General features: G+C 42.3%; 130 protein-coding genes, 1 pseudogene and 1 riboswitch (2 of these 132 running past the window's edge). Of the genes and pseudogenes, 114 read left to right on the top strand and 17 right to left on the bottom strand.

All coding sequences use genetic code 11. From position 1 onward, the window contains the following. Both ACTWPX_RS05615 and ACTWPX_RS05610 read left to right on the top strand, forming a co-directional pair. A protein-coding gene (locus ACTWPX_RS05615) for an SIS domain-containing protein (RefSeq protein ID WP_443118838.1) crosses the window boundary here: on the top strand, positions 1–147 show its 3' end. 570 nt of this gene lie to the left of the window's left edge; only the last 147 of its 717 coding nucleotides appear in the window; its start codon lies off the left edge, out of view; its stop codon occupies positions 145–147. Positions 148–225: 78 nt separating this feature from the next. Then, on the top strand, positions 226–1,338 hold the full coding sequence (locus tag ACTWPX_RS05610; RefSeq protein WP_443118837.1) for an NAD(P)/FAD-dependent oxidoreductase: 1,113 nt from the start codon (positions 226–228) through the stop codon (positions 1,336–1,338). Positions 1,339–1,400: 62 nt separating this feature from the next. Here the strand turns inward: ACTWPX_RS05610 and ACTWPX_RS05605 are convergent, their stop codons facing one another. Next, positions 1,401–1,529: a hypothetical protein gene (locus ACTWPX_RS05605; protein WP_443118836.1), complete on the bottom strand. Its 129-nt coding sequence runs from the start codon at positions 1,527–1,529 to the stop codon at positions 1,401–1,403. A gap of 235 nt (positions 1,530–1,764) precedes the next feature. Here ACTWPX_RS05605 and ACTWPX_RS05600 point away from each other — a divergent pair. Both ACTWPX_RS05600 and ACTWPX_RS05595 read left to right on the top strand, forming a co-directional pair. Continuing rightward, a pseudogene (locus ACTWPX_RS05600) lies at positions 1,765–2,121 on the top strand (IS1595 family transposase); the annotation flags it as partial. Between the two features lie 98 nt (positions 2,122–2,219). Continuing rightward, positions 2,220–2,771, top strand: coding sequence for a hypothetical protein (locus ACTWPX_RS05595; protein WP_443118835.1), 552 nt, complete (start codon positions 2,220–2,222; stop codon positions 2,769–2,771). Between the two features lie 110 nt (positions 2,772–2,881). Here ACTWPX_RS05595 and ACTWPX_RS05590 read toward each other — a convergent pair whose 3' ends face one another. From ACTWPX_RS05590 to ACTWPX_RS05580, 3 genes are all read right to left on the bottom strand, one after another. Further along, positions 2,882–3,202: a TIGR04104 family putative zinc finger protein gene (locus ACTWPX_RS05590; RefSeq protein ID WP_443118834.1), complete on the bottom strand. Its 321-nt coding sequence runs from the start codon at positions 3,200–3,202 to the stop codon at positions 2,882–2,884. Between the two features lie 90 nt (positions 3,203–3,292). Beyond that, the gene (locus ACTWPX_RS05585; protein ID WP_443118833.1) at positions 3,293–4,729 is read right to left on the bottom strand and encodes a DHA2 family efflux MFS transporter permease subunit; all 1,437 of its coding nucleotides are present in this window, start codon (positions 4,727–4,729) and stop codon (positions 3,293–3,295) included. Between the two features lie 144 nt (positions 4,730–4,873). Next, entirely contained in the window at positions 4,874–6,016 is a 1,143-nt protein-coding gene (locus tag ACTWPX_RS05580; protein WP_443118832.1) for a glycosyltransferase family 4 protein, read from the bottom strand. Positions 6,017–6,592: 576 nt separating this feature from the next. On the opposite strand from ACTWPX_RS05580, the gene ACTWPX_RS05575 reads away from it, so the two are divergent. After that, entirely contained in the window at positions 6,593–7,120 is a 528-nt protein-coding gene (locus ACTWPX_RS05575) for a DinB family protein (protein WP_443118831.1), read from the top strand. Positions 7,121–7,286: 166 nt separating this feature from the next. Here the strand turns inward: ACTWPX_RS05575 and ACTWPX_RS05570 are convergent, their stop codons facing one another. Both ACTWPX_RS05570 and ACTWPX_RS05565 read right to left on the bottom strand, forming a co-directional pair. After that, positions 7,287–7,820, bottom strand: a complete 534-nt coding sequence (locus tag ACTWPX_RS05570) for a M3 family metallopeptidase (protein ID WP_443118830.1) — start codon at positions 7,818–7,820, stop codon at positions 7,287–7,289. A 5-nt stretch (positions 7,821–7,825) separates the two neighbouring features. Beyond that, positions 7,826–8,572: a hypothetical protein gene (locus tag ACTWPX_RS05565; RefSeq protein ID WP_443118829.1), complete on the bottom strand. Its 747-nt coding sequence runs from the start codon at positions 8,570–8,572 to the stop codon at positions 7,826–7,828. Between the two features lie 127 nt (positions 8,573–8,699). Between ACTWPX_RS05565 and ACTWPX_RS05560 the strand changes: the two genes are divergently transcribed. Then, the gene (locus tag ACTWPX_RS05560) at positions 8,700–9,743 is read left to right on the top strand and encodes a dipeptidase (RefSeq protein WP_443118828.1); all 1,044 of its coding nucleotides are present in this window, start codon (positions 8,700–8,702) and stop codon (positions 9,741–9,743) included. 515 nt (positions 9,744–10,258) lie between these two features. Here ACTWPX_RS05560 and ACTWPX_RS05555 read toward each other — a convergent pair. Then, the gene (locus ACTWPX_RS05555) at positions 10,259–11,182 is read right to left on the bottom strand and encodes an aldo/keto reductase (RefSeq protein ID WP_443118827.1); all 924 of its coding nucleotides are present in this window, start codon (positions 11,180–11,182) and stop codon (positions 10,259–10,261) included. A 97-nt stretch (positions 11,183–11,279) separates the two neighbouring features. Between ACTWPX_RS05555 and ACTWPX_RS05550 the strand changes: the two genes are divergently transcribed. The 9 genes from ACTWPX_RS05550 (at position 11,280) to ACTWPX_RS05510 (ending at position 19,223) form a co-directional block, all read left to right on the top strand. Then, on the top strand, positions 11,280–11,825 hold the full coding sequence (locus ACTWPX_RS05550) for an NUDIX hydrolase (RefSeq protein ID WP_443118826.1): 546 nt from the start codon (positions 11,280–11,282) through the stop codon (positions 11,823–11,825). Beyond that, on the top strand, positions 11,822–12,985 hold the full coding sequence (locus ACTWPX_RS05545) for an endonuclease Q family protein (RefSeq protein ID WP_443118825.1): 1,164 nt from the start codon (positions 11,822–11,824) through the stop codon (positions 12,983–12,985). The genes ACTWPX_RS05550 and ACTWPX_RS05545 overlap by 4 nt, the downstream gene beginning before the upstream one ends. A gap of 79 nt (positions 12,986–13,064) precedes the next feature. Then, complete coding sequence (gene spoIIM / locus ACTWPX_RS05540; RefSeq protein WP_443118824.1) at positions 13,065–13,703, top strand: stage II sporulation protein M; 639 nt, start codon at positions 13,065–13,067, stop codon at positions 13,701–13,703. A 109-nt stretch (positions 13,704–13,812) separates the two neighbouring features. Then, positions 13,813–14,289, top strand: coding sequence for a ferric iron uptake transcriptional regulator (gene fur / locus ACTWPX_RS05535; RefSeq protein ID WP_128522473.1), 477 nt, complete (start codon positions 13,813–13,815; stop codon positions 14,287–14,289). Between the two features lie 379 nt (positions 14,290–14,668). Further along, positions 14,669–14,887, top strand: a complete 219-nt coding sequence (locus ACTWPX_RS05530; protein ID WP_128522474.1) for a DUF4227 family protein — start codon at positions 14,669–14,671, stop codon at positions 14,885–14,887. Positions 14,888–14,894: 7 nt separating this feature from the next. Beyond that, positions 14,895–15,782, top strand: coding sequence for a site-specific tyrosine recombinase XerD (gene xerD / locus ACTWPX_RS05525; RefSeq protein ID WP_443118823.1), 888 nt, complete (start codon positions 14,895–14,897; stop codon positions 15,780–15,782). 99 nt (positions 15,783–15,881) lie between these two features. After that, positions 15,882–17,060, top strand: a complete 1,179-nt coding sequence (gene deoB, locus ACTWPX_RS05520) for a phosphopentomutase (protein ID WP_443118822.1) — start codon at positions 15,882–15,884, stop codon at positions 17,058–17,060. A gap of 15 nt (positions 17,061–17,075) precedes the next feature. Then, positions 17,076–17,897: a purine-nucleoside phosphorylase gene (locus ACTWPX_RS05515; RefSeq protein WP_443118821.1), complete on the top strand. Its 822-nt coding sequence runs from the start codon at positions 17,076–17,078 to the stop codon at positions 17,895–17,897. Between the two features lie 24 nt (positions 17,898–17,921). Then, entirely contained in the window at positions 17,922–19,223 is a 1,302-nt protein-coding gene (locus tag ACTWPX_RS05510) for a pyrimidine-nucleoside phosphorylase (protein WP_443118820.1), read from the top strand. A 45-nt stretch (positions 19,224–19,268) separates the two neighbouring features. Here the strand turns inward: ACTWPX_RS05510 and ACTWPX_RS05505 are convergent, their stop codons facing one another. Then, positions 19,269–19,421, bottom strand: a complete 153-nt coding sequence (locus tag ACTWPX_RS05505) for a hypothetical protein (protein ID WP_281975757.1) — start codon at positions 19,419–19,421, stop codon at positions 19,269–19,271. Positions 19,422–20,209: 788 nt separating this feature from the next. On the opposite strand from ACTWPX_RS05505, the gene ACTWPX_RS05500 reads away from it, so the two are divergent. The 16 genes from ACTWPX_RS05500 (at position 20,210) to ACTWPX_RS05425 (ending at position 31,546) form a co-directional block, all read left to right on the top strand. Continuing rightward, positions 20,210–20,443 carry a hypothetical protein gene (locus ACTWPX_RS05500; protein ID WP_443118819.1) on the top strand — a complete coding sequence of 78 codons (234 nt, stop codon included), beginning with the start codon at positions 20,210–20,212 and terminating at the stop codon, positions 20,441–20,443. Positions 20,444–20,459: 16 nt separating this feature from the next. Further along, positions 20,460–20,846 carry an HIT family protein gene (locus tag ACTWPX_RS05495; protein ID WP_443118818.1) on the top strand — a complete coding sequence of 129 codons (387 nt, stop codon included), beginning with the start codon at positions 20,460–20,462 and terminating at the stop codon, positions 20,844–20,846. Between the two features lie 170 nt (positions 20,847–21,016). Continuing rightward, on the top strand, positions 21,017–22,192 hold the full coding sequence (locus tag ACTWPX_RS05490) for a D-alanyl-D-alanine carboxypeptidase family protein (RefSeq protein WP_443118817.1): 1,176 nt from the start codon (positions 21,017–21,019) through the stop codon (positions 22,190–22,192). Between the two features lie 93 nt (positions 22,193–22,285). Next, on the top strand, positions 22,286–22,651 hold the full coding sequence (gene spoIIAA / locus ACTWPX_RS05485; RefSeq protein WP_281976279.1) for an anti-sigma F factor antagonist: 366 nt from the start codon (positions 22,286–22,288) through the stop codon (positions 22,649–22,651). Next, positions 22,636–23,076: an anti-sigma F factor gene (gene spoIIAB / locus ACTWPX_RS05480; RefSeq protein ID WP_128522483.1), complete on the top strand. Its 441-nt coding sequence runs from the start codon at positions 22,636–22,638 to the stop codon at positions 23,074–23,076. The genes spoIIAA and spoIIAB overlap by 16 nt, the downstream gene beginning before the upstream one ends. A 10-nt stretch (positions 23,077–23,086) precedes the next feature. Continuing rightward, complete coding sequence (gene sigF / locus ACTWPX_RS05475) at positions 23,087–23,833, top strand: RNA polymerase sporulation sigma factor SigF (protein WP_128522484.1); 747 nt, start codon at positions 23,087–23,089, stop codon at positions 23,831–23,833. Positions 23,834–24,179: 346 nt separating this feature from the next. Next, the gene (locus tag ACTWPX_RS05470; RefSeq protein ID WP_443118816.1) at positions 24,180–24,797 is read left to right on the top strand and encodes a stage V sporulation protein AA; all 618 of its coding nucleotides are present in this window, start codon (positions 24,180–24,182) and stop codon (positions 24,795–24,797) included. Continuing rightward, on the top strand, positions 24,784–25,194 hold the full coding sequence (locus ACTWPX_RS05465) for a stage V sporulation protein AB (RefSeq protein WP_443118815.1): 411 nt from the start codon (positions 24,784–24,786) through the stop codon (positions 25,192–25,194). Before ACTWPX_RS05470 ends, ACTWPX_RS05465 begins: the two co-directional genes overlap by 14 nt. A 69-nt stretch (positions 25,195–25,263) precedes the next feature. After that, positions 25,264–25,683, top strand: coding sequence for a stage V sporulation protein AC (gene spoVAC / locus ACTWPX_RS05460; RefSeq protein WP_443118999.1), 420 nt, complete (start codon positions 25,264–25,266; stop codon positions 25,681–25,683). Positions 25,684–25,695: 12 nt separating this feature from the next. Further along, a complete protein-coding gene (gene spoVAD / locus ACTWPX_RS05455; protein WP_443118814.1) occupies positions 25,696–26,712 on the top strand; it encodes a stage V sporulation protein AD in 1,017 nt (338 codons plus the stop codon). Beyond that, entirely contained in the window at positions 26,709–27,059 is a 351-nt protein-coding gene (spoVAE, locus tag ACTWPX_RS05450; RefSeq protein WP_128522488.1) for a stage V sporulation protein AE, read from the top strand. The genes spoVAD and spoVAE overlap by 4 nt, the downstream gene beginning before the upstream one ends. A gap of 24 nt (positions 27,060–27,083) precedes the next feature. Continuing rightward, a complete protein-coding gene (locus ACTWPX_RS05445; RefSeq protein ID WP_443118813.1) occupies positions 27,084–28,550 on the top strand; it encodes a spore germination protein in 1,467 nt (488 codons plus the stop codon). A 121-nt stretch (positions 28,551–28,671) separates the two neighbouring features. Then, positions 28,672–29,967 (top strand): diaminopimelate decarboxylase, encoded by a 1,296-nt coding sequence (lysA, locus tag ACTWPX_RS05440; protein WP_443118812.1) that lies wholly within the window; start codon positions 28,672–28,674, stop codon positions 29,965–29,967. Positions 29,968–29,981: 14 nt separating this feature from the next. Then, a complete protein-coding gene (locus ACTWPX_RS05435) occupies positions 29,982–30,416 on the top strand; it encodes a peptidylprolyl isomerase (protein ID WP_128522491.1) in 435 nt (144 codons plus the stop codon). A gap of 22 nt (positions 30,417–30,438) precedes the next feature. Then, positions 30,439–30,900, top strand: a complete 462-nt coding sequence (locus ACTWPX_RS05430; RefSeq protein WP_443118811.1) for a site-2 protease family protein — start codon at positions 30,439–30,441, stop codon at positions 30,898–30,900. Between the two features lie 280 nt (positions 30,901–31,180). Then, on the top strand, positions 31,181–31,546 hold the full coding sequence (locus tag ACTWPX_RS05425; RefSeq protein ID WP_443118810.1) for a GNAT family N-acetyltransferase: 366 nt from the start codon (positions 31,181–31,183) through the stop codon (positions 31,544–31,546). 59 nt (positions 31,547–31,605) lie between these two features. Here ACTWPX_RS05425 and ACTWPX_RS05420 read toward each other — a convergent pair whose 3' ends face one another. Next, positions 31,606–32,076, bottom strand: a complete 471-nt coding sequence (locus ACTWPX_RS05420) for a DUF309 domain-containing protein (RefSeq protein ID WP_443118809.1) — start codon at positions 32,074–32,076, stop codon at positions 31,606–31,608. 139 nt (positions 32,077–32,215) lie between these two features. Between ACTWPX_RS05420 and ACTWPX_RS05415 the strand changes: the two genes are divergently transcribed. The 13 genes from ACTWPX_RS05415 to ACTWPX_RS05355 all read left to right on the top strand — a co-directional run bounded on the left by ACTWPX_RS05415 (position 32,216) and on the right by ACTWPX_RS05355 (position 44,471). Then, positions 32,216–32,971, top strand: coding sequence for a segregation/condensation protein A (locus ACTWPX_RS05415; protein ID WP_128522494.1), 756 nt, complete (start codon positions 32,216–32,218; stop codon positions 32,969–32,971). Beyond that, the gene (gene scpB / locus ACTWPX_RS05410; protein ID WP_128522495.1) at positions 32,962–33,549 is read left to right on the top strand and encodes an SMC-Scp complex subunit ScpB; all 588 of its coding nucleotides are present in this window, start codon (positions 32,962–32,964) and stop codon (positions 33,547–33,549) included. The genes ACTWPX_RS05415 and scpB overlap by 10 nt, the downstream gene beginning before the upstream one ends. Before the next feature lie 453 nt (positions 33,550–34,002). After that, positions 34,003–35,073, top strand: coding sequence for a D-alanyl-D-alanine carboxypeptidase family protein (locus tag ACTWPX_RS05405; protein ID WP_432613169.1), 1,071 nt, complete (start codon positions 34,003–34,005; stop codon positions 35,071–35,073). Continuing rightward, a complete protein-coding gene (locus ACTWPX_RS05400) occupies positions 35,061–35,651 on the top strand; it encodes a nucleoside recognition domain-containing protein (RefSeq protein WP_443118808.1) in 591 nt (196 codons plus the stop codon). The genes ACTWPX_RS05405 and ACTWPX_RS05400 overlap by 13 nt, the downstream gene beginning before the upstream one ends. Continuing rightward, positions 35,648–36,163 (top strand): spore maturation protein, encoded by a 516-nt coding sequence (locus ACTWPX_RS05395; RefSeq protein ID WP_128522497.1) that lies wholly within the window; start codon positions 35,648–35,650, stop codon positions 36,161–36,163. The genes ACTWPX_RS05400 and ACTWPX_RS05395 overlap by 4 nt, the downstream gene beginning before the upstream one ends. 144 nt (positions 36,164–36,307) lie before the next feature. After that, a complete protein-coding gene (locus ACTWPX_RS05390; RefSeq protein ID WP_128526770.1) occupies positions 36,308–37,036 on the top strand; it encodes a pseudouridine synthase in 729 nt (242 codons plus the stop codon). A gap of 53 nt (positions 37,037–37,089) precedes the next feature. Beyond that, positions 37,090–37,641: a thiol-disulfide oxidoreductase ResA gene (resA, locus tag ACTWPX_RS05385; protein ID WP_128522498.1), complete on the top strand. Its 552-nt coding sequence runs from the start codon at positions 37,090–37,092 to the stop codon at positions 37,639–37,641. A gap of 29 nt (positions 37,642–37,670) precedes the next feature. Continuing rightward, on the top strand, positions 37,671–39,305 hold the full coding sequence (resB, locus tag ACTWPX_RS05380) for a cytochrome c biogenesis protein ResB (protein WP_443118807.1): 1,635 nt from the start codon (positions 37,671–37,673) through the stop codon (positions 39,303–39,305). A gap of 17 nt (positions 39,306–39,322) precedes the next feature. Then, positions 39,323–40,510 carry a c-type cytochrome biogenesis protein CcsB gene (ccsB, locus tag ACTWPX_RS05375; RefSeq protein WP_443118806.1) on the top strand — a complete coding sequence of 396 codons (1,188 nt, stop codon included), beginning with the start codon at positions 39,323–39,325 and terminating at the stop codon, positions 40,508–40,510. A 91-nt stretch (positions 40,511–40,601) separates the two neighbouring features. Next, positions 40,602–41,318 carry a response regulator transcription factor gene (locus tag ACTWPX_RS05370; protein WP_281975458.1) on the top strand — a complete coding sequence of 239 codons (717 nt, stop codon included), beginning with the start codon at positions 40,602–40,604 and terminating at the stop codon, positions 41,316–41,318. After that, positions 41,318–43,099, top strand: coding sequence for an ATP-binding protein (locus ACTWPX_RS05365; RefSeq protein WP_443118805.1), 1,782 nt, complete (start codon positions 41,318–41,320; stop codon positions 43,097–43,099). The genes ACTWPX_RS05370 and ACTWPX_RS05365 overlap by 1 nt, the downstream gene beginning before the upstream one ends. Positions 43,100–43,145: 46 nt before the next feature. Further along, positions 43,146–43,325, top strand: a riboswitch (cobalamin riboswitch). Positions 43,326–43,550: 225 nt separating this feature from the next. Then, positions 43,551–43,952 (top strand): DUF4430 domain-containing protein, encoded by a 402-nt coding sequence (locus tag ACTWPX_RS05360; RefSeq protein WP_128522502.1) that lies wholly within the window; start codon positions 43,551–43,553, stop codon positions 43,950–43,952. A gap of 6 nt (positions 43,953–43,958) precedes the next feature. Next, entirely contained in the window at positions 43,959–44,471 is a 513-nt protein-coding gene (locus ACTWPX_RS05355) for an ECF transporter S component (protein WP_443118804.1), read from the top strand. A 141-nt stretch (positions 44,472–44,612) separates the two neighbouring features. Here ACTWPX_RS05355 and ACTWPX_RS05350 read toward each other — a convergent pair whose 3' ends face one another. Continuing rightward, a complete protein-coding gene (locus ACTWPX_RS05350; protein WP_281975757.1) occupies positions 44,613–44,765 on the bottom strand; it encodes a hypothetical protein in 153 nt (50 codons plus the stop codon). A gap of 360 nt (positions 44,766–45,125) precedes the next feature. On the opposite strand from ACTWPX_RS05350, the gene sigX reads away from it, so the two are divergent. From sigX to ACTWPX_RS05335, 3 genes are all read left to right on the top strand, one after another. Then, a complete protein-coding gene (sigX, locus tag ACTWPX_RS05345; RefSeq protein WP_443118803.1) occupies positions 45,126–45,668 on the top strand; it encodes an RNA polymerase sigma factor SigX in 543 nt (180 codons plus the stop codon). Further along, positions 45,655–46,881 (top strand): hypothetical protein, encoded by a 1,227-nt coding sequence (locus ACTWPX_RS05340; RefSeq protein ID WP_443118802.1) that lies wholly within the window; start codon positions 45,655–45,657, stop codon positions 46,879–46,881. Before sigX ends, ACTWPX_RS05340 begins: the two co-directional genes overlap by 14 nt. A 107-nt stretch (positions 46,882–46,988) precedes the next feature. Continuing rightward, positions 46,989–47,447 (top strand): helix-turn-helix transcriptional regulator, encoded by a 459-nt coding sequence (locus ACTWPX_RS05335; protein ID WP_443118801.1) that lies wholly within the window; start codon positions 46,989–46,991, stop codon positions 47,445–47,447. A gap of 94 nt (positions 47,448–47,541) precedes the next feature. Here the strand turns inward: ACTWPX_RS05335 and ACTWPX_RS05330 are convergent, their stop codons facing one another. Next, a complete protein-coding gene (locus ACTWPX_RS05330; protein ID WP_443118800.1) occupies positions 47,542–47,793 on the bottom strand; it encodes a ferredoxin in 252 nt (83 codons plus the stop codon). A 134-nt stretch (positions 47,794–47,927) separates the two neighbouring features. On the opposite strand from ACTWPX_RS05330, the gene ACTWPX_RS05325 reads away from it, so the two are divergent. From ACTWPX_RS05325 to ACTWPX_RS05310, 4 genes are read left to right on the top strand one after another with little or no spacing between them, the layout of a single operon-like run. After that, on the top strand, positions 47,928–48,998 hold the full coding sequence (locus ACTWPX_RS05325) for a helix-turn-helix domain-containing protein (protein WP_443118799.1): 1,071 nt from the start codon (positions 47,928–47,930) through the stop codon (positions 48,996–48,998). After that, the gene (locus ACTWPX_RS05320) at positions 48,985–50,505 is read left to right on the top strand and encodes a RecQ family ATP-dependent DNA helicase (protein WP_443118798.1); all 1,521 of its coding nucleotides are present in this window, start codon (positions 48,985–48,987) and stop codon (positions 50,503–50,505) included. The genes ACTWPX_RS05325 and ACTWPX_RS05320 overlap by 14 nt, the downstream gene beginning before the upstream one ends. Continuing rightward, the gene (locus ACTWPX_RS05315; protein ID WP_443118797.1) at positions 50,495–51,091 is read left to right on the top strand and encodes a lysostaphin resistance A-like protein; all 597 of its coding nucleotides are present in this window, start codon (positions 50,495–50,497) and stop codon (positions 51,089–51,091) included. The genes ACTWPX_RS05320 and ACTWPX_RS05315 overlap by 11 nt, the downstream gene beginning before the upstream one ends. Continuing rightward, the gene (locus tag ACTWPX_RS05310) at positions 51,084–51,404 is read left to right on the top strand and encodes a hypothetical protein (protein WP_443118796.1); all 321 of its coding nucleotides are present in this window, start codon (positions 51,084–51,086) and stop codon (positions 51,402–51,404) included. The genes ACTWPX_RS05315 and ACTWPX_RS05310 overlap by 8 nt, the downstream gene beginning before the upstream one ends. A 34-nt stretch (positions 51,405–51,438) precedes the next feature. Here ACTWPX_RS05310 and ACTWPX_RS05305 read toward each other — a convergent pair whose 3' ends face one another. The 3 genes from ACTWPX_RS05305 to ACTWPX_RS05295 are packed head-to-tail and all read right to left on the bottom strand — an operon-like array spanning position 51,439 to position 52,532. Continuing rightward, complete coding sequence (locus ACTWPX_RS05305) at positions 51,439–52,008, bottom strand: manganese catalase family protein (RefSeq protein ID WP_443118795.1); 570 nt, start codon at positions 52,006–52,008, stop codon at positions 51,439–51,441. Between the two features lie 36 nt (positions 52,009–52,044). Further along, positions 52,045–52,314, bottom strand: a complete 270-nt coding sequence (locus ACTWPX_RS05300) for a spore coat protein CotJB (RefSeq protein WP_128522513.1) — start codon at positions 52,312–52,314, stop codon at positions 52,045–52,047. Next, positions 52,314–52,532: a spore coat associated protein CotJA gene (locus tag ACTWPX_RS05295; protein ID WP_128522514.1), complete on the bottom strand. Its 219-nt coding sequence runs from the start codon at positions 52,530–52,532 to the stop codon at positions 52,314–52,316. Before ACTWPX_RS05295 ends, ACTWPX_RS05300 begins: the two co-directional genes overlap by 1 nt. Before the next feature lie 125 nt (positions 52,533–52,657). On the opposite strand from ACTWPX_RS05295, the gene ACTWPX_RS05290 reads away from it, so the two are divergent. The 7 genes from ACTWPX_RS05290 (at position 52,658) to ACTWPX_RS05260 (ending at position 59,553) form a co-directional block, all read left to right on the top strand. Further along, complete coding sequence (locus ACTWPX_RS05290; protein WP_443118794.1) at positions 52,658–53,296, top strand: CBS domain-containing protein; 639 nt, start codon at positions 52,658–52,660, stop codon at positions 53,294–53,296. A gap of 101 nt (positions 53,297–53,397) precedes the next feature. Next, complete coding sequence (locus ACTWPX_RS05285) at positions 53,398–54,165, top strand: metallophosphoesterase (protein WP_443118793.1); 768 nt, start codon at positions 53,398–53,400, stop codon at positions 54,163–54,165. A 94-nt stretch (positions 54,166–54,259) separates the two neighbouring features. After that, on the top strand, positions 54,260–55,159 hold the full coding sequence (locus ACTWPX_RS05280) for a MerR family transcriptional regulator (protein ID WP_281975465.1): 900 nt from the start codon (positions 54,260–54,262) through the stop codon (positions 55,157–55,159). A 148-nt stretch (positions 55,160–55,307) separates the two neighbouring features. Continuing rightward, a complete protein-coding gene (locus tag ACTWPX_RS05275) occupies positions 55,308–55,889 on the top strand; it encodes a genetic competence negative regulator (RefSeq protein ID WP_443118792.1) in 582 nt (193 codons plus the stop codon). A 126-nt stretch (positions 55,890–56,015) separates the two neighbouring features. Further along, positions 56,016–56,960 carry a D-alanine--D-alanine ligase gene (locus tag ACTWPX_RS05270; RefSeq protein WP_443118791.1) on the top strand — a complete coding sequence of 315 codons (945 nt, stop codon included), beginning with the start codon at positions 56,016–56,018 and terminating at the stop codon, positions 56,958–56,960. A gap of 130 nt (positions 56,961–57,090) precedes the next feature. Then, a complete protein-coding gene (locus ACTWPX_RS05265) occupies positions 57,091–58,371 on the top strand; it encodes a Glu/Leu/Phe/Val family dehydrogenase (protein WP_128522520.1) in 1,281 nt (426 codons plus the stop codon). Positions 58,372–58,539: 168 nt separating this feature from the next. Further along, positions 58,540–59,553 carry a YpdA family putative bacillithiol disulfide reductase gene (locus tag ACTWPX_RS05260; RefSeq protein ID WP_443118790.1) on the top strand — a complete coding sequence of 338 codons (1,014 nt, stop codon included), beginning with the start codon at positions 58,540–58,542 and terminating at the stop codon, positions 59,551–59,553. A gap of 90 nt (positions 59,554–59,643) precedes the next feature. Here ACTWPX_RS05260 and ACTWPX_RS05255 read toward each other — a convergent pair whose 3' ends face one another. Continuing rightward, entirely contained in the window at positions 59,644–60,612 is a 969-nt protein-coding gene (locus ACTWPX_RS05255) for an asparaginase (RefSeq protein ID WP_443118789.1), read from the bottom strand. Between the two features lie 89 nt (positions 60,613–60,701). Here ACTWPX_RS05255 and prsW point away from each other — a divergent pair, with 89 nt between their 5' ends. The 40 genes from prsW to ACTWPX_RS05055 all read left to right on the top strand — a co-directional run bounded on the left by prsW (position 60,702) and on the right by ACTWPX_RS05055 (position 96,442). Next, entirely contained in the window at positions 60,702–61,364 is a 663-nt protein-coding gene (prsW, locus tag ACTWPX_RS05250) for a glutamic-type intramembrane protease PrsW (protein ID WP_443118998.1), read from the top strand. 505 nt (positions 61,365–61,869) lie between these two features. Next, a complete protein-coding gene (gene sleB / locus ACTWPX_RS05245; RefSeq protein ID WP_443118788.1) occupies positions 61,870–62,727 on the top strand; it encodes a spore cortex-lytic enzyme in 858 nt (285 codons plus the stop codon). 11 nt (positions 62,728–62,738) lie between these two features. Continuing rightward, positions 62,739–64,079: a germination protein YpeB gene (ypeB, locus tag ACTWPX_RS05240; RefSeq protein WP_443118787.1), complete on the top strand. Its 1,341-nt coding sequence runs from the start codon at positions 62,739–62,741 to the stop codon at positions 64,077–64,079. Between the two features lie 328 nt (positions 64,080–64,407). Beyond that, complete coding sequence (locus ACTWPX_RS05235; protein WP_443118786.1) at positions 64,408–65,073, top strand: flagellar brake protein; 666 nt, start codon at positions 64,408–64,410, stop codon at positions 65,071–65,073. Positions 65,074–65,216: 143 nt separating this feature from the next. Further along, positions 65,217–65,897: a (d)CMP kinase gene (cmk, locus tag ACTWPX_RS05230; RefSeq protein WP_443118785.1), complete on the top strand. Its 681-nt coding sequence runs from the start codon at positions 65,217–65,219 to the stop codon at positions 65,895–65,897. 3 nt (positions 65,898–65,900) lie between these two features. Beyond that, the gene (locus ACTWPX_RS05225; protein WP_128522527.1) at positions 65,901–66,482 is read left to right on the top strand and encodes a lysophospholipid acyltransferase family protein; all 582 of its coding nucleotides are present in this window, start codon (positions 65,901–65,903) and stop codon (positions 66,480–66,482) included. Positions 66,483–66,584: 102 nt separating this feature from the next. After that, a complete protein-coding gene (gene rpsA, locus ACTWPX_RS05220; protein WP_443118784.1) occupies positions 66,585–67,727 on the top strand; it encodes a 30S ribosomal protein S1 in 1,143 nt (380 codons plus the stop codon). A 16-nt stretch (positions 67,728–67,743) separates the two neighbouring features. Beyond that, on the top strand, positions 67,744–68,778 hold the full coding sequence (fni, locus tag ACTWPX_RS05215) for a type 2 isopentenyl-diphosphate Delta-isomerase (RefSeq protein ID WP_443118783.1): 1,035 nt from the start codon (positions 67,744–67,746) through the stop codon (positions 68,776–68,778). 87 nt (positions 68,779–68,865) lie between these two features. Beyond that, the gene (locus ACTWPX_RS05210; RefSeq protein WP_443118782.1) at positions 68,866–69,462 is read left to right on the top strand and encodes a YphA family membrane protein; all 597 of its coding nucleotides are present in this window, start codon (positions 68,866–68,868) and stop codon (positions 69,460–69,462) included. Continuing rightward, on the top strand, positions 69,459–70,328 hold the full coding sequence (locus ACTWPX_RS05205) for a YIEGIA family protein (protein WP_443118781.1): 870 nt from the start codon (positions 69,459–69,461) through the stop codon (positions 70,326–70,328). The genes ACTWPX_RS05210 and ACTWPX_RS05205 overlap by 4 nt, the downstream gene beginning before the upstream one ends. Positions 70,329–70,340: 12 nt before the next feature. Then, entirely contained in the window at positions 70,341–70,526 is a 186-nt protein-coding gene (locus tag ACTWPX_RS05200; RefSeq protein WP_128522532.1) for a capping complex subunit for YIEGIA, read from the top strand. Positions 70,527–70,711: 185 nt separating this feature from the next. Next, on the top strand, positions 70,712–72,022 hold the full coding sequence (gene der, locus ACTWPX_RS05195) for a ribosome biogenesis GTPase Der (protein WP_443118780.1): 1,311 nt from the start codon (positions 70,712–70,714) through the stop codon (positions 72,020–72,022). Between the two features lie 25 nt (positions 72,023–72,047). Further along, complete coding sequence (locus ACTWPX_RS05190) at positions 72,048–73,088, top strand: NAD(P)H-dependent glycerol-3-phosphate dehydrogenase (protein ID WP_443118779.1); 1,041 nt, start codon at positions 72,048–72,050, stop codon at positions 73,086–73,088. A 61-nt stretch (positions 73,089–73,149) separates the two neighbouring features. Next, positions 73,150–73,407: a stage VI sporulation protein F gene (locus tag ACTWPX_RS05185; protein ID WP_128522535.1), complete on the top strand. Its 258-nt coding sequence runs from the start codon at positions 73,150–73,152 to the stop codon at positions 73,405–73,407. 199 nt (positions 73,408–73,606) lie between these two features. Then, on the top strand, positions 73,607–73,804 hold the full coding sequence (locus tag ACTWPX_RS05180) for a DUF2768 domain-containing protein (RefSeq protein ID WP_443118778.1): 198 nt from the start codon (positions 73,607–73,609) through the stop codon (positions 73,802–73,804). 16 nt (positions 73,805–73,820) lie between these two features. Then, positions 73,821–74,549, top strand: a complete 729-nt coding sequence (locus ACTWPX_RS05175) for a hypothetical protein (RefSeq protein WP_443118777.1) — start codon at positions 73,821–73,823, stop codon at positions 74,547–74,549. A 307-nt stretch (positions 74,550–74,856) separates the two neighbouring features. Further along, positions 74,857–76,335: a stage IV sporulation protein A gene (spoIVA, locus tag ACTWPX_RS05170; protein ID WP_128522538.1), complete on the top strand. Its 1,479-nt coding sequence runs from the start codon at positions 74,857–74,859 to the stop codon at positions 76,333–76,335. Positions 76,336–77,038: 703 nt separating this feature from the next. Next, positions 77,039–77,311 carry an HU family DNA-binding protein gene (locus ACTWPX_RS05165; RefSeq protein WP_008638574.1) on the top strand — a complete coding sequence of 91 codons (273 nt, stop codon included), beginning with the start codon at positions 77,039–77,041 and terminating at the stop codon, positions 77,309–77,311. Positions 77,312–77,505: 194 nt separating this feature from the next. Continuing rightward, positions 77,506–77,730 (top strand): trp RNA-binding attenuation protein MtrB, encoded by a 225-nt coding sequence (gene mtrB, locus ACTWPX_RS05160; RefSeq protein ID WP_128522539.1) that lies wholly within the window; start codon positions 77,506–77,508, stop codon positions 77,728–77,730. Between the two features lie 90 nt (positions 77,731–77,820). Further along, positions 77,821–78,624 (top strand): heptaprenyl diphosphate synthase component 1, encoded by an 804-nt coding sequence (locus tag ACTWPX_RS05155; protein ID WP_443118776.1) that lies wholly within the window; start codon positions 77,821–77,823, stop codon positions 78,622–78,624. Positions 78,625–78,626: 2 nt separating this feature from the next. Then, on the top strand, positions 78,627–79,334 hold the full coding sequence (locus ACTWPX_RS05150; protein ID WP_443118775.1) for a demethylmenaquinone methyltransferase: 708 nt from the start codon (positions 78,627–78,629) through the stop codon (positions 79,332–79,334). 16 nt (positions 79,335–79,350) lie between these two features. Next, positions 79,351–80,322 (top strand): heptaprenyl diphosphate synthase component II, encoded by a 972-nt coding sequence (hepT, locus tag ACTWPX_RS05145; RefSeq protein ID WP_443118774.1) that lies wholly within the window; start codon positions 79,351–79,353, stop codon positions 80,320–80,322. A gap of 91 nt (positions 80,323–80,413) precedes the next feature. Then, a complete protein-coding gene (ndk, locus tag ACTWPX_RS05140) occupies positions 80,414–80,860 on the top strand; it encodes a nucleoside-diphosphate kinase (protein WP_443118773.1) in 447 nt (148 codons plus the stop codon). Between the two features lie 404 nt (positions 80,861–81,264). Then, positions 81,265–82,041 (top strand): CheR family methyltransferase, encoded by a 777-nt coding sequence (locus tag ACTWPX_RS05135; protein ID WP_443118772.1) that lies wholly within the window; start codon positions 81,265–81,267, stop codon positions 82,039–82,041. A 352-nt stretch (positions 82,042–82,393) separates the two neighbouring features. Beyond that, positions 82,394–83,563 carry a chorismate synthase gene (aroC, locus tag ACTWPX_RS05130; protein ID WP_443118771.1) on the top strand — a complete coding sequence of 390 codons (1,170 nt, stop codon included), beginning with the start codon at positions 82,394–82,396 and terminating at the stop codon, positions 83,561–83,563. Further along, a complete protein-coding gene (aroB, locus tag ACTWPX_RS05125) occupies positions 83,563–84,633 on the top strand; it encodes a 3-dehydroquinate synthase (protein WP_443118770.1) in 1,071 nt (356 codons plus the stop codon). The genes aroC and aroB overlap by 1 nt, the downstream gene beginning before the upstream one ends. Before the next feature lie 6 nt (positions 84,634–84,639). Beyond that, positions 84,640–85,002 (top strand): chorismate mutase, encoded by a 363-nt coding sequence (aroH, locus tag ACTWPX_RS05120; RefSeq protein ID WP_128522547.1) that lies wholly within the window; start codon positions 84,640–84,642, stop codon positions 85,000–85,002. Between the two features lie 13 nt (positions 85,003–85,015). Continuing rightward, entirely contained in the window at positions 85,016–86,110 is a 1,095-nt protein-coding gene (hisC, locus tag ACTWPX_RS05115) for a histidinol-phosphate transaminase (protein ID WP_443118769.1), read from the top strand. Continuing rightward, positions 86,110–87,210, top strand: coding sequence for a prephenate dehydrogenase (locus ACTWPX_RS05110; protein ID WP_443118768.1), 1,101 nt, complete (start codon positions 86,110–86,112; stop codon positions 87,208–87,210). Before hisC ends, ACTWPX_RS05110 begins: the two co-directional genes overlap by 1 nt. 12 nt (positions 87,211–87,222) lie before the next feature. After that, positions 87,223–88,512, top strand: coding sequence for a 3-phosphoshikimate 1-carboxyvinyltransferase (gene aroA, locus ACTWPX_RS05105; RefSeq protein WP_443118767.1), 1,290 nt, complete (start codon positions 87,223–87,225; stop codon positions 88,510–88,512). A gap of 66 nt (positions 88,513–88,578) precedes the next feature. Continuing rightward, entirely contained in the window at positions 88,579–89,451 is an 873-nt protein-coding gene (locus ACTWPX_RS05100) for a hypothetical protein (protein WP_443118766.1), read from the top strand. A gap of 18 nt (positions 89,452–89,469) precedes the next feature. Continuing rightward, a complete protein-coding gene (locus ACTWPX_RS05095; protein ID WP_443118765.1) occupies positions 89,470–90,723 on the top strand; it encodes a tetratricopeptide repeat protein in 1,254 nt (417 codons plus the stop codon). A 30-nt stretch (positions 90,724–90,753) separates the two neighbouring features. After that, complete coding sequence (locus ACTWPX_RS05090; RefSeq protein ID WP_128522553.1) at positions 90,754–91,314, top strand: ReoY family proteolytic degradation factor; 561 nt, start codon at positions 90,754–90,756, stop codon at positions 91,312–91,314. 271 nt (positions 91,315–91,585) lie between these two features. Continuing rightward, positions 91,586–92,041, top strand: coding sequence for a DUF2487 family protein (locus tag ACTWPX_RS05085; protein WP_443118764.1), 456 nt, complete (start codon positions 91,586–91,588; stop codon positions 92,039–92,041). A 132-nt stretch (positions 92,042–92,173) separates the two neighbouring features. Beyond that, positions 92,174–92,680: a ubiquinol-cytochrome c reductase iron-sulfur subunit gene (locus tag ACTWPX_RS05080; RefSeq protein WP_443118763.1), complete on the top strand. Its 507-nt coding sequence runs from the start codon at positions 92,174–92,176 to the stop codon at positions 92,678–92,680. A 3-nt stretch (positions 92,681–92,683) separates the two neighbouring features. After that, a complete protein-coding gene (gene qcrB / locus ACTWPX_RS05075) occupies positions 92,684–93,358 on the top strand; it encodes a menaquinol-cytochrome c reductase cytochrome b subunit (protein WP_128522556.1) in 675 nt (224 codons plus the stop codon). 28 nt (positions 93,359–93,386) lie between these two features. After that, complete coding sequence (locus tag ACTWPX_RS05070) at positions 93,387–94,292, top strand: c-type cytochrome (protein ID WP_443118762.1); 906 nt, start codon at positions 93,387–93,389, stop codon at positions 94,290–94,292. A 74-nt stretch (positions 94,293–94,366) separates the two neighbouring features. Then, on the top strand, positions 94,367–94,981 hold the full coding sequence (locus tag ACTWPX_RS05065) for a DUF1405 domain-containing protein (protein ID WP_443118997.1): 615 nt from the start codon (positions 94,367–94,369) through the stop codon (positions 94,979–94,981). A gap of 27 nt (positions 94,982–95,008) precedes the next feature. After that, positions 95,009–95,704, top strand: a complete 696-nt coding sequence (locus ACTWPX_RS05060; protein ID WP_443118761.1) for a hypothetical protein — start codon at positions 95,009–95,011, stop codon at positions 95,702–95,704. Positions 95,705–95,767: 63 nt separating this feature from the next. Then, complete coding sequence (locus tag ACTWPX_RS05055) at positions 95,768–96,442, top strand: zinc metallopeptidase (protein WP_443118760.1); 675 nt, start codon at positions 95,768–95,770, stop codon at positions 96,440–96,442. Between the two features lie 291 nt (positions 96,443–96,733). Here ACTWPX_RS05055 and ACTWPX_RS05050 read toward each other — a convergent pair whose 3' ends face one another. Next, on the bottom strand, positions 96,734–97,606 hold the full coding sequence (locus ACTWPX_RS05050; RefSeq protein WP_443118759.1) for a YitT family protein: 873 nt from the start codon (positions 97,604–97,606) through the stop codon (positions 96,734–96,736). A gap of 162 nt (positions 97,607–97,768) precedes the next feature. Between ACTWPX_RS05050 and ACTWPX_RS05045 the strand changes: the two genes are divergently transcribed. From ACTWPX_RS05045 to nth, 16 genes are all read left to right on the top strand, one after another. Further along, positions 97,769–98,110 carry a nucleotide pyrophosphohydrolase gene (locus ACTWPX_RS05045; RefSeq protein ID WP_443118758.1) on the top strand — a complete coding sequence of 114 codons (342 nt, stop codon included), beginning with the start codon at positions 97,769–97,771 and terminating at the stop codon, positions 98,108–98,110. Then, a complete protein-coding gene (gene dapB, locus ACTWPX_RS05040) occupies positions 98,103–98,903 on the top strand; it encodes a 4-hydroxy-tetrahydrodipicolinate reductase (RefSeq protein WP_443118757.1) in 801 nt (266 codons plus the stop codon). Before ACTWPX_RS05045 ends, dapB begins: the two co-directional genes overlap by 8 nt. Positions 98,904–98,918: 15 nt before the next feature. Further along, complete coding sequence (gene mgsA, locus ACTWPX_RS05035) at positions 98,919–99,332, top strand: methylglyoxal synthase (RefSeq protein WP_128522563.1); 414 nt, start codon at positions 98,919–98,921, stop codon at positions 99,330–99,332. Positions 99,333–99,338: 6 nt separating this feature from the next. Then, the gene (gene bshA / locus ACTWPX_RS05030; protein WP_443118756.1) at positions 99,339–100,469 is read left to right on the top strand and encodes an N-acetyl-alpha-D-glucosaminyl L-malate synthase BshA; all 1,131 of its coding nucleotides are present in this window, start codon (positions 99,339–99,341) and stop codon (positions 100,467–100,469) included. Continuing rightward, the gene (locus ACTWPX_RS05025; RefSeq protein WP_443118755.1) at positions 100,459–101,661 is read left to right on the top strand and encodes a CCA tRNA nucleotidyltransferase; all 1,203 of its coding nucleotides are present in this window, start codon (positions 100,459–100,461) and stop codon (positions 101,659–101,661) included. The genes bshA and ACTWPX_RS05025 overlap by 11 nt, the downstream gene beginning before the upstream one ends. Further along, positions 101,637–102,629 carry a biotin--[acetyl-CoA-carboxylase] ligase gene (locus tag ACTWPX_RS05020; RefSeq protein WP_443118754.1) on the top strand — a complete coding sequence of 331 codons (993 nt, stop codon included), beginning with the start codon at positions 101,637–101,639 and terminating at the stop codon, positions 102,627–102,629. Before ACTWPX_RS05025 ends, ACTWPX_RS05020 begins: the two co-directional genes overlap by 25 nt. Next, positions 102,622–103,443, top strand: a complete 822-nt coding sequence (panB, locus tag ACTWPX_RS05015) for a 3-methyl-2-oxobutanoate hydroxymethyltransferase (protein ID WP_443118753.1) — start codon at positions 102,622–102,624, stop codon at positions 103,441–103,443. Before ACTWPX_RS05020 ends, panB begins: the two co-directional genes overlap by 8 nt. Positions 103,444–103,454: 11 nt before the next feature. Further along, on the top strand, positions 103,455–104,321 hold the full coding sequence (panC, locus tag ACTWPX_RS05010) for a pantoate--beta-alanine ligase (protein WP_443118752.1): 867 nt from the start codon (positions 103,455–103,457) through the stop codon (positions 104,319–104,321). Positions 104,322–104,339: 18 nt separating this feature from the next. Then, the gene (gene panD / locus ACTWPX_RS05005) at positions 104,340–104,729 is read left to right on the top strand and encodes an aspartate 1-decarboxylase (RefSeq protein ID WP_443118751.1); all 390 of its coding nucleotides are present in this window, start codon (positions 104,340–104,342) and stop codon (positions 104,727–104,729) included. A gap of 88 nt (positions 104,730–104,817) precedes the next feature. Continuing rightward, positions 104,818–107,616 carry an ATP-dependent DNA helicase DinG gene (gene dinG / locus ACTWPX_RS05000; RefSeq protein WP_443118750.1) on the top strand — a complete coding sequence of 933 codons (2,799 nt, stop codon included), beginning with the start codon at positions 104,818–104,820 and terminating at the stop codon, positions 107,614–107,616. Positions 107,617–107,712: 96 nt separating this feature from the next. After that, the gene (locus ACTWPX_RS04995) at positions 107,713–107,883 is read left to right on the top strand and encodes a YpmA family protein (RefSeq protein ID WP_128522571.1); all 171 of its coding nucleotides are present in this window, start codon (positions 107,713–107,715) and stop codon (positions 107,881–107,883) included. Continuing rightward, positions 107,846–108,373, top strand: a complete 528-nt coding sequence (locus tag ACTWPX_RS04990; RefSeq protein WP_443118749.1) for a cell wall elongation regulator TseB-like domain-containing protein — start codon at positions 107,846–107,848, stop codon at positions 108,371–108,373. Before ACTWPX_RS04995 ends, ACTWPX_RS04990 begins: the two co-directional genes overlap by 38 nt. Positions 108,374–108,387: 14 nt before the next feature. After that, positions 108,388–109,572, top strand: coding sequence for a pyridoxal phosphate-dependent aminotransferase (locus ACTWPX_RS04985; RefSeq protein ID WP_443118748.1), 1,185 nt, complete (start codon positions 108,388–108,390; stop codon positions 109,570–109,572). 21 nt (positions 109,573–109,593) lie between these two features. Next, a complete protein-coding gene (gene asnS / locus ACTWPX_RS04980) occupies positions 109,594–110,886 on the top strand; it encodes an asparagine--tRNA ligase (RefSeq protein WP_443118747.1) in 1,293 nt (430 codons plus the stop codon). Positions 110,887–110,984: 98 nt separating this feature from the next. Then, positions 110,985–111,677, top strand: coding sequence for a DnaD domain-containing protein (locus ACTWPX_RS04975; protein ID WP_128522574.1), 693 nt, complete (start codon positions 110,985–110,987; stop codon positions 111,675–111,677). 9 nt (positions 111,678–111,686) lie between these two features. Continuing rightward, complete coding sequence (nth, locus tag ACTWPX_RS04970) at positions 111,687–112,343, top strand: endonuclease III (RefSeq protein WP_443118746.1); 657 nt, start codon at positions 111,687–111,689, stop codon at positions 112,341–112,343. A gap of 39 nt (positions 112,344–112,382) precedes the next feature. Here the strand turns inward: nth and ACTWPX_RS04965 are convergent, their stop codons facing one another. Then, positions 112,383–114,161, bottom strand: partial view of a PBP1A family penicillin-binding protein gene (locus ACTWPX_RS04965; protein ID WP_443118745.1) — the 3' portion only. The gene runs 870 nt beyond the window's last position; the window shows 1,779 of its 2,649 coding nt (coding positions 871–2,649); its start codon lies off the right edge, out of view; the stop codon is at positions 112,383–112,385.

Below are 114,161 nucleotides of genomic sequence, written 5' to 3'. Positions count from 1 at the left end.
TTATTGCACGATTTGATGACAAAGGTGATTGAAGCTTTCTGGGAAGACGGGATCGACGCCCCTGTTTTCAAAAGCGGAAATGTTGATGGCGCAGATGAGCATAATAGGCATATGATGAAGCTGTACAAAGACAGAATCGCATTTTGACTCATTGTTGTTTCCATTCTCATTCTCCGATAAAATATCAACAGTCTAAAAGTCAGAAATATAAAGGTGTCGCAAACTATGAAACATATCATTATTGGAGCGGGGATTCTCGGTGCATCGACAGCTTATCACCTAACTAAAGCAGGAGAGCAAGTCGTCCTAATTGACAGACAGGAGCCCGCCCAGGCCACACGTAATGCCGCGGGGATCGTTTGCCCATGGCTGACGAACCGCAGCAATAAAGCATGGTATCAGCTGGTTCTGCGTGGAGCGAAGTATTACCCGCAGCTTATCGAGGAATTAGAGCGAAACGGTGAAAGGGACACCGGCTATGACCAGGTCGGAGCCATCAACATCTTTGATACAGAAGAAAAATTGGACCGGAAAATGGAAGTGGCTTTAAAAAGAAAAGCGGATGCCCCTGAGATGGGTGTAATCAGGAAACTGTCTCCGGAAAAAACCAAGAGTCTTTTTCCGCCTGTCTCTGATCAATATGGAGCTGTACATATCGGAGGTGCAGCCAGAGTGAATGGCGGGGCTGTTGCCCAATCACTATTAAATGTGGCTCAAAAAAACGGAGCAGAGTTGATCGAAGGCAGTGCCCGTTTTTTATATAAGAACGAAGCGGTCCATGGAGTGGTCGTGAATGAAGTTGAATATCACTCAGATCAAGTGATTGTAACGAACGGTGCTTGGACGAATGAGCTATTTGCCCCTCTCGGATTGAATACAAATGTATCCTTTGAGAAAGCACAGATTCTTCATTTACAAATGGATGGCGTAGATACCAGCCAATGGCCTGTCATGCTGCCACCGTTCAACCACTATATGCTTACCTTTGGTAAAGGGAAGATCGTCGTTGGCGCAACAAAAGAAGAAGGAGACCTGTCAGACGACCGGGTCACGATGGGGTCTGTTCACCAATTGATGGATAAAGCGTTGAGAGTCGCCCCGGGGCTTGCGGATGCGAGCTATATCGAAACGAAGGTCGGTTTTCGTCCGTTCACTCCGGGGTCCCTTCCTGTCATCGGAAGGGTAGCGGGGTTGGACAATGTTCTCGTGGCGAATGGACTCGGCGCCTCCGGCCTTACAAGTGGTCCCTATGTAGGGCGAGAAGTAGCTAAGCTTGCAAGAGCACAAAAAACAGAAATCGATCTTGAACTATATAGCACAGAATCTTTATTTTCATAAAAACGCTCTCCTTTCTGGATTCTACTGAAGAACCTTTTTCAATCTAGAGGAGCTGTTAAAGTTTATTGTTGCTTCTCACGAATCGCTTGTCGGTGGGTGCTTGCCGCGGGCACGGCCTCAGCTAACTTGGTCAAGAAGATCACTTGACCAAGTGGATCTTCGGCTCGCGCTGTTCCCGCAGGCGTCACCACCGAACGCTCATCGTGGAATCAACAGTGACCTATCTAAATAGAGTGATTTTCATGTATTGAAAAGAAGCAGAGTTGATCGAAAAATCGTCCAACTCTGCTTCTTTATTTGATGAATAACTCAAAAAGTTGCAGTTCTTCAGTTGCCTCCCTTTATGGGAAGCTTTTTAGTTTGTCTCTGTTTAAGATTAGTGTTGATAAATACCATTATCAAACGCATACGTTTTAAAGGCACGCCAACCTACGATGCACAACACATTCTCGTTTTAAAGCTTATGCACGACTGCTTTATCTAATTGCTTTTTTTAATCGACCCATTTTTAATTTAAGCAAATATGACTGGAAAATCCAAACAAAAGGACTTTATCACATCCAGAACGTCAATAACTACCACCTAAGGCTGAGAAAATGGATATAACGGTTTAACGGCATGGAACTAAGTATTTAAAACAATTATCCGACCTGGTTTCAGGCAATAGAAAGCATTCATCATCAGTTGGATGAAGTCGCAATGAATGATATGAAAGTAAATGGAAATTTAATTCCAAGTGTAGAATCTTATGATACACTTAGGTTATCTAAGTTTAAGGAATAAACATTACTTCTTTTTTAACTAAGGAACAGGTTGTTTGAAGAAGCAAAAAGAAATGAAGTCGTGAGTACTCGCCTTACATATGAAAGGGAGTGTTCTGGTTGAAAAAACATATCATAGCTTTGTCTCTACTTATGACAGTAGGAGCATTGGTCGCATGTACATCTAATCCAAATGATGAGACTTCGAATGAATTGAATGAATCAAAGAAAGAAAATGAAGTACAAGAAAGCTCAAATGATGTTCAAAAGGTAGGGGCTGAAGATAACTGGGAGTTGTCTTCAACTTTTAACCATTCGGTTGAATATGAAAATGGCGAAGAAGGTTCTTATGAGATTGTAGGAAACAAAGACACGGTTGGCTTTACTGGTACGTTTCCAATTAAAGCGAGAGATAGCCAGAAATACTTTTGGTTTTATTTCGGAAAAGAAAGTATCTATGATAAACCAGTAGAAGTAAAAGCCATAAAAAAAGGAACGATGGAACCTGTTGATATAATTTCTGGTCCAAGTAACTTTTATAAGGAGGCGGAGGTAAGCCCTCATAGCGTGAATATGCCATCCAGGTTAAAATTTCCATCTGCAGGGATATGGGCAATCCTCGTGTATATTGACGACGAATTATATGAAAGTATCGTTGTAGAGGTTATATAAAGAAATTTAACTTCCAAATATATGGAAGTTAAATTTCTTTATAAATATCAATAGTAAACTTACAAAGCCTTTTGTTTAAGAAATCAGCGCCTGACCTGGTGCATGAAAGATTACCATAAAGGTTCTTCCTTATTTGATAACCGTAATACAAATGGGGTGATCGAAAAAAACAGCCCCATCAACAGGACATAAATCATTAAGACGAATCCAAACAAGGGTTCAAGTGAAAAAAATAATTGTGCGACCATTGTGATGATTGGTGCAAGGATTATTGGGATCAAAGCAACAAGGGACCCTTTCTTCATCGAATCCTGGCTTTGGTATTGCATCTCCCCGCAATAAGGGCATTTCATTTTTCGGCTGAAGCGGAACAAACTTTTAACGGACTGTTTCCAGGACCATTTATTTCCACAACTTTGACAAATCGGCATGGATTCTCCCTCCTCTACTCTATAAAATACGAACAGAAAATGGAAAAGGTTTCAAAAAAAGCTGCGGTATATTTGCCGCAGCTATTAGTTTTATTCAGCTTTTTGTACTTCTTCTTCGCTCTGTTTTTCTTCTTGCTCATCCGGCGGATAGGTGCGTCTAACAAAAAATGCAAGGAAAATTCCAACCAATGATATAGCGGTAACGACAAAGAACGCAATATTTACGCCGTGAATGTCAGGGTGGGCGATGGCACTGTTACTCTCGGCGTTTTGAGCGGTGGTTGTCATGACGGTTACTAATATGGCCGTACCGACAGATGCTGCTACCATCCGCATTGTATTGCTCATCGCAGCACCATGTGGGATCAATTTCTTAGGTAACTGGTTGAGTCCTGCTGTAGTGACAGGCATCATCACCATTGAAAGACCGAACATCCGAATGGCGTATAAGACCGTGATACTTGTGAATGTCGTTTCAATATCCAAAAAGGAAAATGCAAGTGACGCCCCCGTAATGATGATGAGGCCTACAGTGGCCAAGAGACGAGCTCCTATTTTGTCAAAGATCCTCCCTGTAATGGGTGACATGAATGCTGTAATAACCGCACCAGGGAGTAATGCAAGGCCAGATTCAAATGCGGAAAATTCCCTCATGTTCTGCATATATAAAGGAATTAAAGTCTCCGCCCCAATCAGACCTAAAAAGGTGATCATAGCAATTATGGTTGTAATTGCAAATATGGGGTATTTGAAAACACGGAATTCAAGCATCGGATGGCGCATACGCAACTGCCGTAATATGAAAATGGTTAAGGTGATACATCCGATGAATAATACAGTGATCGTGTCAGTACTTGCCCAGCCCTGGTTTCCGGCAAGGGTGAAACCATATAACAGCCCACCGAATCCGACAGAAGACAGAATGATGGAAATCGGATCGACTTTAGGATAGGAGAGCTCTGTTACGTTTCTGAGAATGAAATGGGCTAATACCATAATTGAAAGCGCTAAAGGGAGAACTAACCAAAATAAAAATCTCCATGAATAATCCTCTGTAATCCACCCGGATAGAGCAGGACCGATCGCAGGGGCGAAGGAGATGACAAGACCGATGTATCCCATGGCTGTCCCTCTTTTATTAACTGGAAAAATCATAAGAAAAACTGTCTGCATCAACGGAAGCATGACACCAGCACCCGCTGACTGTACGACACGACCGATTAACAGAGAAGGGAAATTGGGAGCGATTCCACCTAAAACCGTTCCAACTGCAAAAATTCCCATGGCGGATAAAAATAATTGCCGGGTCGTAAACCGTTCAATTAAAAATGCACTGACAGGTATCATGATGCCGTTGACTAACATAAAGACTGTCGTCAGCCATTGGGCGGAGTTGGCTGAAACGTTCATTTCCTCCATAATCGGAGGTATAGCCGTGATCATCAGTGTCTGATTCAGTATTGTTATAAAGGAGCCCGCAAGTAAAAGGGCTGCCATAAGTACTTTGTTATAAGGTTGTATAGTCATCACGTTTTCCTCCTATGAATCAACTAATCTAACATTATACGCTTGTAAAGCAGGAGGAAACAACAATTAAGCTTTACAATTTACAATAATAATATTATGTAAATTGTAAGTGTGTAAAGCACACTCCATGTTCATAAAAAAAAATCAAAAACCTTGGGGATGGTGGAAAGAATGGATGGCTTCCTCGTAATCATTTAACAGGCTTGTAAACACTTGGTCCCAAGTCTGCAGTAATGCATAATTTCTCGCAGCTTTACTCATGCGGCAGAGGCGCTGAGGATCCTCAATTAATTGAGAAATAGCCTGTACAAAATCATCAGGATTCCCAGGTTCGCAAAACACGCCCGTGTGGTTTTCTGTGACGATTTCCTGCACGCCTCCAGCCCTAGCCACAATAGCAGGGGTTCCACATGCAAGTGCCTCAAGGACGACGTTTCCAAACGTTTCTGTCTGGGAAGGGAAGACGAACAAAGAAGAACTCGCATACATTTGGGTGAGCATCCTACCGTCAAGATATCCGGTGAATGTCATATTTTGTGGCGCATTTTGACGGAGCTTTTCATACATCGGTCCATTTCCGACCATGAGCCAATGCACCTTTTCACTTATCCGTGCAGGAAGAGATTTTGCTGACTCCATTAGCACATCCAGTCCTTTTTCGGGAGCGAACCGACCTACATATATCAATAAATGGCGAGCTTGTATATTGAATTTCTTTTTCACCCATTCTGCTTGCACATTCGGGTGAAAGAGTTCATGATCGACGCCTCGACTCCACAAGCTTACGTTGGAAAAACCACGCTGCTCAAGCTCCTGTTTAGTTGAAAGCGAGGGGACGAATATCTTTTGCAATGGTCGATGAAACCAGCGCATGAATTTCCACATCCCTGAAGAAAGAAAGGGGAGTTTGTAATAGTCTAAATACTGATTGAAATGCGTATGATAGGAACCTACAAGGGGAATATTCATTTTCTTCCCATAATAGACCCCTGTGATACCGATGTTGAAAGGAGTGGCGATGTGTAGAAGATCAGGCTGGAACCGTTCTATCTCCATTTTAATACGGGATAAATTCGGAAAGGCAAGACGGTGTTCTGGATAAAGCCAGAAAGGCACGCTCTTTAATCGATGAACCGAAGCTGACTGGGGAAGAGTGGTTTTAGTGGATGGAGCAAACACTCGGTAAGAAATCTGATTCTTGTCAAAGAAATCCGTCAACCTCTTCAATGTTCGTGCCACCCCGTTGACTTGTGGAACAAAAGTGTCTGTAAAAATAGCTATCTTCATTTTTCTCCCCCTCTTAAAACCAAGTATCAGCTATGTCTCTTAGTAAGAGGTATATGCAGCTGGTTGAAGGGGATTGCGATAACTTTCCAAGCTTTGAGAAAGGAATACAAAAAACCTGCAGATGCAGGTTTTGTCATAGCGAATTATGGGGGGATGTTAGGGTATCAGTTACCAACTTCAAGGATGGATGGAAGATAAAATTGATAGGAGATTTAGTAGTATTACGCAACTTTTTTTGTAAGAGAATGTTGGCTGACAGCTTTTAATAGAATCATCTTGTCTTTGTTTGTCAATTTGCTCCAGATGGCCACTTTGATATTCATTATTTTTCTCCTCCTAAAATAAGATTGGGCTTGCTAGCATTTGACGAACAAACAGAACTGTTTTGTTATTACTTAGCATATACCGTCATTTAAACAGAATTAAACAACAAAAATATCTACAAAATTCGATGATGACAAGGTTTTGAAGCAGGTGAAGCAGCATTTGTGTCGAATAGGGAAGAGTAGGCGTGATATTTTTAAGAGATTTCGTCTCAATATCAGCCATTTTGCAATAAAAAAAGGGGGAAGTTTAGTGATTACTTATCAAGTTCATCCTGAAAAAGGGTTTACGGACAAAATCGGTGAACTCGTATTTATGCTCGAACATGTGCGGGCAGTTACGATTCAAGAAGTAGCAGATTTAACAGAAGAAGAACTTGATTACAGCAAACCGGGTGGGAATTCCATCGGGGCTCTTCTCTCACACATGGCAAGCATTGAATACGTCCATCAGCAAATCAGTTTTGAAAACAGGGATTTGACGGAAGATGAAGTCGCGGTATGGGGGATCGCTCTGGAATTAGGTCAAAAAGCGAATGAAACGATTAATTCTTCATCCGTTGATGATTATCTTGATGTATTGGAATCAACGAGAGATCAAACTCTTGAGCTGTTGAAAGAAAAAGATGATGAATGGCTCTATGAGGAACGTGAATGGCCGAACGGAAAGAAATACAATCAATATTACCTTTGGTTCCATGTGTTAGAAGATGAAATCAATCATAGAGGACAAATTCGTGCCATGGTCAGGTCATTTAAAGATAAAACGGTGAGAACATGAAAAGCATATAATTGAACAAGAAAACGCTTGGAGTTAATCACCAAGCGTTTTCTTGTTTTGGTTCTGGTAAATTTCTATGACGATTTATATCTCCATCATTTAGAATCGCACCCCATATATCTCGACTGTTTCCATTGTTCTAGGTAGCGTTTTGAGTTCCGGGAAATTACTCGCTTTCCATGGGCGTACGCTGAGCTTCCTTTTCGGCAAACGTCGAGGCTGTTTCCGCCAGTCCCGTACCAGGATGTTGAGCGAATCCAGGCTGTTCATGAAGAATGAAGTTATGATAGGCATGTCCGAGTTCGTGAGCCATCGTTACAACATCCTGATAATGACCCTGAAATGAAAGTAGGACACGACTCTCTTTTGCGTTCGGCATGGAAGCGCAAAAGGCACCGTGCCGTTTATGCTCCTTTGGAACTGCATCTATCCATCCATCATTAAAAGCAGTTTCTGCAAACTTTCCTAATTTCTCGCTATATTGATGAAATTGTTGAATAATGATGTCAGCAGCTTGATCATATGAAAGAGAAGTTGTAGCAGGAAATGTCGGTGCATAAATATCATACCAGTTCAACTTTTCAGTACCGATAATTTCTGCTTTTCTTTTTAGAAATTGGTGAAGCAATGATTTATTAGAGTGTATTGCACTCATCATACTTGTCACTGATAGCTCACTGATTCGATTTTGCTCATACATCTCCTTTATAGGATTCGAACATTGTCGCAGCCGGTAGAGTTCATTCGATAGCCGGCAAAATGATTGAATATAGAAGCGAATCGTTCTTCATTATCTTTACACACATAGAGCATTTTTTTGGTTGTTTGTTGTCGGACTGACCGATTATCTGAAAGCATCGCCTGCATGAATGCTGTATCAAAAGGGACATTTTCGGTAAATCCTTCTTTTTCAACGGGGACTCTCAACCGGGAAAATTCCTGTTCATAATGGTCTTCCCATCCGGCAAAACCATCTACAGATAGCGAATGTATGACCTTTTCTATTCGGGAATCTAACTGGTTGGCAGCTTTTTGTCTACGTTCAATTAGGAAGGTTTCGATTCCATCTACTTCAGGATGATCAACCAGCTCTTGCCAAACCATCTCATCCATTTCAGCCAGGAACTGTTCAAATTCAAGAGAAAGTGTATTCAGAAAAGCTTTCAATTGACTAATGCGATCTTGTAAGCCCAATGTGGCAGAGTCCTGTACATTTTCAGAAAACAGACAGATGACATATTCGTCAATTTCAAATATATCTGTATGTATCTCCTGCACCTGGTAAATAAGGGGGGTGATTTCGGATAAAGTTGATGATGAGGATTCTATATGATGACGGGTTTCCTTGATTTGTTTGAAAAGATCACCGATTCTCTCATGCAGCTCGGTAGATCGTTTTCCTCCAGGAAATAATCGCTCTAAATCCCAATTGATACTTTTAGTACTCTTCATATGAAAACCTCTATTTTTTTCCTCTATCCTAGTATAATGTGAATAGGGATATTTTTCATCCGACTCCAGATGTAAAAAAGGAGTTCTATTGTGAAGGGTTGAATGTAAGCTTAAGGAGGATGATAAAATGAGTTATAAATTCATAGATGGTCATAATGATACATTATTACGACTCGATAAAGGGGTCGAAGAATTTTTTGAAGGGTCGAAACAGGGACACCTGGATTGGCCGAGGGCCAAGAAAGGTGGATTCGCCGCTGGATTTTTTGCTGTTTTTTGCCCGAATCCTAGTACAGATCCAACACCTGTCGTTTATGCTACGCCAAAAGGATATGAAAAACCGTTTCCACCCAAGCTTGATGATTCATATGCCTATCAATATACGAACAAAATGATCAACCGTTTCCTGCAATTGGAAAAAAAGTCAGGCGGCCGTTTCAAAACTGCTAGAACTTTGAAGGATGTAGAAAGTGCTTTGGAAGGGGAGTATATGGCAGGAATCTTACATATCGAAGGAGCGGAAGGTATTGATGAAGATTTCGATGCTTTGCATGTCTATTACGAAGCTGGCCTTCGATCGATCGGTCCGGTTTGGAGTCGGGAAAATCGCTTCGGGGAAGGTGTTCCTTATCGGTTTCCGCATTCACCTGATACAGGGCCGGGTCTTACCAAGGTTGGAAAAAAACTGGTGAAAGAATGTAATAAGTTGGGAATAATGATCGATCTCTCCCATTTAAATGAAAAAGGGTTCTGGGATGTCGTAAAGATAAGTAATGCACCACTTGTCGCTACCCATTCCAATGCCCACAGTATTTGTCCAGTGACACGCAATCTGACTGATCGACAGCTCGACGCTATTGGGAAATCGAACGGTGTAGTCGGCGTCACCTACAGCATAAATCCGGATATGATTTCTGCCGATGGCAAAAACAATGACAAAACACCATTAAGTGAAATCGCCAGCCATGTTCAATATATTGCTGATCGCATCGGCGTTGACCATGTTGCATTAGGGTCTGATTTCGACGGCACCCGTGTCCCCCAGGAGCTGAAGGATGTCACAGGGGTTCCGCGTTTAATGAACCTGTTGAAGAATGATGGATGGTCGGAGGCGGATCTGGATAAAATTTCACACAAAAATTGGCTGCGTGTGCTGGGGGATACTTGGTGAAAAAAATTATTTTTCTGAAATGAAAAACATCTAGTTTATAAAGGTTCGAGAGCATAAATATATAGAGCAGCGGAGGGAAAGAATTCTTTCCCTCCGCTGCTTCTTATCCTTGTCTCGTCTTCCGGGGCCCTTGCGCTTTTGATGACATCCAGCTCCAGGCCCCAGCCGCTCGAGGTCATAAGTCAATCAACGGTGGGAAGGAAGGGCGCTTCCCGCCGTCGCTCGTCTTATGCTTGTCGCGTCTCCCAGGGCCCTTGCGCTTTTGATGACATCCAGCCCCAGGCCCCAGCCGCTCGAGGTCATAAGTCAATCAACGGTGGGAAGGAAGGCGCTTCCCTCCGTCGCTCGTCTTATGCTTGTCGCGTCTCCCAGGGCCCTTGCGCTTTTGGTGACATCCAGCTCCAGGTCCCAGCCGCTCGAGGTCATAAGTCAATCAACGGTGGGAAGGAAGGGCGCTTCCCTCCGTCGCTTGTCTTATGCTTGTCGCGTCTCCCAGGGCCCTTCCGCTTTTGATATTACACACGGTGTTTTTGATAGGTGATGGCTTTGGTCACTTTTTGCAGTTCTTTGAATGTTTGTTCTGTGAGAGGTTTTGCTTCCAGGTAACTTAAGTTTTCTTCTAATTGTCCAATTGAACTTGCTCCGAATACGGCTGTGGCGACGGTTGGGTTGTGCAGTACATATTGGAGTGCTAATGCTTGTGCTGTACGTTCATCGTCAACGTAATCCTGCCATTTCTTCGTGATGGCGAGCACTTCTTCTTGGCTATATTCTAAGAAACCATCTTTTGCTTTATCTTCTGCTTTTTGGTGGCCTTTAGAAGAGAGCATTCCTTTTGCCAGAGGTCCACGTGCAAGCACGTTGATGTCATTGTCTGCAAGAAGTTGGAGGATTTCTTCTTCAGGACGGCGGTCAAGCGCATTGTATTGCATCATAACACTTACGATGTTCGATTTTTTTACATATTCTTTGATGACATTCGGGCGTATGGAGGAAATTCCGTATTCACGAATCAATCCTTCTTGTTTCAACTCTTCGAAAGCTTCTATGCTTTCATCGATAGGATCATCGATGGTCCCGCCATGCAGCTGATACAGATCGATATAATCGATCCTCATGCGCTTCAGACTATCTTTCAGCCCTTGTTTAATATGTTGTTTAGAAGGATCCCATGTCCAATCATCCTGACCTGGTGTGAAATTATTTCCGACCTTGGAGCCAATTAAAATTTCATCACGTCGTCCTTTGATTGCTTCACCTACGATTTTCTCGTTTTCTCCGAAATCATAAAGATCTGCGGTGTCCAGGTAGTTGATACCGGCATCAAGTGCCCGGTCGATAATTTTTTTCGCTTTTTGGTGATCGGTACCTAAAGACATGCATCCTAAACTGACTTCTGATAAATAAAGATCTGAATTTCCTAATTGACGTTTGTTCATGAAATCATCCTTTCTTAGACAAGTGTAACGAAATACTCCAAGTCTCATCCACTCCTATGATAAAATGGCGATAGAAAAACTGGAGAGGATGAGATTATTGAAAAAGTTCGAAGAAAAAACATATGAAACAGAAACGATTTACCAAGGTAAAATCGTTCAATTGAATATTGACAGTGTTACTTTACCCGATGGGAACACATCTAAACGGGAATTGATCAAGCACCCAGGTGCTGTCGCTGTTATCGCTCTAACGGATGAAGGGAAGTTGGTTTGTGTAGAACAGTACCGTAAACCACTGGAAAAGAGTTTAGTCGAAATTCCTGCTGGGAAGTTGGAAGCAGGCGAAGATCCGAAAACTTGTGCACTACGTGAACTTGAAGAGGAAACAGGATATACCTCAGACGATCTGGAGCTTGTGACCTCTTTTTATACATCTCCGGGGTTCGCTGACGAAATTGTCCATCTTTATTTTACCGACAAAATCAAAACTATGGAAAATCGACCGGACGGAGACGAGGATGAATTTGTCGAGCTGTTGGAAATTTCTTTGGAAGAAGCTGAGAAATTGGAAAAAGAACAACGCATCCATGATGCCAAAACCGCCTATGCGATTCTTTATTTGAAGTTAAGAGCTGCCCGATGACATTAACGCCTTATTATGTGGACTTGCATATTCATATTGGCCGGGATTGGAATGGTCGACCTGTGAAGATAACGGGGTCCCCGAGCTTGACGCTGACGAATATTTTCAAAGAAGCGAGTCGCAGAAAGGGTTTGGACATGATTGGAGTGATCGATGCACAGTCTCCTGCTGTCCAAGATGAATTGGAAAGTTTGATTTCAGCAGGAGAAGCTGCAGAATTGGATGATGGCGGCGTCCAATTTGAAGACACTGTGCTCATTCTGGGATCTGAAATCGAAGTCTATGATTATTCATGTCAAGGACCGATTCATCTTCTTTGTTATTTTCCCTACTTATCCGATATGAGAAACTTCAGTGAATGGTTAAGCAAAAAAATGAAGAACGTATCACTAAGCTCCCAACGTTTTTACGGAACAGCGCGAGAACTCCAGCAATATGTAAAAGAACATGGGGGACTCTTCATTCCTGCTCATATGTTCACGCCGTTCAAGAGTCTATACGGTAAAGGAGTCAAGCGTACATTGAAAGAAGTTCTGGATCCTGAGAAGATTGATGCTGTTGAACTTGGTTTGAGTGCCGATACAAAGATGGCAGATCAAATAGGAGAGCTTTCTTCCTTTACATATTTGACGAACTCAGATGCCCACTCCTTAGGGAAATTAGCACGGGAATATCAATTGATAGAGTTGCAAGAGAGAACATTTGAAGAACTGCGTCTGTCCCTTCAAGGAGCAAAAGGAAGAAGAGTAACCACTAATTTTGGTATGAGCCCTAAGATGGGCAAGTATCACCAAACCGTCTGTGCCCACTGTTTAACACCCTCTAAAGAGACGGCTGAACGGTGTGGATCGTGCGGCTCTACTAAAATCGTTAAAGGCGTTTCTGAGCGAATTCAAGAATTGAAGGGAGCGACACAGGAAAGAGAACGCCCTCCTTATGTCTATCAAGTTCCCTTGATTTCTCTACCAGGTGTCGGCAAGAGAACCTATGAAAAGCTATTGGAATCGTTTGGATCGGAAATGAGAGTCATCCACGATGTGCCGGAAAATCAATTGCAGAATGTTGTCCCTGATAAAGTGACTCAAGCCATATTGGACCTGCGTCTTGGCAGCTTGAATATTGACGCAGGCGGTGGGGGGCGTTATGGGAAAGTCCTTTGAAAATCCACTTGAATAGGTCTACTTTTCTCCTTTCTCTCATAGATTGGTCATAGACCGATGAAGAGAAAGGTGGAGAATGATGCGACAGGGTATGCGGATGGTCAAAAACGATGTACAAACCCACATGAATATTTTTGTGTTCATTTTTGTTTTATTTATTATGGGGATGGTGTTTGGGGCAGTCATTGTGAACAGTATGAATTTTGTGCAAAAACAAGACCTTTTCTTTTACTTGAAACAGTTCTTTGAACAACAGACCATGATGGGTGGAACAGGAAAAACGACTTTATGGAAAGACAGCATTCTCTACCACATAAAGTATATGCTTCTCTTGTTTTTGCTTGGAATCTCCGTTATCGGCATGCCGATCATTACTGTCCTGCTTTTCATCAAAGGTTTGGTCATTGGTTTTTCCGTCGGTTTTTTAGTCAATCAAATGGGCTGGTATGGCCTGTTGATTTCCTCTGTCTCCATAGCACCACAAAACTTGATCATCATTCCAGTGTATTTAATCGCCGGCTCCTTAGCCCTGATCTTCTCACTGACCCTTTGTAAACAATTGTTCATTCGCAGGGTTCATCAGCCGATCATGAAAGGTTTCATCAGGTATAGTGCACTTTTCGGGGTATTGCTTGCGGTTTTAATGATGTCTTCGATCATAGAAGTGTTTATTTCCAATACAATTTTGGAATATGTCTTGAAGTGGATCTATGAATAATCTACACTAATTAATAATGATTATTGTTAACACTTTATAATAATTATAATTTGACACTCGTTCTGTCTCTGATTATAATAAAGTTGGTATTACGAGGGAGGGACGAAGCATGGAACATCGTATAGATAGGATTAAAAAACAGCTGCATTCCCAGAGTTATAAGCTTACACCCCAGCGGGAAGCCACTGTCCGAGTATTGTTAGAAAACGAAGAAGACCACTTAAGTGCGGAAGATGTTTACCTCCTCGTAAAAGAGAAAGCACCAGAGATCGGTCTAGCAACTGTCTATCGAACTCTAGAACTACTTTCCGAACTTAAAGTCGTCGATAAAATCAATTTTGGGGATGGCGTTTCCCGTTATGACTTAAGAAAAGAAGGCGCAGAACATTTTCACCACCACTTAGTTTGCATCGAGTGCGGGTCTGTAGAAGAGATTGAAGAAGATCTTTTAGAAGAAGTAGAGAAAATCGTAGAAAGCCAATGGAAGTTTCAGGTCAAAGACCACCGGTTGACTTTCCATGGCATCTGCTCCGTTTGTCAAAAACAAGCCGTAGCAGCTTCTTCAGCTAAAGAAACGGAAGATTAATGCCACTGCCGCTATGAAGTAATACATAGTGGCTTTTATTTTGCCTTGATATAGCCTGCGGACTAAACCTTGTTTATAAATGGTTTAATAACAGACGCAACCTTTCAAGTGAATGGCTGAATGTTAACAGATAAAACCAGGAAGAACACTATGGGCACAGGTTGCCGTACGTTCAATACACTTTCCCATTAATTTGAAATCTCTGACTCTTCCATTTTTATTTACAAATGGATGAAAATCGTGTAGTTTAAAGCTAGATGGGACTTGATTTTTGTTCACCAATTGATTTTGGTTGGCTGCTCTCGTTTTTCTACGTATATTTGGAGGGATTTTAGGCATATCCTTTTACAAAGGTACGGAAGAAGAGAGGGGGGTCCCCATGACATATTTGCGGAACAGTTTAAGAGATTTAATCAAAGTTCTGATTGTATTTACATTGTGCACGTGTATCTTCTATTTAGCTTTGCGGATGGTGCATGAAGAGTATGACAGACAACACCGATATGATCCGCCCGAAGGAACGGCCATTAAAGTCTATCAGCCGCTTGATCAGGGTTGGACGGACCGGTTGTCGATATTTTTCCGATTAGGAGAGTAGATGGACGATGCAGTATGCTCTAGAAGACTTTTTTCATTATTTGACGGTCGAGCGCGGGTTATCACCGAATACCATCCAATCCTACAAGAGGGATTTGACTCAGTATCTTACTTATATGCAAAAGGAAGAAGGTATGCAGGAGTGGAGCCAAATTTCGCGGTCCCATATCATGAAGTATATACATCATCTTAATGACCATGGGAAATCTTCCGCTACAATTGCCCGATTTCTTTCATCTATCCGCCTTTATCATCAATTTCTCATAAGGGAGAAAGTGACTGAACAGGACCCGAGCTTACATATAGAGACACCGAAAAAAGAGAGAAAACTTCCGAAAGTTCTTTCCTCTGAAGATGTGGACAAGCTTTTGAACATTCCTGCGAAAGACCCATTATCAGCCAGGAACAAGGCGATGTTTGAAATGCTTTACGCCACGGGACTGCGTGTGACAGAGCTCGTATCTTTGAAAGTCAGCGATCTCCATTTGACAATGGGATTTGTACGATGTCTCGGTAAAGGATCAAAAGAAAGAATCATTCCGCTCGGAGATATGGCTAAAGAAGCGGTAGAGAACTACTTGGAAACTGGCCGCGCCCCCCTGGTGAAGCATAAGAAAACCGAAGAACTATTCGTCAATCACCATGGAAATGCACTGTCTCGCCAAGGTTTTTGGAAGATACTGAAAGCGGTTGCTCGTGATATGGGGATTACCAAGGAATTGACACCGCACACATTGAGGCATTCATTTGCCACCCACTTGCTGGAGAATGGAGCAGATTTGCGGGCTGTGCAAGAAATGTTGGGTCATGCAGACATTTCGACGACTCAAATCTATACGCACGTGTCGAAAACACGACTTAAGGATGTTTATCGCTCGTATCATCCACGAGCGTAGACACTTTTTTACATTTTGAGTTGTCTGACATCCTACATCTATGCAAGCGAGGGTAGTTTTTTACGAAGTTGGGAAATTAAACATTAGGAGGGATCTTTGATGAATTCATTCAAACGAGTATTTTTAATAGTCATGGACTCAGTAGGGATCGGCGAAGCGCCCGACGCTGAGAAATTCAATGATAAAGGCGCTGATACATTAGGACATATAGCAGAACATATGAACGGGCTTAAAATGCCTCATATGGGCTCATTAGGTTTGAGCAATATCAGGAATATCAAAGGGATTGAGAAGGCAAGCCAGCCGAAAGCCCACTTTACGACGATGGCGGAAGCTTCCAATGGGAAGGATACAATGACAGGTCACTGGGAAATTATGGGGCTTTATATCGACCAGCCATTCCGGACGTTCCCTGACGGCTTTCCAGATGAGTTGCTCGATCAAATCAAAGAAAAGACAGGACGCGGTATTGTAGGAAACAAACCGGCATCTGGCACAGAGATCATCGAGGGACTGGGTGAGCATCACATGGAAACAGGAGATTTGATCATTTATACTTCTGCTGACTCTGTTCTACAGATTGCAGCTCATGAAGATGTCATTCCGCCACAAGAACTTTTTGAAATCTGTGAATTCTGCCGCGAATTGACAAAGGATGAAAAGTATATGGTCGGTCGTGTCATCGCACGTCCTTTCATAGGAGCACCAGGGGCATTTGAGCGAACTTCCAACCGCCATGATTACGCACTGAAACCATTCGGTCGTACGGTCATGAATGAAATGGCTGACGAAGGGCTGGATGTGGTAGCCATCGGAAAAATTTCTGATATCTATGATGGGGAAGGAGTCACAGAATCCATTCGAACAAAAGATAACATGGACGGCATGGATCAGCTTGTAAGGACCATGGACAAAGACTTTACGGGCCTGAGCTTCTTGAATCTTGTTGATTTCGATGCGAAATTCGGCCACCGCCGTGATCCAAAGGGATATGGGGAGGCTTTGGAAGCTTATGATGAATGTCTTCCAGAAGTATTAGACAAGATGAAGGACGATGATTTATTGATCATTACCGCTGACCACGGAAATGACCCTGTCCATCACGGAACTGACCATACGCGGGAACTCGTACCATTAATCGCTTATCACAAGGGAATTGATCAAGGGAAAGAGCTTGATCAACGTCAAACGTTCGCCGACATTGGTGCTACTGTTTCAGAAAATTTCTCAATCAAAATGCCAGCGCACGGCAAAAGCTTTTTGAAGGATATCCAATAGGGAGGAGAAATAACTATGTATCAAACACAAATCAAAGAAGCATCACAATTCATTCAACAGAAATTAAGCCAGGAGCCGACAGTGGGACTGATTCTTGGGTCCGGTTTAGGGGTGTTAGCAGAGGAAATACAAAACCCGACGACAATTGCATATACAGAAATCCCTCATTTTCCTGAATCAACTGTTTCCGGTCATAAAGGCCAGTTGGTAGTAGGGGAGTTGGAAGGTCGTCAAGTCATTGCGATGCAAGGACGTTTCCACTATTACGAAGGTTATGACATGAAGCAAGTGACCTTTCCAGTTCGTGTCATGAAAGAACTCGGGGTGGAAACGTTGTTCGTAACAAACGCAGCTGGAGGAATTAACGAAAACTTTGATCCAGGTAACTTGATGATCATCACAGACCATATCAATAACATGGGGGACAGCCCGTTGATCGGACCGAATGATGAAGACTTAGGTCCACGTTTCCCTGATATGTCAGAAGCCTATGATCGTGATTTGATAGAACATGCTAAACAATCTGCTGGACGCATGGATCTTAAAGTTCAAGAGGGTGTTTATATTGGAAACACAGGACCTGCATACGAAACAGGTGCTGAAATACGTATGCTCCGTACCTTAGGGGGCGACGCTGTAGGAATGTCCACGGTTCCGGAAGTAATGGTAGCCAATCACGCTGGTATCCGCGTACTGGGAATTTCCTGTATCTCCAACATGGCTGCAGGAATTTTGGATCAGCCTCTTACACACGATGAAGTGATCGAAACAACAGCCCAAGTAAGGGAAGACTTTTTAGGTTTCGTCAAAGAGCTATTGAAGACATTGCCGGCTTAAGTAAATAGTAAAGGGATGATAGAGATGAGAATGTACGACATTATTGTTAAAAAAAGAGACGGTGGGGAACTGACAAAAGCGGAGATTGACTTTTTTGTAGAAGGATATACAAAGGGTGATATTCCTGATTATCAGGCTTCAGCTTTGACAATGGCCATCTACTTCCAAGGAATGACACCGGAAGAGACAGCCACACTGACCCAAGCAATGGTTGATTCTGGGGAGACGATTGATTTGTCTGCAATTGAAGGCCATAAAGTCGACAAGCACTCTACTGGGGGAGTAGGCGACAAAGTGACCTTTATTGTAGGACCTCTCGTTGCTTCTGTAGGAGTTCCTGTAGCGAAAATGTCCGGTCGTGGCCTTGGACATACAGGTGGCACGCTGGATAAGCTGGAGTCCGTCAAAGGTCTTGAAATTGAAATGTCGAAAGAGAAATTCATTGAAAATGTCAATACACATAAGCTGGCGGTAGCAGGCCAGACAGGTAACCTGGCTCCTGCTGACAAAAAACTTTACGCCTTGCGTGATGTAACAGGGACAGTGGATTCCCTGCCATTGATAGCAGGATCCATAATGAGTAAAAAACTTGCTTCCGGTGCTGATAGCATCGTGCTTGATGTGAAAACAGGCTCTGGTGCTTTCATGAAGACACTTGAAGATTCTGAAGCACTGGCACGCGAAATGGTGAATATAGGCAATAACCTGGGTCGTACCACAGTAGCGGTGATCAGTGATATGAACCAGCCGCTTGGTTTCGAGGTTGGAAATGCGAATGAAATCAAAGAGGCTGCTCGTATCCTACAAGGAGAGAACGTTGAAGATTTACGCCGTTTGTCCCTTGAACTTGCATCTCATATGACCGTACTTGCTGAAGTGTTCAATTCTTATGAAGAAGCATCTGAAGCGCTTGAAGCGAATCTCGAAAATGGCAAAGCATTCCAATCACTTCGGACATTGATTGAGTCTCAAGGTGGAGATGTGTCCATGATTGATGACCTGGATCGCTTACCTAAAGCGGCCTATGAAATCGAAGTGAATGCCGACCAAGACGGTTTCGTTTCCGCGATTGACGCCGAGTCAATCGGGATTGCAGCTATGTATTTAGGAGCAGGCCGAGCAACGAAAGATGATGTGATCAATCATGGTGTCGGAATTACACTGAAGAAGAAAATTGGGGATGAAGTGAAAGCAGGCGAACCACTTGTTGTACTTCTGAGCGATGAGAAGAATCCGACTGCTTCGATCGATAAAGTGAAAGAATCTTATACGATTACCAATGAAAAAGTGGAAAAGCCTACACTAATCCACAATATTATCAAGTAAATGAGGAAAGTCCCGGATATACATGAGGCCACTGAAAAACCCTTTTCAATCTAGAGGAACTGTTAAAGTTTGTTGTTGCTTCTCACGAATCGCTTGTCGGTGGATGCTTGCCGCGGGCACGGCCTCAGCTAACTTGGTCAAGAAGATCACTTGACCAAGTGGATCTTCGGCTCGCGCTGTTCCCGCAGGCGTCACCACCGAACGCTCCTCGTGGAATCAACGTGGCCTGTCTAAAAGAGTGATTTACTTTGATTTATTAATGTCTTATCGAAATAAAAAAGCCGAGTTGAACGATAAAATCGTCCTGACCGGCCTTCCTTTGATGCATAACTCTGAAAGTTTCAGTTCTTCAGTAGCCTCGGTATACTTCCGGGGCTTTTTTTGTTGTTGAGCAGGTAGGAAAAATATAAAAACTCTCTCCCATATCGTTTTTATTTCATGATATGATATTTTAAAGTGTTTTTTTCAACATAATAACAGTTATTTTAAGACTTGATTTCGAGTTGTTTGTAGGGATTTAGGGGCGTCGGAGAAGGGCTCGCTTTCCTGCGGGGGAACTGGCAAGCCTCCTCGCTCGTTGTGAAGCGACCCCTTATTGTTGGACACTCTCTGTGGGGTCTCGTCTACTCCCTTCTCCCGCGGGAGTCTCACCCTTCTCCGACGACCCTTGCGATATGCGTTTCTCGAAATTACTTGAGGGAGAAACTTTGTTCGCAAAAGCTCCCAACGAACGAAGGTGGTTTCGAGCATCTTCCAAACGTATGGTGGATGGGAAAACGGTGAGACTCCTGCGGGATAAACATGATCGGTGAGATCCCGGAAGGCGAAGCCTGAGGAAGCTCACCACATGCCCGCGGAAAGCGATCCGTTTTCCCACCCACCATCACCGCATACAAAGGCCTCGAAACTAAGTATTCAAGAAAAGTTTTTTTTATGGAAGAGATTAACTTCGGAGTGTAGCTAAATTGTTTGTAAGGAGTGTTTTTTTGCGGATAGTAGGGATAGCCGTAAGTGTTTCTTGTATGATAGCAGGTGCACTATACTTGTTTACTTCAGTAAAAGTGGATTTTTGGCAATTTGCTTTTCTTTTAGCCCTTGCCTATCTCCTGCAAGGAATCTCTTTGTTGAAAGACAACCGGACAATCAAAGGATCGGTCATGCTAGTCATTTCTACAATGATGGCATTCATGGTTATCGATGAAATTTTTCCAATTACATAATTAAGGATGTGAACCTATGGCTGAATGCATCTTATGCGCTCCTGAGAAAGACGAAGAACAAAGAATTCTTTTTGAAAATGAGTCCTGTTATTACGTGCAGAAAGACCAGCGAATTCTGAAAGGTTCTGGTCTGATTGTACCTAAATCCCATAGGACTACAGTCTTTGAGCTTTCTGAAAAAGAATGGCTCGACACACAGTCGCTTCTTCATCAGGTGAAAGAGTGGTTGGATGATACCATGCAGCCTGACGGGTACAATATTGGATATAACTGTTACGAGACAGGTGGTCAGCATATTTTCCATGCCCACCTCCATATCATTCCACGCTTTGAAGATGAACCTCATGCAGGCAAGGGCATTCGTCACTGGTTGAAGCAGGAAGAGAATAAACGGCATATATAATAACGCGAGCACTGCCTTGAAGGTGGTGCTTTTTTTGTCGTTAAAAATGGAATCACCGTAACAGGGTGATGTGTATCTGTTCTTAAGTCCTCTCTCCACATTCTTATGATGCATAGAACGTCCTTCTATGGGAAAAATAGGGACACTTACAGCAATGGGAGGTCAAGTTTATGCAAAAAATGATAGGTACGTTCGTTGCTTTATGTTTACTGTTCAGCCTTTTCCCATCAACCATTATACAAGCAGAAGAAAAAGCTTCTTCAGAAATTGTAAATTCGGCTGAGTCTGCGATTTTGATGGAAAAAAACAGTGGAATGACTTTATATGATAAAGATTCCGATGAAAAGTTGCCACCAGCCAGTATGACAAAAGTGATGACCCTTCTACTCATAATGGAAGAATTGGATAAAGGGAACATCAAGCTTGAGGACACAATCAGAATCAGTGAACATGCTGCTTCTATGGGGGGATCGCAGATTTTCCTGGAAGCTGGAGAAGAGATGAGTGTGGAAGATCTATTGAAAGGGATCGCTGTCGCTTCAGGAAATGATGCAAGTGTCGCAATGGCCGAGCATATAGCAGGCAGTGAGAAAACTTTTGTAGACCAGATGAATCAAAAGGCGAAAGATTTAGGATTGAAAAATACTCACTTTGAAAACCCGACAGGACTACCTGCAAAGGGGCATTATAGTACGGCACATGACATGGCGGTAATGGCTCGTGAATTGCTGTTGCATGATGAAGTGACGAAATATACGAAAATCTATGATGACTATCTGCGTAAAGGCCAGAAGAATGAGTTTTGGTTAGTCAACACGAACAAACTTATCAAGTCCTATCCTGGAATGGACGGACTGAAAACAGGTTACACATCCGAAGCGAAGTATTGTTTGACGGCTTCTGCGCAAAGAGATGATATGCATATGATTGCAGTTGTCATGGGTGCTGAAAATCCGAAGAAGAGAAACGCTGATGTGACCAGCTTACTGGATTATGGGTTCGGGCAATACAAGGGTGTGAAGCTTTATTCTAAGGATGATATTTTGCAGACGATGAATGTGACACGTGGTGAGCCACGTAAAATCAATCTTTCGCCTGAAAAAGACGTAGTCGTATTGCAGAAGAAGAGGGACACGGAGAATCAATATGAGACGGAAGTGAAAGTGGCAAATAAATCTGACCTTCCATTAGAAAAAGGAGCCCATATGGGATGGGTGATCGTGAAGAAAGGCGATGAAGAAGTGGCGAAAGTCGGTCTGGAAACGTCTGAACAGGTAGAACAGGCAGGGTTATTACCTTTATGGCAGCGCTCGTGGAGGAATTTGACGAGCTTTCAGAGGTTTTAGCATTTTCCCACTAGTATTGTTTTTGAGCAGGAAATGACAACAAAAAATACGAAAAGACATAGTGACTCTTATAAGTCAGAGGAGGGAATTCACTTGAGTCTTAACGTAAATTTTGTGGTCAGAGAAAATGTATTGCTTGTTCGTCTGGATGGAGAGTTGGATCATCATGAGGCCAGCCGGCTTCGGGAGTCTTGGCAGGAGCATCTGCAGATCAACGGGGTCGAACATGTGATTGTGAATTTAGAGAAATTGTCCTTCATGGATAGTTCAGGTCTCGGGGTCATGCTCGGTCGTTATAAAGAAGTACAGGCAAAAGGGAATGAAATGGTGATTTGTTCGATCAGTCCGGAAGTCAGACGCTTATTCGATATGTCAGGGATGTTCAAAATCATGAAGCTTACAGATAATGAGGCATTTGCGCTCGAGATGTTGGGGGTGGCATCATGCGAAATGAAATGACCTTAGAATTTACAAGCGTAAGTGAAAATGAATCACTTGCTCGTGTATCTGTCGCCGCTTTTGTCAGTCAGATTAATCCGACAATGGAAGAGCTTACGGATATTAAGACGGTTGTATCTGAGGCTGTCACAAATGCAATCATCCATGGATACGAAGAAAAGTCTGATGAGAAAGTACTTTTGACATGTGCGATTGATGGGGAGGAATTTGAACTCATCATCCAGGATCGTGGTCAGGGAATTGAAAATATCGATATAGCGAAAGAACCGCTTTACACTTCCAAACCGGAGTGGGAGCGGTCTGGAATGGGCTTTACCATCATGGAAAACTTCATGGACCAAGTGGATATTACATCAGAGCCCGGGGTCGGTACAACGATCCGTATGACGAAGCAACTCACGTCATCCCGTGCTCTGTGTAATTGAGGTCGCGCTTATGAGCGATACGACAAAAGAACGTCTGTCCGACAAGGATGTCAAAGACTTGATTAAAAAAAGTCAGGCGGGCGATCAAGAGGCGAGGGACTTCTTAGTTGAGAAAAACACCCGTCTTGTTTGGTCGGTCGTCCAAAGATACTTAAGGCGTGGCTATGATCAGGATGACTTGTACCAAATCGGTTGTATTGGTCTCCTGAAATCAATCGATAAGTTTGATTTGAGCTATGATGTTCGTTTTTCCACCTATGCTGTTCCGATGATCATTGGAGAAATCCAGCGTTTTATCAGGGATGACGGAAGTGTTAAAGTAAGTCGAAGTTTAAAAGAACTAAATCATAAAGTCAGGGCTAAAAAAGAAGAACTAATGAAGGAGAATGGTCGTTCTCCGACTGTGAATGAACTGGCAGATGCTTTGGGCCTTACGAAAGAGGAAATCGTCCAGGCGGAGGAAGTTGGACGAGCTCCACAATCCATCCATGAAACCGTTTATGAGAACGAAGGAGATCCGATCACTCTTGTCGACCAAATAGCTGAAGAAGAAAGCAATTGGTTCGACCACCTCACGTTGCAGGATGTGATGAGTAAGCTTGATAAACGTGAGAGGCTGATCATATACCTGCGTTACTATAAAGATCAGACTCAGACGGAAGTGGCTGAACGCCTGGGTATCTCGCAAGTTCAAGTTTCCAGGTTAGAGAAGAAGATTTTAGCAGACATGAAAGAGACGATGAATGATACTAGCTGAAACTGTACCTTCCAGGGTGCAGTTTTTTTGTTGGTAAAGTGAATATCTTTGGTCGTTTATGGGCCGCATATCCCTCGAGGTGGGGAAGCACGGTGCTGCAATAGCCTGAACGCCGATATAATCTGTATTACGCCGATACATTCACTGTTGTACCGCTCGAATTCTTTTGACGATAGTGAAAATTGGATGGCACCGATAATAGAATCAGCATCCAGCTACTCAATACAATAAAGTCAGCCATCAATCGGCTGGCTCTATTTGTTTGGTAAAAAAATTCTTATCGTATGTTTTGTTTTATCTCACACATAATAAGTCTAAGAAATAAAAAACAGGGGAGGCGAATAAATTGGCGGCTCCTGTCTATATTCGCACCAAACAATCGATTTATGTACAGCCATTATCAAAAGTCCGCTTGGCTGATGTCGCGCGGGTGACGGGTTCTAAACGGCACATGTCGGAATTAGAACAAATGGTTTTGCACCAGGTCGCAGAAGAAGATCGGAACATCGTCGTCATTGATTCGTTCATGATCGTCGAGCAGGTTCTTGACAAGTTCCCCCAAATGGAATTGGAACTGATAGGTCCGAACCAATGTGTGGTGCACGTGGAAAAACATAAAAGGCAGCCATCACCTATTCTTATTTGTGCTATCTGGATTTTACTGTTCATAGGGGCGGCCATGGCGATCATGAACTTCCATTATGATGTCAGCATGCAGTCAGTGCAGCAAAAGTTACACTTTATGCTGACAGGAGAAGAGGAAGAACATCCATTATGGATTCAGGTTCCTTATTCGATTGGGCTTGGGATCGGGATGATTCTGTTTTTTAATCATTGGTTCCAAAAGCGATTTAATGAAGAGCCTAGCCCGATGGAAGTTGAAATATTCAATTATCAGGAAGATTTGGATCATTATGTAGCCATTAAAGAAAATAAGGTGGAAAAACAGGATGTGGATCGTTGAAGCCTTAATAGGCCTTGCTTCAGGGATAGCAGTCGGTACTGGATTCGTAGCATTTTTGACAGTACTTGGTATTGTACCGAGATTGATGCAGCTAAGTCATACTGAGTCAAAATTGAGGCATTATGAGATAGCTGTCATCCTAGGGGTGTTTTTTGGTATCTATTTGTCATTCGGGGATTTCCCTATGCAAATGACACTGCCAGGATTAATCATTTGGGGGCTGTTTCACGGAATCTTCATTGGTATGCTCGCGGCTGCGTTAACCGAAGTTCTCAATGTCTTTCCACTCCTTTTTAAACGAATCGGCGTCGATGGGTTTTTGTTCACTTTATTGATGGCTCTCGTACTTGGAAAAATCGCAGGATCCTTGTTTCAATGGATCATCTTCGTCCGTTAAAGAGAGTTATAAATTGTAGGAGGAAACATCTTGGATAAGCAACCATTGAATGAAAAGAATTTCGAGAAAATGAGTAAATCCTACCAACCAAAGCCTCCATATGTGATGAATTGTCTTAAGGCTTTTGTAGTGGGGGGACTCATTTGTGTATTTGGTGAACTATTAACTCAAATGTATATCCATTGGTTTGATTTTAGTGAAAAAAATGCAATTAACCCTACCGTTGCTACCCTGATTCTGCTTGCTGCTTTAGCGACAGGTTTTGGTGTCTACGATAAGCTGGGACAATTTGCAGGGGCAGGGTCTGCGGTACCTGTAACAGGATTTGCGAATTCCATCACCTCTGCAGCACTCGAACACAAATCAGAAGGTATAGTCCTTGGGATCGCTACGAATTTATTTAAACTTGCTGGCTCTGTCATCGTCTTCGGCGTAGTGGCGGCTTACGTACTGGGTATCATCCGATATGTTTGGGCGCTTATTTTTTAGGAGGAATACAACATGGCTAAAATAGGAAAACAAACGTGGTCTTTTACTACCCCGGTATATTTACAGTCGACAGGTACAGTGGTCGGTCCCATGGAGGGTGAAGGACCACTTAAAGATACGTATGACATCATTCATGAAGAGCTGCATTGTGGTGAATCGAACTGGGAATTAGCAGAAAGGAAATTGATGATCGATGCCGTCCATACATGCCTGCAAAAAGCAGGTGTGGATCAATCGAATGTTGATTTGTTCCTGGCTGGGGACCTGCTTAATCAAAACGTGACTGGGAATTATGTGGCTCGTCAACTTGGTATGCCGGTTCTTGGAATGTTCGGCGCATGTTCGACTAGTATGGAGACACTTGCGACAGGGGCTGCACTTGTTTCATCAGGCTATGCTAAACAAACGTTAGTCGCTGTAAGTTCCCACAATTGTACAGCGGAAAGGCAATTCCGTTACCCAACTGAGTATGGAGGGCAGAAACCTAGCACAGCAACATTTACTGTTACCGGAAGCGGGGCTGCTCTTATTTCCAAAGAGCCTTCCCCGATTCAAATTGAAGCAGCGACGATTGGGAAAGTGTTGGACTATAGCATCAAAGACCCTTTCGACATGGGGACAGCTATGGCTCCTGCAGCATGGGATACAATCAAAACTCATTTAGAAGATATGGGACGTGTACCTGCCGACTATGATGTCATTGCTACAGGAGATTTATCATCAGTCGGGACACCGATTCTCAGAGATATGATGAAGCAGGACGGGTATGATATCAGCGAGGTTCACAAGGATTGTGGTTTATTGGTCTACCATAGTGATCAACCTGTATTCGCCGGAGGGAGCGGTTGTGCCTGTTCTGCTGTAGTCACTTACGGAAAGCTCGTTCAAGATTTAAAAGAAGGCAAATACAAACGGGTTCTAGTAGTGGCGACAGGCGCATTGATGAGTCCGATGATGATTCAACAGAAAGAATCGATTCCGGGAATTGCGCATGCGGTCGTTTTAACGAAAGGAGAGACGCAGTCATGACCTTTTTATGGGCGTTCATTGTAGGAGGACTGATTTGTGTCATCGGACAACTTTTAATGGATGTTTTTAAATTGACCCCCGCACATGTAATGTCATCATTTGTCGTAGCAGGAGCAGTCCTGGATGCGTTCGACCTTTATGACAATCTGATTGAGTTTGCAGGAGCAGGGGCGACCGTACCGATTACGAGCTTTGGACACTCTTTGTTACATGGAGCGATGGAACAGGCGGATGAACACGGAATCATCGGTGTAGCCATTGGGATATTTGAATTGACGTCTGCCGGTATTGCATCGGCCATTTTATTCGGCTTTATCGTGGCTGTTTTATTCAAGCCGAAAGGATAAAGAGTAAGCAAGGAGTGGAGGACAATGCCTAAAGAAAAGGAAACACCAATCGTAATGAAGTTGGAACAGAATAGAAAAGTGATGAATGATCGAATTGGAGTGGATGCATCGTTCGACATCGGCTTCCGTACACTGAAAATTCTCGATCATGAGGTGAACGTCTATTATGTAACAGGTCTAGTCGAAACACCGGTTATCGTTGAAGTGATGCGCCAGTTGTTTGAGATGAACGATACGACGGAAGAAGTGACATCTGTATTCCAGCAAATCAAAGATGACATCCCCCATCAACAAGTGGAAGTCGTCAGTAATATGGAAAAAGTGATCACTCAAGTTTTATCAGGCCTTATTGCTATTTTCATTGAAGGTGAAACAGAAGTCTTTATCGTCGATGTGCGTGCCTATCCAGGCCGTACCCCGCAGGAACCGGACACGGAGAAAGTCATCAGAGGTGCCCGCGATGGTTATACAGAAAACATTATTGAAAATACCGCACTGACAAGAAGAAGAATTCGTGACGAACGTTTACGACATGAAATTATGCAGGTCGGGAAGCGTTCAAAGACAGATGTTTGTCTATCCTATATTCAGGATGTCGCTGACCCGGGTCTTGTTAAATTAATAAAAGAAGAAATAAAGAAAATCGACATTGATGGACTTTCTATGGCTGATAAGACATTAGAGGAATTTCTTGTCAATCAAGGGAGGAACCCGTTCCCGCTGGTCCGATACACGGAGAGGCCGGATGTTGCTGCTGCGCACTTATTTGAAGGTCATGTGCTCATCATGGTGGATACCTCGCCAAGTATGATCATTACTCCTACTACCTATTTTCATCACGTCCAGCATGCTGAAGAATTCCGTCAATCCCCACCTGTAGGGACGTTTGTTCGCTGGGTGAGGTTCTTTGGAATATTTGCTTCTGTTTTTTTACTACCATTATGGATGCTTTTCGTCATGCAGCCAGACCTTTTACCCCCAAACCTTTCGTTTATAGGGCCTAATGAAGAGAGCAGCATTCCGATCATTTATCAGATTTTACTTGCTGATTTAGGGTTAGAGATGTTGAGGATCGCTGCCATTCATACGCCGACACCGCTCTCGACCGCGATGGGCTTGATTGCCGCTGTTCTTATCGGGCAGATTGCCATTGATGTTGGTATGTTCGTACCTGAAGTAATTTTATATGTGGCTGTCAGTGCTATCGGATCCTATTCTACCCCGAGTTATGAATTGTCAGTAGCGAATAAAATGGCTCGCGTCCTTTTTGTCATCTTTGTTGCTATATTCGGTATTAAAGGATTCATGGTCGGATTCCTTGCCTATGTTCTGCTGCTTGCGAGCACGAAGTCTCTGAACACCCCCTACTTATGGCCGTTCATGCCTTTCAATGCTAAGGCTGCAGTGCAAATTCTGCTGCGTTTGAGTATGCCTTCCTTGAAATTCCGTCCGAGTGTTGTTCACCCGCAAAATAACCATCGCCAAAATTAATCTTATTGCCCCTACTTTACCAATGTGATAAATTAAAATAAATTACAAATGTCCTTTGATTTACAAGGGGCATTTTCTATTTCTAAATTCTACCGGATTCCGGACATAAAGGCGGGGTACGATGAACCATGAGGTGAACGAACAAGGTCAACTTATGATTGGACAAGTATCTGCAAAAGAACTTGCCGATCATTATGGGACACCTTTATATGTGTACGATGTTGAAAAAATCAGAAAAAAAGCCAGAGCATTTGTCCGTACGTTTCATGAAAATGATGTGCCAGCACAAGTCGCCTATGCAAGCAAAGCTTTTTCTTCTGTTGCAATTTTGCAAGTTGCCCATCAAGAGGGACTAAGTCTGGATGTCGTTTCAGAAGGGGAACTGCACACAGCGCTGGAAGCTGGCTTCCCAGTCGGAAAAATTCACATGCACGGCAATAATAAAAGCGTCCGCGAATTGGAGATGGCCGTGGAACATGGAATTGGATGTATTGTAGTAGACAATTTTTATGAAATCGAATTACTTAGTAATATTCTGGACGATCAAGACCGTGACATGGACGTGCTCTTACGAGTCACTCCGGGAATCGAAGCTCACACACATGATTACATCCTTACAGGACAGGAAGATTCAAAGTTCGGTTTCGACTTAACCAGTGGACAAGCAGAAGAAGCATTTATGAAAGTTGAAGACCATAAACGTATCCGGCTGCTTGGCCTGCATTGTCATATCGGCTCCCAAATATTTGAGACGAGCGGATTTGAAATGGCGACACGTAAACTGTTCACTACCTTGAAAGAATGGAAGGACAGGTTCGAATATACGGCTGACGTCCTTAACTTGGGCGGAGGGTTCGGAATTCAATATACAAAGGAAGATCAACCTTTGGACCTGGATCAATATGCTTATGCATTGATTGAAGAAGTGAAGGGTTTATCAGAGCATTACGGATATCCTATGCCTGAAATCTGGATTGAGCCAGGGAGGGCGATAGTCGGAGAAGCGGGAACGACGATTTATACCATCGGTTCGATTAAAGATATCCCGGATGTGCGCACATATGTTTCTGTTGATGGAGGGATGACAGACAATATCCGTCCAGCTTTGTACCAGGCGAAATATGAAGCAGCACTCGTTGATAAAATGCACGAATCAGAGGAAAAAGAATACTCGATAGCTGGAAAGTGCTGTGAATCTGGAGATATGCTAATATGGGATGTGGCACTACCGAAAGTAGAGCACGGGGATAGACTTGCAGTTTTCAGCACTGGAGCGTATGGTTATGCTATGGCAAACAATTACAACCGCTTTCAAAAAGCTGCAGTTGTGTTCGTTGAAAACGGACTGCACCAATTGGTAGTGCGAAGAGAGAGTTATCAGGAAATGACAAGACTTGATTTATCCTATGAAAAATGAGAGGGGTATGAGAAATGAAACAAGCAACGATTCAATTTGAAAACGGGGAAAAAATGGTGATTGAACTTTATGATGAGGCAGCACCTAATACAGTAGCGAATTTTGAAAAACTAGCAAATGATGAATTTTATGATGGTTTGACTTTCCACCGTGTCATCCCTGATTTCGTCATTCAAGGAGGCTGCCCAGATGGAACAGGCGCAGGCGGCCCGGGATATACGATCAAATGCGAAACAGAAGGGAACCCACATAAACATGAACGGGGAACTCTGTCTATGGCTCACGCCGGAAAAGATACCGGTGGAAGTCAGTTCTTCGTTTGTCATTCTCCGCAGCCGCACCTGGATGGTCGGCACACAGTATTTGGGAAAGTGATTGAAGGAGTAGACAGCGTTGATCGTGTCCGTGTTGGAGATATGATGCAAAAAGTGAGAGTAGAAGAAAAGTAATCGTCCTTGACAAAGGATTAATATGATTGTCACGATTCTAGTATTGATTTTCTTAGTGGCTCCTCTTAGTTTATTCGTTCATGAACTCGGACATGTATTACCGGGGTTGCTCTTTCGCTCTCAAAGGTGTGTTATCCATCTTGGGCGAGGTCGATTGATCCATCAGGTGAAGTTTAAGAAACTGCATATCAAAGTGGGCCTGTTGTTTTTTCAAGGAGCTTATTCTATCAATGAGAGACAAAAGCAGTTTTCTCCATGGCAGAAAGCTTGGATCAGCGGAGGCGGTCCTTTGCTCAACGCTGTGGTTTCATTGTTGTTATTTTTCATCTTTTGGACGCGAGTGAACGATTATTTGTCACTTTTCTTCCTTTTTAATCTATACTTAGCAGTAGTAAATATCGTCCCTTTTTCCTTCCGTGGGAGAAGGTCTGATGGGTACCTTCTCCTCCAGTGGCTCAAGCATAGAAAGGATAGGGTTGAATAATGGCTGACATTCCTATATTCTATGAAACGGGGAAAGAAACCACCTTGAACCGGGGGAACTATAGATGAAAAAGAAAAATTGGACATTATTCACTATCTTGGCGGTCTTCAGTTTAGGATGGGGTTTGTACTACTGGTTTGGAATTGTCATGTAAATACTGTGACGAGATGGACAAAATTGAAAGTAACACTTGTTTAAACGATTATTTTTAATGATCGAAGATTTATACCGAAGATCTCTTTGGATCCTAGGAAAGTTATTTTCATATTGAGGGGTTATTATGTTAATTCGATATAAAAAATCATTTGAAAAGATTGCGATGGGTTTGCTATCTTTCATGCCTGAAGTATCAGATGTCAAAACACTTCAGGATATCATCAAGGAGTATGATTTCAATCCTGATTGGAGTCTCTTCCTGTGGAAAGAAGTAGACATATTGGGGGCCATCGGCGTCCGTGTAGAAGGCGATGAAGTGATCATCCAACACGTTTCTGTCAATCCATCCCACCGCAATTCAGGGATAGGTAAACAGATGATTCAGCGGATGAGGACCCATTTTGGCGATGAATTCCGAGTTTGTGCGGATGTAGCTACAGAATCTTTTGTAGAAAAGTGTGATGAAGAAAGTGCGTCATCACAAATCTAAAAAGGAGGTGTCCACTCGTGACACCTCCTTTATTTATGGTTTCTAAGTTTCGGTTGATTCTATTCACGGTTCCTGAGCTTGTGCTTCCATACGAGCCAATCATCTGACATATCACTTGGGGCTCCGTAAGCTACCTGCCACTTTTGACAAAGTGAATGGACTTCCTGCCTTAACTGCAAATCTATGATCGGGAAATTCCAACTGGTATATGATTCTCCCTTTTTCAAACGCTCGTCAGTTTTGTGTAACTGATCTAAAAGATGTTCCGGGTCCAGGCCGAGATTCTTAAGTTTGATATGATTTTCCGGGAATTTGTGAAGGCAGCGATTCAGAAGGATCCGTGCTCCTTTTTGATTCCCTCTGCGATCATGGTACATCGAAACAGCTATTTGGATTAGAAGCACCCATACAGAATTTCTGTTTTTGGGATCGACCTCTTTCCAATATTCTTCAAGGACCTCGTGACATTCAAAGTAATCGCGCGTCCCGTGAAAATGGGCTAAATACTCGATATAGACTGTTGGATACATAAATAAACCTCCACTTCTCCATCTATTCTATAAGAATAGATGCCTGGGAGACAAGGGGACTGCGACGAACCACATCTGTTTGAGAAAGATGTTTTCTGATACCATTAGAGAGAAGTACTGAACGTAAAGGAAGAATGATATGACAAAAAGCTACCAAGTGAAAGTGGATGGTTTCGAAGGGCCGTTAGATCTTCTTTTACATTTAATCAACAGATATGAAATTGAAATCCATGATATTCCAGTATCTCAAATCACAGACCAATACATGCACTATATTCATACCATGCAGGAGTTGGAGTTGGATCTTGCTAGTGAATATTTAGTGATGGCAGCAACACTGCTTGCCATGAAAAGCCAAATGCTGCTCCCAAACTCGAATCTGGAAGATGATATGAGTGAAGATGAATTGGACGAAGACCCTAGAGAAGACCTGATGCGTCGCCTGATCGAATATCGGAAATATAAACAAGCGGCAGAAGAATTGAAAGAAAAAGAATTGGATGCGAACCGGATATATACACGTCCTCCTCTTAATACAGAAGATTGGGAGGAAGAAGAGCCGGAAATCCGCCCTGGTGAAGCTTCCATCTATGACATGATTCAAGCGATGGGGAACTTGATGAAGAGAAGTAAGAAAGAGACCCCTCAAGAAGCAAAAATCCAACGGGATGAAATACCGATCCAAATGAGGATGGAGGAAATTCTCGGGAGAATCGATGTACAAACCGGAGGGACTCCATTTCACCAACTATTTGAAAAACGGACACGGCCACATATTGTCGTCACCTTCATCGCTTTGTTAGAACTTATGAAAAGCAATGACATCGTATGTGTGCAACAACAACATTTCGACGAACTAATCGTGTTTAAGATGGAGGATGCGCCATGGAGTTAGAAAAATACAAAGCCATCATCGAAGGGCTGCTGTTCGCTTCTGGAGAAGAAGGGGTCACCAGAAAGAAACTTTCTGACATTTTAGAACTTGATCAGAAGACAGTCCAGCAATTGATTGATGAAATGCATGAAGAATATCAAGAAGTTGGAAGAGGCCTGACTATCATGGAGTCACAAGGGACGCTGCATCTGACGACTAAACCAGAACATGCTTCCTATTATAAAAAATTGCTTGATACTCCAGGATCTACAAGACTATCACAAGCTGCCCTCGAAACGTTAGCGATCATTGCCTACCAACAACCTATAACTAGAGTTGAAGTGGATGATTTAAGGGGAGTTAAAAGCGATCGGGCGATTCAAACACTTGTCAATCGCGGGCTTATTGAAGAAAAAGGTAGAAAAGATGCGATTGGCAGACCGATATTATATGGAACTACCAAGGGGTTCTTGATTTATTTCGGTTTGACTTCCATGGAAGAACTTCCGCCGCTTTCAGAATTGAAGCAACAGGATGATGTAGAAGGAGAAGCGGATCTCTTTTTTGAAAAATTCGAAGATCCTTTTGCTGATGAATAAATTGAAATATTGCTTAATTGACAGCTGTTCCTCAATGGGGCAGCTTTTTTGTGTGGTCTTGGAAGATTGAAAAAACTGCTTGAGCTCTTATAGTCTACCAGGGTGGTTCCACACTTCATTGTCCAGTTGTAGCGCCAAGCCTCTCGAGGTCATAAATCAATCAACTACGTGAAGAAACCCCTCTTCACGTAGTTGTTTGTCTTATGCTTGTCGGGGCTGCCCATGGCGCCTACACATTTCACTTGTCCGGTTCCACCACCCAGACTCTCGAGACATAAGCAATCCACCTCCGTGAAGAAGGATCGCTTCACTGTGGTGTTTTGCTTATGCTTGTCGAGTCTTTCAGGCTGGTTCCACACTTCATATATTCATAAGCTTGTACTTTTCTGCATAAGGTGTACCAAACGATGTGAATAGGAGGAACTCCTCTTGAGAAGGTGTCTTTGTGTTTTTATGATTTTCACTTTATTATTTCCAATCTCTTTGAATGATCGCGTTTATGCCAATGCGAATATATCGGTTTCCGCTGAGCGGGCGGTTTTAATGGATGCAGAATCAGGTCGTGTGCTTTATGAAAAGAAAGCTTATGATCCGACATTAATTGCCAGTACGACGAAAATCATGACAGCAATCATCGCAATTGAATCCGGCATGTTAGATGAAAAAGTGAAGGTCAGCAAAAGAGCGGTTTATACCGAAGGATCCTCCATTTATTTAACAGAGAAAGAAAAGATACCTTTAAAAGACCTCGTCTATGGCTTGATGCTTCGTTCTGGTAATGATTCGGCCGTTGCGATTGCGGAACATGTAGGAGGCAGTGTGGAAGGTTTTGTCCAAATGATGAATGAAAAAGCCCAATGGCTGGGGATGAATGATAGTCATTTTGAAAATCCCCACGGCCTTGATGGTGAGACGCATTTATCAAGTGCCTATGACCTTGGCTTGTTGATGACCTACTCAATGAAAAATGATACATTCCGTGAAGTGACAGGAAGTGAAATGTATCGTTCTGAAAACAGGGATTACGCTTGGATGAACAAAAATAAAATGTTGACTCAGTATTATGAACACACAAATGGCGGGAAAACGGGCTACACTAAGGCAGCTGGGCGGACTCTCGTAACAAGTGCTGAAAAAGACGGAATGGAGCTTGTAGCCGTCACACTTAATGCCTCAGATGATTGGAATGACCATAAGCGTATGTTTGAGTGGGGCTTTAATAACTTCGAAACCGTCAAGCTTCAAAGTGAAGGGGTAGTAGAGGCGAATGGACAGACCTATTATTTTCCGAGAGATATTTATTACCCATTGACTCTTTCAGAAAAAGAAGATTTGGAAGCTACTTTTTACAGGTATGACGAAGTGGAAGGACACTCGAATTTAGTGGGTGTCACACACTTTACCATTGGAAATGAGCCGGTGGTCGAAGCTCCTGTCTGGAGCGAGCGTCCTTCTCAATCATTCTTGGCCGAGGTGAGAAACTTCTTGAACAGGATGATGGGGGTGATGCCATGGTCAACCTGATATGGGCGCTGCTTGCTGTCATCGGAATTATCTATGCAGCGTTCAATGGAACGATGGAAGAAGTGAACAAAGCTATTTTTGAAACCCTGGATGAAGCGATCATGATTACATTAAGCTTGGGTGGTGTGCTCATTTTTTGGTTAGGGTTAATGAAAATAGCTGAAGAAGCAGGATTATTGAAAGGATTGGCGAAAATTTTCCGTCCTGTTGTAAAGCGGATTTTTCCGGATATACCAGAAAACCACCCTGCTCTTGGCTATATTTTGTCGAATATGACGGCAAATATGTTTGGTCTCGGCAATGCTGCCACTCCTATGGGCTTGAAGGCCATGAAAGAATTGAAAAATCTTTCAGGTTCTGACCATGCGAGCCGCTCGATGATCACATTACTTGCGATAAATACATCCTCCCTTACACTTATACCGACGACTGTGATAGCTATTCGGATGAAGTATGGGGCAGTGGATCCAACATCAATAGTAGGCGCCACGATCTTGGCCACTCTCATTTCTACGTGTGCTGCATTATTGATTGATCGGTACTTTTATTATCGCAGGAAGCGGGCGTTCCGAATATGATCAGCATATGGCTCATTCCTGCGATTATTCTTATTGTATTAGTCACGGCTACTTTGAAGAAAATCCCCTCTTATGAAGTCTTTGTGGAAGGAAGTAAAGAAGGGATTCAAATTGCCATCTCTTTACTTCCTTTTCTTTTGGGGATGATGGTATCCATCGCTATTTTTCAAGCTTCCGGGGCGATGGGGGCCATTCTGAAAGTGTTTGACCCGCTCATGTCGATGATCGGAGTGCCGGAGGAAATCCTCCCACTTGCTTTTATCAGACCGATCTCGGGCACCGCGGCATTAAGTATGACGACAGAACTGATTCGGACGTTCGGGCCAGAATCGTTTATAGGTCAGCTCGCATCTGTCATGCAGGGAAGTACGGATACGACACTGTATATCATTACGGTTTATTTCGGAGCGGTTGGGATCAAACGGATGGGAGATGCTTTGAAAGTTGGACTCTTAGCCGATTTAGTTGGTATAATAGCTTCTATAATCATTGTTCTCATCCTATTTAGTTGATAGGATGATTTTTTTGTTCAAATGTTTCAAGTATGTGTATAATGTAAATGAACTGACAAGCCGCGCTGGTCATATGAGCGTGGCTTCCTGCTATGTAATCAAAGAAAGTACTATAAGAAGGTTGGTGACGGTCGTATGGCAGATATGGAACGACTACAGAAAGTGATCGCCCACGCAGGTGTTGCATCACGGAGAAAAGCAGAAACGATGATCGTGGATGGGAAAGTGAAAGTGAACGGTGAAATTGTGACAGAACTTGGTACGAAAGTCGGCAAGAACGATGACGTCGAAGTTGAGGGTGTGCCAATTGATAAAGAAGAACCTGTATATTACCTGCTTTATAAACCGAGGGGCGTCATTTCAAGCGTAAGTGATGATAAAGGCAGGAAAGTCGTAACTGATTATCTTCCAGATGTAAAAGAGCGGATTTTTCCGATCGGGCGTTTGGATTACGATACGTCTGGGTTGATTTTACTTACAAATGACGGAGAGTTTGCGAATATGCTTATGCATCCGAAGCATGAAGTGAACAAAGTATATATTGCTAAAACCAAAGGCATACCAACAAAAGAACAATTGCAGCAATTGAAAAAAGGTATGAAAGTAGACGGAGAATACTTGAAAGCTGTCCATGTCAAAATCAATTCCACCGAAACGAAGAAAAATACGGCCATCGTCCAGTTGATTCTCCATGAAGGGAAGAATCGCCAGGTCCGGCGGATGTTCGAGTCTATAGGTTTTCCTGTCGATAAGTTGAAACGTGAAAGATATGGATCGCTGGATTTGCGAGGGATGAATGCCGGTGACTACCGACCGTTGAAACCACATGAAGTGAAGCAGCTACGTCAACTTGCTGAGCAAAATGTTGAATAACGTTCAAATTTAATGTTTCCAATCGATGTTATAATGGTCTGGGAGTGAATGAAATGAAGGAAAAAACATTACAAAAGAAAAAAAAGCGCCTAATTTTTCGCACAGCCATGTTAGCGGTCATGGTCGGATTAGTTGTTTTCGCCCTTGTATCAAACGCGAAGGATGACCAGTCCGTCATTGCACAAGGAGAAAAAGCTCCTGATTTCCAACTGAAAAAGTTCGGTACGGAAGAAACGGTGCAGTTGAGTGATTTAGAAGGTAAAGGTGTAATGGTGAATTTTTGGGCTACCTATTGTGGTCCATGTAAAGATGAAATGCCTTATATGGAAGAATTGTATCCCAAGTATAAAGAAAAAGGTGTCGAAATCCTTGCCGTCAATCTAGATTCGACGGAGCTTGTTGTGGAACGGTTCATCGATGAATATGATCTCAGCTTCCCAATCTTGCAAGATAAAAAAGGACAAGTCATGGATCTTTATAATATCGGACCTATTCCTTCCACATTATTCATTAACCCTGACGGTGAAATTGAAGAACAAGTGATCGGACCGCTTACTTTAGATAAATTAGAAGGTCACTTGCAGAGCATTACACCTGAAGAGTAGAGTCTACTTGGTATTGTGAGGTTTTATTTATGAACGAAATTACCTGCGAATGTGGGCATGTGAATCCTGAGGGGACGGTCCTTTGTGAGTCATGTGGTAAGCCGATCGAGAAGAATCAGCATATTGATGGCAACGATCAAAAATCTTTGTTGAATATGCGCTATGATGGAAGTGCACGCCGGTCCCAAACTTATAATCGAACGTTTATCGATAAAATTTGGAACTTTTTCTCTTCTGTGAAAGTCGGCGTGACTCTCATTTTCATTACAGTCGTTGCTTCAGCTATTGGTACGATTTTCCCTCAGGAAATGTACATACCGCAAAACGTTGACCCAGCGACACATTACCTGGATCAATATGGAATTGCCGGTCAAATTTATTACCAGCTTGGCTTTCATGATTTATTCAGCTCCTGGTGGTACATGCTTTTGATAGCAATGATCGGTATTTCCATCATAATTGCGAGTATCGACCGGTTTTTTCCTTTATATAAAACATTGAAAAAACAAAAGCCGAAGCGTCACGAACTTTTCATGAAGAAGCAGCGGGTGTTCGGACAGACAGAAGCTGAGGAAGTGGATGTTGAAAAGTTCAAGAGTAACTTGAAGAAACAGCGCTTTAAAGTGTATGAACAGGATGGCCATTTGCTTGCCGAGAAAAATCGTTTTTCCCGATGGGGTCCTTATATCAATCATATTGGTTTAATCATTTTCCTGCTTGGTGCATTATTACGATTCGTTCCGGCTTTTTACGTGGATGAATTCATTTGGGTCCGCGAAGGAGAAACAGCTTTGATCAGCGGTACTGAAGGAGAGTATTATATAGAAAATAAATCTTTCACTTTGGAGACCTATGATAAAGATAATCCGGAAGATGCGAAATTCAAGGAAGCGCTTGAGAACCAAGCGGGTGCCATTCCAAAAACTTTCCGTACAGATGCTGTCATTTATGAACGCAAGAACCAGGGCGTGACTGGAGCTGAGCCTGAACTTGAAGAGATTAAAGAGGGCACATCGACTATGAATAATCCTTTGAAGTTCGAAGAGTTTGCTTTGTACCAGGCAAGTTACCAATTGAATGAATTCAATGAAATGACCTTCAAGATTCATGACAAGGGTGATGAAGATACAACTTATGGCGAATTCACTGTCGACCTTTCAAACCCTAGAGCTTCTTATGAGCTTGAAAGTGGGTATCGTGTAGAGGTTGCGAACTATTTCCCGGAGTACGAGATGGATGAAGGAGAGCCGGTTTCGGTATCCAAATATCCGCGGAATCCTGCTTTCGTCTTTAACGTCTTTCCGCCGGGTGAATCAGAACCTGAAACCAGCTTTCTGGGCATTGGAGCGAATATCGCAGCAAGTGAAGACAACCAATACAAGCTTGGACTGGTCAACTTTGATGTAAGAGATGTGACAGGTCTGACAGTGAAAAAAGACCATACGTTAGGTATTATTTCAGTAGGTGGAGCAATCTTTATGTTCGGGGTGATTATTGGTATGTATTGGAACCACCGCCGTATATGGTTGCAGCCACGTGAAAATGGTGTTTGGATTGCCGGCCATACCAACAAAAACTGGTACGCTTTAAGAATGGATATAGATAAAGCGCTCGATGGAACCAACATAGAATCACCTATAGATCAATATGAAATGAAATCATAATGTCAGGAGGATGAAAAATGGGAGATATGACGACCATTAGTAGCAACTTGCTCTATGCTGCTTTTTTCATCTATTTAATTGCGACCTTCTTCTTCGGTGGCACGATTCGTGATAAGAAGAAAGGAAAAAGTAAAGTAGCAGGAAATATCGGGATTACCCTCACGGTTATCGGTTTCCTCTCACAAGTGGGGTATTTCTTTACACGGTGGGTGGCTAGTGGACATGCACCGGTAAGTAATCTGTTTGAATATACAACATTCTTCGGGATGATGCTTGTATTTGCGTTTATCGTACTCTACTTCATTTATCGGGTGGATTTGTTAGGTCTTTTCGCCTTGCCGATTGCCGTACTGTTGATCGCTTTTGCAAGCATGTTCCCGACAGAAATTTCGCCGCTCGTACCATCTCTTCAGTCCCATTGGTTGTATATCCATGTCACAACCGCTTCCCTGGGACAAGGGATTTTATCAGTAAGTTTTGTGGCAGGACTGATTTTCTTAATCCATCAAGTTGATCAAACGAAGCGCTCCAAACATACGGTTTGGCTTGAGTTTGTGATTTATGTCATAGCTACAACGGTAGCCTTCATTATTTTATCTTCTACTTTCAGTGCTCTTGATTATGAAGCGACTTTTCAAGCACCGATTGAAGGGGAAGCAAGTGAAGTCACTTATGAGATGCCTGCCATTGCAGGACCCTATAACGGAGAATTGATGACCGAAAATTCGATGTCTCCATTATTCCAGGCCCCTGAATGGATGCGTGGCCAGGATGCAGCTAAGAAGTTGAACACCTTCTTATGGGCGATCTTGGGTGGGTTGGTTCTTTATTGGGCCATCCGTTTGATCTTACGCAAGCGCGTCGCTGCAGCCATCCAGCCGTTGTTGAAAAAAGTGAATCCGGAGCTTGTAGACGAAGTCTCATATCGCGCGGTAGCCATCGGATTTCCTGTCTTCACACTCGGTGCTCTCATCTTTGCAATGATTTGGGCACAACAAGCCTGGGACCGCTTCTGGGGTTGGGATCCTAAGGAAGTATGGGCACTGATCACATTCTTCTTTTATGCCGCTTATCTGCACTTGCGTTTATCAAGAGGCTGGCAAGGTATGAAGTCAGCTTGGTTAGCTGTGGGTGGATTCGGAATCATTATGTTCAACTTGATTGCCGTTAATTTAATCATTTCTGGATTACATTCTTATGCGTAACCTATTTCAAAGGCAGGCGGGGGCTAAGGGCTCTTTCCTGCCCTTTTGTATAGGCAGAACAATAATCTCAGTTGTATGGAGGTAGGTAGCAATGGAACAAGAAGCAAGAGTGCTGGTTGTTGATGATGAGGAACGCATTCGCCGGTTGATCCGGATGTACTTAGAAAGAGAAGGTTACACGATCGATGAGGCTGAAGATGGGGAAGAGGCGTTGAAAAAAGCGATTCATAGTGATTACGACGTCATCTTACTTGATTTGATGCTCCCAGGTAAGGATGGCATAGAAGTTTGTAAAGAATTGCGTGAAAAGAAAGCGACACCTGTCATCATGCTCACAGCTAAAGGCGAAGAAGCGAACAGGGTCCAAGGATTTGAAGTGGGTACAGATGATTATATTGTTAAACCTTTCAGTCCAAGAGAAGTTGTATTAAGAGTCAAAGCTCTTTTAAGAAGGTCTTCTACTACGAAGTTTTTAGAAACGGATACATCAGCTCGAAACGTCCTTGTATTTCCTCATATGACGATTGATAACGATGCCCACCGGGTGACAGCAGACGGAGGAGAAGTCGCTTTGACACCGAAGGAATATGAGCTATTGAATTACATGGCTCAAACACCGGATAAAGTTTTTGACCGTGAACAACTGTTGAAAGAAGTGTGGCAGTATGAGTTTTTTGGTGATTTGAGGACAGTCGATACCCATGTGAAAAGACTAAGAGAGAAATTGAGTAAAGTCTCTGCAGAAGCAGCAGGAATGATTGTGACTGTATGGGGAATCGGCTATAAATTCGAGGTAAGTGGTGATTGATGTTCTGGCGTAGTGTTGTCGGTAAGCTTTGGTTTACCATTCTTCTCTTGGTATGCTTCGTCTTATTCATATTGACTATCCTGTTACTAGAATTTTTCCAAAACTATCATATTCTTGAAGCAGAAAAACATTTATTGCAAACGGCTGATAAAATATCCGACGTCGTCGATCGATACGAAGGCGAGCAGGACTTATTATTATCAACAACTGCCATGGTCAAAGACCCTGCCAGCAGGGCGATCATCGTCCGAGGGACGGATGATGTCATCGTAGCGGAGAGTGAATCGTCCAACCTGCCGATGGTTGATTATAATTGGTTCAAAAACGATGCAGAACTGTCGTCAGTGTTGGAAGAAGGCGATGACGTGAAGAAAATCGCGGATATGGGTACAAATGCGACTGGTGTCATGGTGGTCGGCACCCCTTTAAACAATAAAGATGGAGCCGTGTTCGTCTACCAGTCTTTGGACACGATAGAAGAAACATCTGAACAAACAACGAAAATCATCTTTTTAGGTGCCGGTATCGCGATTATTTTGACGACCATTTTTGCTTTTTTCCTTTCGACAAGGATAACTGCCCCATTGATTAAGATGCGGGAAGGGGCATTAGATTTAGCAAAAGGGGAATTCAACACGAAAATCCCTATTCGCACCCATGATGAAATCGGGGAACTTGCCATGGCTTTCAACAGAATGGGAAGAGAATTAAAATTCCACATTAACGCTTTGAATCAGGAAAAAGAGCAATTATCAGGGATTTTAAGGTCGATGGCGGATGGAGTCATTACCCTGAATCGACAAGGAGATGTCCTGATTTCAAACCCTCCTGCACAGCAGTACTTGGAAGCTTATGAGTTCGAAAAAAATGGTGTATCATCGGTTCCAGAACGGATTCCATTACCAGAACCATTAAGAGAGCTGTTCAATAGTGTCATATCTGAAGAACATGAATCAATGACAGAAGTAGCCCTCCAAGGTCGTTCATGGGTGATTATCATGACACCTTTATATGATAAACATAAAGTTCGTGGCGCTGTTGCAGTGTTAAGGGATATGACAGAGGAAAGACGTTTGAATAAATTGCGCAAAGATTTCATTGCTAATGTATCTCATGAATTGCGTACACCGATTTCAATGCTTCAGGGCTATAGTGAAGCGATTGTAGATGACATAGCGGAGAGTAAAGAGGATAAAAACGAACTAGCTCAAATCATTCACGACGAATCACTCCGTATCGGACGGTTGGTCAATGAACTGCTGGATTTGGCTCGGATGGAAGCTGGTCATATCCAATTGTCAATAGAATCAACTGAGATTAGTCCTTATATGCAGAGGATCATCCGTAAGTTCCAGGGTCTTGCCAATGACAAGAACATCGTGCTGAAATCGTCAGTGGAGGATTCATTACATCACTTGTCTTTTGATCCAGACCGGATTGAACAAGTGTTCACGAATTTAATAGATAATGCGATCCGCCATACCGATAGTGAAGGGGAGGTCCGGGTAGCAATCGAGGATGGTATGGAAGAATGGACGGCTTCGGTCCGCGACTCAGGATTAGGAATCGCTGAAGAAGATCTTCCTTTTGTTTTTGAACGTTTTTACAAAGCGGATAAATCCAGGAAGAGAGAGAACAAGAATTATAAAAAAGGCACTGGGCTTGGCCTGGCGATTGCGAAAAATATTGTTGAAGCGCATGGCGGCACGATCAGTGTGCACAGTAAATTAGGGGAAGGTACGACATTTTCCTTCCGTATTCCTAAAGGGAATGATAATTGAATAAGTTGCTAAATTATGACTCATCATGTATTCTATGATTGGAACTTCATATGAAGAGGAATCAGGTGTCTGTAATAGACCTAATAGGGAATCTGGTGGAATACCAGAACTGTCCTCGCAACTGTAAGTGTAGACGAAAAGGAATATCCACTGTGCATTCGCATGGGAAGGGTCCTGAGTAGAAAGAGACACAAGTCAGTAGACCTGCCTGATCCATTGTTTCAAAGCTTCGGGGATTGAGCATTTGAGACAACCGATCGGTATTAGAAAAACGTTCTATGTAACCTATCTGGTTTGTCTTAAGCTTGTCCTTTATTATTAAGGGCGAGCTTTTTTTGTTGGACATATGAGAGGATTCGGTATTCGTTTTCTATACATACTTGACGTTGGTTGTCTGATCTCTTTTCTAATCAAAGCGATGAAACGTAATAGTAAAAGGGAGAGGTAGTAAATGAATAAACTTTATTCGATGTTATTGGCGTTCGTATTGGCTGTAGGAATGCTTGCAGGATGTGGAGCACAAGAAGAAGGGGACGAAGCGAATGCTACTCAAGAAGAGGCACAGGAGGTAACACTCCAAGTCGATGTTTCTAAAAATAAGGGTGAAGAAATGTTAGCTGAAGAAGAAATTACTGTAGAAGAAGGTACGACCTTGATGGAAGTGATGGAAGATAACTTTGAGGTTGAACAGACGGAAGGTTACATCAACAGCATTGAAGGAATTGCAGGGGATGACAAAGAAAAAATGGCTTGGATATATACCATCAATGGGGAAGATGCGACTGTAGGTGCGAATGAGTACGAAGTTGAAGAAGGAGACGAAATCGTTTTTGACTACCAATCGTGGGAATGATGAGGAATGAACACTTATAAACTGACACTGATAGCCATGCTTGCATCCATTGCCGTTGCAGGCAGAATGGCGCTGGCAAATATACCGAATGTCCAGCCTGTCACAGCTATTATCATCATTGCCGGCTTTTGGCTCGGACCTGCTGCCGGAATCATGATTGCCTTACTGACGACGATTGTTTCCAACATGGTATTAGGCATGGGGTTTTGGACGATTTGGCAGATTGTTGCTTGGGCTCTGATCGGAATTTCAGCAGGAATGCTGGGTAAGTATTGGGGCAGACTTCCTGTATGGGGCTTGTCAATCTTTGGTTTTTTCAGTGGTCTCTTTTATGGAGTTGTCCTTTCCTTGACGATGCGTGCAGCAGGACAATCATTTTGGGCGTATTATTTAAGTGGCTTACCAATGGATATCAATCATGCCATTTCCAATACCGCATTCATATTTATTCTGTCTCCGGTCCTTGGCACATTGTTCTATCGTTACCTAAAAAGGAATGAGATATCAAAAGCATCTTAAATTATTTTATAGGAAACAAGGCTGGGACAAAAGAATTTTCCCGCTAGAAACCCGAACGAAATTTCGTTCGGGTTTTCTTTATGAAACAATAAATGCTTACGCCGCTCGGGCAACATACTTGAGGCCACTGAAAAACCCTTTTCAATCTAGAGGAACTGTTAAAGTTTGTTGTTGCTTCTCACGAATCGCTTGTCGGTGGATGCTTGCCGCGGGCACGGCCTCAGCTAACTTGGTCAAGAAGATCACTTGACCAAGTGGATCTTCGGCTCGCGCTGTTCCCGCAGGCGTCACCACCGAACGCTCCTCGTGGAAGCAACGCTGCCTATCTAAAAAGAGTGATTTTCTTTGACTTATAAATGTTTCATCGAAATAAAGAACCCGAGTTGAACGATAAAATCGTACTGCCCGGCCTTTCTGTGATGCAAAACTAAGAAAGTTGCAGTTCTTCAGTAGCCTCAACATACTTCGCTTTCAGGGGACACGGCCTCAGCCTTCTCAGAAAGCAAACTACCGAGCACCCGCTTGTTTTAGGTGAACTGAGTCTTTTTCATCAGGAGAGGCAGGTTCCCTTTTTCTTTTACACATATTAAGATAGATAGTGTAACTTTTCCTTTACATAAAACGACTATATAGGAGACCCGGGAGGTACTAGCATTGAAATCGTTCTTTGATGAACTTTATGAAAATTACCATCGTGACCTTTTTCAATTTCTTATCTACATGGTCAAAGATCGTGACCTCGCAGAAGATCTTGTCCAAGATGTATATATTAAAGTCATAAAATCTTATGAATCATTCAGCGGCCGCAGCACTGAAAAAACCTGGTTGTTTTCCATTGCCAGACATGTAGCCATTGATCATTTCAGAAAGCAAAAACGGAAACGTAACAAAATCATGGAATTTTTTGACTGGAGTGAAAAAGGAGAACAACTCAGAGACCATGAGACATTACCAGATGAAGTTGCCGTACAGAAAGATGAGGTCCAGCGGGTGTACAGAGCTTTGGATGAGTGTACTGTAGATCAGAGAAGTGTCATCATTTTACGGTTCATACAAGGAATGTCGATTCAGGAAACGGCTGAAATATTAGAGTGGAGCGAAAGTAAAGTGAAAACAACTCAACATCGGGCGATGAAAGCTTTGAAGACGATTATGGGACAAGAGGATAAAGGGGGTGGCGAACGTGAAGAAGCGTAAAGAAGAGGAGATTGAATCATTATTAAAAGAACTCCCGCGTGTAGAGGACCGACAATCTAAAGAGGATTTGTACCGCAGTATCTCACCAAAACTCAATAAACAAAAACGGAAAGTGGCTCCATGGGTATTACCAACAGTAGCTTCAGTTGCAGTTGTCCTTTTAATGGCTGTCTTCATACCTGTTTTTTTCGGCAATATGAACCCATCAACAATGGAGGAATCATCTAATGATGAACGTGCTGCATCTGAATCCTCCTCAACAGAAGAAGAAAAGGAAGATACTGGTCAGGATTCCGCTCTATTAGAGGACGAGGAAGATCATTCTGATAAGGGAGAGGAATCTTCAAAGATACAAGAAGTAAAACCAAATGATGAAGAGGCCGTTGAGGAAGAGACGGTCCCACCAGATGAACCTGATTCCCAAGAAGGTGAAGCTATACAGGAAAGCACAAACCTTGATTCGCTGATCATGGCTTCATCTGAACAACCAGCCCCCATTGTTGCTCATCCGGGGATGAATGCGGAAGTGATTATTCCTCTAGCCGCTTCATCAAACAACAATATTCCTTTTGGAGCCATGGGGTTATCAGAAAGAGTGATTGAGGAATTGGAGTATGACGTAAATGAGGAAGAACAACGGGCGACTGTCACTTTTCCCGATCAATTCACTGTCAACGGAAGTGCATGGGCCAAAGCAATTGTTGATAGTATCCGCTGGGAACTGGAAGCATATGAAGTAACGACAATCGAGGTACAGTCAGAGTCCGGCGCCCCGGTTTCTCTTGGGAACTATGGTGAAGTGGAAGAGCTTCCAGTCATCAATGAAGGAGAATACTATTACAAAGTGTATCAGTATGAGGATGCAGCTGAGCGCTTCCTAGTCCCTATCCCTGCAGCTCAAACGATTTCTTTCAAAGACGCGCTTGCTAAAATGAAAGAAAAAGGTGATGGCCTTTATGTAACGCCTGCTGTTCCAGACCACGTGAAATTTTCTTCAATCAATGAGAACGAAGGGCTGGTAACTATCCAAATCGAGCATCAAGCATGGGCGAGTGAGCAGCAGCTTTTAACAATGGTCGAGGCTGTATTAGCGACAGCGAAGCAATTCGGATATGAAGAAGTAAGCTTTGAAGGCATCAATGTCCGCAGGTTTTCTAGTTATGACTTAGATAATCCCATTCCAGTTCCGTCTGCAGTTAACCCTATCCGTTAATGTAATGAAATCCTTCCACACCAACGTGTGGGAGGATTTTCTTTTCAATAGGTATTCAATAACTTCTCGTGTTAAAATAAGAGGGTGAGTAAAGGGGACGATAAGTGATGAATAAAGAGCAATTGAGGGAAATCATATCTGATAAAATGAAATTGATCCGCGTGGAATATGGCTATACACAAAACCTTATGGCCGAGGTTTTAGGTTTATCCAAAAAAACACTAGTTCAAATTGAAAAGGAAAGGACGCTGGCAGGGTGGACGACAGTTGTCGCTGTTTGTGCACTTTTTCAAGAGAGTGACGTCTTAAAAAGCGTCTTAGGTGATTCGCCGGTTGAAATCGTTGAAACTATCGCCCATCAACAAGTAGAACGTCCAGGAAAGAAAACTTTGGGCGGGAAAGTATGGTGGCAGACAATTGCTGGTGGGGAAAACTTTACGTTACAACAAAACCTCATCAGTCAGCATTACCGCATCATCGATCGTAACAACCACCGCCGGTTCTCCACCATCGATCGAATGGAAGCGGAAAACCGTTTTGAAGCCATGGCAAAAAAAGAACATTAGAATCCGTAGAACAAAAGCGCAAGTGCCTTGCTAAGCTTTAGAATTCTTGTTTTGAGCCCATATAGAAAGCCCCTTCATTGGAAGGGGCTGTGTTTCACTCTTCATGCTTGAGCGGTTCGCCGTGGAAAGGGAAATCAGCGATTTTAATGCTGTCTGTTGGACAACCTTCTAAGGCATCCTCCATATCCTCTTGATATATTTCAGGTACTTCTTCCATCCCTTCGTTATCATCCAAAACGACATAGGCGATGCCTTCATCGTCATAATCATATATATCGGGCGCTGCTGCCCCGCACGCCCCGCAAGCAATGCATGTATCCTGGTCCACAATGGTGAATTTGGCCATAGGATCGACCTCCTTAATGTATATAGGAACCTAAAACAGGTGGAATTATAAAGTACAACATATATTGTAAATCGCCTCGTTGTGCATTTCAACTTGAATGACTTTACATAAAACGGTAGAAAGGAGGGAAAAAGGTGTTCGATTTTATTTTGAAGGTATGCATAGATCACTTTAAAGGGGAGCGTACGTTATCTGGAATTTATAATTTACTAACCGGAAAAAGATCCTCTCAAACGATGCAGGATGCCAAAGGCTACAATTTAGATCATTATTTCGGAGTATTTCCTAGTCTGAAAAGAAATGAGTTGGATCGACACATTGAAGAAATCCTGGATCTTCGAGAAATTTCGTTAGAAAATGGAGTATTTCCTGTCTTGACAGCTAAGGGAAAAAAGAAACTACACGACTATGATGGCCCTTTACTGGATTCTTTTCAAGGAATGGAGCTGCACGCTATCATCCCTGTGTTTGAGCGGAGATTGAATTTGCTTACACAAACGGCGACAAATCTGCAGGCAGATATTACTTCATTTGTACCAATTATTGATGATCCGGAAGTGCAGAAGTGGGTGAAAGCGGTGTATGCCAATGTTCAACAAAAGGTACCACAGCTTGTCCAATCGCTTCATCAGGAAATTTCTCAATTGTTAGCGGAACGTTCATCAATAGAAGCTGAGTTGTTTGCTTATCGATTGTCGGGCGGTGGAATCATCGGTTTGACCATTGAACAGTTGCAAAATCGCTTCCAACTCACTCGTGAGGATGTTTATATATGCCTTTTTCATATGTATCACATCCTTTTCTGGCGTGGGAAGAGAGGTCAGGAAAAATATCCGGTCTTGCACCTTTGCACAAAAGGGCTGGACTCCTCTCATATGATCACCCATTCGGCTCAGAAAACCTATCAGTATTTAAATCAAGGGTTGAGTATAGAGGAGGTCACTACATTAAGGCGATTGAAGAGGAGTACGATTCAAGATCATATCGTTGAAGCAGCGCTGGTTATCCCCCATTTTTCAATCGAACCTTTTATACACCCTGATGATGTAGATGAGATTCTCCAGAAGGCTCGCCATTTAGATACACAGAGACTGAAACATATCCACGAGGCCTTTGATGGTAAATATGACTATTTTGAGCTGCGGCTGGCTATGGCTGGCCGTCAGACTCAGAGAAAGGAAGGATACGCCTATGACAATTCATGATCTTAAGGCCCCTTTAGAGAAACACTTCGGCTTTTCCGAGTTTCGTGAAGGACAGGAGACGATTATCAGAGACGTGCTGAGTGGCCAGGACGTTCTTGGTATCCTTCCTACTGGTATAGGAAAATCGCTTTGTTATCAGTTGCCTGCCAAGCTGCTGGGGGGAACGACGATCGTTGTGTCTCCATTGATTTCTCTGATGATCGATCAGGTGAAACAATTGAAAGCGAACGGCTATAAATCTGTGACAGCGCTGAATAGTTTTATGGAGCGTAATGAGAAGTTGGCTGTGATGAAGCGCTTGAATGAATATTCATTGGTTTATATATCCCCGGAAATGCTCCAAAATGAGTGGTTGCAGCGAGCGCTTGAGGGAGTTGATGTTCAACTTTTCGTCATAGATGAAGCCCATTGTATTTCCCAATGGGGTCATGAATTCAGAACCGATTATTTAAAACTCTATCAAACGATAGAAACATTGGGAAAACCTACTGTGCTGGCTCTTAGCGCCACAGCGACGAAAGAAGTCCAGCAGGATATTATGGATAGGCTCAAACTTCCATTTATGAATCAACGGATCTATCCAATGGATAAGCAAAACATCAGTTTAGCAGTCGAGGAATATACTTCACCGGAAGAAAAGATAAAACGGATCATTCATGTGCTGGAGAAAAACCAGGCTCCGACTATGATTTATTTTTCCAGCAGGCAATGGGCTGAGAGAGTGACCTTTGAGTTGAGAAAGAAACTGAATCATCGTGTCTCCTTTTATCATGGAGGCATGGATCAGACCGACCGTATGCTTGTACAGCAGCAATTCATGAACAATCAATTGGATGTCATCTGTTGTACCAGCGCTTTCGGGATGGGTGTGGATAAGCAGAACATCAGGCTTATCATCCACTTTCACCTTCCTCCTCAACTCGAATCGTTCATACAAGAGATTGGAAGAGCAGGGAGAGACGGTGAAACTTCGGCAAGTCTCTTATTATTCACCCCTAAGGATCACTACCTTCCTCAAATGTTGATTCAAAGTGAGTTACCGGATAAGAGTGGTCTCTTTAAAATCATGCAGTATCTTGAATCCTTTGTAGGCAGCGTACTTCCAGATGATGAGAAGGTTCTTGAGGATATGCAATTTTCAGAGTCTCAATGGAATTTTATCAAATATCAATTCGAAGAAGCTGACTTAATACAAGGCCGGCTATTGAAAGATATTCCCTCAACTTTTCAACAGAAGCTACTCCGAATTCTTGAAGAACGCTGGATTTATAAACAGAATAAACTGACCGAGATGTTGAGATGGATTCATCATACGAAGTGTAGAAGGGAAGAATTATACAAACCTTTCCAAGAATATATTCGTCCGCCTTATGCTCCTTGCTGTGATGCTTGTGACTTTCGTGTGAATGATCTTTCGTTTAATGAAGACCAGGAAAAGGTACATTCTGTAACGTGGAAGGATCGTCTGCGAGTGATATTTCAGCAGGGAGGAACTTATGAAACGTAAGGATCAAGCAACAATCATCAAACAAATGAGTGATCAAGAGGTGACACTCCAGCTAATATTGACACAGCTGATCATATTTAGCATGTCGATTATCGGGAGTGTCATTTTGTTTGAATCATTCTGGGATGGGTGGACGCAACAATTTAACCTTAATATGAATCAATGGATATGGTTCGGGGTCCTGCCGGGACTTATGGTTCTTCTCATCGATTATGTACTCATGTATAGTTTACCTGAACGGATGTACGATGATGGCGGTATTAATGTGAAAGTCTTCCAAAACCGTTCGATCCAGGGCATAATCGGGATTACTTTTTTGGTTGCATTCAGTGAAGAAATGCTTTTTCGTGGTGTATTGCACACTGAGTTCGGCTACATAACAGCTAGTTTATTATTTGCGGTCATGCATATCAGGTATTTGACAAAAATCGTCCTTTTCATATCTGTCTTGTTCGTAAGTTTTTTTATTGGATATATGTTCGAGATTACAGGCAGTTTAATTGTAACGATTACGGCACACTTCATCATCGATTTAGTGTTAGCCTTTTGGATACGTTTTGGTAAATGGGGTGGGCTGAATGAGTGAAGAACAAAGAGATCAAACAGAAAAGTTGAGGTCATATAAAGATGAAGGCGGTTATGAAGCGCAAGATTTAGATGTGCTGGACCTCCCACCGCGAAAAGACGTGCATCAGTCGAAAGCTGCAAAGACGAAGTGGAAAGTCAGCAACCTATGGATTCGATTCTTGCTAATCGCTTTTATTGTTTTGATCAGTTTGATCTTGTCCTATCCATATTGGGATGAATGGTTCAAAGGAACGTTCATGGAACCGGAGATCATTCAAGAAGAAACACCCTACCATGAAGAAATCACAGTAGAGCGTATAGGTGTGGGATAAACGTGAGATAATGATGGCTGAAGGGGGATGCCATTTAATAAATCTGCTTTCTGTCTCTTTCGAATTTAAGTATCTCGACTGCTTCGCGGAACCTCTGGGAGTGAACAATTTCCCTTTCGCGTAAAAACTTAAGACTATCGTTCAAACAAGGATCATCCGACATATTGATGATCCATTGATACGTCGCGCGAGCCTTTTCTTCTGCGGCGATGTCTTCATACAAGTCAGCGATTGGATCTCCTTTCGCTTGAATATACGAAGCGTTCCATGGAACTCCAGCGGCATTGTTATAATACAAGGCATGATCATGGTTGGCGTAATGGGCCCCAAGCCCCGCTTCTTTCATTTGTTCTGGAGTGGCATCCTTCGTCAATTTATAAATCATTGTAGCAATCATTTCGAGGTGTGCGAATTCTTCTGTGCCGATATCTGTCAGTAAACCGATCACCTTATCCGGTATACTGTATCTTTGATTCAAATAACGCAGTGCAGCAGATAATTCTCCATCAGCACCCCCGTATTGCTCAATCAGATACTTCGCAAGTCTCGGGTTGCATTCTGACACTTTCACAGGGTATTGCAGCTTTTTTTCATAAACCCACATAAGAGCCCTCCTTTTTCGTGTGTTATTCACTCAATTTTACAGTTGCCACGGCCAGGGGCTGTCACCCCAGTTCCAGGGGTACCCTGAGAAACTGCCCCCAAATTGCCGGAGGGGTCCGAACTGTTTTTCATACATTGTTTTTAGATCTCTGCTTTCGACTGCAAGTTGGTTAAACTGTTGGATCGCTTGGGAATCTTGCGGATGTGTATCTAAATAAAGCGTCAATTCAACAAGTGCAAAGTCTACCATTTGAATTTTCTCCATCAGTGCATAACGATCTGCACCAGGGTTAGGCGCCTGCTTCATCATTTATCTCCTTTCTGGACCGGGGTAGGGTAGGGATCGAATAAACAAGGCCATAAAGTGCCCTTATACAACGCTTCCTGAATGGAGAATTGGGGAAGGTTCGGCGGCTGGAACCCTAAATAAAGATTCGGCGGAGTCTGGTAACAGGCGATTTTCCTTGGTGGACATGGATCATTCGGGCCGTGATAAGGTTGGTAACATTTAATCGGGGTGTACATCCATCATCACATCCTTTTCTTCAAAATATTATGTGGACAGCACTTGTCCTATTCGAAAACAAGCAGGAATATCTGGTCTCTTCAGCGAATTACATTTGTGATTAGGAAAAGAAAGAGGTGAGCGTATGTTTGTCAAAAGTATTATGAAGCCAGCCCATAGATCGTACACTGCCCAAGGATCAACTTCGCTGTCCGAGGTGCTGGAAGTTTTGGAACAGAAAGATATCGAAGCCATGCCCGTCGTAGTTTCCGGGATCTTTAAAGGGATGGTTTCTAAAGAAATCATCTTTCGTGCATTCTTTAATTCCACAGAAAAGATGGACAAAGATGTATTCTTGAGAAGTACGACAGCTGGTGATATTGCAGAACATGAGGAATATCACATCCATGATGAAGAAGTATTTGAGAGAACACTTCCTATGTTCAAAGGCTTTTCTGTCTTGGCTGTCGTCGATCAAAAATTGCAGTTTCAAGGGTTGGTCACACGGTATGATGTCATTGAACAGTTTGAAAGTGCATTCGGCGTGAAGAAGAAGGGGGTCCGTATCGCCTTCACTTCAGAAGAATCATCCGGGAGAATCGAAAGACTCGGAGATATCCTCAAGAGTTACCATGAAAATGTCATTTCTTTAGCTACTTTCGATGAAACGGACAAATTGGCTAGACGGATCGTAATGAAGATAGAAGACAATGACAATATCGAAGCCTTCACTAAGAAACTAGAAAAAACCGGTTTCAGAATATTAAGTGTCAAGGAGATATAAAAAAGTCGCTATGCTCTTCTAGGAGCATAGCGGCTTTTTATGAGAAAGGACTTTGTGATAAGATGATATTTCATTTATTAAAGTGAAGGGGGCGGAGAATATTGTTATGGGTCCTGTTTTTATTATTGGTTGCAGGCATTTCTCTAATATTATTCATGTGGTTCAGTGCTCATCATGATCACTTGGATGTGCGTGAGATCACTGATGCTTCCCTTGGAGAAATAGATGAATTGCGCTTGTTTTTCATTTCAGATATACATAAACGTAAACTCCGCGAAGAAACACTTTCTAAGGTAGGGATGGTAGATGTGGTCATTATCGGAGGAGATCTGGTGGATAAGAGAACATCTTCTGAGCGGCTGGAAAAAAATCTGACTCTGTTAAAACGATGGAAAGCACCTGTCTACTTTATTCCGGGTAATAATGATCATGAATTCGAGACAGGGGCGGTTCTTGAGGTGCTCCAGGAGAATAGTATTCGTCCGCTATCAAATGTGGATGAAACGGTAGAGGTCTCTCAGGGGAAGAATATCGTGCTGAGTGGATTGGATCCATATTTTCTGCAGCCGCGAAGAAATGCTTCCTATATAAATGATCTTGATGGTTATCAAGTTCTCTGTGTACATGACCCCTATGTTTTTGCCCGAATGAATAAGGAAGACCAGGATCGTTTCAATTTAGTATTGAGCGGACATACCCATGGCGGCCAAATTCGTATTTTTGGCATGGGACCGTATGAACGAGGCGGATGGTCAAGAAGTGGGGCCCGAACAATCCTTGTGAGTGAAGGCTACGGCACATCTTTGTTCTCGCTCCGTTTAGGTACCAAAGCTGAATGTCATGTAATACGTGTGAAGTCTGAAAAATAAATCCTTACTCAAAAGTTATAAAAAGAATATACGAATTTTACACACCCTTTAGACTTCTTATATAATAAAGGAAAATAAACAGGTGGAGGCGCATATGGCAACAACTAAGGCAAAATACAATATCAAAGCAGTTTCCCAAATGCTTGGTATCCAGCCTGGTACCTTACGTGCATGGGAACGCAGGTATCAAATGATTCGTCCATCAAGGAATGAGGCTGGTCATCGTTTATATACAGACAATCATATCAAAATATTGAAATGGTTGATGGAAAAGGTCAACAAAGGATTTACGATTTCTCAAGCAGTTTCATTACTTGAAAGCAACGAAGAGGTAGTTTCAGAATCCGATCACTTTGAATCTGCCTCTCAACTTGAAAAAATAGGCGACGATCTCCTCAACGGATTGCTATCCTTTGAAGAAAACGAAGCACAGCGCCATCTTGATCATGCTTTCAGCTTGTTCACACCTGAGACAGTTGCCATTGATATTATCGGACCATTACTCGTGAGAGTCGGGGATTTATGGGAAGAAAATAAAATCACCAGTGCACATGAGCATTTCGCCAGCCAATTCATCAGGTCCAGAATTGGTATGATGCTTATTTCCATCCCTTCTGATCGCATGCTCCCAAAAGCGCTGCTTGTCTGTGGTCCTAACGAACGGCATGAGTTGGGGCTGCTTATTTTCGCGTTGTTTTTAAAGCGCAAAGGATACGATGTCATTTATCTTGGCCAGAGTATAGCAGGGGGGGACATCGATATTATCATTGATGAAATTGATCCCACCTATATGTTCATGTCATGCACGCTCAAAAAGAATATGTCGATTACAGTCAAACTAGCGGAGTCCCTTCAACAACAGTACCCGGAATTGAATATTGGTCTCGGTGGATATGCGTATGACCGCCTATCAGAAATCGACAAAAAGCTAATTCATCCTTTTATTGTCGGAAACTCCAAGAAAGATTGGGAAGCATGGTTAAATAAGCGTTGAATGCTTATTGTACTTTCAGCGGCTCGAAAGTATATAAAAAATTTGCCCCCTGCCCAAAAGGTCGGATATAATTTGAAAAAAGGTGCCATAATCGCATCAGTCATCATAAGATATAGATAACACACATCGTGACAGGGGGGGCGATCATGTGCGAGTAGAAAGAATGACGAATGAGAAATTCAAAATTTTTCTCACGTTTGATGATTTATTAGATAGGGGCTTGTCTCGAGAAGAGCTTTGGAATGACTTGCCGAGAGTACATCGGATTTTCAGTGATATGATGTACGAAGCTGGTATAGAACTTGGGGTCGAGCTCACGGGTGTGTTACTTGTGCAAGTCTACTTATTGCAGGCGCAAGGAATGTTAGTCGTTGTCACGAAGTCGGAACCTGACGATCTTGAGGAAGATGAAGATTATATTGAAATGAAAGTCACATTGGATGAAAGTAAAGAAATGATGTTCTCTTTCGCTGATTTTGAAGATGTCATCAGCGCAGGTATACAACTGTACCAATTGGATGTTATCGGTGGTAGTGTCTATTACTATGACGAGGATTATTATATGCTTATTCGTGATGAAGATATACTTCACTTGGATCAAGATCAAGTTATTGCTTTGTTGTCCGAATTCGCCTGTGCGACAGCGGCTACATCGCATCGTTTGATAGAATATGGCAAAGAGATCATGGACAGTCATGCATGTGAAACCATTTATAGACATTTTTCATAACCTGTAAGAACGCAGCTTCAAAAAAGCTTCGTTCTTTTTATTTTTGAATAGAAGCAGGATAAGGAACATGTTAAGATGATAACTGGTGTTATTTAATATACAGAGGTATGAAATGGAGTGTAAACAATGAAGATTGCGGTTTTATATGGTGGAACTTCTGGAGAACGTGAAGTTTCCTTGTCGACGGGAAAGGGAATAATAAAAGCGTTAAATAATAAAGGCCACGAAGTCATTGAAATCGACTTCTCCCCGGAACGAATAGAAGAAATCCTCCAGTTGGACGTAGACCTCGTTTTCATCGGCTTGCATGGTCGCTTTGGAGAAGACGGGAAGATACAAGGTCTACTGGATATGATCGGCCTCCCCTACGTAGGCTCAGGGGTATTGTCATCCGCCCTGGCTATGGATAAAGCGAAATCCAAACAAATTTTTTCTTTGAATGGTCTTTATACAGCAAAGAGCGAGGTCTATGATGTGTCTGGGGAAGAGGAGTTTGCATCCATTGAAAAAGAAATCAATGATAAGTTTTCGCTGCCCTTTGTCATAAAACCGAATCAAGAAGGCTCCACACTAGGTCTGACGATTGTCAAAGAGGAAAAACAAGTCATGGAAGCCATTCAGATGGCAGCACAATCTGATTCAATGATTCTTGTTGAAGACTATGTTAAGGGAAGAGAAATGACAGTGCCGGTCATCGGTCTAAAAGGGAAGGAACATGCACTCCCGGTGATCGAAATTATTCCGAAGAATGATTATTACGATTTTGATTCAAAATATAAACCCGGGGGGAGTGAACATATCGTTCCCGCCAAAGTTGAAGATTCAATGACAGCTCAACTTCAGGAAGATGCTGTATTGGCACACCAGTTGCTTGGTTGCGACGTCTATTCCCGTGTTGATTTTATCATTAATGAGAATAACGAACCCATTATTCTGGAAGTGAATACATTGCCTGGCATGACACCTACAAGTCTATTTCCTGACTCCGCTCAAGCAGTAGGGATGAGTTATGATGACTTGATTCAAAAATTTGTCGAACTTTCTGGAGTGAATAAGAAGAAAAAAGTGTAATCGCTTACAATTTCTTTTTGAAATCAATCATAAAAGGTGTATTTACCGCTTTCTTTAAATGTAGGGAACGTGTATACTAATCACTGAAAGAAGAGCCCTAATCGAATGGATTGATATAGGAGGTAAATGGATGGTAGCCGATAAGCCAACAGATTCAGCAAATGAAAACAACGATAAACTTGACGTGTTGAAGTCCACTCAGACAGTGGTCAAAAAGGCACTTGATAAATTAGGATACCCAAACGAAGTCTATGAATTGTTGAAAGAGCCTGTACGTATGATGACAGTAAGAATTCCAGTGCGTATGGACAATGACCATATCAAAATATTCACAGGCTACAGATCACAGCATAACGATGCTGTGGGGCCGACAAAGGGTGGGGTTCGTTTTCACCCGAACGTTACCGAAAAAGAAGTGAAAGCTCTGTCTATCTGGATGAGTTTGAAAGCGGGAATCGTCGACTTGCCTTACGGTGGTGGTAAAGGGGGGATCATCTGTGACCCACGTGAGATGTCCTTTCGCGAACTTGAAGGAGTCAGCCGTGGCTACGTTCGTGCCATCAGTCAAATCGTAGGGCCAACAAAGGATATCCCTGCACCTGATGTCTTTACAAACTCACAAATTATGGCATGGATGATGGATGAATACAGTCGTATTGACGAATTTAATAATCCTGGATTTATCACAGGTAAACCGCTTGTATTAGGCGGTTCGCACGGGCGCGAAACAGCAACTGCCAAAGGGGTGACCATCTGTATCGAAGAAGCTTGTAAGAAAAAAGGCTTCAATGTCGAAGGTGCGAGGGTCGTCGTCCAAGGATTCGGAAATGCAGGCAGCTTTTTGGCGAAGTTCATGCATGATCGTGGAGCCAAAGTCATTGGCATATCTGATGCTTACGGTGGTTTACACGACCCTGACGGATTGGATATTGATTACTTATTGGATCGTAGGGACAGTTTCGGCACGGTAACGAACTTATTCAAAAATACGATTACAAATGAAGAACTTCTTGAACTCGATTGTGATATTCTCGTACCAGCTGCGATTGAAAATCAGATCACGGAAGATAACGCGTATAATATAAAAGCATCTATCATTGTAGAAGCAGCTAATGGCCCGACAACCCTGGATGCCACAAGAATCCTCTCTGAACGGGATATCCTCCTCGTTCCTGATGTTCTGGCTTCTTCCGGTGGAGTAACCGTATCTTACTTTGAATGGGTACAGAATAATCAAGGATACTATTGGACAGAAGAAGAAGTGGAAGAAAAGCTCCACAAAGTCATCGTAAAAGGTTTTGATAATGTTTATCGTACCGCAGAGACTCGACGTGTCGACATGCGTCTTGCGGCCTATATGGTCGGTGTTCGAAAAATGGCTGAAGCTTCAAGATTCCGCGGGTGGATATAGGTTGATTCTCCTTTTACAATCTCCTATCATTGTTATGGTAGGAGATTTTATTATGTTAAAAATCAGAAAGAGCTTTTAGACTGGTGTCTTTGAAGAGACCAAAGTAAAACAATAAATTAACCGAAAACGTTGATTAATGAAGAGCAAATATATAATAAAGCTTTGAACATGGGAGAGCTTGGCATAGAAAGAGGAGTGTTGCAGGTGCATCAGGAAGAAAAAGTCATCATTATAGGCGGAGGGCCGTGCGGAATGAGTGCGGCCATTGAATTGAATAAAAGCGGAATTGAACCATTGATCATAGAAAAAGGGAATATCGTTAATTCCATTTATAACTATCCGACACATCAAACTTTTTTCAGTTCCAGTGAAAAATTAGAAATCGGTGAGGTCCCCTTTATTACGGAACGCCAAAAACCTGTCCGTAATGAGGCTCTCGCTTATTATAGATCTGTGGCTGATAGAAAGCAGCTGCGCGTCAACACATATGAAAGAGTTCTCGAGGTTGTTCGCAACGATGATGGATTCACAGTTCATACAGAAAAAGAGATGGGCGTAGAGGCGGTATACAAGGCGGAACAGATCGTTGTCGCCACTGGTTATTATGATCAACCGAATTATATGGGGGTTGAAGGGGAAGATTTGCCAAAAGTGATGCATTACTTCAAAGAAGCACACCCTTATTTCAATAAAAAGGTTGCCGTCATAGGCGGGAAGAACTCGGCTGCTGATGCCGTGCTAGAATTGGAGAAATCAGGTGCCCATGTGACAGTGCTTTATAGAGGGGAAAAATATTCGAAGAGCATCAAACCCTGGATTCTGCCTCAATTCGAAGCCCTTGTCCGAAAAGGGATCGTCGATATGGAATTCTGTGCGAATGTGAAGGAAATAACACAAGATGAAGTCATTTATGATTGCCGCGGTGAGGAAAAACGCATAGACAATGACTTTGTTTTTGCTATGACCGGTTACCGCCCTGATCATAGTTTTCTAACTAGAATGGGGGTTGAGATGGATTCGGAAACCGGACGTCCCACTTTCGATGAAGCCACTATGGAAACGAATGTTCCCGGAATTTACATCGCTGGTGTTATTGCAGCTGGCTATAATAATAATGAAATCTTCATTGAAAATGGTCGTCATCATGGAGGCAAAATCGCTGAATCAATTAAAAGTGAATAATTGGAACTGAAATCCAGCTCCTCTCCTGTCATTTTAATAATTCTTTCACACAAGAAAAGGAGTCCTATCAGAGGACTCCTTTTTTGTTAGTTAACTGAACATATGTTCCAACTCTGTTGTGTTTTGTGTCATTTCAAGGGCGACCATCAACTTAATACGTGCTTTTGGCCCTGTTAAACTATTGGCAAAAATAATCCCCATCTCGCGTAGCTTTTTGCCGCCTCCAGGGTAACCATATGTATCCTGGACAATCCCCTGATAACATCTGGAAACAAGAACAATGGGGATTTCCTTTGTCAGAGTACGCTGCAAAGCTTCGACTGTCTCTGGGGGAAGGTTTCCTTGACCTAATGCTTCTATGACAATTCCGTCGATTCCGCTGTCTGTGACCGCATCGATCAGTGACCCATCCATGCCGGCATAGGCTTTAATAAGGGAGACTTTTTTATCAATCTTTTGAACAGGATAAGAGTCGTGTCTTGTCATTTTATGATGAAAAAACACATCGTTCTTCGTAGTGACTCCAACCGGACCGTATTGTGGACTTTGAAAAGTCGCTACATTGCTCGTTGAAGTTTTCGTTACATTTTTAGCAGTATGAATCTCATCATTCATCACAACGAGCACACCCTTGTCCTGCGCTTCATCACAACTTGCTACGCGAATCGCACTCAGCAAATTGTACATTCCATCAGCTCCAATTTCATTGCTGGATCTCATTGCTCCTGTTACAACCACAGGCTTTCTGGTTTGTAAAAACAAATCCAGGAAATAGGCGGTTTCTTCCAAAGTATCTGTTCCATGTGTAATGACAATGCCATCGAAGGATTTTTTGGACATACGCTCATGGATATACCTGCCTAATTTCAACATATGGTCAGGTCTGATATGCGGGGAAGGGAGATAAAAGAGAATATCATCCTCAATTTCGGTTTCTCCTCGCAATAGAGTAGTTATTTCATCAAGTGGATGTTTTGATGAAGTATTGACCTCGCCTGTTTCTTTATTTTCTTTCATTGAAATTGTTCCACCTGTGTGAATTACTAAAATACGTTTCATAACTTCCACCAACTTCCATTCAGTTATTCCTTTTCATATACCTTCATGATACGATGAATTGTAGGTTAAAGAAAGAGAGAGGATTGATTATTTTGGCCATCTTAACTGCTGCCATATCTCCTGCTGTGGCCATTATGACCTTCATATATTTAAGTAAACGGATTGAATTAGAACCGTTCCCTTTAATTATCCGTATGTTCATCATAGGAGTCATTATGGTGTTCCCCATCATGTTCATTCAATATGCATTCGAAGTGGAAAACATATTTCAGCATCCATTATTAAAGTCGTTCTTCCTCGTAGGCCTAATGGAGGAATTCTTTAAATGGTTCTTTATAGTATTTGTCGCTTATCGCCACTCGGATTTCGATCATCACTATGATGGCATCATTTATGCAGTTGCTGTAAGCTTAGGTTTCGCAACGATCGAAAATGTCATTTATTTGTTTTACAATGGCATTGAAATAGCTATGCTTCGAGCTATTTTCCCTGTTTCCTCGCACGGTTTATTCGGAATTATCATGGGTTTCTATTTAGGGAAAGCCAAATTTACAACTGTACGGTCAAAAATTTGTATGGCCTTTGCACTTTTCATACCTGTAGCGCTCCATACGCTGTATGATTACATAATCACTGTGAACGAGAGTACATGGATGTATTGGATTACTCCTTTCATGATTATTTTATGGATCATAGGCTTCCGCAAAATCAAAATTGCAAATCAACATCATGAAAAGTTATTGAAGTCCTGAAAGAAGTTGGGATAAAGAATTTTTCCACTAGAAAACCCGAATTTATTCGGGTTTTCTTTATGAAGCAATATTTGCATACGCCGCTCCGGGCACATGCTTCGCATTCCGTGGTCATGGCCTCAGCCTACTCAGCAAGCAAAGACCGCTTTCTTCCGGGGTCTTCCGCTCGTGCTGTTCCCGCAGAAGTCTACGTATGTTGCCTACCCTCCAATTGATCCATTCTACTCTATTGTTCTTCTTTCCAGTGCCAGTTATCGTTTTGTCCCAGCCTCTTTTCTGTTCCTTCTTTCTACCAAGGCACTTCCACACTTAAATTATCCGGTTCCGCCGCCCAGACACTCGAGACATAAGCAACCCCATTCTGTGGCAAAGAACGCCACGACATGGTTTTGCTTATGCTTGTCGTGTCTATCAGGGCGTCTCTACACTAAATTTATGCATAATCTTTTGTTTCTGTTAAAAACTACCCCTATAACTAAACTATTGGGTCAGGGGTGGATGATGGATGGTATGGAAAAAAGCTACGGTCGTTTTTGTAGGAATAGCCTTATTGCTATTGCCTTTATCAGAGTGGAGCTATATCAAACCTGTCCAAGGGTTTTCTAATCAGGTCATACAGCAAGGTTCGACAGGGGAAGATGTCATTGAACTTCAATCCAGGTTGCAATACTTAGGTTTTTATAATGGAGATATTGATGGCGTTTTTGGTTGGGGAACATACTGGGCTGTGCGTAATTTCCAATATGAGTTTGGGTTGGATATTGATGGATTGGTAGGGCAAGAAGTAAAGAATAAGTTAGTCAAGGCAAGTAAGTATGACAAAGGTTTTGTTAAAGAACAAATCAGACAAGGAAATGAATTCACTCATTACGGCGGCACGCCAAAAGCACAGCAAACGAAGAAAAAACAAGACGATCAGCAGCAAACAGGTCAACAAGCTCCTCAACAGGAGCAGGAACAGCAACAAGAAACGAAGGAACCCACAGCCGTAAACGTTCCAAGTGGTTATTCTCAGAACGATATTCAATTGATGGCAAACGCTGTTTATGGAGAAGCGCGTGGGGAGTCTTATGTTGGGCAAGTCGCTGTTGCGGCCGTTATTTTGAACAGGGTGAACAGCGCATCATTTCCTAACTCTGTGTCAGGAGTCATATTTGAACCGCGAGCTTTCACAGCAGTCAGTGACGGTCAAATTTGGTTAGAACCGAATGAGCAGGCGAAAGAAGCTGTGTTAGATGCTATCAACGGCTGGGATCCTTCAGCACAAGCATTGTACTATTTTAATCCGAATACAGCGACATCCAGCTGGATATGGTCGAGACCACAGATCAAACAAATCGGGAAACATATTTTCTGTAAATAGGAGGTGGGCGTATGACGCGATGGATTACCATCATAGTGTTGAGTATAGCATTAATAGGTGTAGGGGTTTGGGGTTACAAAGAGAATCAAGATAAAAATGCTGTGCTGGTGCAAGCTGAGAATAGTTACCAGCGTGCCTTTCACGATCTGACATACAACATCGACCTTCTGCATGATAAGATTGGTTCAAGTTTAGCGATGAATTCTAGAGAGCGCTTGTCCCCTCAGTTGGCTGAGATTTGGAAAATTGCTTCAGAAGCGAATTCCGATGTTGGTCAGCTGCCTTTGACTCTCCTTCCTTTTAATAAAACGGAAGAGTTTTTATACGATATTGGTGAGTTTGCGTATCGTACGGCTGTAAGAGACTTAGAAAAAAAACCATTGAGTGAAGAAGAAATAAAAATGCTTGACCAGTTACATGAAAAATCAGGAGAAATAGAAAATGAATTGAGAAAAGTCCAGAACGTTGTGTTAGAAGATAATCTCAGATGGATGGATGTCCAGCTCGCTTTAGCTACGAATGACGAAGTCGGAGATAACACAATCGTAAATGGTTTTAAAACAGTAGAGAAATCAGTAGAAGGCTATGAGGGTTCAGTAATGCAGACTGGATTTGGATCTTCTGGTGCTGAGAAAAGCTTTCGTCATTTACAAGGGGATAACATTTCTGAGAAAGAGGCGAAGAAAGTAGCAAGCAATTGGCTTGAACAAGTCGACATCAATAAGTTGACTTTGACCAAGTCAGGTAAAGGGGCCGATGTCCCTACGTACACAGCTTCATTCCAAAATGGAAAGAGAAATGGCTATATCGATTTGACTGAAAAAGGCGGCCATCCCTTGACAATAATGATCAGTCGTCCTGTGAAAGAGGCAAACATCAGCTTGTATGAAGCCTCTGAGAAAGCGAAAGAATATGTTAAGGGTCTCGATATCTCTGAATTAGAACTTGTCGAAAGTAGTCAATACGATAAAATGGGAGTGTTCCGTTTCCTTTACACAGAAAACGACATCCGTTTTTATCCAGATTCCATTGTGGTAAAAGTAGCTTTAGACAACGGAGAAGTGTTAGGGATGTCTGCAAGGGATTACTACAACTTCCATAGTGAACGTGACTTGAATGAACCGGAAATCACTCTGGAAGAAGCTAGAGACAAAGTGAATCCAAACGTGAAAATTCAAGAACATCACCTTTCCGTCATCGAAAATGATATTCAAGAACAGGTTCTGTGTTATGAATTCCTGACAACTATGGAAAATACAACTTACCGTATTTTCATAAATGCTTCCACAGGGCAGGAAGAAAAAGTTGAAACATTGAAAAAGGCAGAAATGAAATTCAATCAGGAAGTATAGCAATACCTTTAACCTAAAAGGAGCCGTCGTCAAGACGGTTCCTTTTTTGATATTGGGAGTTCGTTACTGGATGAGAAGCAAGGGGGCCTGAAACAACTCGCTGGGGGTATCGCCTGGCTCCTTCACCCGAGGAAAGCGAGTCATTCCCCATCGCCCCGATCTACTCACCAAACTACTCGGAATCAATTCATGCGGATATGGGATCTTAAAGCATATTTAAGTAATGTTCAAAAGAATCAGTGGATCAATTTACCTATAATCTTCCTTTTTTAATAAAGAAGTGAGATAATAAAACTGATACGATAGGCTTGTTTCAGAAGGGAGAATTGTGGTGAAAAACATAAAAATAGGGACCCCCTTAACCTTAGAAATTCAAAAAACGCATGAAAAAGAAATGGATCGATATAAATGTAAGATCGTGGACTTTGATGAAGAAAAACTTTATATTGATTATCCTTTACATACCCGAACAGGAAAGACCGGTTTTTTCTTGGATGGAAGTCAATTTCAAGCAAGCTTTGTAGGTGAGGACTCATCGGTTTACTGGTTCAAAACTGAAGTGGTGACTAGAAAAAAGTTGAATATACCAGTCATCGTTCTCACTTTTCCTGGAATGGAAGAATTGACGCGGATACAAAGACGTAAATATGTACGGGTGGATGCTTCCATTGATGTTGCAGTCCAGACAGGAGAGGCACTCTTCTCAACCCTCACCCAGGATGTAAGTGGTGGTGGTGTTATGCTGATCCAACGGAAAACCCAAAAGTTAGCGGAAGGGCATAAATTGAACTTGACTCTCGTCTTACCGATGAACTCTGGGGATTATCATTACATAGAAGCGACGGGGACGGTAATTCGGGTGATTGCCGCTGAAGGGAACCAGCCAGACCGTTTATCTGTCGAGTTCGTGGATATTCAAGAAAAGGACCGGCAGTTGATAATTCGCTATTGTTTTGATCAGCAAATGCAAAAAAGGATGAAGGCGTTGAGATAGACGGAAATTCATAGATTTTCAATCAAAAGTTATGTTATTCTTGACAGTGTTAATCAGGCAAACACATATCTTACTAATAACAACGCTATCCCCGATCAGGGGACGGTTTGTTTTAGTTAGAGCAGATGGAGGAAGAATGACAAATGAACACAATGACTATTGCAATTGACGGCCCAGCGGCTGCCGGAAAAAGTACCGTAGCAAAGAAAGTCGCAGAGGAACTATCATTTATATATGTAGATACAGGAGCCATGTACCGGGCACTGACATGGAAAGCTCTTCAAAAGGGCATCTCCTTGGAAAATGAATTATCGCTCGCAGAACTCCTTCAACAAACGGACTTGAACCTCGTCCAAAGTGGAAGCGGGCAGCGAGTCATGTTAGATAATAAAGATGTCTCCGATGAGATTCGTACAGATGACGTGACTAATAAGGTGTCAATCGTAGCCAAACATAAACTGGTACGAGAAGAAATGGTACGCCGTCAACAAGAACTTGTGAAAGACCGCGGTGTAGTCATGGATGGAAGGGACATTGGGACTCATGTGCTCCCTGATGCGGAAGTGAAAATTTTCATGATTGCCTCCGTTGAAGAACGAGCAGAGCGTCGCCATAAAGAAAACGTCGAAAAAGGGTATCAGTCAGACATTCAACAGTTAAAAGAGGATATCCGAAAACGAGATGAAATAGACTCCAATCGTGAAATCGCTCCATTGGTAAAGGCTGCTGATGCTATTGAGGTGGATACCACAGCCATGGGTATCAACGAGGTTGTGGCACGTATTTTGACTATTGTAAAAGAAAAAAGCATGAAGGAGGGTTGAGCGATGAATCTTTATAAACTCGGTAAAGCCCTGTGCAGTGTCATTTTTTACCCGATGTACCGCATTAAAGTAATCGGAAGAGAAAATATACCTGCAAAGGGTCCAGTCATCATTTGCTCTAATCATATTTCAAATGTAGATCCGCCGGTTGTGGGAATTACCAACAATCGTAATATTTACTTCCTTGCTAAAGAAGAATTGTTTGAGAACCCCATAATTGGGGGAATATTGAAAAGAGTCCATGCTTTTCCGATCAAACGTGGCATGAGAGACCGTAATGCTTTACGTAAAGGCTTGGAAATTCTTAAAAAAGGGAATGCACTGGGCTTGTTCCCAGAAGGCTCCCGACAAAAGAGCGGGGAAGTTGGTAAAGGTCTCGCTGGAGCCGGCTTTTTCGCTTTGCGTTCTGAAGCTTATATCGTTCCATGTGCAATCATAGGTCCTTATAGGAAGTTCAAACAGCTGAAAGTCGTGTATGGGGAACCGATTGATATGTCACAGTATCGTGAAGAAAAAGCTTCCGCTCAAGTTGTCACTGACCGGATCATGGAAGAAATCAGACAATTGCATAAAATTCATCAATGATGAGACCTAATCACTTGACAAAATGCTCTAAATATTAGAAGTTAGACAAAAGGGCATTTCTTTATTTTAGGTTGTGTCGGAAATTGAAGGAGGTAGCTTGGTATGGATGAAATGAATCAAGAAGTATCAGGAATGAATGAATTCTCTGCAGGGGATATCGTGACTGGTAAAGTCGTGAAGATTGAAGAAAAACAAGTCCTTGTAGATGTTGGATATAAAGTCGAGGGGATTGTACCCATCAGTGAACTATCCAGCCTTCATGTAGAAAAAGCTTCAGATGCAGTCAGTGAAGGGGACGAACTGACATTGCAAGTTAAGAAAGTGGAAGATGATGAAATCGTACTTTCCAAACGTGCTGTCGATGCAGATAAAGCATGGCAGGACTTAGAAGCTAAATTCGAAAGTGGAGAAATTTTTGAAGCGGAAGTCAAAGATGTCGTTAAAGGCGGTTTAGTCGTTGATATCGGACTGCGTGGATTCATTCCAGCTTCATTGGTCGAAACGTATTACGTTGAAGATTTTGAAGACTACAAAGGAAAGAGCTTATCTTTGAAAGTCGTGGAATTGGATCGTGAACAAAACCGTGTCATCCTCTCCCATCGTGCTGTCGTTGAAGAAGAAGAATCCGCTAAAAAGTATGATGTGCTTCAATCATTAGAAGAAGGTCAGGTGATCGAAGGTACTGTACAACGTTTGACAGACTTTGGTGCTTTCGTAAATCTCGGAGGTATTGACGGACTCGTACATATCTCCCAGCTATCACACCAGCACGTTGAAAAAGCGTCTGATGTAGTGGAAGAAGGTCAAACTGTCAAAGTGAAAGTGCTTTCTGTGGATCGTGACAATGAAAGAATTTCTCTTTCATTAAAAGCGACTCAACCAGGACCTTGGCACGATATTCAATCTAAAGTAAGCTCTGGAGAAGTGCTGGAGGGAACTGTACGCCGTCTTGTAAGCTTCGGTGCTTTTGTTGAAGTATTCCCAGGTGTAGAAGGCCTTGTACACATTTCTCAAATTTCCAACCGTCACATCGGGACTCCAGATGAAGTTCTTGAAGAAGGGCAAACCGTGGAAGTGAAAGTCCTTGATGTAGATGAAAACGCGAAACGCCTCTCCTTGAGCATGAAAGAACTTGAGCGTGAAGAAGCACGTGCTGAAATCCAGCAATACGAAAAAGAAGATGACAGTTCCGGCTTCTCACTCAGTGACATGATCGGAGACAAATTAGACAAATATAAAAAATAATGATTGGGTGATGGATATGAGTAGAGCTGAGAGAAAGGTCGATCATATCCGCCATGCCTTAGGTCATGAACGGGAATTTCACAACCATTTCGATGATGTGGAAATCGTCCATCAGAGTCTGGCTAGGATGGACTTCAATCAATTAAGCATAGCAACACAAGTAGGGGAACTTAAATTAAGTTCCCCTCTTTTTGTTAATGCCATGACTGGCGGAGGCGGGAAAGAAACGGAAGCGATCAATCGCGATTTAGCCTTAGCGGCCAAGGAGACAGGTATCAGCATGGCTGTAGGCTCTCAAATGTCCGCAATTAAAGATACCGAAGAGCGCAGTACCTATGAGATTGTGAGAACTGTGAATCCTGAGGGAATCATATTTGCAAATGTAGGGAGTGAAGCAACTTTGCCACAAGCGAGAGAAGCGATCTCTATGATCAAAGCTGATGCCCTGCAAATTCATATTAATACTTTGCAAGAATTAATCATGCCTGAAGGCGACAGAGATTTCACCAAACGTCTCCATAACATCCAACGTATAGTCGATGCCCTTGATATTCCTGTAATTGTCAAAGAAGTCGGTTATGGGATGTCGAAAGAAACCGCGCGGACTCTTCTTTCTATGGGCGTTCGCTATTTGGATGTAGCCGGGAGGGGAGGAACGAATTTTTCAAAAGTAGAAAATATGCGGAGAAATCGACCGTTTGCTTCTTATGATAACTGGGGGATTCCGACACCGTCTTCTGTATGTGAAGTATCCATGATCCAGGATGATTTTCATGTTCTCGCTTCAGGTGGCATAAGGAATGGTCTGGATGGTGCTAAAGCATTGATTCTCGGAGCTGAGGGGTTCGGAATGGCTGGTGGATTGTTGAAAGTATTAGTCAAAGAGGGAAAAGAAGCTGTAATTGATGAAATCAACCATATTCATAAAGAAGTGAAGATGTGCATGATGCTTCTTAATGCTCCTTCTCCTTTAGAACTTAGAGGAAAGCCACACGTCTTATTCGGTCAAACCAAAGAATGGGTAGAACAAAGAGGAATAAACAGTCTATGACAATAGTCATAGGCTTTTTTATTTTATTAGACGTTTAAACGTCCAGGGAACCACACATAATAATTGAGAAAGGGTGGAGAGGAAAAAATGACGGCAATTTTTTATTGGTATGCATGGATCGCTGCCATTATTGTGATTTTTTATATTCAAAAGCGGACACTTCGTCATGCTCTTATGCTCTTTATCGGTATTGCCATGTGTACTTTTTCGGTGTCCTCTTTAAGTGCTGGAGCTCACATCTACATTCATGTTCTCCTTCTTTCCGGGTTTGGCATTCATTTATGGGTTCGTAGACATCGAAGTATTTTTGAACACTTTTGGCCATTTATTTTAAGCATTGGATATGCGGCGATTCTCATGTTTTATGTGATACATCCTGTTTGGGGGGAATTTCCTGGGGTATCTCTGGGGATGTTTCTCATTTTTTTACTATTGCGGATGATTGTTAAAGACATAGAAGGTTTACTGGCAATTTGGATGTTAATGAACGCAGGAGGTACGTTAAGTTCCTACGTAATTTTCTCTACTTATTCTAATGAAGGTCTGATTGAGAGTCAAACCATGATGACCTTTGTCCTTAAAGGAGTACTATTTCTTTTTGTTTTCTATGGGGTTCATAACCTGAAGCGTGCTATACGCAGGAAACGGATGAACTCATCAAGCAAAGGAGCTGCTGTTGTGTGAATGAATATACTTACCCTATTCTTTTCGGGATTGTCGTCGGCACCGCATTACGTGTGTTCATGCTGCGGACAGACTATCGGCAATACCCAACATATTTACACGGAAAAATAATCCATTTATCTTTAGGGTTCATTGCAGCTGCTTTAGGTACGATTGCAATCCCCTCCATTATGGAGAAAGAGTTTACTGCAGTTACTTTCCTGACGCTTGCTGCTTCTCAATTTCGTGAAGTGCGAAATATGGAAAGGAATACGTTGACAGAAATGGATGCCTTTGAGCTTGTCCCCAGGGGAAATACTTATATTGAAGGAATTGCGGTTGCTTTTGAAAGCCGCAACTATTTAGTTATTTTTTCTTCCTTCCTCGTAACTTTATGTTATTTGGCTGTCAATATATGGGTGGCAATTGCAGCTGCTGTTCTTGCGTTTGTCCTTTCGAATATACTCATGAGCGGCTCAAAGTTATCAGATATCGTAAGTGTCGAACATTCTGAATTGTCATTTGAAGGGGCTGGATTGTACGTGGATAATATTTATATTATGAACATCGGGCTACCAGAGCGGCAAGAAGAAATCATGAAGCACGGCATGGGTTTTGTGTTGACGCCAAAATCATTCAGTATACGCTCGACAATCGCCAATTTAGGTCAGAGGCAAGCAATCTTACATGATGTTTCTGTAACACTGGGCGTTTTTCGTGATTCGGGAACCCCGGCACTCGTTCCATTAATTAAGAGAGACTTGAACGACGGCAGGATTGGAGTCTTTATTCTGCCCCAAGTAAAAGACCCGGAAAGAGCGAAAGAAATCATTTCTGCTGTACCTGTGCTGGAAAATGCTATCCAGATGCCTACAAAAAAGCGGTAGGAGGAATCTACTATGAAGATGGAAAAAGCTATTTTAGCTGCCGTTACTACCCAGACTGATAAAGTCCATGGCAGTGCTGCTGTATTTCAATGTGAAACAAAAGAAGAAATGGATGCAGTCGCCGCTAACTTGGAAGCAATTTTAGATGGAATCGCACATGCTCTTAGTGATCATCTATATATCATAGTCAAGCATTGACAATCAGATAAAGAATTGTGTCTTTTCACAAAGTTTGCTAAAATAATAAAGTTAATGGCTTCCTGCTGTTCTTCGGAAGATGGGCTGTTAAATCCTCTTCCTTGGAAGAGCAGTATTTTTTTGCTTTTCACTACTGAGGAAACATGAAATAATGAAAATAGAAATAGAGAAAGGATGATCCTTTCATGAGAAAATCAGTAATTGCTGTAGTAGGTCGACCGAATGTCGGTAAGTCAACGATTTTCAATCGACTGGTCGGAGAAAGAATATCAATCGTAGAAGACACCCCAGGGGTGACAAGAGACCGTATTTATGCAGAAGCAGAATGGCTCACCACCAGTTTTAACGTAATCGATACAGGGGGGATTGAACTCGGGGACGAGCCTCTGCTCGTTCAGATGAGAGCTCAAGCTCAGGTGGCGATTGATGAGGCGGATGTCATCGTATTTATGGTGAATGGCAGGGATGGAATTACTGGCGCCGATGAAGAAGTTGCTAAACTGCTCTTCAAGTCGAATAAGCCTGTCGTTTTAGCTGTCAACAAAGTTGACAATCCTGAAATGAGAGAGAACATCTATGAATTTTATTCTCTCGGGTTCGGAGAGCCTTTCCCGATTTCGGGAACCCACGGTTTAGGACTTGGGGATATGTTGGATGAAGTCGTCAAACATTTTCCGGAAAAAATTCAAGAGGAAATTGATGACGATACAATCCGCTTCAGCCTGATCGGGCGGCCGAATGTCGGCAAATCCTCGCTTGTCAATAGTCTATTGGGGCAAGAGCGGGTGATCGTCAGTGAGATCGCAGGAACGACTAGAGATGCCATAGACACTCCATTTACTAAAGATGATCGTGATTATGTCATCATCGATACAGCAGGTATGAGAAAACGCGGCAAAGTATATGAATCCACTGAAAGATACAGTATCATGAGAGCTTTAAAAGCGATTGAACGCTCGGATGTTGTTTTGGCGTTGATTGATGCAGATACGGGAATCCAGGAACAGGATAAAAAGATAGCAGGCTATGCCCATGAAGCAGGCAAAGCAGTTATCATCGTAGTAAATAAATGGGATACGATGGAAATTGAAGAGAAGACAATGAAAGAATTTCAAGATAAAATCAGAGATAACTTCAGGTTCTTGGATTATGCTCCTATCGTATTCTTATCAGCAAAAACGAAAAAACGCATACACACACTTATACCTAAAGTTTTGGAAGCGAGTGAAAACCACGCGATGCGCGTACAAACAAATGTCCTGAACGAGGTAATTATGGATGCGCTTGCGATGAACCCGACCCCATCGGTCAAAGGCCAAAAGCTTAAGATTTTCTACGCGGCACAAGTGTCGGTCAAACCGCCGAGTTTCGTTGTGTTTGTAAACGAACCTGAATTGATGCACTTCACTTATGAACGTTTTCTTGAAAACCGAATCCGCGAAGCATTCGGGTTTGAAGGGACTCCAATAAAGATTTTTGCAAGAAGACGGAGTTAATCGTCCAGGAAGGGAGTTAGGTAAGATGGGCAAAGTAGCTGTATTAGGAGCTGGGAGCTGGGGTACCGCCCTCGCTCTAGTGCTTGCAGATAATGGTCACGAGGTCCATTTATGGGCTCATCGTAAATCATTAGCAGACGAAATCAACCAGACACATACCAATGACAAATACTTACAAGGGATTGAACTTCCGTCATCAATTGTCGCAAATGATGATTTGAAAACCGTTGTAGATGGTGCTGAACACATCATACTTGTTGTACCGACAAAAGCTATGAGAGAAGTGTGCGGCCAATTGAAACATGTAATGAAGGATAAGGCTATACTTACACATGCTTCCAAAGGTATAGAACCAGGCACGTATAAACGAGTGTCAGAAGTGATTCGTGAAGAAATACCATCCGATTTATATGAAGATGTTGTCGTCCTTTCTGGACCGAGTCATGCAGAGGAAGTCAGCCGCAGACAACCGACCACCGTCACTGTATCCGCAGAGGAGTTAGAAGTAGCGAAAAAAGTACAGGACGTGTTCATCAACCGCCAGTTCCGTGTCTACACATCTCCAGACTTAGTCGGCGTAGAATTGGGAGGCGCATTGAAGAATATCATAGCGCTTGGTGCAGGTATTTCAGACGGTCTTGGATATGGTGATAATGCTAAGGCAGCCTTGATCACACGTGGTCTGGCTGAAATTGCTCGTCTCGGAACGTCTTTGGGTGCTAATCCTTTGACATTTTCTGGATTGACAGGTGTCGGTGATTTGATTGTCACTTGTACAAGTTCCCATAGCCGGAATTGGCGTGCTGGTTATAAATTGGGACAAGGAAATGATTTAGAGGAAGTCCTCGAACAGATGGGAATGGTTGTTGAAGGTGTCCGTACGACAAAGGCAGCCTATCAATTGGCCAAAAACCAGGGAGTTGAAATGCCGATTACAACGGGGATTTACAGACTTCTGTTCGAAAACGAAGCGCCCCGGGATGTGGTCGATCAATTGATGACCAGAATCCGCAGGCATGAAATGGAGGATTTGACGAATATTCTTGATGAAAAAATGAATGACTGACACATGTCGACCTTCGTGCATATACTACACAGAACCTAATGTACGAGGAGGTCAATTGTTAATGAGTGATTTTCAGAAGAATATTTTTGATCATTTGAAAAAGAAGGCGAACATCGATGCGGAAGATGTATTTAAAGTAGCGAACTCTATGCAAAATGCAGATTTCAGTGATGAGAAGACAGTACGTCGCCTTGTACGGCAGTTAGCGAAAGTCGCTAACAAAAATGTTTCCAAACAAAAAGAAGATAAAATCGTCGATGCGATCACAAAGCAAAACATGCCTCTTGATATGAATACGCTAGGCAAATTTTTAAAATAATTGCGAGTGAGTGGGCGCCTGAGGAGGCGGTCCTTCAATTGTATGCATAAGATAACACGCAGCAATCATTACACATGAGCTGGTTAGGAATTATTTAGTCACCCGGGGCAAGGGATTGTCCCGGCTCTTTTTTTATGTCCGGGTCTGTTAACATGTGGTATAATACCAAAAGCAAAATGTGCCTGAAGGAGGAAGAGCTATGTCTGAATCTATGCTGAAAATGTACATATCATTTGCTGGAATCATTTCATTATTTCTTGCAGTTGGTTTGATTTATTTAAGCAGACATAAAATGAAAGGGGTCAGCGCGGCGATTGTTGCTACATTTGCTTACCTTTTCATGATTTTTGGAGGAATCATCATTTTTTACATCGTCTTCAGTGGACCGACGGCTTAATGAAGGGGGACTCAACATGAAACGGTTACTTTTATTCTCTATGCCATTATTGGCCATCCTTTTATCGGGATGTTTATATCCGCAAAGTGAGTTGCAAAAGAATAAAGTGCCTAATCAAGCGCAATTGGAAATGGTCCAAAACGCTGTAGATAATTATCAAAATCAAAAAAACGGATTATTACCGATAAAGACAAAACCACAAGATACACCTATCTTTCAAAAATATCCGGTTGAGTTCGGAAAACTGAAAGAATTGAATTTGATCGGAGAACTCCCTGGCACATCATTTGAAAATGGGGGGCACTATCAATATGTCATCATTAACGTGGAAACAGATCCAACAGTTAAAGTTCTGGATTTAAGAGCCACTGAAGAGGTACGTTCATTACAAGTGAAGGTGAAGTTCTATACAGAAAATAATAAGTATCCACCATTGGGTGAGTTTATTGCGCCTGGTGTCTACAAACTGGATTATGAGGAACTGGGAATGGATGCACCCCCGATGGTGGACAGCCCATATTCTGACCAGCGTCTTCCTTTCTTCCTTGATGAACAAGGGAAAGTATACATCGATTTTCGAAAAGACTTATATACCTATTTAAGGAATCAGGAACATTCTTACGGTACAGGTGAGGATATTCGCTATTTATTAACGGATCATACCCCGTTTGTTCCAGCCTATTCAAAACCCTATACCGTTCAGGATGGTGAACCGATTTTCATGAGTGAAGTCCCGGCTTCCTGAATATATACCGCTCCCTGCATAGGGGAGCGGTTTTTTTCATAGAATAGAGAATCAAATACGGCCGGGGCCAGCCTTCAAAATCATTAAGTGACTGGTTTTGCTTCTCTGGTTCCAGCTACATATGTATTTTTCTACATACAGCTGCCTGGACATCTTGAGAAATTATATTAATCTATGACTTTTTATTGGCTATTGTGTACTCATTTTCCTTGATAATTAATTTCTTGCATAAATCACTAGGACAATGTCATAGAATTAGATTGTCTAGGCTTGTATGATGGTGAAATTTTATTTGGGAGGGGATCCTTTGGAAAAGGTTGATATCTTCAGTGATATTTCCAAACGGACAAATGGAGATATTTATTTAGGAGTCGTAGGAGCTGTTCGTACAGGAAAATCTACATTTATAAAGAAATTCATGGAACTCGTCGTCTTACCGAACATGGAGGAAGAATCTGATCGTGAACGAGCATTAGACGAACTGCCTCAAAGTGCAGCAGGAAAGACAATCATGACAACAGAACCCAAGTTTGTCCCTAACCAAGCCGCTAATATCAATATAGATGACCACCTCGATATTCGTGTACGTATGGTGGACTGTGTAGGATATGCGGTTAAAGGTGCGGTGGGTTACGAAGATGAGCATGGTCCTCGTATGATCCATACGCCCTGGTATGAAGAGGCAATCCCTTTTCATGAAGCAGCAGAGATCGGGACGCAAAAAGTTATCCAGGAGCATTCTACAATCGGAATTGTCGTCACGACTGATGGTACCATCGGCGAGATTGCCCGGGAGGATTATGTAGAAGCAGAAGAAAAAGTCGTTGAAGAATTGAGAGAAGTCGGTAAACCATTCATAATGATTGTGAACTCTGCTCAACCGCACCATCCGAATACAGAAAAGCTGAGACAAAAACTTTCAGAAAAATACGACATCCCTTGTCTCGCTCTTTCAGTAGAGAGCATGCGGGAACAAGATGTACAAAGCGTTCTTAGAGAAGCATTATTTGAATTTCCAGTATTAGAAGTCAATGTCAACCTTCCGAGCTGGGTGATGGTGCTCGATTCCAGACATTGGTTGAGAAACAACTTACAGCTCGCGATTGAGGAGACAGTGAAAGATATCAAGCGGCTACGGGATGTTGATAGCGTTGTCGATAATTTCGATCAGTATGAGTACATCACAGGCGCTCACATATCCGGAATGGATCTAGGTGAAGGAGTAGCGGAGATTGATTTACAAGCTCCCGAGCACTTATATGATCATGTTCTAAAAGAAATAGTCGGCGAAGAGATTCGAGGCAAAGACCACTTGCTGGAAATCATGCAGGATTTCTCTCATGCAAAACGTGAGTATGATATCGTGGCTGACGCACTGCAAATGGTTAAACAAACAGGATATGGAATTGCAGCTCCAAGTTTAGAGGATATGACTTTAGACGAACCGGAAATCATCCGGCAAGGGTCACGTTTCGGGGTCAGGCTTAAAGCGGTGGCACCTTCCATTCATATGGTGAAAGTGGATGTGCAATCAGAGTTTTCACCAATCATCGGTACCGAAAAACAGAGCGAAGAACTGGTCCGATACTTGATGCAGGACTTTGAAGAAGATCCATTATCCATCTGGAATTCAGATATATTCGGTCGGTCTTTGAGCTCTATAGTCCGCGAAGGGATCCAGGCAAAATTAGCTTTAATGCCTGAAAACGCAAGATATAAATTAAAAGAAACGCTGGAACGTATCATTAATGAAGGGTCTGGCGGCATGATCGCTATCATCTTATAACGGCTCCGAGGGGGCCGTTTTAATTTTTCCCCAGTGAACACTGCTAAAGTCTTGAAAAGAAAAGAGACCCTCTGATTCCTTTGCCTTAATTTCATGCGCTTAAAGCTTCGTGGATGGCTGGTTTTGCAAGAGGGCTCTTATACTTTATTAATGTCACTATAAAAATCAAATGTTTTCATAGAGGCACTGGTTAAATAAACCTTGAATAAAAGCTCTGACTTTGTGTATGTTTCTATCCAGCCAATCATCGTACTGCATTTTAATAGTATGATTTTAAACATTTGTAATGGGAACTAAATCTGCCGGGGATGACTCTGTCGAGAGGTGAAAACGTTATACATAACGGCATGAAAAGCTTTAAATCAATTTTTTTATCGGAAATTTTATTCTTTTTAAAGGAGTTTCTCATCTTGATGTCGTATTAACAGAAGTGAAGGTATAAAAAAGGTCAAAAACCTTGTCATGACGCGGTTGTTGAAGTGTTGCTCATCCAAGTGGTTTATGTTAGTCTACTTATGAAATGAAGTGGAATTCAGTAAAGAAATCGCTTTGTTACGCGATTTTAAAAGGATTGTCTATTGAATTTCGTAGAAAACTCGTTTATTATAAGGCTTGTCATCAAATGATGACTGCTAAATAAACATTTGAAGTGGATATGACACCACTTGAATGAGTTAAACCTTCGTGAGAGGAGGTGAATGTCATGAATAAAACAGATCTAATCAACGCGGTATCTGAAAAAGCTGATCTTTCTAAGAAAGATGCTACGCAAGCTGTAGATTCTGTATTCGAATCTATCATGGATTCACTTAAAGACGGTGATAAAGTCCAACTTATCGGATTCGGTAACTTTGAAGTTCGTGAGCGTGCGGCACGTAAAGGCCGTAATCCACAAACTGGAGAAGAGATCGAAATCTCTGCCAGCAAAGTACCAGCTTTCAAACCTGGTAAAGCCCTTAAAGATGCAGTTAAATAATTAGCTACATAGGGCTTGGAAAAAGGGTGCACTGTGCACCCTTTTTCTTTTTTGTATTTTTAAAAAGTGTCTCTTATGGCTATAATGGTCTTAACAATTAAGAGATGCTTCGTGATATAAAGAAACCAAGGTTGATATTTTGACAAAGAACACCTGGTAAGAGATAGTAATGATAAAAGAAGGAGGCTTCAAATATGTCTGCAGAAACCAATGATTTTTTTGTGATTAAAGCCCTGGAAGATGGCGTGAATGTTATCGGATTGACCCGCGGGACGGATACAAGATTTCACCATTCGGAGAAGCTTGATCGCGGAGAAGTGATGATTGCTCAATTTACAGAACATACATCTGCTGTGAAAGTTAGGGGGAAGGCCGTCATTCAGACCAGTCACGGGGAAATGACGAATGAAACAGAGTGAAGTAGCTTTTGAGACCGTATACATAACAAGCGCAGATTGGTGAATTATGCTATAATAGGAGTGATTTAATAGTGTTCAGGAAGGGACCAGGTGATCAAGTTGAAATCTTCAGATAACGATATCAAACAGCTGAAACAAAAAATTGCATCTAAAGTTCGCCATCCTTATTTGGTTCGTTTCATCCCTGAACCGACGATTGATGAAGACAAGCTGGTCATTCTATCATCCATCATGGATCACACTAATCTTTCAGATGTCAAAAAAGAACAGTATATCGTCACCACGATGCTTGTTCAAATTGCGCTAGATACTCACGACCTGGTCACACTGACAGAAGAAGATGATGACAAGGATACGGTCAGGAATCGCCAATTGACTGTTCTGGCCGGTGATTATTTCAGCGGATTATATTACTATTTATTATCCCAGCTTGATGATATCCCGATGATTCATACACTTGCGGGAGCCATCAAGGAAATCAATGAATTGAAAATGGAACTCTATTATAAAGATGTGGAATCTTTCCAGGAATTTTTAGAAGGATTGAAGAAAATCGAGTCACTGCTTATTCAGAGAGTTGCTTCTTACGTCCAAAAGACCACGATTAATGATATGGCAGGAGAATGGTTGTTAGCGAAAAAATTACTGGAAGAGAAAAGGACATACCAAGAAGGTAATTTTTCCCCGTTATTCGACGTTCTGACAAGAAGGCCCGGAATCCTGGGAAATAATGGACAGGTACTGGTGAACATTGAGCAAACGTTGCAAAACCATATCAACCGCCTGGAGACGACAGTTTCTCAATTGCCTATCCATTTCAACTGGCTGAAATCATACGTCCATTCAGCGATTCATCATCAATTCAATCAGAGACAGATTGCGGAAGAAGGGTGAACATGGGACCACAAACGAAAGAAGAGCGGGTACACCACGTATTTGAAAATATTTATAACCGTTATGACAAAATGAATTCCATCATCTCATTCCAACAGCACAGACTGTGGCGTAAGGATGTCATGAAGCGAATGAATGTCGCTGAAGGCGACCAAACGCTTGACGTTTGCTGTGGGACAGGAGACTGGACGATGGCTCTCGCAAAAGAAGTGGGTTCGAACGGGAGAGTCATCGGTTTGGACTTTAGTGAAAATATGCTTTCGGTGGGGATTAAGAAGAAACTTGCAGGCAGCGTCCGCCAAGTTGAATTTCAACATGGCAACGCAATGGATCTTCCTTTTGAAGATGATCAATTCGACTTTGTAACCATTGGTTTCGGATTGCGAAATGTTCCGGATTACAAACAGGTATTACGGGAAATGTATCGCGTCGTTAAACCAGGTGGAAAGGTCGTATGCTTGGAAACCTCTCAACCGACCAACCCATTATTCAAGAAAATGTATTACTTATATTTCGCCAACATCATGCCATTGTTCGGAAAGCTTTTTGCAAAAAGTTACCAGGAGTATAGCTGGCTTCATGAATCAGCGAAAGACTTCCCAGGTAAAAGAGAGTTGAAGAAGATGTTTGAAGACGTCGGATTCAGTTACGTGAAAGTCAAATCCTATACAGGCGGCGTTGCAGCCATGCATATGGGTGAAAAGCTTTAATTAAGGATGAAGTGCGATGAAATTAGCCATGATTTATTCATTTTTGAAAAATGATTTAGCCGTTATTGAAAATGCTGTCAACGAAACGATTCAGTCTGACAACACGGTTTTACGACAAGCGTCAAGTCAGTTACTCCAAGCCGGTGGGAAAAGAATCCGTCCTGTCTTTGTGCTGTTGGCTGGAAAGTTCGGAGACTATGACATTGAGCGAATGAAAGCAGTCGCTGTTTCACTGGAGCTAATACATACGGCTTCCCTCGTCCATGATGATGTCATCGATGAAGCTCAACTGAGACGTGGAGAACCGACGATAAAGGCGCGCTGGGATAACCGTATTGCTATGTACACAGGAGATTACATATTTGCTCGATCATTAGAAAATTTGTCAGCACTCGAGAACCCCAGGGCCCACCAGATACTTGCGAAAACGATGGTAGAGCTTTGTCTCGGGGAAATTGAACAAATAAAAGATAAATATAATATTGAGCAGGACTTGAGAACTTACCTACGGCGAATCAAACGTAAAACGGCTTTGTTGATCGCCGCAAGTTGCCGTTTGGGAGCTATTGCAGCAAACGTAGATGATGAACAAGAAACCGCCCTATATCAATATGGATACTACGTAGGGATGAGTTACCAAATCATTGATGATGTGCTTGATTTTATAGCTTCTGAAAAACAGCTGGGCAAACCTGCAGGTGGTGACTTGTTACAAGGTAATATTACGCTTCCTGTACTTATATCTATGGAAGATCCCTATTTCAAAAAGCGTCTGGAAACAGCCTTTCAGAAGAGAGAGGAATGGACTACGGAAGATCTTCGTCCATTGATTGACACGATTCAAACTAATGGATCGATTGAGCGGTCACTGGAAATCAGCGACCGTTATTTGAAAAAAGCCTATCAATCACTCGAAAGACTTCCTGCAAACCGTGCCAAACAGACATTGAAGGGGATTGCAAAGTATATTGGAAAAAGAAGGGCATAAACCTATTGCCTTTCTCTCCATTGTTTGATAGACTTTTTTATGGCACTTATTAAAAGCGCTTTCACACTATACATAAGATGAGGTGTTTGTCATGGAAAAGACTTTTTTAATGGTTAAACCTGATGGTGTACAACGTAGTTTGATTGGTGATATTACAGCAAGGTTCGAACAAAAAGGTTTCAAATTGGCAGGGGCTAAGCTGATGGCGATTCCTGAATCATTAGCCGAAGAACATTATGGTGAGCATAAAGAAAAACCTTTTTTCGGTGAACTTGTGAACTTTATCACTTCCGGACCGGTTTTTGCCATGGTATGGGAGGGCGAAGGAGTCATCGCTACCGCACGCCAAATGATGGGAGCGACAAAACCGTCAGAAGCGGCACCTGGAACCATCCGTGGAGACTATGGTGTCACAGTCGGTAAAAATGTCATCCATGGCTCAGATTCCCCTGAGAGTGCTGAACGGGAAATTGGTTTATTCTTTAACAAAGAAGAACTTGTCGATTACCAAAAAGACAGCTTGAACTGGGTATATTAATCCAGTTACAAGTCAATAGAACTCTCTAGGATATTCAATTTTAATTAGAATGAAAGCCACCTACAAACAGGTGGCTTTTTTTTGATAGGCATAATATTAATTTTCTAATTGAATGCATTCTTCTTGTGCTATAGTTTCCAGCGTACTGCGTCCTCTTGAGAAGTAATGTGTCCGCGTTTAACCCCAGCGCGCCTGGCCATCAGGGATCTCAATGCCCTCTGTGAGTGAGAGGAGATCACCTCACTAAATTTTTATTCTGAAGCTTATCGAGGCTGAACAAGACACCTGCCTTTTAGTTCGGAGTAAGGCATGTCAGTTTTTAAACTTCAGAAAACTTGTATATTTACAAGTTGGAAATGGTGAAGTAGTCTTAATATGGAATAGAAGTGTAAGGAGTTAAGATGATGAGCAGTGATTACCAAGAATTTATTCAGCAGATACATAATAAAACAGGAATTGATTTATCCTTATACAAAGAAGCCCAGATGAAAAGAAGACTAACCTCCCTCCGTGAGAAAAGGGGCTATAAGAACTTTCATAGTTATTTTCAAACATTGAACGGGGATCCGGCATTACTTGATGAATTTCTTGACCGGATGACAATTAATGTTTCCGAATTTTATCGTAACCGTAAACGATTTGAAGTCCTTGAAAACAAAGTCATTCCTTATCTGCTTCAAAAGAAAAAAAGCTTGAAGATATGGAGTGCCGCTTGTTCGACAGGAGAAGAACCTTATACATTAGCCATGATACTCAGTAAATACATTCCTCTTAGGCAAGTGGAGATTATAGCTACGGATCTCGATCAAAATGCTCTTGAGCGAGCAAAAGCAGGGAGATATCATGAACGCTCTCTCAAAGAAGTTTCTAATGAAGTGAAGAGCGAGTACTTCATCAAAGAAGGTCCTCTGTATGAAGTGAAAAAAGAAATTAAAAATTGCGTCACTTTTAAAAAGCACAACCTGTTAGCGGATCGTTATGAAAAGAGCTGTGACTTGATTGTCTGCCGTAATGTGCTTATTTATTTCACGGAAGAAGCGAAAGAGAGCATTTATAGAAAGTTCAGCTCATCTTTGGAAGAAGGAGCGATTTTTTTTGTTGGCAGCACAGAACAAATCTTTTCGCCTCAAAAGTATGGATTTGATGTATATGATACATTCTTTTATATAAAGCAACATTAAGTACTGTAGTTGTATTTTTCATAAAAGGGCCATGAAGTATTGGCTGTTATCTGAGACTCTTGAGGGAGGAGATGGTGGGAGGCCTTACTTAGAATGACCTCCTTATTTTTAATCAAATTATTTCTGACAAAATTTCAAGAAACAATTGAACTAATTGATTTTAGTAAAGAAGAATGGCTGAATAAAATGTAAAAAAAAAAAGAGTCGGAAGCGCTTTCCGGCTTTTTTTATAAAATTTCGTATATTTAAACATCACAAATGGATGTCCATATGATATAGTAGTATCTAAAATTTATAACACTCTCACGGTTTAAAGTGAGAAAATCTCAGAAACACAGGAGGTACGTTGTTCATGCGCTACTTAACCGCTGGTGAATCACATGGTAAACAGTTGACCACAATTATTGAAGGGGTTCCTTCCCATCTGCCACTTCTTAAAGATCAAATCAATGAATCCTTAATTCGTCGCCAAGGAGGATATGGTCGTGGCAAACGTATGCAAATTGAAAAAGACCTCGTCGAAGTAACGAGTGGTGTGCGTCATGGATATACATTAGGCTCTCCAATCACATTAGTCGTACATAATGATGATTTCAAACACTGGATAGATATTATGGGAGAAGACCCTCTACCTGAAGACACACAAAAAATACGCCGTACGGTTACGAAACCGAGGCCTGGTCATGCTGACTTGAATGGAGGTATGAAATACGGCCATAGAGATATGAGGAACGTTCTCGAACGCTCTTCTGCCAGAGAGACAGCTGCACGCGTCGGGGCTGGGGCAGTCGCTAAAGTCCTTCTTAAAGAATTAGGAATCGAAGTGACTGGATATGTAAGAGAAATAGCCGGTATCGTCAGTGAGGTCGACGAAGACTTATCCCTCAAGGAACGACGGGAAATATCGGAAGCTTCCCCTGTTCGTACTTTTGATGAAGCAGCTGCAGAAAAAATGATGCATGCCATAGATGCAGCGAAAAAAGAAGGAGACACAATTGGCGGGGTAACGGAGGTTTACGTTGAAGGAATGCCTCCAGGTATTGGCTCGTATGTCCAATATGACCGTAAGCTGGACGCGAAAATTGCCGGAAGTGTTATGAGCATCAATGCCTATAAAGGTGTAGAGTTTGGCATCGGCTTTGAAGCAGCCAGGAGAAATGGCAGTCAGGTCCACGATGAAATTTTGTGGGATGAAACGAAAGGATACCAGCGTCGCACTAATCGTTTAGGAGGGTTTGAAGGTGGAATGACGACAGGAATGCCGATTGTAGTCAAAGGCGTGATGAAACCGATCCCTACCCTGTACAAGCCATTACAAAGCGTGGATATTGAAACGAAGGAACCTTTCAATGCAAGTATAGAGCGTTCTGATTCCTGTGCAGTACCGGCAGCATCTGTTGTAATGGAACATATCGTTGCTTTTGAGCTGGCAAAAGCAATTACCGAGGAGTTTCCATCTGATTACTTCCCTCGTCTGAAACGAGCAGTGGATGATTACAGGCAGGAAGTCAGGGAATTTTAATGACTACAATCACCATTCATTCCAGTACACACGATTATGAAGTAGAGATAGGATCAGGCTTGAGAAATCAATTAGCAGAAAGATTACTGAAAAACTATCAAACTGTTTTGGTGATTACGGATACTACAGTAGCGGGCCACTATTTGAATGACATTACAAATCACTTATCTTCTGTTGAAAACCTCCACACAGCAGTGGTTCCGAGTGGAGAATCATCGAAAAGCATGGAACACTACCGGTCTCTTCTTGACCGATGCATAGACGCTCAACTTGACCGTCACTCCTTAATCATTGCCCTTGGTGGTGGGATGATTGGTGACCTGGCTGGATTCGTGGCTTCAACGTATCTAAGAGGCATCGATTATATTCAAATGCCGACAAGCATCCTGGCTCACGATAGCAGTGTAGGCGGGAAAGTCGCCATTAACCATCCAAAAGGGAAAAACTTGATTGGAAGCTTCTATAATCCTAAACAGGTCATTTATGATGTGGAGACGCTCAAAAGCTTACCTGAACGCGAAATCCGTTCAGGTTACGGAGAAGTCATCAAACATGCGTTTTTAAGTGATGAATCCTGGTTGAAAAGCCTTTTGAAACAATCCTTGAAGGACCTGACGAGCCAACAGCTGAAACAAGATTTGACGAAAGGCGTCCGTGTTAAAGCTTCTATCGTCGAAGAGGACGAGAGGGAAGCAGGAATCAGGAAGCACCTCAATCTCGGACACACACTCGCCCATGCAATTGAGGCAGAGTTGGGATACGGGGAAATTACGCACGGGGAAGCAGTAGCTATCGGACTTTTATTCACCTTACAGTTAAGTGAAAATAAAAATAACGCTCATTTGCCAATAAAAGATTATGTAAATTGGTTAGAAAAAAACCAATACCCGACTTCAATTATGACAAAATTGGATCCTGAGCAATTACTCAAGCGGATGAAATGGGATAAAAAGACAGTACACCAAAATATCAATTTTGTTCTTTTGGAAAAAACCGGTTCCCCATATGTGATACAAATGGGTGATGAAGAGCTGGTTCATGAATTAAAAAGAATGATTTCTGCGAGGTGAGTGAAAATGATCAGAGGAGTACGTGGAGCGACCACAGTTGAAAATAATGAAGCGGATGAAATCGTTGAGAAATCCGTAGAACTGCTTAAAGATGTCATTCAGTCCAATCAGATTCAGGCCGAGAGTGTCGTTTCTGTCTTTTTCACTGTCACCCAGGACATCAATGATACATTTCCAGCAAAATCGTTACGCAAGTTGGAAGGATGGACTTATGTGCCTGTCATGTGCATGAGGGAAATTCCCGTCCCCGGGAGTCTGCCTAATTGTATTCGTGTTATGGTAACGGTAGAAACGGATAAGCAGCAAAAGGAAATCAAACATATTTATCATTATGACGCAAAACAGTTAAGACCGGATTTAAAGAGTTGAGAGGAGTTTTTCCATGAAGGCTAAAGACATTCTGAAAAATATGAAACCATATAAACCAGGAAAGGGAATTGAAGAAGTGAAAAAAGAGTACGGCTTGGACCGTATTGTAAAACTCGCCTCCAATGAAAACCCATTCGGATTTTCTCCTGCTGTAAAAAAAGAATTGCCTGAACTGATCGCCAACTTGGAAATTTATCCTGATGGGTATGGAGCGGAGATCCGCAAAAAAGTGGCTTCCTTCATCAATGTAGATGAAAGTGAGTTGATTTTTGGAAATGGTTCAGACGAAGTCGTACAGATCATATGCCGGACGTTTTTAGAACCTGGCTCTAATACGGTAATGGCTACTCCGACTTTCCCTCAATATCGACACAATGCTTTAATCGAAGGGGCAGAGGTAAGAGAAGTACCTCTGCAGGAAGGTCACCATAATCTAAAGGAGATGCTTGCGCACATCGACGAACAGACAAGGGTACTTTGGATATGTACGCCAAATAACCCGACTGGCGTACATATCGATGGAACAACATTACAATCTGTATTAGAGCGCTGTCCTGCTCATGTCCTGATCGTGATTGACGAAGCCTACTACGAATATTTAGAAGCTGAAGATGCATTCGATTCGCTTGCTGCCCTGAAAAAATACCCGAACCTGCTGGTTTTGCGTACCTTCTCCAAGGCGTACGGGTTAGCTGGACTACGTATCGGGTATGGTGTTGCTCACCCTGAGGTCATCCAAATCCTCGAGCCATCCCGCGAACCTTTCAATACATCCACCGTTGCACAAGCTGCAGCATTGCTGGCGCTTGATGATCAAGAATTCATTGAGGAAACAGTTAAAGAAAACCACAAGAACAAAATATCTTTGATGGAGTTCTGTGATGAACTTGGACTTTCTTATTATGATACACAGGCTAACTTTCTTTTGATCCAATTGCCTATAAGTGGTGACGATATGTTCGAACACTTATTGACCAAAGGATTCATTGTGCGATCCGGTGAAGCTTTAGGGTTACCGAATACAATTCGATTGACCATAGGAAAGAAAGACGATATGGAACAAATACAGGAGGCCATGAAGCAAAAGTTAGCTTCTGGTGAGAAGTAATGAAACAAACCGTATTGATCGTAGGATTAGGACTAATCGGTGGGTCACTCGCGATGAATGTCACGAAAAAAGAAGATGTCTTCATTATTGGAATCGATGGAGATGAGGCCACGGTGAATATGGCGTTGAAACAAGGTGTCATCGACCAAGCTTCTTCTGATTTCAGTAAAGCCATACTCGAAGCAGATTTATGTATTTTGGCCACACCCATCTCTGTGACTATCGAATATTTACAAATGCTTGAGTCTATTGAATTAAAAAAACCGTTGTTAGTGACAGATGTATCATCCGTTAAAAATCAAGTTTTGGAAGCAGCCAATCGTTTAGAACACCCTTTCTTCTCATTTGTAGGGGGACATCCGATGGCAGGGTCGCATAAACAAGGTTATACCGCTGCAAAGCCACACCTCTTTGAAAATGCCATCTATGTTTTGACACCTTCTGTCCATGCGACCACGAGTGAAGCGGAGAGGCTCAAAGACTTATTTTCTCAAACGGACGCACGTTTCTTAACATTCACGACAAAGGAGCATGATGAAATGACAGCTGTCATTTCTCATTTCCCCCATTTGATAGCATCATCTCTCGTACACCAAGCTAGAATCTGGCAGGAAACTCATCCTTATATCGAACAGCTTGCAGCCGGGGGATTCAAAGATATCACACGGATCGCTTCCAGCAACCCGAAATTATGGCAGGATATATTTTTTCAGAATCGTCATTTGCTCATATCCATGCTTGATGATTGGATCGGCGAAATGGAGCGTGTTCGTTCTTACTTATGTGATGAAGCGAAAGAGCAAACCTTTCAATATCTATTTGACGCCAAGCAGTACAGGGATGGCTTGCCTGTAAAAGAAAAAGGAGCGATTCCTGCTTTTTACGACATATATGTTGATATCCATGACCAGCCTGGTGCCATTCATGATGTGATCGGTATCTTGGCGAAAGAGGAAATCAGTATTAAAAATATTCAAATCCTTGAAATCAGAGAAGGGATCACAGGGGTTTTACGGATCAGCTTCGCAACGCATAGGGAACAAACGGCTAGCAAACAAGTACTTGCTCACCATAATTATGAAGTTATGATCCAACAATGAAGGAGGAATCCCATGTCTACGATTGAACTGAAATCTACAGATAAGAAGTTGAGAGGCGAGCTGCGTGTCCCAGGTGATAAATCGATTTCCCACAGAGCAGTCATTTTTTCTTCGTTAGCTGAGGGTACCTCTCACATCCAAAACTTTTTAACTGGTGAGGATTGCCTCCGTACCGTAGAAGCTTTTCGAATGATGGGCGTCAAGATTGAACAGGACGGGGGAGAACTCATAGTGCATGGCGAAGGGATCACCAGGTTGAATGAGCCTTCAAGTCCAATAAACTTTGGCAATTCAGGGACCACTGCCCGTTTGATGAGCGGTGTGTTAGCTGGATTACCATTATTTACGACTGCATTTGGTGATACTTCTTTATCAAGAAGACCGATGGACCGGGTTGTGGCCCCCCTGCAAGAAATGGGTGCGGATATTACCGGGAGAGAGGGAGGTTCGCTGCTTCCCCTAGCATTTAATGGAAAGAAACTTTCAGGCTATAGGCATGAATTGAAAGTGAAAAGTGCTCAAGTAAAATCAGCCCTGTTATTAGCTGGTATGCTTGCAAAAGGAAAAACTGAAGTCATTGAAATAGGAGAAACACGTAATCATACGGAGATGTTATTGCCTGAGTTCGGGGTAGACCTCGATATTGATGGCCGAGCGATTACCATCGAGGGTGGCCAACAACCGAAAGCTTCGGACATACGTGTACCTGGGGATATTTCTTCAGCCGCCTTTTTTATTGTGGCAGCGTCGATCACACCAAATAGTCAACTTACGATACGTGATGTCGGTCTGAATAAAACGAGAAATGGTATTCTATATGCACTAGAGAAAATGGGAGCAGCGATCAAAACGGACGTCCATACTCATGTAGGGCGTGAGCCTGTAGGTGATATCCATATTCAAAGCAGTAATTTGAATGGAATTACTTTGGACGGGGATATCATCCCTAACGTCATTGACGAAATCCCGATTATCGCATTAGCTGCTACACAAGCTGAAGGAACTACCATCATCAAAGACGCGGAAGAGTTGAGACATAAGGAAACAGATCGCATAGAGGCAGTTGTTGATACACTGAATAGGCTCGGGGCAAACGTTGAAGCTCTCAAAGATGGAATAATCATCCACGGCAAATCTCAATTGGAGGGTGGAGTGATTAATTCCTATGGCGACCACCGAATCGGAATGATGGGAGCAATCGCCTCATTAGTCACATCCAATCATGTAACGATCCATGATAAAGATTGTATAAATATCTCATACCCTACTTTTTTTGAACATTTAAATGACGTCCTATGTTAAATTAACTTCATAGTTTATGCAAAGCTCTCATACGATATAAAAAGCCTGCTTGGAGGTTTGAGTCGTATGGGAGCTTATTGGTTTCAAGCTAATGTAGAAGAAGATATAGGGCCGGTTTTCAGAGAGTTGACAGTATGTGAGGGGAAGTTCGTCAGAGATCGCATTGGGAGTCACCGGTATAAGAATTTGGTGCTGGATAACTTTGTCGTTGCTCCGGGTCATGTAATGATAGATACTCAAGAGCCGTTAGCCGATTGTGTATTACCTGAAAAAACAGCAGAGAATTACATAAAAAGAGGGTGTACCTTGCTGCTCATACAACACCTAGTGACTAGCTTACGTCATTATCGAGAGCATTATGACCATTTTTTGCAGAAGTTCAAGCAGCTTCCTCTGGATTATATGATTTTACCTGTCGTTCCGGTAAAATGGCTTCGACCAGAGTTGATCCGGTTTTTCGCCCGGAAAGGAAGCCCCTTTTTATGTATTGAAGTGCAGTCCAGAGAAGAGTTGGAAGGTGTTTGCTGGGAATGGCTGACTCAGGCGCAGGCTTACAAAAGAATCCCTTTGACATTGTTCGTCAAAGATACAGAGAATACGTCGAACAACTATTCAGAATTGTGGTCTTCACTCTGTGAACAGTATGGTATGATTAAACTAACAGACATGCAGGACGATGAAGTCGTATCAGCTCAAAACTTAAGGGATAGTGGTATTTTTCCTAATAAAGGAGGCATCCTCCCGGGTGGTCAAGCTGATTATAACTTGTATTGGATTCAAACGGACAGAACGTTTGATGAACACGAGAATTTCAGATATCATAATGCTGTTCCAGATGTAACGATCATGAATGGTCAGGTGAGACAGGTCAACCAGAATTTGACGGACTCTCAGCCCGGCACTCATATAAAAGTGAAGATTCACAAGCATTTTGCTTAAGATGGAAAGGATGTCATCATGGAGGAAATACAAAAGGCCATCCGTCAAATGGAAGCCCATAAGACGGAAGACGCAATCAAAACTTTAACAGAATATCTACCCGATGCGGATGAAGAAGAGCGCTTTACCATTGCAGAGCTTTATATACAATGGGGGATGTTGGAAGAAGCGAAAATGGTTCTTCATGAACTCATCCAACGCTATCCGAAAGAACAGGAACTGAAAGTGATGATGGCAGAAATCCACATTGACTTGGATGAAGATGACGAGGCGATTGAATTGTTGAATCAGTTCGGTCCGGAAGATGAAGATTATTTGCAGGCACTCGTACAGCTTGCCGATCTTTACCAAGCACAAGGACTTTATGAAGTGGCTGAACAAAAATTGTTGACAGCTAAACGTGTGGAACCGAACTCTTCCATCATCGATTTCGCTTTAGGTGAATTGGCATTTTCAAACGGGGAGTACTCGAAGAGCGTTCCATATTATGAGAATGCGATGCATCACGAACCGGTGATTGGTGATATTGAAGTGGCTACACGGCTGGCGGAAGCTTATGCAGCAAATGGAGAATTCGAACAAGCCTTGGACATTTTCCAAAAAGTCGAAGAAGATAATCCTGATGTAATGTTCCGATATGGGTTTGTTGCATTTCAAGCTAACCGTAATGATATCGCGATTCATGTTTGGGAAGAACTGATTGAAAAGGATCCTTATTTCCAATCTGTCTATCAACACTTAGCTCAAGCCTATGATTCAGAGGGAATGCCCCAGCAGGCTTTGGATATGGCTAAGCAAGGGTTAGCAAAAGATGAGTTCAACAAGGAACTTTATCACCTTGCCGGAACTCTCTCTCATCGACAAGGTAACAAAGAAGAAGGTTATCAAATGATGAGGGAAGCTGTTGCGCTTGACCCTGGTTATAAGGAAGCTGTCCTGTTTTTGATTGAAAACTTCAAACAAGATGAAAATCATGATAGTATCATCGAACTGATCAACGAACTTTTCGCTCTAGGAGAAGAAGATCCGAATTACTTGTGGGAATTGGCTCAAGCTTATGAAGAAGAAGAGCGTTTCAAAGATGCATACGAACAATATAAACAAGCATACCCAGCATTGAAAGAAGACACTGAATTCCTGAAATCTTATGCCTATTTCTTAGTTGAAGAAGGAAGAATGAAAGAAGGCCAGCAAGTATTCGAAGAATATTTGGCCATTGATCCGACAGATACAGAAATCGAAGACTTCGTCGAGCGGCTTAAAGAACAATGAGATGATCAATAAAGCGCAGGAGGGGCGCATATGCAAACACCAATTTCTGTGGATGAGAAAAAAGACTTTGTCCGCTGGTTTTTGAATCATTTTCAATTGAAAAAAAGGGAAAGTGTCTGGATTCTGAATTATTTGATGAATCATGAGTCGCTTTTATCAAGCGTTCATTTCGTTCAAGAAGTAAAGTTCTGCCCGCGGGGGATGGAAATCAGCGCCCAAGGAGTTTCTGATCCTCCATTTCGGTTTTATAAAGGCCAAGTGATGACAAATGACGCTGAAAAATCGTTTCATGATTTAAGAATGAATCAAGGCGAGCCGGTTTATATTCAAATGAACTTCGAAAACGCCCAACAGTGTTCTAAATATGCTCTAGTTCTTGAAGAGAACCCTTACCTTCCAAAAGATTATTATCTGAATGACCGGGATAAAAATGAAGCGGAACGGTTGTTATCTGTAAGTTTATTACAGCACAGTCAAAAGCGAATTGAAGATTCCATCGATGAAGCACTCGTAAACGGAAAACGAGAGGAATTCAAAGAATTATGTACCAAACTTGAAAAAGTGAAACAGGATTTGAATACGTTTTTATAAAAAATCAGGGCCACCTTAATTGGTGGTCCTGATTTTTTGTGCTTTTTTATAATAAGATGCTGTGATTTTAGAAACGTTTCCTCTCCCCCTTTTTGTTGTAAAGCACGAATTCGATCAATTGCTGGTAAATAAGACGCTTGCGCTCATGTTCTTGGCAGGAAAAAATGAAATCTTCAGTAATTCACCATTAATTGGGTATGTTTGCGCTTTAATTTTTGTCGGAATGTAGTAGAATAGAGAAGAAGTTACATAGTAAAGGAATGAATGAATGATGCGCTGGACAAAAGCAGATACTACACAATATCTACCAGAAAAACAATATATTGATACGGTTTTGATCCCTTTGGTCCCTTTCGACCCTTCAGCAGACGAAGAGATGGTCAAGCACGCTTTCCAAAGGGAATTGAATCAGGTATTTTCAAACCTTATAGAAAATGAATACCGGGGCCGTATCTTCCTGGCTCCGGACTATAATTATCTGAATGGTTCAAATGAGAGCGAAGTCGAACGATTGAACCGATGGATCAGCAAATTTCAGGAGCAGCCTTTTCACCATGTTTTCCTATTCACTTTCGATAGTAAATGGAAAAGGTATGAGTCCCACCTGAATGGTCAGCTTTTATGGGTCCCAGGGCTTCAATCAGGCAATATCCAATCAACTGAAACCCAATCGTTCGTGAAGGAACAAGCCCATCAAATCAACGAATTGATTCAATCGTATTGGTAATTATGAAAAGTTACGACAAGGTTTGATAATTTATTGACCGCGCCTTTAGATTGCGCTATCATGGTAATGTCCTAGTAAACTGTGTGTAATCAATCCATGTCGCATGGATTACAGCATAGAGGGGGGAAAAGAATGAGCGATAAAAAACGAGTATCCCGTCGTCAATTTTTAAACTACACACTGACTGGTGTAGGCGGCTTTATGGCAGCCGGAATGCTGGCACCGATGGTTCGTTTTGCAATCGATCCTGTATTGAAAACGAAAGAAGGTGGAGATTTTATCTCCGTAGCTTCCGTTGATGAAATTACGAATGAACCACAACGTTTTGAATGGACGATCGATCAGGTCGATGCTTGGTATGAATCAGAAGTCCAAAAAACAGCGTGGGTGTACAGAAATGAGAATGGTGAAATTGTAGCATTATCTCCGATTTGTACTCACTTAGGGTGTACAGTCGACTGGGCTTCTAATGAGGAGTATCCAAAAGAGTTTTTCTGTCCATGTCATGGAGGCAGGTACACGAAAGATGGAGTCAATGTACCAGGAACTCCACCGACGGCACCATTGCCGATGTTCGAACACAAAGTCGAAGAAGGCATGCTTTACTTAGGTGAAGCGCAAGAAAGAGGGGGGGTATAATACATGCTACAAAAGATTTATGACTGGGTGGACGAGCGTGTAGATATCACCCCGCTTTGGCGTGATATTGCCGACCATGAAGTGCCGGAACACGTCAACCCAGCACACCACTTTTCAGCTTTTGTTTATTGTTTTGGAGGATTGACATTCTTTATCACAGTCATCCAAATCTTATCTGGTATGTTCTTGACCATGTATTATGTACCAGATATTGAGAACGCATGGAAATCCGTTTATTATTTGCAGCGTGAGGTCGCTTACGGCCAAATCGTTCGCGGTATGCACCACTGGGGTGCGAGTCTTGTCATCGTCATGTTGTTTCTACATACGTTGCGGGTATTTTTCCAAGGAGCTTATAAGAAACCTCGTGAGTTGAACTGGGTCATTGGGGTCCTGTTGTTCTTCGTCATGCTTGGTTTAGGCTTTACAGGGTACCTGTTGCCATGGGATAACAAAGCTTACTTCGCGACTCAAGTAGGTCTCGAAATCGCAGCTGCGACACCGTTTATCGGAGACCAAGTCCGGACACTTCTTGCAGGAGACCCGTCAATTGTAGGGGCTCAAACACTTACACGTTTCTTTGCGATTCACGTGTTCTTCTTGCCGGCTGCACTGTTCGGGTTGATGGCTTTCCACTTTGTCTTGATCCGTAAACAAGGTATTTCCGGTCCACTATAATAAAGTAATGTAAAAAGGAGGGAAAGCTGTGCATAGAGGAAAAGGGATGAAATTCGTCGGTGATTCACGTATTACCGCCGAAACAAAAGCCAATTTACCAAAAGACTATTCTGAGTATCCAGGACGTACGGAAGCATTCTGGCCGAACTTCTTATTGAAAGAATGGCTCGTTGGCGCTGTATTCCTGATTGGATTCCTGATATTGACTGCTGCTCACCCATCACCACTTGAGCAACAAGCTGATCCAAACAACGCAGGCTATATTCCGTTACCTGACTGGTACTTCTTATTCTTATACCAGTTTCTGAAATACCAATTTGCTGGTGGCGAGTTTATCGTTCTAGGTGCCATCGTCATGCCTGGTTTGGCTTTCGGTGCTCTATTGCTTGCACCATTCCTGGACCGAGGTCCGGAACGCCGCCCTCATAAACGTCCAATTGCTGTTGGTTTGATGCTACTAGGTTTTATTGCTACATTCTGGTTGACATATGAATCTGTATCTCATGCCGATTATGAAATGCGTGCGGAGAAGTATGGTGTGAATGTGGAAGCTGTCGAGTCAACAATCAATAAAGATCATCCTGGTTATGCTGTATATGAAGCAAACTGTATGAGCTGTCACGGGGATGCATTGCAAGGGCAAGGGAACTACCCGTCTTTGATTGACGCAGAAGTATCTGTCGAACAAGTTAAAGATATTGCTGTCAACGGAATCGGCGAGATGCCATCTGGAATATTCGGTGGCTCTGATGAAGAACTTCAACAATTAGCTGAGTTCGTCGCCCAGGCTGGTTCAGGTGAAGGTAGTGAAGGTGGATCTGAAGAAGGTTCATCAGGTGAAGGATCCGGAGAAGGATCTGGAGAAGGATCTGAAGAAGGTTCTTCTGGAGAAGGATCTTCTGAATCCGGTGAAGGGTCTGGATCGGAAGAATAATTAGATACTTAATTGATCTAAAAAGCCGCGCTTAGATAAGCGCGGCTTCATTTGTATAGGAGGGCAGAATGATGATGAAGAGCATTATCCCCTACATATTGACGAAGAAAAGTTTTTTATTATTATTATTTGTCGTGAACCTTTTTGGAACAATATATGGCTATATATGGTATGAATCACAATTATCTGTAACGGAACCGATCTTTCTGATCTTCGTCCCAGACAGTCCGACCGCAAGTATGTTCTTTACGATTTTTTTAGCTTTTTTTATTTTTGGTAAAAACGTGCCTTATATCGAGGCACTTGCTGTCATTACTCTCATGAAATATGGATTGTGGGCTGTGGTGATGAACGGATTGACGTTCTTAGAATACGGCTCTTTGCCATGGACAGGGTATATGCTTATCATTTCTCATGGTGCTATGGCTGTACAGGGGCTTCTATATGCACCCTATTATGCGATACGTTTAAGACACATCATCGTTGCGGCTGTATGGACGCTGCATAATGATGTGATTGATTATGTTTTCGAACAAATGCCTGTTTATCCAGCAATCGTTGAACACATGGATCAAATCGGTTATTTCACCTTTTGGTTAAGTATTTTGTGTATAGGGACAGCATATTTTCTATCTGAAAAATTTACAGGTGGGTCTAATCCTTCTTCATCTCTCATAGATTCTAAGTAAGACTTCTAATGAGAGGGGAGAAGTGAAATGGGACGGGCAATCATCATACTATGTTCTCTTATTTTCACACTCATACCATTGAGCCAAATAGAAGGGACGGAAAAAAATCTGTCTACATGGGAATCGTTCATTACACAATATAATTGGTTGGTCATGGATGAAAAGTATGAGTTAGCCGACCGGTTATTGAATAACCGACTGCCTGAAATGGAACAATATGTACAAACACTTTCCCCTAGACACCAGGACACATGGCGCCAATTGAATGAAACACCTGCCATAAATTCTGAAACTAAAAGGTCAGAACAAATAATTGCATTTATTGAAATTTTCACTTCAAGTCAACCTCATGAAATAGTAAGGGAAAAGCTGGAGGTGCTTTCTTCCTCAATCGAAAACCCTCAGAATAGTTCTTTAGAATTAAATGAGTTGTGGGAAAACATATCTCCTGCAGTATCAACTATTTATGAAGGTGAAATAGTTGATACTGTAAGGGTGTCATTTAACAAGCTGACTGTAAAAGATTCAATGAACGAGCGTAAACAATTAATTGCACATTTGAATAAAATAAAGCAGAAAGATGATGGTATAGCTGGCGATGCAGTCATTTGGACAGCTTTCATTGTCGGGGGAACGATCTTGATTACACTCCTATATGTTTCATTAAGACAATTTAAAAGTCGTTCAAAAATTAGACACATGATTAAAAGTGATAATAGTTGATTTTATCAGTCATTTTGACTAAAATTAACCTAAGCAAACACATCCAAGACGGAGGAATGTACGATGAGTTTTATTCTTTATTTCGCCTTGATTATTATTATTCCAATCTGGGCTCAATCAAAAGTAAAAAAGACTTATAAAAAGTATTCAAAAGTTCCCACTTCCTCATCCATGTCCGGCGCTGAAGTGGCTAGAAAAATTTTAGATGATAATGGTTTATATAATGTAGCTGTCGAAGAAGTAAGAGGTCATTTGACTGATCACTATGACCCACGTTCCAAGGTGATTCGTTTATCCTCCGAAATTTACCACGGGCGTTCTACAGCTGGTGCTGCTGTGGCGGCCCACGAGGTAGGGCATGCGATTCAGGATGCCCAGGATTATGCATTCCTAAGATTCCGTAGTGCTCTTGTACCGGTGGCTAGTTTTGGCTCTAATATCTCCATCTTTTTGATTATTGGTGGAATGCTTTTGCAAATGACCGGTCTATTATTGGTAGGAATCGTCTTCTTCGCAGCAGCTGTGCTCTTCCAATTGATTACACTGCCTGTAGAGTTCGATGCATCGAACAGGGCGATGAGTCAGCTCGTTTCTACAGGTGTCATTCGAAATGATGAAGAACGGAAAACGAAAAAAGTACTCAACGCTGCAGCTATGACATATGTAGCGGGAGCACTAGTAGCATTGGCAGAATTATTACGGTTCATCTTTATGTTTATGGGCATGGGTGAAGAATAAATTTAATATCAGTAAAAGCCCCGATTCAGTGCGAATCGGGGCTTTTTCAATGTTAGGAAATATAATGTATGACCCACAGTGGATTTTAAGTAATGGATGAGCCAGTGACCAGAGATCCAACTTCTCTTAAGCTGGTCGAGGCTGAACAAGGCTCATGCGCTTTTGATTCGTCCAGCTCCAGCGCCTAGCCTCTCGAGGTCTTAAGTCCATTAGTCTTGTGAAGAAAGGTCGCTCCACAAGACTAATGGACTTAAGCTTGTCGAGGCTGAACAAGGCCCTTGCGCTTTTGATTTAATCCAATGGGTTTTTGTTTTCATCTAATGTAAAACCTTCACCCATAACGTCGTGTACATGGCTGACAGCAACAAAAGCGTGGGGATCAATATGATCGACGAGGCTTTTCAATCGGACGATTTCATTTTTTCCAATGACACAATAAAGGACGTCTCTTTTTTCACCAGAAAATGAACCGCGTCCTTCGAGTATTGTGACACCTCGATCCATTTCTTCCATGACACGCTTCGAAATTTCTTCGCTTTTTTCAGAGATGATTGTTGTACCTCGGGCTGCATAAGCTCCTTCTTGAATGAAATCGATGACTCTGGCACCGACGAACACGGCCACAAGGGTGTACATCCCTTTTGTGTATTCCAAATAGGTTATGATAGATATGAAGATGACAATTGCATCAAAGACGAACATAGCCCTCCCCATACTCCAACCCATGTATTTATGCACAAGCCGGGCAATGATATCAACCCCACCAGTAGTGCCCCCATAACGGAAGATGATACCGAGTCCAACGCCGATGAATACACCTGCGAATAGCGCAGCTAGTGTCAAATCGGAAGCTAAGTCAAAATGGATCATATACTGCTGGGAAATTTTAATGAAAACAGATACGGCTACAATCCCGATCAAAGAATATAAAAAAGTCTGTCGGCCAAGGATTTTCCATCCAATAATGAGGACAGGAATATTGAGCACAATATTCATAACAGCAGGATCCCAATTGAATAAGTATAATAGCAAGAGAGTAATACCAGTGAATCCACCTTCGCCTAATTCATTTTGAATATTGAAGTGGACGAGACCAAAAGAAAAAATTGCAGAACCGATAAGAATTAAAATGATGTTTTTCACCCGTAAGCCAAAGACCTTCATTTACTCACCTCCATTTATATTTCACACGATATCTATTATAGAGAATAGATGAAAAACCGGCAATGTTGTAGGAGGTTAGTTTACAGACGTATAATTTGTCAAACGACAACCTTTTGGCTAACATTTAGGGAGAATACATTAAGGAAGCGGGAGGGACGAAAGTTGAGTTATACGACAAACGATATACAGAAGAGAGTCGATGATTACATATCCCAATTTAAAGAAGGTTATTTCTCTCCTTTAAGTCTGCAGGCAAGATTGACTGAAGAAGTGGGAGAACTGGCGAGAGAAATCAACCATAGATATGGTGAAAAACCTAAGAAATCCACAGAAAAAGATAAAGCCTTAGAGGAAGAATTAGGTGATGTCATCTTCGTATTGACATGCTTTTCCAATTCATTGGATATCGATTTATCCGACGCATTTGAACAATCGATGAGTAAAATAGAAACGAGAGATAAAGATCGCTGGACAAGAAAAGAAGGAGGAAAAGATGATGAGTGAGATAAAAGTGATTGTCGCAGGCCCGCGTGGTAAAATGGGCAGTGAAGCGTTGAAAATGATTGAAAAACAGCCTGCATTGTCTTTAGCTGCTTGTATTGACCGCAAGCATGAGGGCAGGAAAGTTTCTGATATAGATGGCTTACCACCATTTGATGCAGTGATTTACACGGATGCAGAAGCATGCTTGAGTCAAGTGGAAGCTGATGTTCTTATTGATTTGACCACTCCGGAGAATGGGTATAAACATACGAAACTTGCACTTGAGAATGAGGTTCGTCCAGTGGTCGGTACAACTGGTTTTACCCGAGAGCAGCTGGATGAACTGACGCAACTGTCGGAAGAGAAAAAAACCGGGGCAGTTATTGCACCCAATTTTGCCATTGGAGCGGTGTTAATGATGCAATTCGCTAAATGGGCAGCCAAGCATTTCCCGGATGTTGAGATCATCGAAAAGCATCATGATCAAAAGTTGGATGCTCCCTCTGGCACAGCCGTTAAAACAGCTGAGTTGATCAAAGAAATGCGTGAGCCACATCATCAGGGGCATACAGATGAAAAAGAAACGCTTGAAGGTGCCCGTGGAGCAGATGTAGAAGGAATGAAAATACATAGTATGCGGCTGCCTGGACTTGTGGCTCACCAGGAAGTCATTTTCGGAGGATTGGGAGAAACGCTCACTGTAAAACATGATTCCATTCACCGTGAATCATTTATGAGTGGGGTGAAGCTTGCAACTGAGAAAGTAATGGAACTGGATGTCCTTGTTTATGGTCTCGAATATTTACTTGACTAAAGGGGAGAGACGTATATGAATATCGCACTGATTGCCCATGACAAAAAAAAGAAAGATATCATTCAATTTGCAAAAAGCTATCATACTATTCTATCCAAACACCAACTATTCGCTACAGGCACAACTGGAAAGCAAATATCTGAGTCTTCAGGCTTGTCTATCACCCGCTACCAATCCGGTCCACTTGGGGGTGACCAGCAAATCGGTGCGAAAATTGCTGCTGAAGAAATGGACATGGTGATTTTTTTCCGCGATCCATTGACTGCTCAACCTCATGAGCCTGATATCAGTGCGCTTCTAAGACTGTGTGATGTGCACCAAATTCCTGTAGCGACCAACTTAGCTGGAGCAGATATCATGATCAAAGCTTTGGATCATGAAGATTTTGAATGGCGGACGATCATTGAAGAGAACAGAAAGCAGGAGTGAATATGTATGGCGAAAATAGGAATCACGTGTTACCCCACCGTAGGGGGGTCAGGTGTTATTGCAACTGAATTGGGAAAACTGTTAGCTGAGCAAGGCCATGAGATTCATTTTGTAGCATCTCAAGTACCTTTCCGGTTGAATCGGGTCTACCCAAACATTTATTACCACGAGGTGGAGGTAAGCAACTATCCAGTTTTCCAGCATCCTCCCTATGATTTAGCACTCGCAGCTAAAATGGCAGAGGTTATAAACAGGGAAGAGTTGGACATTCTTCATGTCCATTATGCAATGCCGCACGCGGTTTGTGCTATTTTAGCCAAACAAATGTGTGAACGTGACGTTAAAATCATTACGACACTGCACGGAACGGATATTACAGTTTTAGGAATTGATTCGAGTTTGAAACAAATGATCAAGTTTGGTATTGAGCAATCGGATAGGGTTACAGCTGTATCACATAGTCTTGTTGAACAGACGAAGGACCGGCTGCAAACGGAGCGTTCTATCGATGTGATTTACAATTTTGTAGATGAAAGAGAATATCATCGTAAGCCAGACCTGGATTTGAAGTCACATTATGGTATTAAAGAAGAAGATGCGGTTCTTATTCATATCTCGAATTTCAGACGTGTTAAGAGGGTTCCGGATGTAATTCGGACATTCGCGGATGTTGCACAAGAACTTCCAGCTAAGCTTTTACTGGTCGGAGATGGTCCTGAATACTCGGAATGTCATCAACTTGTTCATGACCTGGGGCTGGAAGATCAAGTGCTATTCCTGGGAAAACAGGAAAATGTAAGCGAGCTGCTCTCTATCTCTGATTTGAAGTTATTGTTATCTGAAAAGGAAAGTTTTGGACTTGTTTTACTTGAAGCGATGGCGTGTGGTGTCCCTTGTATCGGTACGAATGTAGGGGGGATCCCGGAGGTCATTGACCATGGCGAAACCGGTTATATTGCCGAGCTTGGGAATATAGAACAAACAGCGTATTTCGCTAAAAAAATCCTCCAAGATAAGGAGCTGCACAAGTCCATGGCTGACCAGGCCAAACGCATCGTCAATGATAAATTCGCTACGGAAACAATCCTTAGTGAATACGAGAAACTTTATGATCAGGTGTTATATGATGAAAATTGATCCTGTTTTCCACCCGGCATTCGAAGTGATTGAAAGAATTGAGCAGGCAGGAGGAGAAGCTTTTGTGGTTGGTGGTTCTGTGCGTGATTTTATAAGTGGCCGACCAATCGGAGATATTGATATTGCCACATCAGAACCTCCTCAACGGATTCAAGAGATTTTTGATAAAGTGATCCCGGTAGGAATTGAACATGGTACCGTCATCGTTCGTCATCAATCAGTGTCTTACGAAGTAACCACTTACCGCACTGAAGAAGGTTATGAAGACTACCGGCACCCTGATGAAGTGACATTCGTTCGTGATATTGCTATTGATTTAGCCCGAAGAGACTTTACAATGAATGCGATAGCTATGGACCGCTGCGGGAATTTCATAGATCCTTATGAAGGGCGGATAGCGATTCAGAATAAGACGATTGAAGCGGTGGGCGATCCATTTCACAGATTCCGTGAAGACCCTCTTAGAATGATGCGTGCGATTCGCTTTTCCAGTCAGCTTTCATTTACTTTAGACGCTTCTACTAAAGAAGCTTTAGATGCAGAGTCAGCTTTACTTGCTTATATATCAATTGAAAGAATTGCAGTAGAGGTTCAAAAAATGTACGCTGGAAAAGGTTTTAGAAATGGATTGGAACTACTCAAGGAGACCCGGCTTCACCATCAACTGCCGATTATTAATCAATTTGACTTGAGTGAGCTGGCACCAGGCGTACCTTTACAACATTGGCATGAGTTATTAGCTTACTTTATAAAGTTGGATGAGAAGTTAAGTCTGGATCATTTTGTGAAGAGATGGAAATTGTCCAATTCAACAAAACGACAAGCGGGCTCCTTATTAAAGGCAGTAGAAGTGTATGAAGAGCATCGAGATGTGACAGCATGGCTTGTATATCGTCTTCCTGAGGAGTTATTTGATTCATTTGCCCGCTTGCTACAGGCTCTTGGTCAAATAGAGGAGGATCTCAAAAGCATTATTGAACAGAAAAGGAAGCAACTGCCTGTGCAATGCATGAAGGAAATCACCTTTCAAGCGGAAGATCTTATTGCATTGTATCCAGATATCCGTAAAGGACCGTGGATTTCTAAAGCCATGGAACAGATAGAATGCGAAATCATAAAAGAAAATATCGAAAATGACTATGAAAAGATAAAGGAGTGGGTCTTAGCGTGGAATCCACCCGTAAACAATTAATTGAAATATTGAATAAAAAAGATGGGCATATTTCCGGACAGGAACTTTCCAATCAATTAAACATCTCAAGAACAGCCATTTGGAAACATATGAATGAGTTGAAAAAGGACGGCTATGACATTGAAGCTGTTCAAAGAAAAGGCTATAAAATATTGTCTTCCCCTGATAAAATGAGTGAAAATACTTTACAGTGGGGATTGGACACAGAATGGATCGGCCATCAGCTTTTCCATTACGACCAGGTGGAGTCGACACAGGAGATCGTGCACCAAATGGCTAAGCAGGGAAAGCCGCACGGAACCGTTGTTATCGCTGATGAGCAGGTTAAAGGAAAAGGTCGTATGGCAAGGAACTGGGACTCACCCAAAGGAAAAGGCATTTGGATGAGTATTTTGTTAAGACCGAATTTACCACCATTCAAAGCGCCGCAGCTGACCTTGCTTGCAGCCACTGTGCTGGCTGAAATGATTTCGGAAAGGTCTGCACTTGTGCCACAAATCAAGTGGCCGAATGATTTGCTCATCCATCATAAAAAAGTGTCTGGTATTCTGACAGAGATGCAGGCAGAGCAGGATGCAATCCAGTACATTGTAGTGGGAATAGGGATGAACGTTAACCAGGATGGAGAAGAGATTCCTGAGGATATCCGCCACAAAGCATCTTCTCTTAAAAATGAAGCAGGTGGAGAGTGGAACATTCAAAAAACGGTTCAGCACATTTTGCGTTTGTTCGAACGTACATATGATCAATACGAAGCCGATGGTTTTGAGGCGATAAAGGCAAACTGGGAAAAACATGGCTATCGGATTGGTGAAGAGGTAACGATTTCAACTATGAAACGAACGTGGAAGGCTACTTTAGTAGGAATAGAACCAGACGGGGCACTTTGTGTGAGAGATCGTGATGGGAACCATGAAAAGCTGTATTCAGCAGAAATTCATTGGGGAGAGGGAGGATATCATGCGTAACAAAAACCAATTTATACGTATGAAGCACGACCAGGAAAAAATCGCTATGATCACCGGTTACGATTTTCCATCAGCCAAAATGGCAGAAGAGGCAAAGGCAGATATGATTCTCGTAGGAGACAGTTTAGGGATGACTGTGCTTGGCTACGATTCAACCATCCCAGTTACCATCGAGGACATGATCCATCATGGGAAAGCTGTAGCGCGTGGAGCAGGTGATACGTTCAAAGTGATTGATATGCCGTTTATGTCTTACCATATTTCTATAGAAGAAGCATTGAAAAACGGGAGAAGACTATATCAAGAAACAGGTGCGCAAGCTTTAAAACTTGAGGGAAGCGGAGAAGTTGCGGAAATCATGTCTAAGCTTGTCCACGCGGGGATTCCAGTGGTCGGACATATCGGTTTGACACCTCAATCAGTCAACGTATTGGGAGGTTATAAAGTTCAAGGGAAAGATCGCGAAGCCGCCCAGCGTCTGTTGGATGAGGCGCTTGAAATCGAAGCGGCCGGAGCTATGGCCATCGTATTAGAATGTATTCCACACCAGTTGGCAGAGGTCATTACCAAACGAATATCCATCCCTACGATCGGAATAGGAGCCGGTGCAGCATGCGATGGCCAGGTCCTTGTCTATCACGACATATTAAGATACGGGGTTGAACGTCTGCCTAAATTTGTGAAACCCTATGTCGATAGTAATCATTTATTAGGAGAAGCTGTTCAAACCTATGTGAACGAAGTTAAATCCAAAGCTTTTCCAGAAGAACAACATACATTCACCATGGATGTTTCAGTACTGCCAGAAGAATAAGGGGAGCCGACATGGAAGTTATGAAAGAAGTGGAAAAAGTACAGAACAAAGTAACAGAGCTTATTAAAGAAGGAAAATCAATCGGTTTTGTTCCAACTATGGGATATCTCCATGAAGGACATGTCCGTTTGATCAAAGAAGCACGAGAAGAAAATGATTTTGTAATTCTTAGTATTTTCATAAATCCCTTGCAGTTCGGTGAAGGTGAGGATTTAGAAACTTACCCTCGGGATGAACGACACGATAAGAAGGTGGCTGAAGAAAACGGTGTAGATCTGATTTTCTTACCTTCGACAGATTCGATGTATCCAAACCCACTTTCCATCCATATGTCAGTTGAAGGACGTACGGATGCCTTGTGTGGAAGAAGCCGTCCCGGTCATTTTGAAGGGGTGGTCACGGTACTGACGAAACTGTTTCACATCACCCGCCCGACACGGACGTATTTCGGGATGAAAGATGCACAGCAGGTAGCTGTCGTGGATGCGCTTATCAAGGATTATAACTTCCCGATTGAACTCGTTCCTGTTCCCACGGTTAGAGAAGCGGATGGTCTTGCGAAAAGCAGCCGCAATGTCCACCTTTCTGATAAGGAAAGAGAGGAAGCTCCCGCCATTCAGAAGGCATTACAAAATGGCAGGGAACTTGTGTGTAATGGAGAAACAAGACCAGAAGAAGTTGTGCGGTTTACCCGGAAGTTTCTTGAAAGCCAAACTCATGGTAAAATAGATTATATTGAATTATTATCCTATCCTGAGTTAGAATCCGTAAAAACCATCGAACGACCTGTCATACTGGCCACTGCGGTCTTTTATGAAAAGGCGAGGCTGATAGATAATGTGGTTTTTAATGAAAAAGGAGAAGTGACAGCAGGATGAGCGGTAAGGAGGAACATGATGTTTCGCACCATGATGAAAGCCAAAATCCATCGCGCCCGGGTAACGGAAGCGAACTTGAATTATGTGGGGAGTATTACAATTGACCAGAATTTGATGGACCAAGTAGGGATTCTTCCTCATGAAAAGGTTCAAATCGTCAATAATAATAATGGTTCCCGTTTAGAGACTTATGTGATTTCAGGAGAGCGTGGAAGTGGTGTTATATGCTTGAACGGAGCTGCAGCAAGGCTTGTCCAACCGGATGATGTCGTCATAATCGTCTCTTATGCCTTACTTAGTGAAGAAGAATTAGCAGATTTCAAACCGAAAATTGCCTTGATGGGCGAAGGTAATCAAGTGGAAGAAATCATAGAAGAGGAACCACCATTAACGGCTTTACCTTTTTGATGAGCAGGAACAAGCGAGTATTAAAGGGATTTTGCCATCATCGATCGGCAGGATCCTTCCTTTTTGTGGATGAAAGTAGGGGGATCGCATGACTACATTTGCAATTGTAGACTTAGAAACAACAGGAAATGCAGCTTCTAAAGGAGATCGGATCATTGAGATCGGTATCGTTGTGATGAATGAAGAGGGATCCGTAGTAGAGGAATTCTCTTCTTTGGTTTACCCTGAAAGAGAGATTCCTCCGTTCATCACTTCCTTAACAGGGATAGAGGATGAAGATGTATTGGAAGCACCATTATTCTCGGAAATAGCAGAGGACATTTATCCTCTTTTTCAAAATGGCTATATCGTTGCACATAATATAGAGTTCGACCTCAGCTTTTTGAATGATGAGTTAGCACGCTGCGGTTACCAGCCATTACATAATCCCATCATTGATACAGTAGAATTTTCCAGGATCATGCTCCCGACATCCCCGACTTATAAGCTGGGCCAATTGGCTGACCACTTGAATATGGGACACGATCGACCGCATCGGGCTCTTTCTGATGCTCAAGTGACAGCGGATCTATTAGCATATCTTTTGAAAGAATTGAAAAGTCTCCCTGAGCGGACTTTGGTTCACCTTTTAAAGGTGGAATCTAAACTGAAAAGTGATCTTCGCCCTTTCATTCAATTGAATATAGACCAGAAACGTTATGGCCAAATAACAGATCCAGACATCGACATCCGTCATGGAATTTCCGTGAGAAAACAAACGAACTTACGTACCACTGCCCCTGTAAATCTTCCTTCTTTTGAAAGTTGGAAAAAAGACGTTTATGAAGGTGAAAATGGTCTGAAAAGTCTGCTTGATAACTTTGAAAATAGACAAGGTCAGCAAGAAATGACTACAAATGTCCACGAGGCTTTTGAACAAGACAAACATGCAGTGATTGAAGCCGGGGCTGGGACGGGGAAATCTGTCGCTTATTTGTTGACTGCTTCTTATCATGCATTACAGCATGATTCAAGAGTTGTTATTACCACACATACAACCAGTCTTCAGAAACAATTGTTAGAAGATGAGATCCCTAAAGTCGAAAGAATGTTCCCACGCCCGATCAAAGCAGTTTTATATAAAGGGAAAAGTCACTATATCAGTCTGGTACATTTTCATTATGAACTCGAGAATTCTTATCAGGACAATTATGATGTAGCTCTTACTAAAGCCATGATTCTTGTATGGTTAACGACTACTAGGACTGGTGATGTCGATGAAATCCAATTGCCCTCCAATGGCCGGCAGTTCTGGCATAAAGTTTCGGCGGAGCAGTCAAGTAAATCCGTGCAGTTAGGGTACGTGGATGATTCATTTTATCAATGGGCTCAACAAAAAGCATTACACGCAGATTTGGTCATTACCAACCATGCACTGTTTTGTATGGATATTATGAAAGAGGAATCGATTTTACCGGAATATGACAGTGTCGTCATCGATGAAGCTCATCAGTTGGAATCTGTTTCTAGCCGTTATTTCGGTGTAAGAATGAATTATAAAGAGATACAAAGGCACTTAACTCAATTTGGAGAAATCTTTCACAAGAGTGTGTACAGGCAATGGCCGTTACAACGAGAATTTCATCAATACCTTGAAAGAGGACAGTATGCCATTGATGAAGCAAAAGAAGAGTTGAGTCATCTTTCCCGTTTCATTTACCAAAATGTAAAAAAACAAAAAAATCTCAAAGGGAAAAGTGATGTGGGGAGAATCCAACTGGTGCTTAAACCAGAGGAAATGCCTTCTTTCATGACTACAGCTAAAGAAATGTCCTACCGCTTCTTAGCCTCTTTACAAAAGCTCAGCCATGAAATGAGTAAAATTGAAGAGCAATTGAGAGGGCTATTATCCCTTAAAGAAGACGAAGGTGTTCCCATTTTATTGACCCGTCTGCATACACATAGAGAACTTTGTCAGACAATCCGCTCCCAACTGATCCATTATTTTGACTTCGTAAGAGAGGGAGAAGTGAAATGGGTAGAGATTGAAGGAGAAGGGGCAGCCAATTCCATCTATTTGTTCAGTGAACCCTTTGACATCGCACGGTTGCTTAACCAACGCCTGTTTCAGGTGAAGAAGAGTGTCATTTTGACAAGTGCCACTCTTGCTACCGATCAATCGTTCACATATATCCGCGACACTTTGGGGTTAATTGAAGATGAACGCACTTTAGAAGTCAACATACCTTCACCCTACAATTATAAAAACCAGGTACAATTGATGGTCCCCAATGACTTTCCGAATGTGAAGGAAGATCCTGATGCTTTCATAGAAGCAATCAGTGAAGCGATATATTCTGTGGCTGAAGTGACTAGAGGAAGGATGCTCGTCCTATTCACCTCATATGACATGCTGAGAAAAACCTATCATTTGTTGAGGGATTTCATCGATCCCGAAGAGTTCATGATTTTCGCTCAAGGGATTTCCAGCGGAAGCAGAGACCGTCTGAAAAAGAATTTCCAGGCTTTCGATCAGGCGATTTTATTAGGGACAAGTTCGTTTTGGGAAGGTGTCGATATTCCAGGAGATGATTTATCCTGTCTTATGATGGTACGCTTGCCTTTTCAACCCCCAGACCAGCCTGTCCAATCCATCAGGGACGAACGTATGAAAAAAGAAGGGAAAAATTCCTTTATGGAAAAATCCCTCCCTCATGCAATCATCCGTTTTAAACAAGGTTTTGGCAGGTTGATTAGAAGCAACAAGGATAGAGGTATCGTATTCATTTGTGATACAAGGTTGATGGAAGCTCGTTACGGCAAGTATTTCTTATCTTCACTTCCTGATGTACCAGTTTCTTATAAGTCGACAAGACAATTGATTAATCAAATAGAAGATTGGTTGTAATAAAGGAAAGAAGTATAGGTGTGAACCTGTTATAATATTAAGCGGGAAACAAAAGAATTTGCGTATTCTTAACGAAGTACGTTGGAGGGTTAATCGATGGAGAATAAAATTGAAACACTTTCGACCGTAAGAATTCAAAAATCCGACGATTTATATAAGGTTGTCGATACATTGAATCGTACACTGAAAGAAAATAATCTAATGTTTGGATTGTCTTTGGATGATGACGATGCTGAAACCGCAGTCTTCACCATATACCGCACCTAGATGGCTGAAATGGGCTTTGCTCATCACAGGAATACTTTTGATCTTAGGCCTTTCATTAGCCGTGTGGATGTATATAGATATCAATGGTGATCGAAAAAAAGGACATGAGCAAGCGGCGTCATTTGCAAAAAGTGAAACTGAAATATCACAAATAGAGAAAGTTTCTACATACCACGGCGAAAGGGAGATCCATGTCGTTCAAGGCCTGAAAGAAAATGAGGATAGTTTGATCGTTTTTATGGACTTGAAAGATGAGAAAATCCTCGATACTGTCTCTGATAAAGAAACCCTTTCAATAGAAGAAATGAAAGGACAATGGGCGGACAGTTGTTCAGCATGCACTTTCAAAGATGTGCAATATGGTTATGAAGAAAACGAGCCAGTCTATCAACTGACCTATACTGATGGTCAAAATCGGTATGTGCTCGATTATTTCACATTGACAGGTGATTCATTCGACCAGCGTTTCGCCTTTAGAAAAAAAGAATAGAAGGAGTGAGTTTGATGCAATTAGCAGACCGCGTGCAATCTTTGACACCATCAAGTACATTAGCCATTACAGCTAAAGCGAAAGCATTGAAAGCAGAAGGCCATGATGTAATCGGATTAGGAGCTGGGGAACCAGATTTTAATACACCATCTTATATTATCGAAGCAGCCAAAAGAGCAATGGATGAAGGGCTGACGAAATATACACCAGCAGGTGGCATACCTGAGCTGAAAAACAGTATTACCACCAAGTTGAAACGTGATCAAAGCTTAACGTACACAAATGAACAGATCATCGTGACAACTGGTGCCAAACATGCATTATTCACACTCTTTCAAGTGCTGTTGAATGAAGGGGACGAAGTTATCGTACCAGCACCGTATTGGGTCAGTTACCCAGAGCAAATCAAATTAGCAGGTGGAAAGCCCGTCATTCTTCCGGCTCAAGAATCGAACGATTTCAAAATTACTCCAGGGCAATTGAAAGAAGTCATTACACCTAAAACGAAAGCGGTCATCATCAATTCACCGAGTAATCCGACAGGGATGATGTATTCAGATGATGAATTGAGAGCACTTGGGCAAGTTTGCCTAGAAAATGACATATTAGTCGTATCAGATGAAATTTATGAAAAACTTATTTACACAGAAGAAAGCCATGTATCAATCGCTCAGTTGTCCGAGGATCTTTATAACCAAACGGTCATTATCAATGGAGTTTCGAAATCCCATTCCATGACTGGATGGAGGATCGGCTTCGCTGCAGGTAATAAACAGATTATCAAAGCGATGTCGAATATGGCTTCTCATTCTACATCCAATCCCACTTCTATCGCCCAATATGCCGCTTTAGCTGCCTATATGGGTTCAGAAGAAAAGGTGATTGAGATGAGAGATGCTTTCAAAGATCGTCTGGAAGCACTCTATCAATGGCTCATCGAAATCCCAGGAGTAGAATGTGTCAAACCATCTGGGGCATTTTATTTATTTCCAAATGTCAAAAAAGCAGCAGAAGAAGGTGGGTTCGAAGATGTCGACAGTTGGGTGAAAGCTCTGCTGGATGAAGAAAAAGTAGCTCTCGTTCCCGGTTCAGGCTTTGGAAGTCCAGAAAATGTCCGGTTATCTTATGCAACCTCATTGGATCAACTCGAAAAAGCAGCCGAAAGAATCAAACGTTTTGTAAACAATCATCAATCATAATGCAATGTTGGAGGTATTATAGTGAAAACGACGATTACAGAAGTAGCAAAGCATGTCGGGGAAGAAGTTACGATTGGAGCATGGCTCAGTAACAAACGTTCAAGCGGGAAAATTGCATTTCTTCAACTCCGTGATGGAACAGGATTTATGCAAGGGATAGTTGTCAAAGCAGATATTGGTGAAGAAAAGTTTCAAGAAGCCAAAGCACTTACCCAAGAATCTTCTCTTTATGTCACCGGAGTGATTGTAGAAGATACCCGCTCACCATTAGGTTTTGAGATGCAAGTCAATGATTTTGAAATTATCCACGAAGCAGTGGATTATCCAATCACCCCTAAAGAGCATGGTACAGAATTTTTGATGGACCATCGGCACTTATGGTTGCGCTCTAAGCGTCAGCACGCTGTGATGAAAGTGCGTAACGAAATCATTCGCGCTACGTATGAATTCTTCAATGAAAACGGTTATGTTAAGATCGATCCGCCAATTTTAACCGGGTCTTCTGCAGAAGGAACGACTGAGCTCTTCCATACGAAATATTTCGAAGAAGATGCTTATTTATCTCAAAGTGGACAGCTTTATATGGAAGCAGCCGCTATGGCATTTGGTCGAGTATTCAGTTTCGGTCCGACCTTCCGTGCTGAAAAATCCAAAACGCGCCGTCACTTGATTGAATTCTGGATGATCGAACCGGAAATGGCATTCATGGATCATGAAGACAGCCTTGAAGTCCAGGAACAATATGTTTCCCATGTCGTCCAGTCTGTTTTGAATAATTGTAAGATTGAACTAGAGGCATTAGGACGCGACACAGAAAAACTAGAAAAAGTAAAAGCCCCATTCCCTCGTATCAGTTACGATGATGCTATTCAAATGGTGAAAGAAAAAGGCTTTGACGACATTGAATGGGGGGATGACTTCGGTGCACCTCATGAAACTGCCATTGCAGAAAGCTATGATAAACCGGTATTCATAACGAATTATCCAGCTGAAATCAAAGCTTTCTATATGAAACCAGATCCAAAGCGTTCGGAAGTCGTCTTATGTGCTGACTTGATCGCTCCTGAAGGATATGGTGAGATTATCGGAGGTTCGCAGCGAATCGATGACTTGGAATTAATGAAGCAGCGATATGAAGAGCATGACTTATCGGGGGATGCTTATAAATGGTATCTTCAGTTGAGAGAGTACGGAAGCGTTCCACACTCTGGGTTCGGACTAGGTTTAGAACGGACAGTAGCATGGATCGCCGGGGTTGAACATGTACGTGAAACAATCCCATTCCCGCGCCTATTGAACCGTCTTTACCCTTGATTCAATCCTCAGGCGGATGATCAAACACCGATAACTCGCCCTATGGCGTATCGGTGTTTTTCATTCGAAAGGAATCTAATGAAAGAGGAGGGATTAATTTGGCTAAATATCAAAGTTTCCAAGACATCCTGGATAACCAAATGGTCGTTCCCAAACAATTGTTGATGAATTATCAAAAACTGAACATCAATGAAACGGATTTGGTGGTTATTTTACAAATTCATCGATTTCGGTCGGACGGAAATAATTTTCCCACTCCAGAGGAATTGGCAGATCATCTGTCTATATCTTCCCAAGAATGCTCTCAAGTGCTGAGAAGTCTCATTCAAAAGCGAATTATGACTATTGAGCAAAACCATAATGAAGACAAGGTGTTAAATGAGTGTTATTCATTGGAACCATTATGGGAAAAACTCTTCGCGGCTACACCTGCACGGAAAGAGCCATCTTATGATGAAAATATTTTTCCCTTATTTGAGCAGGAATTCGGAAGACCACTGTCCCCATTTGAAATTGAAACGATCAATATATGGTTAGACGAAGAAGAGCAGGCTCCAGCATTAATCAAAGCAGCATTGCGAGAAGCAGTTTTGATGAGTAAACTCAACTTCAAGTACATCGACCGTATTTTGAGGGAATGGAAAAGAAAAGGAGTACGGACCGTAGAACAAGCCCGCGAGCAGGGAAAACAATTCAGACAGGCTCAGCAACCAGCTAAAGCACAACAGCAGCTGGAAAGTAAGAAGCGGGATATCTCGTTGTACTATAACTGGTTGGAGGAGGATTCTTAAACAAGAATTATGCTGAATAAAAAACAAATCCGTCATTGTTTAGATGCCTTTGAAGAAATGTTTCCAGAGGCAGAATGTGAATTGACACACAGCAACCCATTTGAACTCTTAGTGGCAGTCGTATTATCTGCCCAAGCTACGGATGCGCTTGTAAACAAGGTAACTCCCGGTCTATTTGAAAAATATAAAACACCTGAAGATTTCATGGCTGTCCCGCTTGAAGAACTGCAAGATGATATTAGAAGAATCGGGCTGTATCGAAACAAGGCAAAAAATATTAAGAAGCTTTCCCAAACGCTTGTAGAAGAGCATGGAGGGGAAGTTCCTTCTACCAAAAAACAACTCGAAAACTTGGCTGGGGTAGGAAGGAAGACCGCAAATGTCGTGGCATCAGTTGCCTTCGATGAACCGGCGATTGCGGTAGATACTCACGTAGAGCGTGTTTCGAAAAGATTGGGCATCTGCCGGTGGAAAGACTCTGTTTTAGAAGTTGAAAAAACGTTAATGAGAAAAATTCCCATCGAAGAGTGGAGTGCGACACATCACCGGATGATTTTCTTCGGTAGATATCATTGCAAGGCTCAGCGGCCCAACTGTGAAGAATGTCCACTTTTATTCTTATGCAGGGAAGGGCAGAAACGAATCCGAAAAAAAGAAAAGCAATAGAAAAAGCACTCCCGATTTTTCGGGAGTGCTTTTTTGATGCTATGCTGCATCATCTTGTTGAGTATTGGAACCATCTTCTGATGGATTTCCTTCATCTGATCCTGAATCCTGACCAGAATCACCGTTGCCATCATTGTTCCCGCCGCTATTATCATCTCCGTTTCCGTCTTGGTTGTTGTCACTCTCATCGCCATTGTCATTGCCGTTACCGTTGCCGTTTCCGTTTCCATTGCCATTGTTATTGTCATTATTGTCTTCGTTACCGCTGCCATTTTCATTGTTACCTTCATCTTGGTTTTCCTGCTCATTTTCCTGATCAGCATTTCCTTCATCTTCATTCTGGTTTTCATCTTTATTTTCTTCAGTTGGTTCTTCTTGTAATGAACCAGGCGTTTGAACTTGTACTGTGGCAGGATCACTATTTTCAGCGTCTTCATTATCACTGACAGCCACTACAGAAAATTCATAAGTAGCTCCAGGGTCGATGCTGGTGATCTCTAACTTAGTTTCTTTTGTGGTAGTCAACTCCCTGCTTTCACCTCCATCAATAGAGGCCGCGACACGGAATGTGACACCATCTTTTTCTTCATAATTCCAACTTAAGTCAATACTGCCGCTTTCCTCATTGAACGCTCCGGAAAGGGATTGGACGGGGTCCAGTTTCTGAAAGACTTCAGATACTTTTGATGGCTGGTTATCGACATGGAAAAGTTCAGTCACTATTCGACTATCCGGTGTGTAGTCACTCGGAAGTCTCGCAGGACGTGAACCTTCTTCGACATCCACCCATGCTACAGAGTCAGGTTTTTTGAAGTCTGCGGTATCTTTACCTTCTGATAAGCTTGCCATTAAAGGTCTGTAAATTTGTTTTGGAATATCTTTAGCTGCTTGAGATAAGGCCTTTTCTTCATCATATCCAGTCCAGATCGAGATAGAGTAGTCCGTTGTGTATCCATTGAACCATGAATCCGGGGCAAAGTCTCCTCGGTTAGTTGTCCCGGTTTTTCCTGCATCCGGGACACTAGGCACATTGGCAGCTGTTCCTGTTCCTTCACTCATCGTCGTTTGAAGCATATCGGAAATCATGAAAGCTGTATAGCTGTTCATAGCGGAAGAAGATTCAGGAGTAAGATCAACTGTACCTTCTCCGGGTACTTCGACCTTTGTGACAGTGTAAGGTTCTGTATAGACACCTTCATTACCAAATGCGGCATAAGAAGCCGCCAGTTGGACGGGATTGACACCTGTGCCACCACCGATGGCGTCCATTTGATGAATTTTATCGTCATTGAATTTAATGCCTAAACCTTCAGCAAACTCTTTCGCACGATCAAGCCCCACTTCTTCGATGGTCTTCAATGCCGGTATATTCAAAGATCGACTTAGAGCATATCTAGCGGAAACCCATCCGCGGAATTGATTATCAAAATTATTTACTTCTTTTCCATTCACTTCTAATGGTTCATCTTTGATTTGGTGATAAGTAGATATTTTGTCGTACTGAATAGCAGGTCCATAAGCCGTTATCGGTTTGAAAGTGGAGCCTGGCTGCCGTTTGATGTCAGTAGCAAAGTTGAGATTACCCTTTTCATAGTCACGGCCGCCACCGATTGCTTTGATAGCACCTGTCTTCGTATTTGTTACAGCAACACCTGTACGCAATTCTTCATCCGGCCAAGAAATAGGGCCGTCACTGCTCAACAGTTGTTCGACCTGATCTTGTGCTTTCGGATCTAGAGTAGTGTGAATTTTCAAGCCATCCTTATAGATATCTGCACCATCCATCTTTTTCTCTACTTCTTTTGCTACTCTATCGAT

Origin of the sequence: Halobacillus sp. H74, assembly GCF_052246715.1 — a bacterium.
GTDB lineage: Bacteria > Bacillota > Bacilli > Bacillales > Halobacillaceae > Halobacillus > Halobacillus litoralis_A.
Note: the sequence above shows the minus strand (reverse complement) of the source record. Positions and strands in the feature narration are given on the sequence as shown.

Excerpts from the sequence above, each read along its gene's own strand:
- ACTWPX_RS05355 (WP_443118804.1), top strand. The coding sequence starts at position 43,959 with ATGAACACTTATAAACTGACACTGATAGCCATGCTTGCATCCATTGCC.
- scpB (WP_128522495.1), top strand. The coding sequence starts at position 32,962 with ATGGAGTTAGAAAAATACAAAGCCATCATCGAAGGGCTGCTGTTCGCT.
- ACTWPX_RS05185 (WP_128522535.1), top strand. The coding sequence starts at position 73,150 with ATGAGTGATTTTCAGAAGAATATTTTTGATCATTTGAAAAAGAAGGCG.
- lysA (WP_443118812.1), top strand. The coding sequence starts at position 28,672 with ATGAACCATGAGGTGAACGAACAAGGTCAACTTATGATTGGACAAGTA.
- ACTWPX_RS05565 (WP_443118829.1), bottom strand. The coding sequence starts at position 8,572 with ATGAAGAGTACTAAAAGTATCAATTGGGATTTAGAGCGATTATTTCCT.
- ACTWPX_RS05260 (WP_443118790.1), top strand. The coding sequence starts at position 58,540 with ATGGGAGAGCTTGGCATAGAAAGAGGAGTGTTGCAGGTGCATCAGGAA.
- spoIIAB (WP_128522483.1), top strand. The coding sequence starts at position 22,636 with ATGCGAAATGAAATGACCTTAGAATTTACAAGCGTAAGTGAAAATGAA.
- qcrB (WP_128522556.1), top strand. The coding sequence starts at position 92,684 with ATGCTACAAAAGATTTATGACTGGGTGGACGAGCGTGTAGATATCACC.
- nth (WP_443118746.1), top strand. The coding sequence starts at position 111,687 with ATGCTGAATAAAAAACAAATCCGTCATTGTTTAGATGCCTTTGAAGAA.
- spoVAC (WP_443118999.1), top strand. The coding sequence starts at position 25,264 with ATGAGTAAATCCTACCAACCAAAGCCTCCATATGTGATGAATTGTCTT.
- der (WP_443118780.1), top strand. The coding sequence starts at position 70,712 with ATGAGAAAATCAGTAATTGCTGTAGTAGGTCGACCGAATGTCGGTAAG.
- ACTWPX_RS05545 (WP_443118825.1), top strand. The coding sequence starts at position 11,822 with ATGACATTAACGCCTTATTATGTGGACTTGCATATTCATATTGGCCGG.
- aroB (WP_443118770.1), top strand. The coding sequence starts at position 83,563 with ATGACTACAATCACCATTCATTCCAGTACACACGATTATGAAGTAGAG.
- ACTWPX_RS05435 (WP_128522491.1), top strand. The coding sequence starts at position 29,982 with ATGAAACAAGCAACGATTCAATTTGAAAACGGGGAAAAAATGGTGATT.
- ACTWPX_RS05360 (WP_128522502.1), top strand. The coding sequence starts at position 43,551 with ATGAATAAACTTTATTCGATGTTATTGGCGTTCGTATTGGCTGTAGGA.
- ACTWPX_RS05560 (WP_443118828.1), top strand. The coding sequence starts at position 8,700 with ATGAGTTATAAATTCATAGATGGTCATAATGATACATTATTACGACTC.
- ACTWPX_RS05180 (WP_443118778.1), top strand. The coding sequence starts at position 73,607 with ATGTCTGAATCTATGCTGAAAATGTACATATCATTTGCTGGAATCATT.
- ACTWPX_RS05280 (WP_281975465.1), top strand. The coding sequence starts at position 54,260 with ATGGCAACAACTAAGGCAAAATACAATATCAAAGCAGTTTCCCAAATG.
- ACTWPX_RS05395 (WP_128522497.1), top strand. The coding sequence starts at position 35,648 with ATGATCAGCATATGGCTCATTCCTGCGATTATTCTTATTGTATTAGTC.
- fur (WP_128522473.1), top strand. The coding sequence starts at position 13,813 with ATGGAACATCGTATAGATAGGATTAAAAAACAGCTGCATTCCCAGAGT.
- rpsA (WP_443118784.1), top strand. The coding sequence starts at position 66,585 with ATGGATGAAATGAATCAAGAAGTATCAGGAATGAATGAATTCTCTGCA.
- ACTWPX_RS05095 (WP_443118765.1), top strand. The coding sequence starts at position 89,470 with ATGGAGGAAATACAAAAGGCCATCCGTCAAATGGAAGCCCATAAGACG.
- ACTWPX_RS05590 (WP_443118834.1), bottom strand. The coding sequence starts at position 3,202 with ATGCCGATTTGTCAAAGTTGTGGAAATAAATGGTCCTGGAAACAGTCC.
- ACTWPX_RS05465 (WP_443118815.1), top strand. The coding sequence starts at position 24,784 with ATGTGGATCGTTGAAGCCTTAATAGGCCTTGCTTCAGGGATAGCAGTC.
- dinG (WP_443118750.1), top strand. The coding sequence starts at position 104,818 with ATGACTACATTTGCAATTGTAGACTTAGAAACAACAGGAAATGCAGCT.
- ACTWPX_RS05060 (WP_443118761.1), top strand. The coding sequence starts at position 95,009 with ATGGGACGGGCAATCATCATACTATGTTCTCTTATTTTCACACTCATA.
- mgsA (WP_128522563.1), top strand. The coding sequence starts at position 98,919 with ATGAATATCGCACTGATTGCCCATGACAAAAAAAAGAAAGATATCATT.
- ACTWPX_RS05405 (WP_432613169.1), top strand. The coding sequence starts at position 34,003 with ATGATTTTCACTTTATTATTTCCAATCTCTTTGAATGATCGCGTTTAT.
- ACTWPX_RS05420 (WP_443118809.1), bottom strand. The coding sequence starts at position 32,076 with ATGTATCCAACAGTCTATATCGAGTATTTAGCCCATTTTCACGGGACG.
- aroA (WP_443118767.1), top strand. The coding sequence starts at position 87,223 with ATGTCTACGATTGAACTGAAATCTACAGATAAGAAGTTGAGAGGCGAG.
- ACTWPX_RS04985 (WP_443118748.1), top strand. The coding sequence starts at position 108,388 with ATGCAATTAGCAGACCGCGTGCAATCTTTGACACCATCAAGTACATTA.
- ACTWPX_RS05430 (WP_443118811.1), top strand. The coding sequence starts at position 30,439 with ATGATTGTCACGATTCTAGTATTGATTTTCTTAGTGGCTCCTCTTAGT.
- panD (WP_443118751.1), top strand. The coding sequence starts at position 104,340 with ATGTTTCGCACCATGATGAAAGCCAAAATCCATCGCGCCCGGGTAACG.
- deoB (WP_443118822.1), top strand. The coding sequence starts at position 15,882 with ATGAATTCATTCAAACGAGTATTTTTAATAGTCATGGACTCAGTAGGG.
- aroC (WP_443118771.1), top strand. The coding sequence starts at position 82,394 with ATGCGCTACTTAACCGCTGGTGAATCACATGGTAAACAGTTGACCACA.
- ACTWPX_RS05290 (WP_443118794.1), top strand. The coding sequence starts at position 52,658 with ATGTTTGTCAAAAGTATTATGAAGCCAGCCCATAGATCGTACACTGCC.
- spoVAE (WP_128522488.1), top strand. The coding sequence starts at position 26,709 with ATGACCTTTTTATGGGCGTTCATTGTAGGAGGACTGATTTGTGTCATC.
- ACTWPX_RS05320 (WP_443118798.1), top strand. The coding sequence starts at position 48,985 with ATGACAATTCATGATCTTAAGGCCCCTTTAGAGAAACACTTCGGCTTT.
- bshA (WP_443118756.1), top strand. The coding sequence starts at position 99,339 with ATGGCGAAAATAGGAATCACGTGTTACCCCACCGTAGGGGGGTCAGGT.
- panC (WP_443118752.1), top strand. The coding sequence starts at position 103,455 with ATGGAAGTTATGAAAGAAGTGGAAAAAGTACAGAACAAAGTAACAGAG.
- ACTWPX_RS05585 (WP_443118833.1), bottom strand. The coding sequence starts at position 4,729 with ATGACTATACAACCTTATAACAAAGTACTTATGGCAGCCCTTTTACTT.
- ACTWPX_RS05495 (WP_443118818.1), top strand. The coding sequence starts at position 20,460 with ATGGCTGAATGCATCTTATGCGCTCCTGAGAAAGACGAAGAACAAAGA.
- ACTWPX_RS05295 (WP_128522514.1), bottom strand. The coding sequence starts at position 52,532 with ATGTACACCCCGATTAAATGTTACCAACCTTATCACGGCCCGAATGAT.
- ACTWPX_RS05150 (WP_443118775.1), top strand. The coding sequence starts at position 78,627 with ATGGGACCACAAACGAAAGAAGAGCGGGTACACCACGTATTTGAAAAT.
- mtrB (WP_128522539.1), top strand. The coding sequence starts at position 77,506 with ATGTCTGCAGAAACCAATGATTTTTTTGTGATTAAAGCCCTGGAAGAT.
- ACTWPX_RS05135 (WP_443118772.1), top strand. The coding sequence starts at position 81,265 with ATGAGCAGTGATTACCAAGAATTTATTCAGCAGATACATAATAAAACA.
- panB (WP_443118753.1), top strand. The coding sequence starts at position 102,622 with ATGCGTAACAAAAACCAATTTATACGTATGAAGCACGACCAGGAAAAA.
- ACTWPX_RS05335 (WP_443118801.1), top strand. The coding sequence starts at position 46,989 with ATGAATAAAGAGCAATTGAGGGAAATCATATCTGATAAAATGAAATTG.
- ACTWPX_RS04995 (WP_128522571.1), top strand. The coding sequence starts at position 107,713 with ATGGAGAATAAAATTGAAACACTTTCGACCGTAAGAATTCAAAAATCC.
- ACTWPX_RS05265 (WP_128522520.1), top strand. The coding sequence starts at position 57,091 with ATGGTAGCCGATAAGCCAACAGATTCAGCAAATGAAAACAACGATAAA.
- ACTWPX_RS05315 (WP_443118797.1), top strand. The coding sequence starts at position 50,495 with ATGAAACGTAAGGATCAAGCAACAATCATCAAACAAATGAGTGATCAA.
- ACTWPX_RS05300 (WP_128522513.1), bottom strand. The coding sequence starts at position 52,314 with ATGAAGCAGGCGCCTAACCCTGGTGCAGATCGTTATGCACTGATGGAG.
- ACTWPX_RS05310 (WP_443118796.1), top strand. The coding sequence starts at position 51,084 with ATGAGTGAAGAACAAAGAGATCAAACAGAAAAGTTGAGGTCATATAAA.
- ACTWPX_RS05110 (WP_443118768.1), top strand. The coding sequence starts at position 86,110 with ATGAAACAAACCGTATTGATCGTAGGATTAGGACTAATCGGTGGGTCA.
- ACTWPX_RS05400 (WP_443118808.1), top strand. The coding sequence starts at position 35,061 with ATGGTCAACCTGATATGGGCGCTGCTTGCTGTCATCGGAATTATCTAT.
- ACTWPX_RS05190 (WP_443118779.1), top strand. The coding sequence starts at position 72,048 with ATGGGCAAAGTAGCTGTATTAGGAGCTGGGAGCTGGGGTACCGCCCTC.
- ACTWPX_RS05365 (WP_443118805.1), top strand. The coding sequence starts at position 41,318 with ATGTTCTGGCGTAGTGTTGTCGGTAAGCTTTGGTTTACCATTCTTCTC.
- ACTWPX_RS05090 (WP_128522553.1), top strand. The coding sequence starts at position 90,754 with ATGCAAACACCAATTTCTGTGGATGAGAAAAAAGACTTTGTCCGCTGG.
- ACTWPX_RS05050 (WP_443118759.1), bottom strand. The coding sequence starts at position 97,606 with ATGAAGGTCTTTGGCTTACGGGTGAAAAACATCATTTTAATTCTTATC.
- ACTWPX_RS04990 (WP_443118749.1), top strand. The coding sequence starts at position 107,846 with ATGCTGAAACCGCAGTCTTCACCATATACCGCACCTAGATGGCTGAAA.
- resA (WP_128522498.1), top strand. The coding sequence starts at position 37,090 with ATGAAGGAAAAAACATTACAAAAGAAAAAAAAGCGCCTAATTTTTCGC.
- sleB (WP_443118788.1), top strand. The coding sequence starts at position 61,870 with ATGGTATGGAAAAAAGCTACGGTCGTTTTTGTAGGAATAGCCTTATTG.
- ACTWPX_RS05390 (WP_128526770.1), top strand. The coding sequence starts at position 36,308 with ATGGAACGACTACAGAAAGTGATCGCCCACGCAGGTGTTGCATCACGG.
- ACTWPX_RS05370 (WP_281975458.1), top strand. The coding sequence starts at position 40,602 with ATGGAACAAGAAGCAAGAGTGCTGGTTGTTGATGATGAGGAACGCATT.
- cmk (WP_443118785.1), top strand. The coding sequence starts at position 65,217 with ATGAACACAATGACTATTGCAATTGACGGCCCAGCGGCTGCCGGAAAA.
- ACTWPX_RS05415 (WP_128522494.1), top strand. The coding sequence starts at position 32,216 with ATGACAAAAAGCTACCAAGTGAAAGTGGATGGTTTCGAAGGGCCGTTA.
- ccsB (WP_443118806.1), top strand. The coding sequence starts at position 39,323 with ATGGGAGATATGACGACCATTAGTAGCAACTTGCTCTATGCTGCTTTT.
- ACTWPX_RS05065 (WP_443118997.1), top strand. The coding sequence starts at position 94,367 with ATGAAGAGCATTATCCCCTACATATTGACGAAGAAAAGTTTTTTATTA.
- ACTWPX_RS05025 (WP_443118755.1), top strand. The coding sequence starts at position 100,459 with ATGAAAATTGATCCTGTTTTCCACCCGGCATTCGAAGTGATTGAAAGA.
- dapB (WP_443118757.1), top strand. The coding sequence starts at position 98,103 with ATGAGTGAGATAAAAGTGATTGTCGCAGGCCCGCGTGGTAAAATGGGC.
- ACTWPX_RS05555 (WP_443118827.1), bottom strand. The coding sequence starts at position 11,182 with ATGAACAAACGTCAATTAGGAAATTCAGATCTTTATTTATCAGAAGTC.
- ACTWPX_RS05610 (WP_443118837.1), top strand. The coding sequence starts at position 226 with ATGAAACATATCATTATTGGAGCGGGGATTCTCGGTGCATCGACAGCT.
- hisC (WP_443118769.1), top strand. The coding sequence starts at position 85,016 with ATGAAGGCTAAAGACATTCTGAAAAATATGAAACCATATAAACCAGGA.
- resB (WP_443118807.1), top strand. The coding sequence starts at position 37,671 with ATGAACGAAATTACCTGCGAATGTGGGCATGTGAATCCTGAGGGGACG.
- ACTWPX_RS05175 (WP_443118777.1), top strand. The coding sequence starts at position 73,821 with ATGAAACGGTTACTTTTATTCTCTATGCCATTATTGGCCATCCTTTTA.
- ACTWPX_RS05080 (WP_443118763.1), top strand. The coding sequence starts at position 92,174 with ATGAGCGATAAAAAACGAGTATCCCGTCGTCAATTTTTAAACTACACA.
- ACTWPX_RS05305 (WP_443118795.1), bottom strand. The coding sequence starts at position 52,008 with ATGTGGGTTTATGAAAAAAAGCTGCAATACCCTGTGAAAGTGTCAGAA.
- ACTWPX_RS05580 (WP_443118832.1), bottom strand. The coding sequence starts at position 6,016 with ATGAAGATAGCTATTTTTACAGACACTTTTGTTCCACAAGTCAACGGG.
- ACTWPX_RS05530 (WP_128522474.1), top strand. The coding sequence starts at position 14,669 with ATGACATATTTGCGGAACAGTTTAAGAGATTTAATCAAAGTTCTGATT.
- aroH (WP_128522547.1), top strand. The coding sequence starts at position 84,640 with ATGATCAGAGGAGTACGTGGAGCGACCACAGTTGAAAATAATGAAGCG.
- ypeB (WP_443118787.1), top strand. The coding sequence starts at position 62,739 with ATGACGCGATGGATTACCATCATAGTGTTGAGTATAGCATTAATAGGT.
- ACTWPX_RS05490 (WP_443118817.1), top strand. The coding sequence starts at position 21,017 with ATGCAAAAAATGATAGGTACGTTCGTTGCTTTATGTTTACTGTTCAGC.
- ACTWPX_RS05055 (WP_443118760.1), top strand. The coding sequence starts at position 95,768 with ATGAGTTTTATTCTTTATTTCGCCTTGATTATTATTATTCCAATCTGG.
- ACTWPX_RS05210 (WP_443118782.1), top strand. The coding sequence starts at position 68,866 with ATGACGGCAATTTTTTATTGGTATGCATGGATCGCTGCCATTATTGTG.
- spoVAD (WP_443118814.1), top strand. The coding sequence starts at position 25,696 with ATGGCTAAAATAGGAAAACAAACGTGGTCTTTTACTACCCCGGTATAT.
- ACTWPX_RS05515 (WP_443118821.1), top strand. The coding sequence starts at position 17,076 with ATGTATCAAACACAAATCAAAGAAGCATCACAATTCATTCAACAGAAA.
- ACTWPX_RS05085 (WP_443118764.1), top strand. The coding sequence starts at position 91,586 with ATGCGCTGGACAAAAGCAGATACTACACAATATCTACCAGAAAAACAA.
- spoIIM (WP_443118824.1), top strand. The coding sequence starts at position 13,065 with ATGCGACAGGGTATGCGGATGGTCAAAAACGATGTACAAACCCACATG.
- ACTWPX_RS05165 (WP_008638574.1), top strand. The coding sequence starts at position 77,039 with ATGAATAAAACAGATCTAATCAACGCGGTATCTGAAAAAGCTGATCTT.
- hepT (WP_443118774.1), top strand. The coding sequence starts at position 79,351 with ATGAAATTAGCCATGATTTATTCATTTTTGAAAAATGATTTAGCCGTT.
- ACTWPX_RS05255 (WP_443118789.1), bottom strand. The coding sequence starts at position 60,612 with ATGAAACGTATTTTAGTAATTCACACAGGTGGAACAATTTCAATGAAA.
- ACTWPX_RS05100 (WP_443118766.1), top strand. The coding sequence starts at position 88,579 with ATGGGAGCTTATTGGTTTCAAGCTAATGTAGAAGAAGATATAGGGCCG.
- ACTWPX_RS05330 (WP_443118800.1), bottom strand. The coding sequence starts at position 47,793 with ATGGCCAAATTCACCATTGTGGACCAGGATACATGCATTGCTTGCGGG.
- xerD (WP_443118823.1), top strand. The coding sequence starts at position 14,895 with ATGCAGTATGCTCTAGAAGACTTTTTTCATTATTTGACGGTCGAGCGC.
- ACTWPX_RS05445 (WP_443118813.1), top strand. The coding sequence starts at position 27,084 with ATGCCTAAAGAAAAGGAAACACCAATCGTAATGAAGTTGGAACAGAAT.
- ACTWPX_RS05425 (WP_443118810.1), top strand. The coding sequence starts at position 31,181 with ATGTTAATTCGATATAAAAAATCATTTGAAAAGATTGCGATGGGTTTG.
- fni (WP_443118783.1), top strand. The coding sequence starts at position 67,744 with ATGAGTAGAGCTGAGAGAAAGGTCGATCATATCCGCCATGCCTTAGGT.
- ACTWPX_RS05570 (WP_443118830.1), bottom strand. The coding sequence starts at position 7,820 with ATGTATGAGCAAAATCGAATCAGTGAGCTATCAGTGACAAGTATGATG.
- ndk (WP_443118773.1), top strand. The coding sequence starts at position 80,414 with ATGGAAAAGACTTTTTTAATGGTTAAACCTGATGGTGTACAACGTAGT.
- ACTWPX_RS05510 (WP_443118820.1), top strand. The coding sequence starts at position 17,922 with ATGAGAATGTACGACATTATTGTTAAAAAAAGAGACGGTGGGGAACTG.
- ACTWPX_RS05270 (WP_443118791.1), top strand. The coding sequence starts at position 56,016 with ATGAAGATTGCGGTTTTATATGGTGGAACTTCTGGAGAACGTGAAGTT.
- ACTWPX_RS05200 (WP_128522532.1), top strand. The coding sequence starts at position 70,341 with ATGAAGATGGAAAAAGCTATTTTAGCTGCCGTTACTACCCAGACTGAT.
- ACTWPX_RS05225 (WP_128522527.1), top strand. The coding sequence starts at position 65,901 with ATGAATCTTTATAAACTCGGTAAAGCCCTGTGCAGTGTCATTTTTTAC.
- sigF (WP_128522484.1), top strand. The coding sequence starts at position 23,087 with ATGAGCGATACGACAAAAGAACGTCTGTCCGACAAGGATGTCAAAGAC.